The 115,343-nt window shown below is 55.0% G+C and carries 97 protein-coding genes and 2 pseudogenes (1 of these 99 running past the window's edge); 76 read left to right on the top strand and 23 right to left on the bottom strand.

The annotated features are described in order from the left end of the window. Window positions 1-1,257: the beginning of a PD-(D/E)XK nuclease family protein gene (locus V5N12_RS16920; protein WP_332900407.1), read on the bottom strand. It extends 1,326 nt beyond the left edge of the window; only the first 1,257 of its 2,583 coding nucleotides appear in the window; the start codon lies at window positions 1,255-1,257; its stop codon lies beyond the left edge, outside the window. 219 nt (window positions 1,258-1,476) lie between these two features. Between V5N12_RS16920 and V5N12_RS16915 the strand changes: the two genes are divergently transcribed. The 6 genes from V5N12_RS16915 (at window position 1,477) to V5N12_RS16890 (ending at window position 7,371) form a co-directional block, all read left to right on the top strand. After that, a complete protein-coding gene (locus V5N12_RS16915) occupies window positions 1,477-1,800 on the top strand; it encodes a hypothetical protein (protein ID WP_332900406.1) in 324 nt (107 codons plus the stop codon). A gap of 148 nt (window positions 1,801-1,948) precedes the next feature. After that, complete coding sequence (locus V5N12_RS16910) at window positions 1,949-2,878, top strand: hypothetical protein (protein ID WP_332900405.1); 930 nt, start codon at window positions 1,949-1,951, stop codon at window positions 2,876-2,878. Between the two features lie 24 nt (window positions 2,879-2,902). Next, window positions 2,903-3,217 (top strand): hypothetical protein, encoded by a 315-nt coding sequence (locus V5N12_RS16905; protein ID WP_332900404.1) that lies wholly within the window; start codon window positions 2,903-2,905, stop codon window positions 3,215-3,217. 1,003 nt (window positions 3,218-4,220) lie between these two features. Continuing rightward, window positions 4,221-5,543 carry an orc1/cdc6 family replication initiation protein gene (locus V5N12_RS16900; RefSeq protein ID WP_332900403.1) on the top strand — a complete coding sequence of 441 codons (1,323 nt, stop codon included), beginning with the start codon at window positions 4,221-4,223 and terminating at the stop codon, window positions 5,541-5,543. A 417-nt stretch (window positions 5,544-5,960) separates the two neighbouring features. Then, window positions 5,961-6,122 (top strand): hypothetical protein, encoded by a 162-nt coding sequence (locus tag V5N12_RS16895; RefSeq protein ID WP_332900402.1) that lies wholly within the window; start codon window positions 5,961-5,963, stop codon window positions 6,120-6,122. Beyond that, window positions 6,097-7,371 carry a transposase gene (locus V5N12_RS16890; RefSeq protein WP_332900401.1) on the top strand — a complete coding sequence of 425 codons (1,275 nt, stop codon included), beginning with the start codon at window positions 6,097-6,099 and terminating at the stop codon, window positions 7,369-7,371. The genes V5N12_RS16895 and V5N12_RS16890 overlap by 26 nt, the downstream gene beginning before the upstream one ends. Before the next feature lie 210 nt (window positions 7,372-7,581). Here V5N12_RS16890 and V5N12_RS16885 read toward each other — a convergent pair whose 3' ends face one another. From V5N12_RS16885 to V5N12_RS16870, 4 genes and pseudogenes are all read right to left on the bottom strand, one after another. After that, a complete protein-coding gene (locus tag V5N12_RS16885) occupies window positions 7,582-7,827 on the bottom strand; it encodes a hypothetical protein (protein WP_332900400.1) in 246 nt (81 codons plus the stop codon). Window positions 7,828-7,846: 19 nt separating this feature from the next. Beyond that, a complete protein-coding gene (locus V5N12_RS16880) occupies window positions 7,847-9,103 on the bottom strand; it encodes an RNA-guided endonuclease InsQ/TnpB family protein (RefSeq protein ID WP_332900399.1) in 1,257 nt (418 codons plus the stop codon). 130 nt (window positions 9,104-9,233) lie between these two features. Beyond that, window positions 9,234-9,866, bottom strand: a pseudogene (locus V5N12_RS16875) (hypothetical protein); the annotation flags it as partial. Window positions 9,867-10,497: 631 nt separating this feature from the next. Then, window positions 10,498-12,966 (bottom strand): hypothetical protein, encoded by a 2,469-nt coding sequence (locus V5N12_RS16870; protein WP_332900397.1) that lies wholly within the window; start codon window positions 12,964-12,966, stop codon window positions 10,498-10,500. A 449-nt stretch (window positions 12,967-13,415) separates the two neighbouring features. Between V5N12_RS16870 and V5N12_RS16865 the strand changes: the two genes are divergently transcribed. The 6 genes from V5N12_RS16865 to V5N12_RS16840 all read left to right on the top strand — a co-directional run bounded on the left by V5N12_RS16865 (window position 13,416) and on the right by V5N12_RS16840 (window position 25,942). Next, complete coding sequence (locus tag V5N12_RS16865) at window positions 13,416-16,727, top strand: ATP-binding protein (RefSeq protein WP_332900396.1); 3,312 nt, start codon at window positions 13,416-13,418, stop codon at window positions 16,725-16,727. After that, window positions 16,724-17,368, top strand: a complete 645-nt coding sequence (locus V5N12_RS16860; protein ID WP_332900395.1) for a DUF7680 family protein — start codon at window positions 16,724-16,726, stop codon at window positions 17,366-17,368. Before V5N12_RS16865 ends, V5N12_RS16860 begins: the two co-directional genes overlap by 4 nt. Window positions 17,369-17,370: 2 nt before the next feature. Further along, window positions 17,371-20,223, top strand: a complete 2,853-nt coding sequence (locus tag V5N12_RS16855; RefSeq protein ID WP_332900394.1) for a DUF1156 domain-containing protein — start codon at window positions 17,371-17,373, stop codon at window positions 20,221-20,223. A gap of 63 nt (window positions 20,224-20,286) precedes the next feature. Continuing rightward, window positions 20,287-21,165 carry a hypothetical protein gene (locus tag V5N12_RS16850; protein ID WP_332900393.1) on the top strand — a complete coding sequence of 293 codons (879 nt, stop codon included), beginning with the start codon at window positions 20,287-20,289 and terminating at the stop codon, window positions 21,163-21,165. After that, complete coding sequence (locus tag V5N12_RS16845) at window positions 21,165-21,932, top strand: hypothetical protein (RefSeq protein ID WP_332900392.1); 768 nt, start codon at window positions 21,165-21,167, stop codon at window positions 21,930-21,932. The genes V5N12_RS16850 and V5N12_RS16845 overlap by 1 nt, the downstream gene beginning before the upstream one ends. Window positions 21,933-22,003: 71 nt before the next feature. After that, the gene (locus V5N12_RS16840) at window positions 22,004-25,942 is read left to right on the top strand and encodes a helicase-related protein (protein WP_442904994.1); all 3,939 of its coding nucleotides are present in this window, start codon (window positions 22,004-22,006) and stop codon (window positions 25,940-25,942) included. 147 nt (window positions 25,943-26,089) lie between these two features. Here V5N12_RS16840 and V5N12_RS16835 read toward each other — a convergent pair whose 3' ends face one another. Then, entirely contained in the window at window positions 26,090-27,280 is a 1,191-nt protein-coding gene (locus tag V5N12_RS16835) for a transcriptional regulator FilR1 domain-containing protein (protein WP_332900390.1), read from the bottom strand. 224 nt (window positions 27,281-27,504) lie between these two features. Between V5N12_RS16835 and V5N12_RS16830 the strand changes: the two genes are divergently transcribed. From V5N12_RS16830 to V5N12_RS16720, 22 genes are all read left to right on the top strand, one after another. Next, a complete protein-coding gene (locus tag V5N12_RS16830; RefSeq protein WP_442904993.1) occupies window positions 27,505-29,238 on the top strand; it encodes an ABC transporter substrate-binding protein in 1,734 nt (577 codons plus the stop codon). Beyond that, a complete protein-coding gene (locus tag V5N12_RS16825; RefSeq protein WP_332900388.1) occupies window positions 29,235-30,266 on the top strand; it encodes an ABC transporter permease in 1,032 nt (343 codons plus the stop codon). The genes V5N12_RS16830 and V5N12_RS16825 overlap by 4 nt, the downstream gene beginning before the upstream one ends. Further along, window positions 30,263-31,162 carry an ABC transporter permease gene (locus V5N12_RS16815; protein WP_442904992.1) on the top strand — a complete coding sequence of 300 codons (900 nt, stop codon included), beginning with the start codon at window positions 30,263-30,265 and terminating at the stop codon, window positions 31,160-31,162. The genes V5N12_RS16825 and V5N12_RS16815 overlap by 4 nt, the downstream gene beginning before the upstream one ends. Then, window positions 31,159-32,271, top strand: a complete 1,113-nt coding sequence (locus tag V5N12_RS16810; RefSeq protein ID WP_332900387.1) for an ABC transporter ATP-binding protein — start codon at window positions 31,159-31,161, stop codon at window positions 32,269-32,271. The genes V5N12_RS16815 and V5N12_RS16810 overlap by 4 nt, the downstream gene beginning before the upstream one ends. After that, entirely contained in the window at window positions 32,264-33,340 is a 1,077-nt protein-coding gene (locus V5N12_RS16805) for an ABC transporter ATP-binding protein (RefSeq protein WP_442904991.1), read from the top strand. Before V5N12_RS16810 ends, V5N12_RS16805 begins: the two co-directional genes overlap by 8 nt. Before the next feature lie 5 nt (window positions 33,341-33,345). Continuing rightward, window positions 33,346-34,437 (top strand): DUF917 domain-containing protein, encoded by a 1,092-nt coding sequence (locus V5N12_RS16800; protein WP_332900385.1) that lies wholly within the window; start codon window positions 33,346-33,348, stop codon window positions 34,435-34,437. After that, the gene (locus V5N12_RS16795) at window positions 34,430-35,974 is read left to right on the top strand and encodes a hydantoinase/oxoprolinase family protein (RefSeq protein ID WP_332900384.1); all 1,545 of its coding nucleotides are present in this window, start codon (window positions 34,430-34,432) and stop codon (window positions 35,972-35,974) included. Before V5N12_RS16800 ends, V5N12_RS16795 begins: the two co-directional genes overlap by 8 nt. Beyond that, window positions 35,974-37,056 (top strand): DUF917 domain-containing protein, encoded by a 1,083-nt coding sequence (locus tag V5N12_RS16790; protein ID WP_332900383.1) that lies wholly within the window; start codon window positions 35,974-35,976, stop codon window positions 37,054-37,056. The genes V5N12_RS16795 and V5N12_RS16790 overlap by 1 nt, the downstream gene beginning before the upstream one ends. Beyond that, window positions 37,056-38,171, top strand: a complete 1,116-nt coding sequence (locus V5N12_RS16785; RefSeq protein ID WP_332900382.1) for a DUF917 domain-containing protein — start codon at window positions 37,056-37,058, stop codon at window positions 38,169-38,171. The genes V5N12_RS16790 and V5N12_RS16785 overlap by 1 nt, the downstream gene beginning before the upstream one ends. Before the next feature lie 54 nt (window positions 38,172-38,225). Beyond that, the gene (locus V5N12_RS16780; protein WP_332900381.1) at window positions 38,226-38,762 is read left to right on the top strand and encodes an Lrp/AsnC family transcriptional regulator; all 537 of its coding nucleotides are present in this window, start codon (window positions 38,226-38,228) and stop codon (window positions 38,760-38,762) included. Between the two features lie 91 nt (window positions 38,763-38,853). Continuing rightward, entirely contained in the window at window positions 38,854-39,390 is a 537-nt protein-coding gene (locus tag V5N12_RS16775) for an Lrp/AsnC family transcriptional regulator (protein WP_332900380.1), read from the top strand. Between the two features lie 57 nt (window positions 39,391-39,447). Further along, on the top strand, window positions 39,448-40,794 hold the full coding sequence (locus tag V5N12_RS16770) for a cytochrome P450 (RefSeq protein WP_332900379.1): 1,347 nt from the start codon (window positions 39,448-39,450) through the stop codon (window positions 40,792-40,794). Window positions 40,795-40,898: 104 nt separating this feature from the next. Continuing rightward, a complete protein-coding gene (locus tag V5N12_RS16765) occupies window positions 40,899-41,219 on the top strand; it encodes a hypothetical protein (RefSeq protein WP_332900378.1) in 321 nt (106 codons plus the stop codon). Window positions 41,220-41,497: 278 nt separating this feature from the next. After that, window positions 41,498-41,755: a hypothetical protein gene (locus V5N12_RS16760; RefSeq protein WP_332900377.1), complete on the top strand. Its 258-nt coding sequence runs from the start codon at window positions 41,498-41,500 to the stop codon at window positions 41,753-41,755. 300 nt (window positions 41,756-42,055) lie between these two features. Further along, on the top strand, window positions 42,056-43,711 hold the full coding sequence (locus V5N12_RS16755) for a hypothetical protein (protein WP_332900376.1): 1,656 nt from the start codon (window positions 42,056-42,058) through the stop codon (window positions 43,709-43,711). Beyond that, window positions 43,708-45,270, top strand: a complete 1,563-nt coding sequence (locus tag V5N12_RS16750) for an HNH endonuclease (protein ID WP_332900375.1) — start codon at window positions 43,708-43,710, stop codon at window positions 45,268-45,270. The genes V5N12_RS16755 and V5N12_RS16750 overlap by 4 nt, the downstream gene beginning before the upstream one ends. After that, on the top strand, window positions 45,263-46,321 hold the full coding sequence (locus V5N12_RS16745) for a hypothetical protein (protein ID WP_332900374.1): 1,059 nt from the start codon (window positions 45,263-45,265) through the stop codon (window positions 46,319-46,321). The genes V5N12_RS16750 and V5N12_RS16745 overlap by 8 nt, the downstream gene beginning before the upstream one ends. A 2-nt stretch (window positions 46,322-46,323) precedes the next feature. Further along, window positions 46,324-48,285 carry a VirB4 family type IV secretion system protein gene (locus V5N12_RS16740; protein ID WP_332900373.1) on the top strand — a complete coding sequence of 654 codons (1,962 nt, stop codon included), beginning with the start codon at window positions 46,324-46,326 and terminating at the stop codon, window positions 48,283-48,285. Then, entirely contained in the window at window positions 48,282-51,782 is a 3,501-nt protein-coding gene (locus V5N12_RS16735) for an ATP-binding protein (protein WP_442904990.1), read from the top strand. The genes V5N12_RS16740 and V5N12_RS16735 overlap by 4 nt, the downstream gene beginning before the upstream one ends. Continuing rightward, window positions 51,779-52,663, top strand: a complete 885-nt coding sequence (locus tag V5N12_RS16730) for a DNA primase (RefSeq protein ID WP_332900371.1) — start codon at window positions 51,779-51,781, stop codon at window positions 52,661-52,663. The genes V5N12_RS16735 and V5N12_RS16730 overlap by 4 nt, the downstream gene beginning before the upstream one ends. Then, window positions 52,660-54,171: a primase-associated protein gene (locus V5N12_RS16725; protein ID WP_332900370.1), complete on the top strand. Its 1,512-nt coding sequence runs from the start codon at window positions 52,660-52,662 to the stop codon at window positions 54,169-54,171. Before V5N12_RS16730 ends, V5N12_RS16725 begins: the two co-directional genes overlap by 4 nt. Window positions 54,172-54,364: 193 nt before the next feature. Next, window positions 54,365-55,987, top strand: coding sequence for a hypothetical protein (locus V5N12_RS16720; protein WP_332900369.1), 1,623 nt, complete (start codon window positions 54,365-54,367; stop codon window positions 55,985-55,987). Window positions 55,988-56,886: 899 nt separating this feature from the next. Here V5N12_RS16720 and V5N12_RS16715 read toward each other — a convergent pair. Further along, window positions 56,887-57,117 (bottom strand): hypothetical protein, encoded by a 231-nt coding sequence (locus V5N12_RS16715; RefSeq protein WP_332900368.1) that lies wholly within the window; start codon window positions 57,115-57,117, stop codon window positions 56,887-56,889. 676 nt (window positions 57,118-57,793) lie between these two features. Beyond that, window positions 57,794-58,069 (bottom strand): PadR family transcriptional regulator, encoded by a 276-nt coding sequence (locus V5N12_RS16710; RefSeq protein WP_332900367.1) that lies wholly within the window; start codon window positions 58,067-58,069, stop codon window positions 57,794-57,796. Between the two features lie 244 nt (window positions 58,070-58,313). On the opposite strand from V5N12_RS16710, the gene V5N12_RS16705 reads away from it, so the two are divergent. Together V5N12_RS16705 and V5N12_RS16700 are read left to right on the top strand one after the other, a co-directional pair. Continuing rightward, window positions 58,314-58,616 carry a hypothetical protein gene (locus V5N12_RS16705; protein WP_332900366.1) on the top strand — a complete coding sequence of 101 codons (303 nt, stop codon included), beginning with the start codon at window positions 58,314-58,316 and terminating at the stop codon, window positions 58,614-58,616. Then, on the top strand, window positions 58,617-59,129 hold the full coding sequence (locus tag V5N12_RS16700; RefSeq protein ID WP_332900365.1) for a hypothetical protein: 513 nt from the start codon (window positions 58,617-58,619) through the stop codon (window positions 59,127-59,129). Between the two features lie 411 nt (window positions 59,130-59,540). Here V5N12_RS16700 and V5N12_RS16695 read toward each other — a convergent pair whose 3' ends face one another. Next, entirely contained in the window at window positions 59,541-61,034 is a 1,494-nt protein-coding gene (locus V5N12_RS16695) for an amidase (protein WP_332900364.1), read from the bottom strand. A gap of 323 nt (window positions 61,035-61,357) precedes the next feature. Between V5N12_RS16695 and V5N12_RS16690 the strand changes: the two genes are divergently transcribed. The 8 genes from V5N12_RS16690 to V5N12_RS16655 all read left to right on the top strand — a co-directional run bounded on the left by V5N12_RS16690 (window position 61,358) and on the right by V5N12_RS16655 (window position 70,125). Next, the gene (locus tag V5N12_RS16690) at window positions 61,358-63,004 is read left to right on the top strand and encodes an AMP-binding protein (RefSeq protein WP_332900363.1); all 1,647 of its coding nucleotides are present in this window, start codon (window positions 61,358-61,360) and stop codon (window positions 63,002-63,004) included. 196 nt (window positions 63,005-63,200) lie between these two features. Next, window positions 63,201-64,721 carry an amidase gene (locus tag V5N12_RS16685; RefSeq protein ID WP_332900362.1) on the top strand — a complete coding sequence of 507 codons (1,521 nt, stop codon included), beginning with the start codon at window positions 63,201-63,203 and terminating at the stop codon, window positions 64,719-64,721. A 208-nt stretch (window positions 64,722-64,929) separates the two neighbouring features. Beyond that, entirely contained in the window at window positions 64,930-66,231 is a 1,302-nt protein-coding gene (locus V5N12_RS16680) for an urea ABC transporter substrate-binding protein (RefSeq protein ID WP_332900361.1), read from the top strand. A gap of 10 nt (window positions 66,232-66,241) precedes the next feature. Further along, the gene (locus tag V5N12_RS16675) at window positions 66,242-67,108 is read left to right on the top strand and encodes an ABC transporter permease subunit (RefSeq protein ID WP_332900360.1); all 867 of its coding nucleotides are present in this window, start codon (window positions 66,242-66,244) and stop codon (window positions 67,106-67,108) included. Between the two features lie 4 nt (window positions 67,109-67,112). Next, window positions 67,113-68,219 (top strand): ABC transporter permease subunit, encoded by a 1,107-nt coding sequence (locus V5N12_RS16670; protein WP_332900359.1) that lies wholly within the window; start codon window positions 67,113-67,115, stop codon window positions 68,217-68,219. Continuing rightward, window positions 68,216-68,974, top strand: a complete 759-nt coding sequence (locus V5N12_RS16665) for an ABC transporter ATP-binding protein (RefSeq protein ID WP_332900358.1) — start codon at window positions 68,216-68,218, stop codon at window positions 68,972-68,974. The genes V5N12_RS16670 and V5N12_RS16665 overlap by 4 nt, the downstream gene beginning before the upstream one ends. Before the next feature lie 13 nt (window positions 68,975-68,987). Then, window positions 68,988-69,686: an ABC transporter ATP-binding protein gene (locus V5N12_RS16660; RefSeq protein WP_442904998.1), complete on the top strand. Its 699-nt coding sequence runs from the start codon at window positions 68,988-68,990 to the stop codon at window positions 69,684-69,686. A 148-nt stretch (window positions 69,687-69,834) separates the two neighbouring features. Further along, window positions 69,835-70,125 carry a putative quinol monooxygenase gene (locus V5N12_RS16655; RefSeq protein WP_332900356.1) on the top strand — a complete coding sequence of 97 codons (291 nt, stop codon included), beginning with the start codon at window positions 69,835-69,837 and terminating at the stop codon, window positions 70,123-70,125. A 182-nt stretch (window positions 70,126-70,307) separates the two neighbouring features. On the opposite strand, the pseudogene V5N12_RS16650 reads toward V5N12_RS16655, so the two are convergent. After that, window positions 70,308-70,424, bottom strand: a pseudogene (locus V5N12_RS16650) (transcriptional regulator TrmB); the annotation flags it as partial. 245 nt (window positions 70,425-70,669) lie between these two features. Beyond that, on the bottom strand, window positions 70,670-71,443 hold the full coding sequence (locus V5N12_RS16645; protein WP_332900354.1) for a hypothetical protein: 774 nt from the start codon (window positions 71,441-71,443) through the stop codon (window positions 70,670-70,672). Window positions 71,444-72,253: 810 nt separating this feature from the next. On the opposite strand from V5N12_RS16645, the gene V5N12_RS16640 reads away from it, so the two are divergent. Together V5N12_RS16640 and V5N12_RS16635 are read left to right on the top strand one after the other, a co-directional pair. Further along, window positions 72,254-73,150, top strand: a complete 897-nt coding sequence (locus V5N12_RS16640; protein ID WP_332900353.1) for a DNA-binding protein — start codon at window positions 72,254-72,256, stop codon at window positions 73,148-73,150. A gap of 220 nt (window positions 73,151-73,370) precedes the next feature. Beyond that, complete coding sequence (locus V5N12_RS16635; RefSeq protein WP_332900352.1) at window positions 73,371-74,345, top strand: homing endonuclease associated repeat-containing protein; 975 nt, start codon at window positions 73,371-73,373, stop codon at window positions 74,343-74,345. 424 nt (window positions 74,346-74,769) lie between these two features. Here V5N12_RS16635 and V5N12_RS16630 read toward each other — a convergent pair whose 3' ends face one another. Together V5N12_RS16630 and V5N12_RS16625 are read right to left on the bottom strand one after the other, a co-directional pair. Beyond that, on the bottom strand, window positions 74,770-76,260 hold the full coding sequence (locus tag V5N12_RS16630; protein WP_332900351.1) for a hypothetical protein: 1,491 nt from the start codon (window positions 76,258-76,260) through the stop codon (window positions 74,770-74,772). A 405-nt stretch (window positions 76,261-76,665) separates the two neighbouring features. Further along, window positions 76,666-77,406, bottom strand: coding sequence for a hypothetical protein (locus tag V5N12_RS16625; protein ID WP_332900350.1), 741 nt, complete (start codon window positions 77,404-77,406; stop codon window positions 76,666-76,668). 203 nt (window positions 77,407-77,609) lie between these two features. On the opposite strand from V5N12_RS16625, the gene V5N12_RS16620 reads away from it, so the two are divergent. Beyond that, entirely contained in the window at window positions 77,610-79,346 is a 1,737-nt protein-coding gene (locus tag V5N12_RS16620) for a hypothetical protein (RefSeq protein ID WP_332900349.1), read from the top strand. 19 nt (window positions 79,347-79,365) lie between these two features. Here V5N12_RS16620 and V5N12_RS16615 read toward each other — a convergent pair whose 3' ends face one another. Continuing rightward, window positions 79,366-81,150, bottom strand: a complete 1,785-nt coding sequence (locus V5N12_RS16615) for a GmrSD restriction endonuclease domain-containing protein (protein WP_332900348.1) — start codon at window positions 81,148-81,150, stop codon at window positions 79,366-79,368. Between the two features lie 304 nt (window positions 81,151-81,454). Here V5N12_RS16615 and V5N12_RS16610 point away from each other — a divergent pair, with 304 nt between their 5' ends. The 8 genes from V5N12_RS16610 to V5N12_RS16580 all read left to right on the top strand — a co-directional run bounded on the left by V5N12_RS16610 (window position 81,455) and on the right by V5N12_RS16580 (window position 86,941). Further along, window positions 81,455-82,378 (top strand): transcription initiation factor IIB, encoded by a 924-nt coding sequence (locus V5N12_RS16610; protein WP_332900347.1) that lies wholly within the window; start codon window positions 81,455-81,457, stop codon window positions 82,376-82,378. Between the two features lie 94 nt (window positions 82,379-82,472). Continuing rightward, entirely contained in the window at window positions 82,473-83,357 is an 885-nt protein-coding gene (locus V5N12_RS17185) for a biosurfactant protein 1 (protein WP_442904997.1), read from the top strand. A gap of 140 nt (window positions 83,358-83,497) precedes the next feature. Further along, a complete protein-coding gene (locus V5N12_RS16605) occupies window positions 83,498-83,686 on the top strand; it encodes a hypothetical protein (protein ID WP_332900346.1) in 189 nt (62 codons plus the stop codon). A 102-nt stretch (window positions 83,687-83,788) separates the two neighbouring features. Beyond that, entirely contained in the window at window positions 83,789-84,169 is a 381-nt protein-coding gene (locus V5N12_RS16600) for a hypothetical protein (RefSeq protein ID WP_332900345.1), read from the top strand. A 93-nt stretch (window positions 84,170-84,262) separates the two neighbouring features. Further along, window positions 84,263-84,685, top strand: coding sequence for a hypothetical protein (locus tag V5N12_RS16595; RefSeq protein ID WP_332900344.1), 423 nt, complete (start codon window positions 84,263-84,265; stop codon window positions 84,683-84,685). A gap of 102 nt (window positions 84,686-84,787) precedes the next feature. Beyond that, the gene (locus V5N12_RS16590) at window positions 84,788-85,279 is read left to right on the top strand and encodes a hypothetical protein (protein WP_332900436.1); all 492 of its coding nucleotides are present in this window, start codon (window positions 84,788-84,790) and stop codon (window positions 85,277-85,279) included. 276 nt (window positions 85,280-85,555) lie between these two features. Then, window positions 85,556-86,314, top strand: coding sequence for a hypothetical protein (locus V5N12_RS16585; RefSeq protein ID WP_332900343.1), 759 nt, complete (start codon window positions 85,556-85,558; stop codon window positions 86,312-86,314). Next, complete coding sequence (locus V5N12_RS16580) at window positions 86,315-86,941, top strand: hypothetical protein (RefSeq protein WP_332900342.1); 627 nt, start codon at window positions 86,315-86,317, stop codon at window positions 86,939-86,941. Between the two features lie 5 nt (window positions 86,942-86,946). Here the strand turns inward: V5N12_RS16580 and V5N12_RS16575 are convergent, their stop codons facing one another. Further along, entirely contained in the window at window positions 86,947-87,351 is a 405-nt protein-coding gene (locus tag V5N12_RS16575) for a hypothetical protein (protein ID WP_332900341.1), read from the bottom strand. Window positions 87,352-87,569: 218 nt separating this feature from the next. Between V5N12_RS16575 and V5N12_RS16570 the strand changes: the two genes are divergently transcribed. After that, window positions 87,570-87,935: a DUF7568 family protein gene (locus V5N12_RS16570; RefSeq protein ID WP_332900340.1), complete on the top strand. Its 366-nt coding sequence runs from the start codon at window positions 87,570-87,572 to the stop codon at window positions 87,933-87,935. Window positions 87,936-88,010: 75 nt separating this feature from the next. Next, on the top strand, window positions 88,011-88,406 hold the full coding sequence (locus tag V5N12_RS16565) for a DUF7567 family protein (RefSeq protein WP_332900339.1): 396 nt from the start codon (window positions 88,011-88,013) through the stop codon (window positions 88,404-88,406). Window positions 88,407-88,522: 116 nt separating this feature from the next. Here the strand turns inward: V5N12_RS16565 and V5N12_RS16560 are convergent, their stop codons facing one another. Both V5N12_RS16560 and V5N12_RS16555 read right to left on the bottom strand, forming a co-directional pair. Continuing rightward, entirely contained in the window at window positions 88,523-89,713 is a 1,191-nt protein-coding gene (locus V5N12_RS16560) for a cation:proton antiporter (protein WP_332900338.1), read from the bottom strand. An 8-nt stretch (window positions 89,714-89,721) separates the two neighbouring features. Then, entirely contained in the window at window positions 89,722-90,222 is a 501-nt protein-coding gene (locus V5N12_RS16555) for a cation:proton antiporter regulatory subunit (protein WP_332900337.1), read from the bottom strand. Between the two features lie 460 nt (window positions 90,223-90,682). Between V5N12_RS16555 and V5N12_RS16550 the strand changes: the two genes are divergently transcribed. The 8 genes from V5N12_RS16550 (at window position 90,683) to V5N12_RS16515 (ending at window position 96,071) form a co-directional block, all read left to right on the top strand. Further along, a complete protein-coding gene (locus tag V5N12_RS16550; RefSeq protein WP_254544631.1) occupies window positions 90,683-90,916 on the top strand; it encodes a hypothetical protein in 234 nt (77 codons plus the stop codon). A gap of 61 nt (window positions 90,917-90,977) precedes the next feature. Next, window positions 90,978-92,612: a potassium channel family protein gene (locus V5N12_RS16545; protein WP_332900336.1), complete on the top strand. Its 1,635-nt coding sequence runs from the start codon at window positions 90,978-90,980 to the stop codon at window positions 92,610-92,612. 129 nt (window positions 92,613-92,741) lie between these two features. After that, on the top strand, window positions 92,742-93,566 hold the full coding sequence (locus V5N12_RS16540; RefSeq protein ID WP_332900335.1) for a CPBP family intramembrane glutamic endopeptidase: 825 nt from the start codon (window positions 92,742-92,744) through the stop codon (window positions 93,564-93,566). Between the two features lie 646 nt (window positions 93,567-94,212). Further along, window positions 94,213-94,617 (top strand): DUF6166 domain-containing protein, encoded by a 405-nt coding sequence (locus V5N12_RS16535; protein WP_332900334.1) that lies wholly within the window; start codon window positions 94,213-94,215, stop codon window positions 94,615-94,617. Window positions 94,618-94,634: 17 nt separating this feature from the next. Next, window positions 94,635-94,913, top strand: a complete 279-nt coding sequence (locus tag V5N12_RS16530) for a DUF7389 domain-containing protein (protein ID WP_332900333.1) — start codon at window positions 94,635-94,637, stop codon at window positions 94,911-94,913. Between the two features lie 49 nt (window positions 94,914-94,962). Further along, the gene (locus V5N12_RS16525) at window positions 94,963-95,184 is read left to right on the top strand and encodes a hypothetical protein (protein WP_332900332.1); all 222 of its coding nucleotides are present in this window, start codon (window positions 94,963-94,965) and stop codon (window positions 95,182-95,184) included. 55 nt (window positions 95,185-95,239) lie between these two features. After that, a complete protein-coding gene (locus V5N12_RS16520; RefSeq protein ID WP_332900331.1) occupies window positions 95,240-95,539 on the top strand; it encodes a hypothetical protein in 300 nt (99 codons plus the stop codon). 205 nt (window positions 95,540-95,744) lie between these two features. Beyond that, the gene (locus V5N12_RS16515; RefSeq protein ID WP_332900330.1) at window positions 95,745-96,071 is read left to right on the top strand and encodes a hypothetical protein; all 327 of its coding nucleotides are present in this window, start codon (window positions 95,745-95,747) and stop codon (window positions 96,069-96,071) included. A 489-nt stretch (window positions 96,072-96,560) separates the two neighbouring features. Here the strand turns inward: V5N12_RS16515 and V5N12_RS16510 are convergent, their stop codons facing one another. Next, window positions 96,561-97,085 carry a hypothetical protein gene (locus tag V5N12_RS16510; RefSeq protein ID WP_332900329.1) on the bottom strand — a complete coding sequence of 175 codons (525 nt, stop codon included), beginning with the start codon at window positions 97,083-97,085 and terminating at the stop codon, window positions 96,561-96,563. A gap of 177 nt (window positions 97,086-97,262) precedes the next feature. On the opposite strand from V5N12_RS16510, the gene V5N12_RS16505 reads away from it, so the two are divergent. The 3 genes from V5N12_RS16505 to V5N12_RS16495 all read left to right on the top strand — a co-directional run bounded on the left by V5N12_RS16505 (window position 97,263) and on the right by V5N12_RS16495 (window position 98,911). After that, a complete protein-coding gene (locus V5N12_RS16505; protein WP_332900328.1) occupies window positions 97,263-97,778 on the top strand; it encodes an HPP family protein in 516 nt (171 codons plus the stop codon). 116 nt (window positions 97,779-97,894) lie between these two features. After that, window positions 97,895-98,332, top strand: a complete 438-nt coding sequence (locus V5N12_RS16500; protein ID WP_332900327.1) for a universal stress protein — start codon at window positions 97,895-97,897, stop codon at window positions 98,330-98,332. A gap of 132 nt (window positions 98,333-98,464) precedes the next feature. Continuing rightward, window positions 98,465-98,911 carry a universal stress protein gene (locus V5N12_RS16495; protein WP_332900326.1) on the top strand — a complete coding sequence of 149 codons (447 nt, stop codon included), beginning with the start codon at window positions 98,465-98,467 and terminating at the stop codon, window positions 98,909-98,911. Between the two features lie 56 nt (window positions 98,912-98,967). On the opposite strand, the gene V5N12_RS16490 is transcribed toward V5N12_RS16495, so the two are convergent. Then, the gene (locus tag V5N12_RS16490) at window positions 98,968-100,305 is read right to left on the bottom strand and encodes an MFS transporter (RefSeq protein ID WP_332900325.1); all 1,338 of its coding nucleotides are present in this window, start codon (window positions 100,303-100,305) and stop codon (window positions 98,968-98,970) included. A 369-nt stretch (window positions 100,306-100,674) separates the two neighbouring features. Between V5N12_RS16490 and V5N12_RS16485 the strand changes: the two genes are divergently transcribed. Then, window positions 100,675-101,520 (top strand): formate/nitrite transporter family protein, encoded by an 846-nt coding sequence (locus V5N12_RS16485; RefSeq protein WP_332900324.1) that lies wholly within the window; start codon window positions 100,675-100,677, stop codon window positions 101,518-101,520. 705 nt (window positions 101,521-102,225) lie between these two features. On the opposite strand, the gene V5N12_RS16480 is transcribed toward V5N12_RS16485, so the two are convergent. Continuing rightward, window positions 102,226-103,464, bottom strand: coding sequence for an MFS transporter (locus V5N12_RS16480; RefSeq protein WP_332900323.1), 1,239 nt, complete (start codon window positions 103,462-103,464; stop codon window positions 102,226-102,228). A gap of 248 nt (window positions 103,465-103,712) precedes the next feature. Here V5N12_RS16480 and V5N12_RS16475 point away from each other — a divergent pair, with 248 nt between their 5' ends. The 5 genes from V5N12_RS16475 to V5N12_RS16455 all read left to right on the top strand — a co-directional run bounded on the left by V5N12_RS16475 (window position 103,713) and on the right by V5N12_RS16455 (window position 110,606). Continuing rightward, window positions 103,713-106,598 (top strand): bacterio-opsin activator domain-containing protein, encoded by a 2,886-nt coding sequence (locus tag V5N12_RS16475; protein WP_332900322.1) that lies wholly within the window; start codon window positions 103,713-103,715, stop codon window positions 106,596-106,598. A gap of 109 nt (window positions 106,599-106,707) precedes the next feature. Then, a complete protein-coding gene (locus tag V5N12_RS16470) occupies window positions 106,708-106,851 on the top strand; it encodes a rubrerythrin-like domain-containing protein (protein WP_332900321.1) in 144 nt (47 codons plus the stop codon). Window positions 106,852-106,853: 2 nt separating this feature from the next. Then, on the top strand, window positions 106,854-108,155 hold the full coding sequence (gdhB, locus tag V5N12_RS16465; RefSeq protein ID WP_332900320.1) for a glutamate dehydrogenase GdhB: 1,302 nt from the start codon (window positions 106,854-106,856) through the stop codon (window positions 108,153-108,155). A gap of 478 nt (window positions 108,156-108,633) precedes the next feature. Further along, on the top strand, window positions 108,634-109,377 hold the full coding sequence (locus V5N12_RS16460) for a uroporphyrinogen-III synthase (RefSeq protein WP_332900319.1): 744 nt from the start codon (window positions 108,634-108,636) through the stop codon (window positions 109,375-109,377). A 71-nt stretch (window positions 109,378-109,448) separates the two neighbouring features. Further along, entirely contained in the window at window positions 109,449-110,606 is a 1,158-nt protein-coding gene (locus V5N12_RS16455; RefSeq protein WP_332900435.1) for an MFS transporter, read from the top strand. 140 nt (window positions 110,607-110,746) lie between these two features. On the opposite strand, the gene V5N12_RS16450 is transcribed toward V5N12_RS16455, so the two are convergent. After that, window positions 110,747-111,913, bottom strand: a complete 1,167-nt coding sequence (locus V5N12_RS16450) for an MFS transporter (protein WP_254544844.1) — start codon at window positions 111,911-111,913, stop codon at window positions 110,747-110,749. 174 nt (window positions 111,914-112,087) lie between these two features. Continuing rightward, window positions 112,088-113,026: an NADP-dependent oxidoreductase gene (locus V5N12_RS16445; protein WP_332900318.1), complete on the bottom strand. Its 939-nt coding sequence runs from the start codon at window positions 113,024-113,026 to the stop codon at window positions 112,088-112,090. A 201-nt stretch (window positions 113,027-113,227) separates the two neighbouring features. Here V5N12_RS16445 and V5N12_RS16440 point away from each other — a divergent pair, with 201 nt between their 5' ends. Together V5N12_RS16440 and V5N12_RS16435 are read left to right on the top strand one after the other, a co-directional pair. Beyond that, entirely contained in the window at window positions 113,228-114,535 is a 1,308-nt protein-coding gene (locus V5N12_RS16440) for an APC family permease (RefSeq protein WP_332900317.1), read from the top strand. A gap of 79 nt (window positions 114,536-114,614) precedes the next feature. Beyond that, the gene (locus V5N12_RS16435) at window positions 114,615-115,079 is read left to right on the top strand and encodes a nucleoside deaminase (RefSeq protein WP_332900316.1); all 465 of its coding nucleotides are present in this window, start codon (window positions 114,615-114,617) and stop codon (window positions 115,077-115,079) included. A 28-nt stretch (window positions 115,080-115,107) separates the two neighbouring features. Here V5N12_RS16435 and V5N12_RS16430 read toward each other — a convergent pair. After that, window positions 115,108-115,343, bottom strand: a 236-nt coding sequence (locus tag V5N12_RS16430) for a DMT family transporter (protein ID WP_332900315.1), incomplete at its 5' end; no start/stop codon positions are given.

Genomic DNA, 115,343 nt, shown 5'->3' with positions numbered 1-115,343 from the left:
GTAATACTGTTCGATGCCGTTCTGGAGGAGGAGCTGAAACTGCGTCAGGTTCCGACTGAATTCAGCGTCACGGTCAACCCACGGACGACGTGGTGGCGAGTGAGTCCACGCTTCGTCGAGGCCGAGGTAGAATACGACGGGACGGTCCACATAGGCTGCTGACTTCGCGTCGGCCAGGAGAACCCCTTCGTCTTCGCGGTCGACGGGGACTTCGTAGCTCTGGAGGTAGTATTCGAGCCGATCAATTCCCTGTCTAGTGATGTCGTCGGTAGCGATCCCGAGCGCTTCGAGTTCATCTCGGAACGCATCGAGGCTGATCCCGGCCTGTCGTTCATATGCAGTAAGTGCTCCAGCGAACGTTGTCTCGCCGATCTCCGCGCTGAACTCCTGGAACCACGTGAGACTGTCGGCGTCGACATCCTGTAGCCGCTTATCGTCGTACTCAACGTCGACGGCGATTCCGAGGCTGGAGAGGACTGAACGAATGGTCTTCACGCGCGTCTCCGTCCCGCGAGTAGCGGCGCGAAGGAACTGGACGAATCCGCGGTGGTGCTGTTCGTCAGCGAACCCAGGGCCACCAATAAACGGAATATCGGCGGCTTCGAGCGCGCTCGGAACCAGCGTCGCATACTCACTACCGCGATCCGCGACGACCGCGACGTCCTCCGCATTGTCGGCGGAGACGATGCCTAGCACAGCATCGACGATTGCTGTACTTGAGTCGAAAATGTGGAACGGCGGTCGGTCGAATGCGGCATCGGTGAATGGATCGAACGTATCGTACTGCGTGGGGAGAATCGATCGTTCGAGGGTCGTGAGTTGGTCGTGGCCGACGACGGCGACGTCTTTGCTGTCGTTGATTTGGTACTCGTCGAGTCGCCGGGAGGTCGTATCGAGCGTTGAGAGCTGTTCGACGGTGGTCTCCGTCGCGGATTCGGCGTAGGCGTCGTAGTCGAGAACGGCATCGACGCGTCCCTGGTGCTCCCAGCATTGGAGCGTGTTGCCGATCGCGTAGGCAGCCTGCTTCCACTCGAGGTCGGTAGTCGTAACGAGTTCGAGAAAGGCGCTCCGGTCCTCGGCGCGTTCGCGACGACCTGCTGCGAGTCGACGTGGCGTGATGGCAAATATACCGAGATGAGCTCGGTCAAGACGTCGGTTCAGGCCACTGGCAAGTGGCGCATCAGGAACGATGACGAGGTCATAGTCTCGGACTTCGTCGTAGAGAGAGTCAAGTGGTTTCGCCCGCGTAACTGGCACGGCAACAACAACTCAGCCAATAATTCATATAATTATCGCCAAGTGTGTATTTGATAGCGGTCACTTGGTATCGATGAGAAAGAAGTCGCCGGCTAAGACATCAATCCCCTTCATATACGGAGAAGTGGGTCGAAAAGCGCAGGACAGTCGTAATCGAAGGCCACCGTTTAACCAACAAAAATAAGCCTTCGAGACCCATCTGTTGGTTAAAGTGCTCCCATGTCGTACTCAGAACCAGCGACCCCACCAGAGGTTCCCGGAGAAGTAGCGTCCTCACTCGAGAAGTGTACTACGGAAACGCTCCGGTCTATCGCCAAGTATGCTGATGCACTCGCGGAGTATCGAGAGCGAGAGGCACGGTTGAACGAAGCTGATGATGAAGACGATCCTCAAGAACGGCCTGAGGATTTGCCTGAAAACGTCCCTACCAAAGCCACACTGACTGAGAAGGTGATCAACGGGAATCGGTATTACTACTGGCAGTGGAGAGAGGGTGACAAAATCAAGTCGAAGTATAAGGGGCCGGTAAGTCAGACCGAATGATTAACCAACGAAGCCGATATTGTGCGCGGGTTGTTGGTTAAAGTGGTGGCACCGTGTTGTCGGCCGAAGTAGGCCAAAGACGACCATACCTTAATCTTAAGATTAATCTTCAACTTAGATTTAAGTCGGAGCAGTATGATAAGCCACTATGAGCGATCAATTCACTGACGCCCTTGACCAAACGGAGGAGGCACAAGCGGCGTACGCGAAACAGCTGGGGATCAAGCCAGATCGGATTCCCTTCACTGCCGAAACCCTTCCGAACGCCAGTATCGCCGTGCGAGTCAATCAAGATCTGCTCAATGAAGTAGCGAGCCATATACTCAATCGTGCTGGCCACATCTCGATCATCGACGAACGTGGTGCTGGCAAATCTCACTTCCGTGACCTGGTGTACGATGCGCTCTCGGACGGCCCGCGAAGTGACGAGTTCCGTGTAGCCAGAATCCGTGAAGTCGAGTCAATCACTACACGTCGATTCTACATACGGTTACTCGATGAACTCAGTTCGTTTGACGACCTCGACGTCCCCGACTCATATCCACATGCAACGGACGAAGTACGAGAGATTGTAGAGGACGTTGCTGACCAGCTCGAAGCACAGGACATTGCATGCATCATCCAGGTCGACCAACTCGAGGACGCAGCCAGGAACACTCGAACCTTCGAACAACTGCTCGCGGCGTTACAGAGCGTCGGTGACCTCGGCGAGAGCGAACCCGTATTCGTCCTCTTCTTGTTCGGGACGGAGCGCGCAGGGAATCGTATCGATGAGCTGCGTGAAACGCTGAGTTCTCGACTCGTCGCGAAGGATCGAACACTCGAACGGTTTGAGTTCGCAGAGACAGAGGAGCTCATCGCTCGCTGGTTAGCCTGGGCACGCGAGGAAGAGTATGACGGTGGGTATCCCTCCGACCCGTACACAGCGAGCGCGATCGATACTATCGTCGAGTACAGTGATGGAACCCCACGGAACACCCGGCAAAAATGCTATCATGCATTCCGCGCGGGGGCACAGCAATTTGCTGCCGAAGACGTCGTCGAAATCCGTGACGAGACGTTGGACACATACCTTTAAGATTAAGCTTAAGAATTAGCAAACATGAGCAGCGACAATCCGTTCGGTGAGGCGATGGACGACGCCTCCGAGGAGAAACAGCGTGAGGAACGGCGAGAGGCATCCGAATTCGACCTCGATCCCTATTACAACGCGCTGAACACGGGTGTGAAAGACCACACTATCGGCGTGTCAGTGAGTGAAGAGATGCATCAGTTCTGGCGAGAACTCCAGGACACGGATGACGTGGACATCAATCCAGCTCAGTCCATTCGCAACCACCTCGAGAACCTAGCGCACCGTCATCCCGACGTATTCGAGCGGGCGATGCGCAAACTCGAAATCGATCGCGAGATGTGAGCCACTTCTTTAACCAACGAAACAGGTGAGGGACGGCTGTCTGTTGGTTAAGGGAGGTTGCTCTGTATCAAAGACACGAGAGTCGTACGCAGCGATGTTGCAGTGGTGTAGATTCCGTTGCTCGTATTCTGATTGACTGAATCTGGAGGCACACCCCTATCGACTTGTTTTCCGAAAACCACGTGCAGACACAGAGTCACCCCTATCGATTTGTTCGTGACGGATGCGCCCAAGGGGATTCTGACTCACGCGAAAGAATACCTCTGAGATAGACGTGAAGCTGCGAACGAGAAGATCTCAGTTGAGAGCTGAATCTGCATCGTGGAGCACTGACTCGGGAACCACTCTCTCACCCCTATCGATTTGTTCCCGTACGAAAGAGCACCACAGGACGAGCTTTGGCCCGATGAAAGTAATCAGAGATCTCACGATTGGTGGCCAATGGTGTAATCCCCCTCGTTTAAGTCACTATTTTACCGATTTTTGGGAGACGGCGTTGATATCGAACAAATCGATAGGGGAGACCGGACGAATTTAGAATGGCGTCCAAGGACTTGTATTGCGGGAATCGAGACCGTTCGTATCCACACTAAAGACACCTGTTTAAGTAAAGTACACGTGAGAAAATCGGACGGTTTCGACGAGTTAGAACAAATCGATAGGGGTGTGTCTACTCTAGCTAGGCTAGTCTAGAACTAGAAGAAAGAAGAAGAGATAGAGAGAACAACAACCAATTCAATGAAATACTCGGTCTAGAGGTAGTGACAACGCAATCGGAATCGAGTCACCCCCACCCCTCCTTTGTGGTTGGAACAAATCGATAGGGGTGAGAGGGTGTTCTTCATTTCTCACGATATCGTGCTACGAAATCCTTCCGAACAAATCGTCGGAGGTCTACGAGCAAACCGCTGAAACTCTCCTATTCTCTACCTCTGAGCCTCGTAGAGGGAGAAAAGAAATCGACAGGGGAATCTTTTAGTATCCTGATAGAGAGGGATGGGATATGCCCACGGATCCTGGTCCCGAGGAATCATCTGAGTCCACGGGTTCTATTAAAGATCTCATCCTCGAGCAGGAAGAAGCCGCGAGTCTCATCAAGAACCGATCTCTTCTCGAACCGAACGAAATCGTCGACGAAGAACGTATCGTCGGTCGCGACTCCCAGCTCACCGACATCACCCAGCACCTTCGAGTCGCGATTAGCAATGAACGCCCACCAAACCTCTTTCTCTACGGGCCGTCAGGGACTGGAAAGTCGCTCATCATCAATGCCGTCTGTTCGAACATCCTCGAACTCTGTGAAAGCCGTGACATCAGATTCGGCGTAATCCAGATGAACTGCCAGAACGTCGGGACTCTCGGTTCTGCCGTTTACGAGCTAGCCCGAAAAGTCGCGAACGACGTCGGAGCGACCGTTGAGGTTCCAGAACACGGCATCCCGAACAAGAAGAAATGGCGAGAACTCTACCGCCTGATTAACGAACACTACGACACTGTCGTGTTCATCCTCGACGAACTCGATATGCTCATCGGTCGCCGAGACATGGAGGAACCTGCCTTCTCCCGTCTTCTGTACCAGCTTTCTCGCGCTGGGAGTACGGACGAGATTACCGCCCAGGTCTCTGTGACCGCTATCACCAACGACACGAAGATGATGGAGAACGTTGGCAGTCGAGCACTCAGCTCGTTCACGCCGGAGGACGTCCACTTCAGCGACTATGATGCCAACCAGCTCCGAGAAATTCTCTGGGCACGGGAAGATGCCTTCCACGATGGCGCACTCAGTAACGACGTGATCCCACTGGCTGCAGCATTCGCCGCCCAAACGAACGGGGACGCACGGAAGGCGATCGATCTGATGCGGACTGCAGGCTCAATCGCCGAGAAAGCAAACGCGGACCAGGTTCGTGAAGAGCACATTCGAGAAGCCCAAGACAAGGTCGAGAAGAACCGCGTTCTGGAGGTAACTCGTGGAATTAGTACCCAGAAGAAGCTCTGTCTCTTTGCGACTGCTGCCGTTGCCCGGGAGACCGGAGGGGCAGCGAAAAGTCCGCTCGGGTATCGAGTGTATCAGTATCTGACGGGGACGCTTGATGCAGATCAGTATCACCAGGAGACGTACGTGAACAAGATGAAGGAACTCACGACGTATTCGTTGGTCGAGACAGAGCGGAAGAGTCAGGGTCCGCACTCGGGAAGCTACCTCGAGTTCACGTTTGGGGAGAACCCGAACACGATTATCGAGACGCTTCGAGAAGATTCGCGACTGAAGGATGTCCACGTGGATGAACTACGGGCGGTGGTGCGGGCTCAGATCAATCAGTAGCTCATATTTGGAACAAATCGATAGGGGCGAGGGTGCTGCGGTCTAGCTCCCTCGACACCGATAACAAGTCGATAGGGGTGTGTCTCTTGGGTATGGTGGTCTCTCTCACAACAAATCGATAGAGGTGTGTCCCTTCCGAATCCAGAATTCTGGATGACCGTCGCCTAATGAAAACCAGATATAAGTAGGTGTCTGGAATTTATGTTGCCAAATCTCACGAAGTAACTCTCGGAGCAAACAGTGAGTGAAATTTGCACTTCAAAGCCCTTAACGCTCAATTTCGATCCATTAGCGTCTCTTCTTGGCCATCTTCTTACGAGGAGGGAATTCGACACCTGCTGAACTAACCACGTTCTAACACTCAATCTGAATGCCAGCCGCCATCTTTAACTTACGTTAATTCTTACGTTTTAGTGGATGAGAGCTGACTTCGATATGGAGCGAGGCGGGCCACTTCACGAAGCTGTGAAGCAATACGCCCGCGACCACGGGATACGTCACTCTCGAGCGTACCCCGAACTCCTCCGCAAAGCACTCGAATCCGAAGGCTACGATGTCAACGACTCAGACAGCGTCTAAGACCCTGGAAGCCACGCTCGCACCGCCCACACGGTGCAAAGAGCAACGTCTCCAGCAAACGCTGTCTGAATACCGAGACGCACTCGAAGACGCCTTCGAGCAACACTGTACGACGATGAGTGCCACGAACGACGTGGTGACGCCGTACAACCTTCCCTACCAAGCGAAAGACGCTCTCAAATCCTACGTTCCCAAACTCCACAACACGTACAACGCCAAAGAGTTGGACGAGGAACACCCACTCCGGTTCGTCAACCGAGCTGGGAAGTTCGACCACGACTCTTCGCGTGAGTATGAAATTTGTTGGAACGTTCCGCAACCCGGTCGCGGAACCAACTTCTGGATACCACTCCGACTGAACCCCGACCAAGAGGAGTTGTGGGAGGGCCTCCTCGATGAGGAGTCAAGTACGAAAGTGGGCGAACTTCGCTTGCAGAAACACCGAACGACGTGGATGCTCCACGTCACCGTCGAATACGAGATCGAGGACACGGCCGAGTTGCCCGAGAACCCGACTCGGGTGGGGTTCGATATTGGCGAGTCGATGTTGGTCACGGGCTGTGCCCTCCAACACGACACGCCCACCAAACCACTGTTAGTCAGCGGGAAAGAAGCCAAACGAATCCGCAAGGAGATGTTCACGACGCTCAAGCGCCTGCAAGAACGAGACGCTTCTGAGTGGCGCGTCGAAGAACGCTTCTCGTACTACCAGAACCGGCTCACGGACATCATCGAGAAGGCGTCTCGGGAGTCTGTGGAGTACGCTCAACAGTTCGAGAATCCCGTCATCGTGATGGAGGACTTGGCGTACATCCGTGAGTCGCTGGACTACGGGACATACATGAACCGACGCCTGCACTCGTGGGCGTTCGCTCGGTTGCAGGGGCGTATCGACGATAAGGCGAAGGACGCGGGTATTCCGGTTCGATACGTTCACCCGCAGTACACCTCGCAGACGTGCCACTCGTGCAAGCACATCGGGTATCGACCTCGGCAAGCCGAGTTCACGTGCAAGAACTCGGAGTGCCACGTCTCGACGTTCCAAGCAGATATTAACGCGAGTGCGAACATCGCACAGCGCGTAGACCCGTGGGGAGAGAGGCTGCCGTGGAAACAGGCAGGCGATGACTCGCCACAGGACGGGAGCCGTTGTGACACGGCCACGACTCAGTGTGAGCAGAGCGAGACACCCTCGCAGATGACACTTACACCGTTCCAAGAGTCAGAACCCACTGCCAGCGACGACTAACTGGCATTCCCACCGTGTGGGAAGCCCTGTCGATTACGACGGGGAGGATGTCACGCAAGCGTTTATACGCTGGAAGAGTCAAGATTAGATTGACCAATGAGTCTTGATGAGGCGGTTGACGAAGCGCTCGCGACGTACAATATGTCGCGCAGCGAAGAGGCCGAGGAAACGGGCCGAACAGTCGCCACGCTCCAAGACTAACAGCGCCGCTTAGTCGAGGTTCCGAATCTTTTCAGCAAACTCTGCTTTCGATAGCCCCGGCGTTTCCTTCAGCTCCGGATAGCCTGCGCGTTCGACGGCCTCCTCGACGAACTCGATCCAGAGGTTTTCGTGCTGCTCCGCGTAGACGACCTTCGCCTCGCTCGGGTACATATCCAGCTCGTATGCAGTCAGGTCGATTTCGACCGCGTGTTTCCGCTCAAGAGTTCTCGCGCCGAAGCGGTACAGGTGCGTCAACTACCCCACCCTACTTCGCTCACCTTGACGGGGTCGCTCGTGGAGGGTGGGGCTTGTCCATGAACTCGGCCTCGAACCCATCAGGGTGGGCGGTGAACCCGCCGCTCGGCGTCACAGTTCCAGACTTCAGGGCAAGCTGACTGTTGCCCGTCCGCCGAGACGACTGTTGGCCTCGACGGACGTACCGCATACCGATGTTCTTTGCTGCGTTGTAGTCCGCATTCGCTTCCGACTCACACTTCACGCATCGGAAGTCGTTTCGAGTCGGGCGATTCTCGTCAGCCGTGAATCCACACTCGGCGCACCGCTTCGAGGTGTACGCCGAACCCACCTGTTTCACCGAGATACCTTCCGATTCGGCTTTGTACTCCACCTGCTCGTACAGCGTTCGGAACGCCCACTTGTGTCCCCACGACGCGCCCGTTCGGTCGCGGATATGAGTTAAGTCCTCGAACGCTATCACGTCGCACTCGTACCGGAGTGCTTCCGCGATAATAGCGTTCGACGCTCGGTGGAGAACGTCACGGACGTATCGTAGCTCACGACCACTTGACTGTTCGAGCGTCCGATGGGCACTTCGCGTCCCGGTCTGCTGGAGTCCGGTGCGTACTTTCTCGAACTCGCGGAGGTCGTGGGTTAACTCCCGCCCGCGAAAGAAGTGGGCGGTGCTTGTGACGGCGAGGTTTTCGATACCGAGGTCCACCCCGAGAACCGTTCCGTCCTCGGCGGTGGTCCGTTCAGTGTCGTTCTTGGCTCGGCGGAAGCCGATGTGCAAGAAGTAGTTGCCGTCACGGGCGGTGAGCGTACTTTCCGTAACACTCCACGTGTCTGTCTCAAGGTACTGCCGTTGGTAGCCATCGTCGGCGTCGGGCAGAGCAAGGTCACACCGGACGCGACTCTGCGTTGTGGAGAGAGACACTGTATCGTCATCAAACAGCGTCATGGTCCGGGTATCGTACTTCACCGTGGGTGCAGTGAAAGTCGGCTTGCTGACCTTCTTGCCTTTCGAGCGGCGTTCCATGCAGCCGGTGATAGCTTGGGCGGCTTGGTGGGTGGCGAGAATCGCGTGCTGACTACCGAGGCCGGTGTTTTCGCGCACATCGTCGTAGGCGAGGGGCTGTACGTCGCTTTTGGCGTTGCACGTGCCCCACGCCATGTCGGTGGCGAGTTGGCAACCACGCTTCCACTCAGAGATGGTATCTTCGAGGAGGTTGCGTTGCTCGTCCGTAACCTCGAGACGAGTGATTGCCGTCCGACGCACGTAGTCGTCTGCCACAGTTTCAATGTAGACGTGCGGCTACTTATAATGGGGGTATTTGTGACCTATACGAACACGCTCCTCCCCTCCCTACTGGCTCCCGTCGGTTGGTCCTTGAGGAAGGGGACTCCGCGATACCGCATCAGTTGAACAGGACGTTCTTCCGCCGAACGGTCAACAGCCGCTTCGATTCGTTGATGTACTCGTTCACCCACTCCCGCCAGTCGTACGATTCTGGGTCGACTTCGACGGACGTTTCCGGCATCGAGAAGTCAGGGTTCAGACGTCGGAGGTAGAACTGGACCAGTGCGACAGCAGTCCGGTGGTTGGCGTTTGGAAGTGCGTGTTTCAGAATCAGGTTTGAGGCAAGCCGACCTGCAACGGCTGTTGCTGAGCCCTCCCACGACGTCCGATCGAGCACATCCGGGAACGCGTCGACGTCGATCTTCTTGTATGCCTCGACAGGAACGCCTTCTTCTTCCTCGTTCTGAGCGATGAGGGCACGGTAGATCTCGAGTAGTCGAACGACGATGGTGCTGTTGTCCTCGTTCATCTTCGCGAGTGACGCTTTGAGATCGACTTCGATCTCACGAACGGGGCCACCACCGACGCGGGACGTGTAGACGACGTAGAACGCTTCATCGATATCGTAGGACTGGACCTTCACGGCGACGTCGTCGTCGTAGCCGACGATCTGCGAGACGACTTCGGCAGGGTCCGGATGCACGAAGCCAAGAGAAAACTGCTTGTCACCGGGATGGTGGTAGTAGACGTGGCCCATCTTCGTACACAGTACTCGTCTGCCGCTTATTAATCAAGTACACGAGCCGATTATCTCGCCGTGTGCTATTCTTTCTCGATTCGGAGGAAGTTCAGCATACACTCCTGCGGAAGGATTCCCCCGTGGTAGTAGCGGGCATCGGTAAGCCCGCTTTTGCTGTTGTACTGCCGAGGCTTGGCGAGAAGTCGAACTGACGTTTTCAGATATTCTGCTCCGGGCGTCTGGCCCGTGACTCGAACGCCTGTTCCGGCGTCCTCGATGTCGTCTCCAGCGATTCGCCGATATTTGACCTCGCTACATTGGTAAGGCAGAAAAATAGTAAGGAAGACAGTAGTCCGTATCAAACACCCCTACACTTGCAGAGGTCGAAGCATTGCTGATCGGGACAGCGTACGTTGCGTACCCAGAACATCTTCCTCGAGTACGAACCGATAATCGCTTAGGATCACTTCGAGAGAGCGTTTCGGTCGCTTGTCGAGGACCCCCAACAATCGCAGTGAGTCCGTCGATTTTGTTTAGCAGGTCCTCAACGAGGAGCTGTGATAATCAGCTGCACGGATTATTGGGGAAACTGCCGTCATGTGAGTCTTCCTGATCGCAACCTGCATTGGGGCGCATTTGTGAATGTCACTCAGGTATCACGGCCGGCGGGTGAGTAGGGCCGTAATCGATCATCTCCCAGTTGGCTCGCTATGCGCGTCACTTTTCGGTCGATCTCGTCGATCTGCTGTGTCGTGATCAGCGCGTAATTTTCTCGGTCCTTCTCTGTCGTTGCGACCTCGTAGAAGAATCGGTTAAAGTCGGTCACTAAATCCCCTTTTCCTTGGTACTCGTACAGTTCTCGCTTCACCTTAAATAACGCAACCAACGCTTCTAAGGTCATAAACCCGTGCGTCGTCGTCACCGCGTCATCGGTGAAGACATCAAAGTGTGATCGAATACTGTCCGCCATGGACCGGAACTTATCCTCGTTGAAATGCTGGGAGATGAGGATATGAGCGTCCAATTGCTTGTTGCCCGTCTTGACTTTCAGTCGCTCCCAGTCGTTATCGTGCAGAATATATCTCGTTGCCTGATCCTCTTCGGCGGGAGTGAAGTTGTAGCCCTTTTTCTCGTACGATAGCTTTGCATCGAAGGAGAGCACATGGTCTTTGTCCCGGTTAGGCTGGGGAAAGATCATGGCTCCATCCGATTCACGTTTGTTCTGCTTCCCCCACCGTTCAGACCGGTTGAAAACTGACTTGATCAGATAAAACACTTGTTTCTCGAAATAATTCCCTGATCCGAAGTAGTTCTTGAGCCGCTCTTCGTTTTCGCTGATCGAGTCGATTTCGTCAGTGATCGCTAGATACTTTTCCGCAATAGTGCTCGCTCCGCGTGACTGCGCAGCGATCCGATCTTGCACACCGGTCACGGCACTATATATCGCGGAGCCAACGAGGGCATCGGTGTCCATTTGCTCGTTGAAGAGCAGATCGTACAGGGTCAGGCTCCCGAATCCTGTGAACTGCCGACCCGCAGATTTTCCATACGTTACATAGACGCTTTCCAGCAGATAATCATTGAACCGCTGGAGCCGTGCACCACTCCCGGTTGGAGCAAAATACACTTGACGTCTGCTGATTAGATCTGCATCCCCTCTATCGCGATGGATCTTCACATCCGCCTCGGCAACGCGTTCTTCGGTTAGTTCTCGAGTGGTGGTCTCATACGAGAGGAAGGCGACGCGACCGTGGCTTGGTGAGACCTTTTTCAGGGCATAGTTAATTTTTGTCGCAATCGCATTGTCCTCGACTTTCGTCCTTGTGGCGCGAACGTCTGAGAACTGGTCCTCTCCACAGTCCTCGCATTCTTCTGCATCGGGATTGGCTTCATAGCCGCATTCGAGGCATGTCTTCTCCTCAACGAGTTCCAATTCATCGCAATCGTCTGTTTTCAGCACGTCGTCGACAAACTCTCGAATCTCGTCAGGAAGCTTATCGTAGAACAACTGGTAAGCGTCGTAGTCCTCACTGAGGATCTGATTCAATAAGTAACGCTCATCCGCGTTGCCGTATTCATAAATGGTGTCGAACTCTATGTCGGCGATGGTTGCAAACCGGCGTTCAAACCGTTCCCGTTCTTCATCCGTCTTCCGTGTGGCCTCGGAATTGAAGAGGAATCCGTCGCGTCGATGGGTCAGTTTGATTTTGTGGCGGCCTCCATAGACGACGTCTTCGACGCGAAACGAGCTGAGACCGGACATCCCACCTGCCGGTAGATATCCTGAGTCATGGAGTTCATACAAGTCGTCTTCCAGCCCCTTGCTATTTTTAAGACTAAGGTTGGGCCGTGATGGGAGTGCTGAGTCCGTATAATTCGTCTCGATGATCTTGAAATGTTCCCGGAAGGTGGTTTCTTGTTCAGTCAGTGCTTTATGAACGCGATTCGACACGGACTCTTGCTTCCGGTTCGGTTCTACCGGTTCGGCGGTTGTGTTCGCCCATACCCGGTCAATGACCTTTGACCGACTTTTGTTGGATCCTCTCACGACAAACCGGCCGTCATCGCGCTTCTTGACGATGACCGGCTCGGTTTTCAAAAGCTTCCGGGCGGTTACTTCGCTGTCTCGAACCTCTTTATCGATGGCACTGTTCCCCGGCCAGAGGATATCATAGTCATCATTGACCTCTTCCCGTACAACCGTCCCATCGGAGGAAAGCTGTGATAGAACGGACTCAATCTGGTCACAGTCGAACTTAGCTTGTTTTTGTTTGAGCGACCATTGGTGGTCCACGTAAAGGGACCGAAGCTCCTGTCGAACTTTGGCGTCAGCCTTAGCCTGCACCGTGGACACAAATATTGAGACAGTCTCGTGCTCCCCCTCAATGGTTTTCTTCTTACCCTTGGCAAATTCGTGCAACAACGCTTCGGCGACCGTTTCGGGCCCATCGGTCGCTCTATCGTCTTCCTCGTTATCTGTATCGTCGTCATCGTCTGGCTGCTCTGATTCAAATTCTTCTTTCACTTCCTCCCAGTCAACATCTAGTTTATACCAGAACTCTTCATTAGAAAATATCTCGCCCTTCTCATTACTTTCATCAGAAACATCCGTCGCCATTGATTACCGGAACATGATATTGGGAGATAATAAACCTGCGTGAGTGTTAAGACAGCGTGACGGCGGGAAGAAAGCCAGGAATCGGTCCGTGTTCGCGTCAGATGTTGTCGAGATCCGGCCGCCGATACTCCGTCTATCCTGTTTGGTCCAGAGGATCATAGTGCTCGTCGAGGATCCCCCTCGGCATCCATCTAGTCTAAGTAAAGGTTATAACATTCCGGTCAGGTGATGTGAGTATTCAATGACTCAGAAAACAATCGGACAAAACACTGGCCAATCTGGCCGGGTGAACTTGTCCGGCCCTGAGCTCAACAAGTTCGTCGCTGACGTCGGAGACCCCATTAAGGTTGATGTCGCTGAGTCCAAGGACATCGCTCACGCGATAATTGACAACAGCACGCACGGAGAGTTCGTAATCGTGTCTAAACCCACAACTGAGGGGGATTCCAATGAGTAGCAGCGAGTATCCTGACCTCTTCGAAGCTTGTACTCCACGAGACGACGTCCTCGATGGAACGCTCCAAGAGGATCAGTTCGCCGCAAGTCTAGCGACAGTTGCCCACTCAGTCGAAGACGCTGCGCCGGTTTACCGAGATGCAACACAGTTCTTCGACATGACGTATCCCACTGATGGGTTGCGAACACTGCTGACCAACCTCTCCGGTCGATTCCTTGCCGGTGGTGGATACGACGACGGAGGCTACTCAAGCAGTATCTTGTGTTTAGACACCCGTTTCGGTGGCGGGAAGACACACGATCTCATCGCCTCCTACCATCTGGCGACAAGTCCGACCGAAATTGACAACCTCAACCGCCACCTCGTGAGTACGGCGAATGAGTTAAGCGACGCGTATCTCGATGCTGTTCAGGATGGTTTGTCGGTCGATACTGCAGTGTTCGTCGGTGGGCACGTCGACGCCAGGAACGCTCGGAGTGACCGCAGCGATCCGAACGCCCCGAACACCCGTACGATGTGGGGCGAAATCGCATACCAGCTATACGGCCTCGAAGGATACGAATACCTCAAAGAGTACGACCAAGAACGCAACGCTCCCGGTGGGAACACACTCAAAGGTCTCTTCGACCTCGGCGATGATCCTGCGCTCATCCTCGTCGACGAGATCGCGGCCTATCTCGAGACTGCGTCTGCCGTCGAAGTCGGAACTGCCACGCTTGCCAGCCAGACACTCAGTTTCATCCTCTCTCTGCTCGAGACTGCGTCTGAACTCGACAACGTCACAGTCGTCTACAGTATCGCAGACACCGCATTCGAAGAGGAAGCAGAGGAAGTCCGGACGCTCATCGACGAACTCAACCAGATTGGTCGTCGGCAACACAAGACGGTCACTCCGACGTCCGAAAACGAGGTCGGGCAGGTTCTTCAGCACCGTCTCTTCGAGGATATCGACCACGAGCAGGCAGCAGCGGTCTCTGAGTCGTATTTCCAGCTGTACGCTGATAACGACCGGCAGTTCCCCCAGGAGGCGACCGACGCGAGCTTCGTCGATCGGTTGGAGCGAGAGTATCCCTTCCATCCGACGATTATCGACACGCTCACAGAGAAGATTGACACGATCCCCAAGTTCCAGCGAACCCGTGGCGCACTGAAGCTTCTCGCTCGTGCCGTCTACTACCTCTGGAATCACCAACCCACTCACTACGACCGACACTGGATTCGCCTCTACGACCTCACGCCGGCAGACAATGCACCTGATGGGAGTATCGATTCGACTCTCCGCGAGACGCTCTTCGAGTTCGTGGATCTCAGTGCGGCTGTCTCGGCCGACATCTACAGTGAGGATGACACCGCCCACGCGCAACTCGAAGACCGCAAGTGGACCGAGAAGGGCATTCCGCCACTGGCCAGCCACCTTACGACCACTGTCCTATGGCACAGCCTCGCCTACGGGGAGCAGGCTACCGGGCTCACGCGGGCAGAGATGAACGCCGCCCTCGGACACCCAGAGGTCCGCTTCGACAACTACGACTCGGCCTTGGAAGCCCTCGCAGGTGGGGACATGAACGTCGCGTGCTACTACCTCTACGACGAGGAGCGTGTCCGGTTCAAGTCCGACCCGAATCTTATCCGGATCATCGACCAGCGTGTGGACAACACGCCCGACGCACAGGCACGCAACCGATTCGAATCGCGGTTGGAGAATTCCGAGATCGGGACGGGTGGCTTCAAAACAGTCGTTTTCCCCGAGTCGCCAGCGGATCTCCCGGACAAAGTGTCCAAGCCTCAGCTCGCAGTGATGCACATGGACACCGCGCCCGTCTCCGACGGCGGGAGTGAGGTTCCTGAGAAGATTCAGACGCTGTACCAGAAGTCTGCCTCAAAGCACGGCGGTGAGACCCAGAGTCGAGTTTACAAGAACTACGTGCTCTTCCTCGCCCCTGACAAAGAACGCATCCAGAGTGCGATCGACGAGGCACGCCAACTCGAGGCAATCGAGGCTCTACTGGACGATTCACAGCAGACGGCTGACCTCTCAAACGAACAGATCGAGGAGCTTCGTGAACGCCGCGACCAGACCCACGGGCTTCTGGGCGAACTCGTCCGCGGCGTCTACCGACACCTGTACTACGTCGACCGTGACGGACTGACCCATCTGACGATCAATGCCACCGAAGCGAACGGTGGGACGACGCTCGTCAACGCCGTCGAAGAGACACTCGAGGACCGTCTGATTCGTGCAGACGCCGGCCCGAAGGGTGCTGCGTTCTTCAAACAGAAGCTCTGGCAGCAGACGCAGGATAGCATGACCACCGAGCAGTTGGTCACGCAGTTCGCGAAGAAGCCGGGGCTCCCGTACCTCCTCAACACGAAGCCAGTAAGGAAAACGGTGGCCAAGATGGTCGACGACGCTGGCTACACCTACTGGGACAGCACGTCCGGTGAACAGGGACTCGCCTACTGGGACGGCGACGAGGACGACCGTCCGGAGAACTGGCGAAAGGCGAACCCGCTCTCTGACTCTCCGGATGTCCAAACCAGTATCCGGGACTCGGACGTGAAGGTCGGCGACGAGTACGTCGTCTACACCGACATCAACGCCCTTCTCGACGTCCACCACGACGCCATCCGTCCACCGGAGACAGACGAAATTCTGTGTGCTAAGGGCGGCTGTGACGTCGAGGTCGACCAGGAAGGAGACTTCTGCTCGGAACATGAGCCCGATATCGAATACGAGTGTGCCAACTGCGGGAAGACCGTCGCGAGTCAAAGCGAACTGAACCCGCGTGGACTCTGCACCGAGTGTGCCCAGCCGAATGACTGGGAGCGTTCGACGAGCTTGATGGCCGCCTCACGAGCATTCAACGAGGTACGAACCCACGCACTCGGGAAGGCGGCATCGGGTGGCGACCCCGGCATCGATCGCGTCACGATCGAGATCGGTGGTGAGGACCAGCTGTCGAAGGGGTCGTTCATCGCTCAACGCCAAGCGTTCAAGGACCGGGCCGAAAACGTCTCTGTACGAATGCGGTACGAGACAGAATCGTCTGGTGGTGCGACGTACCAGGCGCAGTTCACCGGTGGCATCGACGAGTTCTCACGGGTGACGAATCAGCCGGACCCGTTCGGCGGCGCGTCGCGGGTCGAGCTCAAGTTCCGTGTGGATATGGACGAGCCGGAGCCGATTACGGACGCCGAAGATGACGTCCTCGCTGAGCTTCAGGACGAACTTGGGTCGACTAACATCGACGTGAAGGTTCAAGGGCGAGGACCGGTCGAAGTACCCGCAGAGGTTCAGCAATGACGTCCCACCCTACCCCTGAAGCAGACGCGCCGACGACCCTTGGACCCGAAGACGAGTCGATCGGAGCGGGTCAGTTTGGCAGTAGCGTCTACGGGGGCCGCCCGACCTTCGCGCTCGTCCGGCGAGACGACGCCGACGGTGCATCGCTGACACTGTACGAACTACTGCCCGAGGCACAGGCTTCCGCTCGTCGCGACCGTCTCCAGCGTGGCAATCCCAACAGTGGTCTCGTGACGATAGCGTTCGAATCGGTGTTCGGAGAGTCAGCCGATCCAGAGGTCGACAGATGGGAGTGGGACGACTGGACGGCGGTGAAGGTCACACGGCTGTCTGAGGGTCGGCTCCGTTCTATCCTCCCGCTGGTACGGGAGACGCTCCGTGGAGCAGACCGAGACGAGTCTGTACTCACCGCTGGCGGTGCTGCCGAGGTGTTCCTCCCGGAGACAGTCGGTGTTCGATTGGCTCTTGGCTTCCTTGGTGTGAAGCCCATTCAGCGGGTCGACCGGATGCGGGCGTTCTGTCGTGGTATCGAGCGAATGAGTGATGAAGAGTGCTACTACTGGCACGCCAAGTGTCGGTCACCGTCTAGTCCGAACGGTGAGAAGGCACTGCGAACGCTGCTAACCAACCATATAAACTAAAGATGAGCAATAAACAGGACCCTACGGCCGAGCTGAAGCCATTAGCCATTGAAGGGAAACTCCCCCTCAAAGCAGTTGGTATCGAGAATCTCAAAGAAGCGAATCCAAAACATATGCCACCTCATCGGTATATTCATCCTTGGTTCGCTCGACGACCGACTCCCGCTTCCCGATTAGCAATATTGGCGTCGGTCCTCCCGAGAGACACCTCGTCTGATGAATTACTCCAATTAATGAAAATTGGGCCAAGGGAATTGAATAGTGAGATAGCGGAATACGTTGAAGAAAAGAAGGCGACTGAGTCTGAGCGAAAGGGGACGCTCGGTGAGCACTATGGGTATCCCCGTCCATTCACCCAATCACCCAACGAACAAGAAATTTCAAATCTTCATTCTAAGCTTAGAGATCAATGGAACGGGGAACTACCTACGATATTAGATCCGACAGCAGGTGGCGGCGTCATTCCTTATGAATCTATTCGTTACAAGCTCCCCACGAAGGCTAATGAGCTGAATCCGGTGCCATCGATTATTCTGAAGGCCTTATTGGAGTACGCACCTTCCGTTGGATCAATAGAATCAGAGGCCCAGCACTGGGCCAAAAAGATAAATGAAAGAGCCTCAGAGAATTTGGCGGATTATTTCCCCAGTCCGGAGCCTGGACAGAAACCAGATACATATGTTTCGTCTTATAAGATAGAGTGTCCAGAGTGTGGCGGTGATATTCCTCTGGTTCCAAAGTGGACAATCAAGTCCGGCAGCGTCTTCGTCAAGCCAACACCGAATTCGGATGGCTCTGTCGATTTCAAATGTCTCGTTGATCCAGACGACGATGAGATGGCAGACTTTGATCCCAACAATGGGTATGTTGATCGAGGGGGAGAAGCCACGTGTCCTCACTGTAATGTAGTCACAGAAGGTGATGCAGTAAGACAGAAATTCAAAAATGATGAATTTGAATATATAATTTACTGTGTTAAATACCAGAAGAATGGTGCTGGTTCGGGGTTTCGGACTCCTGTGGATGCAGACTATGATGCTCTTGAACTGGCGGAGGATCGCGTTGAGACCGATTATGAACTTGCAACACTTCTCTCCACAGAGCGGTTTGCTGGCCACGCTGACCGGGCAATCGCATACGGTGTAACTGAACTCCGCGACTTCTTTTCGCCTAGACAACTTATTGTTCAATCTGAATATCTTCAATCGTTCAACCATTACAAAGCACAAATCTTGGATGAATACGATGAAGAGAAAGCTGAGGCGATTCTCTGCATTCTTTCGCTTTCATGCAGCAAGCTGATCGATAGGAACTCGCGGTTAGCAGATTGGGACACCAGCAAGGGGTATCCGAGCCGGGTTTTCAAAGGGAAAATATTGGTATTCACACGAGTATTCACGGATAATAACTTGACGACTGGGACTATGGACTTCCAGTCGGTTTTTTCAAAAGTACTCGATTCGTATGAAGAACTAGTGAATTATCTTCCGGCAGATGTTCAACCAGCTGAAGTCACTACTATGGATGCTGCACAAGTGACATATGATGGGGATGTGCAAGCCGCTATCGTAGATCCCCCTTATTATAGCAGTATTATGTACTCTGAGCTGGCTGACGTATTCTATGGATGGCTAAAGGAATATCTGGGAGACGTATATCCAGAGTTATTCAGGTCTCGTCTGACAAATAAAGAAGATGAAGCTGTAGCGAATCCTGAGCGGTTCAACGGGGTAGCCGGGGAATCCCAGTCTAAAAAGAAATTGGCGGATGAATTTTATGAAAACAAAATGAGTGACATATTTTCTAATCTATATGAAGAGTTGGAGTCTGGCGGTGTTATGACGGTAATGTTCACTCATAAAGAAATAGATGCGTGGGACACTCTTGCAAAGTCACTCATCAATTCTGGGTTTATTATAACCTCAACCCACCCGATTACCAGCGAAATGCCTCAGCGGGCAAATATGCGGAGTAGTGCGTCTGCCGACAGTACTCTTCTTCTCACCGGGCGGAAGCCTCATTATGAAAGCGACCCTGAAGAATCCATTCCTTCTCTGTGGAACGACGTGAAATCCGACACTCGACTAGCAGCAAAGACAGCTGCTCGAGACCTTATTGATTCTGGGTTGAGTCTCACTAAGACGGACGTTATCATCAGCGCATTCGGACCTACTCTCAGAGTCTTTGCTAATGCTTACCCAGTCGTCGATGACGAAGATAAACGGGTTCCACCTCGGCGTGCACTTGAGGAAGCACGTGAAGCGGTCACACAAGTTCTTGTAGATGAATATCTGGAGGTCGAAGGTATTGATGATTTAGATGACATCACTGAGTGGTATATTCTTAGCTGGCTGGTTCATGAATCACAGACGTTCTCGTACGATGAGGGTCACCAGTTAGGTCTTGGTATCGGTGTTGACATCGATGATATCAAGCGTAGCACAAAGACTTGGAGGAAGAGCCGCGGAGACATCCAACTTCGAGGTCACGCTGGTCGAGTTCAGAATACTAACGAGAAACCCGAGAACCGCTCCAGTCGGACGCCGGTGAACCCCGACGACCTCACATTCAGTCTCGCGCTAGACAAGGTTCACGCCGCGATGCACGTCTACGACGTACAAGGGGAGAGCGCTTGCTGTGATTGGCTCCGTGAGCGGAATTTCGACTCAGATTCGACGTTCAAAGCGACGCTCAAAGCGCTCCTTCAGGTGCTTCCCCACGATCACGATGATTGGGAACTCGCTCGCGATCTCGCTGTGGGGCGGACGCGAGACGTCCTTGATTTGGACTTCAGCCCGAACGTCTTTGCCGATGACAATGAGCAGACCCAGCAGAAAGGCATCGACGACTACTGAGTAGGCACTTCCCATCTCTGATTTCCGCATTAGACTTATTTTCACACTCTTTGATACGTCTGTATGGCCCCGCAGCGAGCAATTCCCGAGAGAGGGATTGCATCCTTATCTTCAGGCGTCGAGGATCTAAGGAACCGATTGAAGCAGCTTGTCGAAGAACTCGCAGGTGAACGAGACGAATTTGAGACGTCTCCGGTGAACGGTCGGATCTACCCTGCGGATTCCATCGACTATTGCAACAATTCGGGTCTCGTCCAAGGTGGCAGCTCTCCGAGCTACTGGGGTGGCCTCTGGTCGCTCACCTGCTGCAAGCACAAGATGCGTCAGGAGCACTTCTTCGATTACTTTGAGGAAGTCGAGCACGGCGTACTCCGTCCCACACAGCCCTTGTTCGTCTTCACCTGTGCGGGGAAGATGGACTCGGACACGCCGGATTGGGCGGCTGAACAAAAGCGCTGGCTCACCAGTGTGGCTCTCGTCACCCACGCGTTCAGAGGGATGGACGACTACGGCCGGTTCCTCCTGGAGCAAGACGAAGCGGCCTGGAAAGATCGGATAACGACGCAGGACTCGTCCGAGGAAACTGCTTGGGCGAGGAAGAAGGGTGATTGCCACGCGATTATCGATGATGGCGGGGTGGTCGGCGTCGATTCCCCCTATCCCGAGCACGACCACGTGTCCAGCTCGGGAACCACCTCGTGTGGCTGTAGTACGACCGTCAATCCGGAATACGACCACGTCTATCACAAGGACAACGACACGTCGATTCTGAAGTTCGCCTCGACATCGGACTACTGGCTGAGTTGGTCGGAGCCCCCGTTCTACTGGACCGTTGGGAATGGGCCAGACGCTTGGGGAGGGGGACAGGGGAAGCGAGTTTATCACGACTCCAGTGAGTCGCAGACGGACACCATCTTATCCGAGCTCAGGAGTGTGCTCTGATGACTGTCGTCCTCGTCGGCGTCGGAGCCGATACGGAGCATCTCCGCCCCGCGCTAGAGCTGACTGAAGGCGGGGAGTTCGACTACATCCCGATCCCGGAGTCGTACTCCACGACCGAGGAATCCACGTACGGTAATTGGGAGTTGCAACACAGGGGCGGATACGCGTCCGAGTTCGTCGACAAAATCAGTCCCAGAGGAGAAGATAGTGACTGGATCCGGGACTCTGAGCGAATCGAATCCCATGCGGTACATCACGATCCTAACTTCGAGACGATGACGTTCGGTGATCGACGAAGACAGGGTAGAAAGGGGACGACGTTGGTGAAACATCTTGAGTCGACGGGCAAAGACGTGCTCGGCTTCTACACTGGGATGAGAAAGGGTCCGGAAGATTCGAACCTGAACCGATTCCTCTACGGGTACATGACGGTCAAAGTGATCCACGACCTGTCTCAGCTTGACGGAGACGAGTACCACGATGCAATCGGACAGTTCCCTGAGAACGCACACGCTAAGCGACTCGCCGCAGCTGGTACTCCCAAGCATGACGACCTCGTAATTGTTGAGGGATGCAGTCCTACCTCGAAAATAAGGACGCCAATCAAAATCAGCGAACGGCTTGATCAGCCCCCCTGGTATCAGGTAAGTCAGAGCTTCGCAGACGAATTCAACGTGAAGGGTGGACAGAAGGGAATCGGTCGAAAGTTCCCGCTGATTCTGGATATGGACGGGGATGTGTTCATAAACAAGATTGAGCGCGCCTGAATCAGTTCTCCAGCACTCTTCGTCACACAATATAAGTGGGAATGCTGTGAACTCAGAGTCAAGTTTCCATAATGTCGACTTTCCCGGATCGAACTTGGTCCTCAATCTACGAGAGCAAGCCCGCTGCCGACGGGATGTATCTTGTTGACGAATTCTACGTACCCGCGTTGGAACGGTCAATTCGATACGACCGAATTGCGGGCTACTTCTCTAGCAGCGCGCTCGCGGTTGCCTCCAGAGGGATTGACGCACTCCTCGAGAACGACGGCGAAATGCGATTGGTTGTGGGAACGGAACTCTACACGACTGACCGTCCCGTTTTCGAGGCGCTCACCGACGAGCTCACTGAATCTCTGGACGAACTGGACGACGAACAACTGGACGCCCAGCTCCAACTTCTCGCTCGGCTCCTCCGTGAGGATCGGCTTCACATCAAAGTCGCTGTCCCTCGTCAGGGTTCGTGGCGCATCTTCCACCCGAAGATGGGTGTCTTCCACGACGAAGACGGGAACGCGCTCTCTTTCGAGGGGAGCGTCAACGAGACCGTCGGTGGGTGGAAGAACAACTACGAGCGGTTCAAGGTCCATCGTTCGTGGGTCGACCAACAGTCGACGTACGTCGACGGCGACGTCGACACGTTCGAGCGCCTCTGGAAAGACGAACATCCCTACGTCGAGGTCTACGACCTCCCAGAGGCCATCAAGGAAGAACTCATCGACTGGAAAGACCCGGACTCGCAGACGAAGCTTGAGGAAGCAATCCAGATCGCCCGAGGCGAAGCACCCCCGACCGACCGCGACAAAGCCAATATCATCGCTGACGGCCCGCTCTCTCCCGGCGGTCTCGCGCTCGCGGAGAAAGGGAGTACGATCACGCCGTGGCCGCACCAGCGGGTCGTCTCCGACACGCTCGTCAACACCTATCCGAACAGCTTCTTGCTGTGCGACGAAGTCGGCCTCGGAAAGACAATTGAGGCCGGCTTGACACTCTCACGTCTTGGACTCACCGACGAACTCGAAACCGGGCTGTTGCTCGTTCCAGCGAGTCTCACAGTCCAGTGGCAAGAGGAGATGTGGGAGAAGTTCAACCTGAATACGTATCGATACGAACGTGGGAGTGACTACGAATACGCCTTCATCGACGCCTTTGGTCGTGAGCACACTCCTCCTACAGCATCAGAACTCGACCTCGAGAGTAGCGAACACAAACAGGCATGGGTCGAGAGCCCTATCTGGAGATTCCTCCACGAGCAACAAACCGCCGCCAGCGCCCCGTCGATCATCATCATGTCCTGGCACACGGCACGGCTGAAGGACCGGTGGGATCAGGTAGCACCAGAGGACGGTGGCCACGTCCGGACGCGGGAGGACGTCCCAGGGAGCTGTCGTGGCCGACAACCAGCGAACCGAGAGGGTGTCTGGGATGCCGTCATCGTCGACGAGGCACACAACGGCCGCGAGGGAAGCAACTTCTACTCGATGCTCGAACGGCTTCGTGATCATACACAGACCTACTACCTGCTCACGGCAACGCCGATGCAGCTGCACGCTGGCGAACTGTATGATCTGATGGCTCTGCTTGATCTCCCCGGTGAATGGGGCAATCAGGAAAACTTCGTGGAGTTCTTTGAGACACGACGGGCACTCACGAAGGCCTTCGACGAGGTTTTCGGAGGGGGCGACTCGTCTGGACACACCGACTCCTGGTCCGCACAAGCAACCCTTACTGAGGGGAGATACCAGGACCGTATCTCTGGGTCTCGAAGTCTCTCAGATCGGGTCTTCGACTCTGTTGGTGCAGAACTCGACGTGAGAGATGAACAGCACGCACGCTCCATCGCGAAGCAGCGTGTCCTGCGTGCCTGTGACCTCGCTAGCGATTATGGTGAGCACTACGACGGGTATATCGACCTGTTCGAGTCCTCGATGGAAGAGTACGACGTCGATCCGTTCGACGCCAAGGAGGACGAGAAGCTGAAGTATCTTCTCTATCCCGAATGGAAGGCCGACGAAGAGTGGCTGACCTACTCACGAAACGAGCGACTTGCCGCGCTTGACGAGCTGTCAGAATCTGGCTGGCAAGTTGTTCAAGACGTTCTCTCTGAATCTACGCCTGTCGATGCGCTCATCCATCGGAACACTCGTGACACCCTTCGAAAGTACGAACGGGTCGGCCTTCTTGACGCGACGGTTCCCGACCGTGATCCAGAACAGCACAAGATTGAGCTCACTGAGGAGACCCGACGCGTGTACGACCGCATCGACGACTACACGAGGAAGTTCTACAAACTCGCCCAGCAGTCAGACGAGGCCGAATCTCGTGCTATCGGGTTTGTGATGACCACGTATCGGCAACGTCTCACCAGCAGCGTGTACGCGATTTCACAGAGTCTCCAAAACCGGCTCCGAAAGCTTCGCGGACAGCGTACCGTGCTGAAGGGTAAGCAACGGGCAAAGGATGGTCTTGATGTGAGTTCCCAGCAAGTCGTCATGGAGACACTTGCTGAGTATGATCTCGATGATTCCGAAGCGCTCGATGAGTTAGAAGGAGATCTCGAAGATGCAGACCTCGCGGAGATTATTCCTAACGTGACTGACGAAGGGCTCCACTTGCTGGAACAGGAAATTGACGAGTTAGAGTCGTTCGTGGATGAACTCGCAGCGATCGACCAAGACCCGAAGATCGGGCAGTTAATTGAGGATCTCAACGAGTTAGACCGCGAGGGGCACAACCGAGCGATTGTATTTACCCAGTACGCAGACACGATGGACTTCATCCGCCAGAGTCTCGTCTCTATACACGGTGAAACGGTTGCAACCTATTCCGGCCGTGGTGGTGAGGTGTACGACGGCGAGTCTGGAGAGTGGATACAGGTCGGTAAGGAGCGCGTGAAGCGCGAGTTCTCATCTGACGAAGGTCACGTCGATATCCTCGTCTGCACCGACTCTGCGAGTGAAGGGCTCAACCTGCAGGAGTGTGGCGCACTGATTAACTACGACCTCCCGTGGAATCCGATGCGCGTCGAGCAGCGAATCGGCAGAATCGACCGTATCGGGCAGCGGTTCGATGAAGTCGCCATCCTCAACTACAGCTACGAGGATACTGTCGAGACCGATATTTACGATCGACTCGACGACCGTATCGGCTTGTTCGAGAACGTTGTCGGCGAGATGCAGCCCATCCTCTCTGGGGTGAGCCGCCAGATTCGAGATGCAGCCCTCAAAACCGACCGTGAGGAGAGTAGACGGGTCGTCGAAGAGGCTGACCGCGAATTCTCCAAACAGATCGAAGAACAAGAGCAGGGTGACAGGGTCGATGTCGGTGAATCGCTAGACTCCACAGATGCGTTGGTCGCACAGGACGTTATTGATGAGGCAAAGCTCGATGCGTGGCAGTCCTACAACCATCCTGATATCGTCGACGTTGGTGATTCTGAGTACGAGTATCCGGCCCCGTTCGAGGTTGAGAGCCTGCAGGCGTTCTTCGTTGGCAATGAGACGCTGGTCGACTTAGGTGTCGAATTCACGCAAATCGGCGACCTGGAGCTTGATGTAGACCACCTCGACTCTGTCGACGAGTTCGCCTTTGAAGCGAGCACGTATCGACTCACTACTAACGGAACATCGATTGAGCTTCCGCAGTCCGATGGAGAGCAGACCCTTGCTCAAGCGATTGCACCAGCCGACGACATGGTCGCAGTGACGTTCTCCGCAGACTGTGCAGACGAATTCCCATCTGTACACCATTTAGCGCCCGGGAATCCCCTATTGAGCCAACTCGTCACCTCTATTCGTGATGAAAACGAAGATCCCCAGCGCTTGGTTCGTCATGCAGAGTCGCGAGATAGCCTTCCGACTAGGCCAATTATCTGTGGATGGGGACGTGATGGCGTACTTAGCCGACTTCTCAACGATGGGGCGATCGCCGAGGATATCGACATCAATGTGCTTCCTACCTGGTTCGATGGCTTCGAACAAAATCGCGACCAATCAACCACGATCTCGCTCTGAGTACGTCAACTCTCCGACTTGGAGAGAGCAGGTGTTTCTTTGTATTCCCGGTTTCTCCATTATCACGTGCCCAAAATTGACTCGGATGGTGGATCGTGATCCCTGATTTCAGGGGCCGTTTAATCGACACGCTCTATGAGCGCCATCTCAACTGAATCGTTGATTTGGTGTTGCGTCAGTCGCAATCCCTGGAGAGTTCTCCAGTGCTGGCCTCGCCTGTGCTTTGTACGTCTCATATAATTGCTCTCCCCATTTGACCAACGCATCGTCGGAACTGACTAGCATCGCAATATGGTCTCCATCTCCCCGTTCATTATACGAGCCAATCGCAACCTTCCGATCATCGTACAGCCCAATCCCGAGCGTCAGTGGCTCGTCAAGACGGAAAATCTGGAAATTATCATACGAGGAATCATCGAGAAAATGCTCCAGACCCGCCTCATGAAGATGGGTACCCACTGACTTGTCGACGATTGCTTCGCCCGCAAGGCCAAGCTTGAGCAGAGCATCGTACGCACGAAACAACGTTGGGTTGAAAATCGAGGTGAGCGCACGGAATTGCTTGAGTCGGGGGTCACAGAGATTGAGCGCCGCACCAAGGACAATCCCTGGTGAATCTGGCCCGGACTCAACCACCTTTGCCTCTTCAAGTGCATGGGCCGGGACGTCCGCTCGTGTGGGACTGAGTCGTTGGAGCCATGGCGCTTTCTCCATCACTTGTTCGATCGTCACCGCCAACTCATCGTAGGCAGTCAACACACGTTCACCCGCGGGCGTAAGTCGATTGCTGCCGTGAGCGGTTGTTGTCCAGCCCGCTGTTTCGAACGTCTGTAAGGCACGTTGGACGGTTGCACGCGACGGCGATCCAGCGACGTCCGTGAGGTCTCGGGGTCGCGCTTCGCCCGTTGAAAGCGCCTGCAGCAACCCAAGTGAATGCGTTGCACGGGTAAGAGCGGCGAGTTGCTCTTGATCAATTTCCTTGAGACAATCTTCAAGTGCGTTGAGGGTGAGTTTCCCGCTGGCAGTGAGTTCGTAACCACCTTGGTCACCCGCTGGTTTGGCCAGGCCGCGCTCAGTGAATTGCGTAAGGTGTTTCGAGGCGGTTTGGCGAGTCAGAAGGCCACGGTTGTGAATCGCCGACGGAGACATTGGCTGCTCGTCAAGCGTGCGTAACACATCGAGTCGTGCGGAGTCAACGAGGTTGCTGATACACTCACGGATGACTAGTCGCTCGCCGGTTAGTGGATTTGTCGCCACACGGTCGTTGTGTGTCACATTTTCACACCCTTGCGTTAATCTTCCACCGTCATTTGGCATGAATCTAGTGTAACTGTCCATCTAAGACTGGAAAATAATCTGTCTGGTTCACTGCAGCCGCGACTGTTCTCAGAATCATCCGTAAAGAATCGAGAGAAGTCGGGTCTGGTATTGCTGCGTTCGAAATGCCCACCACTGGTTCCAATTCGAAACTAACAGATAACTTTTTGTTCGTATTAGACCATATTTGGTTCCTATACGATACACTTATGTTCCACTATCTTGGACATGATACTGTATAACGTATGTCGAACGATGAAGACCCTCATGGACTGTCTGAAACCTACCGTAATCTGGGACCAGTTCGTGAACACCTCAACGATCCAAAACGGCGTCGAACATTCCTGAAAACGCTTGGGACAGTCGGTATTGCAGGGCTTGCTGGCTGCTCTAGTGGGAATGACTATGGTGGCGGCAGTAATGGTGGCTCCGACAACGGGAATAGCTCTAAAACAGATTCGGACGGGACGAGCGATTCAAGCGCGACGCTCCGCATGAGCGCGACTCAGCGCTTTGGAACCATTGACCCTGCGAAAGGGACTGACTACACCCAGGTTCTCGCGCTCGTTAACCTGTATGACCCACTCGTCTTCCCCGACACGGAGGGGAATCTTCAGGGACATCTGGCTGAGGACTGGACGGTTTCAGATGATAACAAGACCTACACCTTCACGCTCAGGGAGGGGGTGACCTTCCACAGTGGGAATCCTGTGCGCGCAGAGGACGTGAAGTTCTCTGTTGAGCGATTCCTCGATATTAACCAAGGATACTCCTCACTCGTTGGTGAGGTACTTTCAAAAGAGAATGTAACCGTTGAAGACGAACAAACCGTGTCGTTCACGTTAGACCGTGTGCACTCACCGTTCCTCGCGACGCTCGTGTTGTTATTCGTCGTCGACAAGAAGACTGTGCTGGATGAAGCAGGCGATGGAGACTTCGGCGACCGTGGGGATTACGGGCAGCAGTTCCTCAACGGTAACGACGCCGGGTCTGGTCCATATGAACTCGCAAATTTCGAGCGACAGGCAGAGATCTCGTTCAGCCGGTATCAAGACTACTGGAAACCGTTCAAAGACGGCGCGTACGACACGGTCACCGTGCCGATTATCACTAACGACCCAACCGTGCGCTCGCTTATGAAGACGGGCGAGCTCGATATGTCGAGCCAGTACCAGAGCGAAGAGACGTATCAGGCGCTGGAAAAAGAGGACGGTATCCGTGTTGAGTCGGTTCCGACAGTGACGATGTTCTACTTCAAGTTGAACACGCAGAAGGCACCTACGAACGACCCTGCCGTTCGCGAAGCAATCGCCTACGGATTCGACTACGAAACCGCACGAAATCAAATTGCACCGGGTTCACTCCCGGCACAAGGGCCACTTGCGTCGTCATTCGGTGTGCACAACGATGACATCGTCCAGCCGACGTACGATCCTGAAAAGGCAAAACAGATTCTCTCCGATGCAGGCTACTCCGAGGGCGATATCTCCATTCAGAATACCTACGTGAAAGATTACGGCCTCGAGGAGAAGATGGGGCTGTTGTTCCAGCAGAACATGGATGAGATTGGTATTGACGTTGAGCTCAATCCGCAGACATGGGGGACGATGACGGAACTCGCCACGAGCGTGGAGAAGACGCCACACGTGAATCAAGTGTTCTACGGACCGGTGTACCCGTCGCCTGATACGGTGTTCTACAACCAGTTCCACTCGAAAGCTGCATCGACGTGGATGAGTATGGAACACGTTGAGGATGACACGGTAGACGCGCTCATTGACGAGGCTCGTTCCACGGTTGACCCTGACAAGCGGGCACAGCTGTACGCTGAGCTGCAGGAACGACTGGCGAACTTGTATCCTAGCTTGTTCATCTTCGTGCAGTCGAAAAAACACGCGTTCGCTGAAGACGTAAAGGGGTACACCTTCCGGCCGTCGATGAGTTTCGATTACTGGTTTCACGACTTCTACCAGGGATGAAATATTGGCAATACCTCGTGCGTCGTGTCGCAGGCATCGTCGTGAGCCTGCTTGGCCTCTCGGTCATCATCTTCATCACGTCACGAGTCCTTCCCGGCAATCCCGCCCGGATGGCGCTTGGGCCTCTAGCCAGTGATGAACAAGTTCGAGAGCTCACGGCAGAGATGGGGCTCAACAAGCCACTCCTCTTTCAGTATTTCGACTACATGCAAGGACTGCTTGTCGGTGACCTCGGAACAAGCTTGGAGACAAAGCGTGCAGTCACGACGGACGTCATGCAATACCTCCCGGCAACGCTTGAGCTAATCACCGTGTCGATGACGATGACGATTCTGCTTGGCATCCCGTTAGGGGTTATTGCTGCCCAGAACAAAGACGGACTTACGGACAATGTGACGCGTTTTATCGCGTTTTTCAGCGTGAGTGTCCCAGGCTTCTTCATCGCCATCATCTTCCAGCTCGTTTTTGGCTACCTTCTCGAATGGTTCCCGATTACTGGACGGCTCGCCTCAGCGTACGCCGGGAACGTCTCTAAGTTCACAGGATTTCTTCTCGTGGACACACTCCTCTCTGGAAATGTTACGGCGCACATCAATGCATGGATGCACATCCTCCTTCCCGCACTCGCACTATCGCTTGCGGGTATTGGACAGGTGATGCGCATTACGCGGTCGAGTATGATCGACGTAAAAGACCAAGACTACGTGGAGGCGGAGCGCGGGTTCGGCCTTCCCTCGTGGCTTGTCACGTACAAGTACACGCTAAAGAACGCGTTCATCCCGACGCTCACGATTCTCGGGCTCTTGTACGCGTCACTGCTCGGCAATGCATTTCTGATCGAACTCGTCTATTCGTGGCCAGGGCTCGCCTCCTACGGCGTGACTGCGGTGTTGAACAATGACTTCAATGCCGTTGTCGGAGTGACGATGACGATTGGCATTGCATTTGTCTCGATTAACTTCCTGGTCGACATCTTGCTCGGGCGTGTCGACCCGCGAATTCGCCTCGCAATGGAGGATGCAACATGAGCACTGAATCAGTAACTGTCATCAATCGATTCGTCTCCGAAGAGCGTCGTGAATTGTGGAGTCGCTCGTGGAAGCGTTTCACGAGCCGTCCCATGAGTGTCATCGGCCTTGGTATCATTCTGACCGTTGTTCTACTGGCCGTGTTCGCTCCGGTGGTCGCACCATATCCCGCGCACGCTGGCAAGTTCACTGACTTCCAGAACACACTACAGTCGCCGAGTCTGGAACATCCAATGGGAACTGACCACGTTGGGCGCGACGTCTTGACGCGAGTTCTCTTCGGGTACAGACTCTCGCTCATGCTCGTGGGGGTTGTCCTCGGGTTCGGTGTTCCAGTAGGTATCATGCTGGGTCTTGTTGCTGGTTATTACGGTGGCTGGACTGAGACGATTATCATGCGAGCCACTGATACTGCATTAGCGTTGCCACCGCTCGTGATGGCTCTCGCAATCACATCCGCGTTAGAGCCAACGCTCGTCAACGCGATGATTGCCATCGCCGTCCTGTGGTGGACGTGGCACGCCAGACTCGTTCAGAGCATCGTGTCGAGTGAGCGCAATAAAGAGTACGTGCAAGCAGCGAAGCTCGCAGGGGCGAGCACACCGCATATCCTCTTCCGAGAGATTCTGCCAAATACGCTGTCGCCAATTTTGGTAAAGGTCACACTGGATGCAGGATTCGTCATCCTCATCGGTGCCGGGCTGTCGTTCATCGGCGTCGGCGTTCAACCACCGCAACCCGGACTCGGGACGATGGTGAGTCAAGGAACGTCTTATCTCCCCGACTCGTGGTGGGTGAGTATCTTCCCTGGCCTTGCAATCTTCGCACTCGTCATGGGGTTCAATATGCTCGGTGACGGGCTTCGTGACCTGTTTGACGTGGAGGTGAACCGATGAAACTCACTGAACCGGTGGCGGAAAACCCGCTCTTGAGTGTGAACGACCTCAAAGTCGGCTTCGAATCATTCGATGGGCTAGCCGAAGTCATCGATGGAGTGAACCTCTCTGTCGGAAAGGGAGAGGTCGTCACTGTCGCCGGTGAGACCGGGTGTGGAAAGTCCGTGACGATGAAGTCCATCCTTGGACTTTTGAACGAACCACCTGCTCGCGTGAGCGGCGAAATCACCTTCGACGGGACGGAGTTACTGTCGCTCCCTCGAAAGCAGTTCAACCGACTGAAAGGTCAACGGATGAGCCTCATCTTCCAAGACCCGATGTCGAGTCTAAACCCGACATTCACGATCGGTGAGCAACTGACCGATACAGCACAGTTCGGGGGGAAAAGTGATACGGGAATCCTGGAGTTTTTCCACCGGAAATACACTGGGAACGGGCGCGAGGAAGCCAAAGACCGTGTCTTAGAGATGCTTCGAGAAGTTCAGATGCCCGACCCCGAAAGTATCATGGAGTCGTATCCTTCGCAGTTGTCGGGTGGGATGCGACAACGGGCACTCATCGCACAGGCGCTGTTGAACGAACCAGAGCTCCTCATCGCAGACGAGATTGGGACTGCACTGGATGTTACAATCCATGACCAGATTCTCACGCTGTTGAAGAATCTGATTGAAGAACACGAGCTAAGCGTGCTCATGATTACACACAACCTCGGGGTGGCTCGGCAGGTGAGCGACCGGGTGTACGTGATGTACGGTGGTCGCATCGTCGAAACTGCTCCAACAGACGAGCTGTTTGAGAATCCAAAGCATCCGTACACCCAGGGATTGATTGCTTCGATTCCACGGCTTACCGGTGACGAAATGGCGGAAGGCATTGACGGTTCAGTACCGGAGTATCTCGACCCACCGCAAGGGTGTCGCTTCGCTCCGCGCTGTCCGTACGCAACCACAGAGTGCGAGCAATCGCGCCCTGAAATGTATGCCCAAGGTGATCAGGCAGGCGTTGAGTGCGTCCTCTACGATGAGTCTGTAGACGAATCAGAGCGACCAACCATCGAATTGACGCGCGAATACATGCGTTCACCACCGGAAGCCTTGAGAGGTGACTGATATGAGTGAACCCCTGCTCTCTGTTGACGATCTCAAGAAATACTTCCCGGTGAAAGGCGGTATCTTGAAGCGAACGACTGGCCACGTGAAGGCAGTCGATGGCGTCTCTTTCGACATCAATTCGGGAGACACGCTCGCACTCATTGGAGAGTCTGGGAGTGGGAAGAGTACGGTCGCTCGCACCATCATTGGACTGCATGAGACAACCGATGGAACGATTCGATTCGATGGCGAGGACATCACGAACCCATCCGACGAGCAACTCACTCACTTGCGTTCACGTGTCCAGATGGTGTTTCAAGACCCAACGTCGAGTCTGAATCCACGACGCACTGTCGGAAAGTCTCTCGCTGTCCCGTTGAAAGCACGCGGTGTCCCATCGTCAGAGATTCGAGACCGGGTGAGCGAGTTGCTTGTTCGAGTCGAGCTTAACGACGAGTACTGGAATAAATACCCCCACGAACTCTCAGGTGGGCAAAAACAGCGGATCAACATCGCACGGGCGCTCGCAGTCCAGCCCGACCTGTTGCTCCTCGACGAACCAACGAGCGCACTTGATGTGAGTGTTCAGGCGAAAATCATCGCCCTGCTTGAAGACCTCCAGGAGGAGTTCGGGCTGACGTACCTGTTCATTACGCACGACCTCTCGCTCGTTCGTAACTTCGCCGACGAAACGGCGGTGATGTACCTCGGTGAGATACAAGAGCATGGTTCGACAGAAGAGGTTTTTCACCGACCTCGACACCCCTACTCAAGAGCATTGCTCTCGGCAATCCCGGTCACGTCCGCCGAAGAGGAGGCGTACAAACCACGGCATGAACCGCTGCGCGGTGAAATCCCCAGTCCGCGGGACGTACCCACCGGCTGTCGATTCCACACACGCTGTCCGTACGCGACCGACGACTGCACGACGGCCGAACCAGACTTCACAGCAATTGCGTCCGGACCACACGTCCGCTGTCACATCTACGACGACGCATACCGAGACATATTCGACGAGATACCTGACGTTGCCGTTGTGGGCGCGACTGACGATGAGACAGATGAAATCACCCAGATGGAGCGATGAATCGTATGCAGATTACACGCGATAATCTCGATGACTTTGCCACTGGTGCCACCGTTCTTGGGACTGGTGGCGGTGGTGACCCGTATCTTGGGAAACTGATGGCCCACCAAGCCATCGAAGAACACGGGCCAGTTGACCTAATTGACCCAACTGAAGTCCCCGATGATGCCCTCGTCATCCCGAGTGCAATGCTCGGCGCGCCGACGGTAATGGTAGAAAAACTCCCGCAAGGGGGCGAAGCATTGGCTGCGTTCGAAGCGCTCGAAACCCATCTGGGTCAAGAGGCGTACGCAACGATGAGCATCGAAGCTGGCGGGCTCAACAGCACGATTCCGATTGCCGTTGCCGCTGCACTGAATCTTCCACTCGTCGATGCCGATGGGATGGGTCGAGCCTTCCCTGAAGTCCAGATGGTGACGTTCACCCTGGGCGGGATTAGCGCAGCCCCGATGAGCATCGCCGATGAGAAGGGAAACACGCTCTTTCTCGATACCGTTGACAACCAGTACGCTGAATCCTTTGCCCGTGTGACGAGCATCGAGATGGGTGGCGCGTGCATGATAGGCACGTACGCTCTCACCGGCGCGCAGATTCGAGAGCACGCGATTCTCAACTCACTGTCGCTCGCTCACGACATCGGCAAGTCGATTCGAACCGCTCAACAGCACTCTCGAGACCCCGTCGAATCGGTACTGGATCGGACAGATGGGTACGAACTGTTCGAGGGAAAACTCATCGACGTTCAGCGCCGAACCGAGGGCGGATTTGCCGTCGGTGAGGCGATACTTGATGGGGTTTCTGAGTGCGACGGACGCACGCTCACCCTTGACTTTCAAAACGAGAACCTTGTCGCTCGTGATTCTGCCCACGGTGTCATCGCGAGCGTCCCTGACCTCATCACGGTCGTGGACGCAGAAACAGGTGATCCGGTCACTACTGAGGGCCTGAAGTACGGCCATCGGGTCCGGGTCATCGGCATGCCGTGCTCACCAAAGTGGCGCACAGATGAGGGGCTCTCCCTTGTCGGACCTGACTACTTCGGATACAGTATCGACTACAGACCAATCGAAGAATTACAGGAAGCTCTCAATGACTGATTACAGACTCGGAATTGACGTCGGCGGCACGAACACTGACGCCGTCATCATGAACACAGACGACGAACTGCTAGCAAAAACAAAGACGCCGACAACCGAAGACATTACCACTGGCATTCTACATGCCCTTGATGATGTTCTCGATGAGAGTGGCATCACCGTGGATGCGCTCGGGTACGTGATGCTCGGAACGACGCATGCAACAAACGCAATCACGGAACGTCGTGGACTTAATGAGGTTGGTGTCATTCGAATCGGTGCACCGGCAACCCAGAGTATCCGCCCACTTTTAGAGTGGCCCGACGACCTTGCCGACGCTATTGGCAACAACGTCTCTATTCTAGACGGTGGCCACGAGTTCGACGGACGGACGCTGAATGACCTCGACGAAGCACAAGTCCGAGAGCAGGTCAGGGAATTCGCAGGCGTCGATGCCTTTGCGGTCACGAGCGTCTTTTCACCGGTTCGTGAAGACCACGAAGCACGAGTTGCCGAGATTATTCGTGACGAAGTCGGTGATGAAATTCCGATTTCACTCTCGAATGAGATTGGGAGCGTTGGACTCCTCGAACGTGAGAACGCAACCACCCTCAATGCAGCACTCACGAGCGTCGCAGACGAGGCCGCAAGTGCATTTGTCGAGGCGATGGACGAGCGTGGAATCGATGCAAATCTCTACTTCGGACAGAACGACGGGACGTTGATGAGCGTTGAGTACGCCATCAGATACCCCATCTTCACCGTTGCTAGTGGACCATCGAACTCTGTACGGGGTGCAGCGTATCTCTCTAACGTTCAGAATGGAATCATCGTTGACGTCGGCGGAACCACGACCGACGTCGGTGCGGTATCTGATGGATTCCCCCGTGAGAGCAGCGTTGCCGTCGAAATTGGAGATGTGAAAACCAACTTCCGGATGCCAGACATTATCGCCATTGGTATCGGTGGAGGTTCGCTCGTTTCGACTGATGGCGAGGTGATGGTTGGGCCACAGAGTGTTGGCTACAAACTCACCGATGAGGCGCTGTGTTTCGGCGGTGAGACACTCACTGCAACTGACCTCGAAGTTGCAGCGGGGACCATCGATATCGGCTCTGTGACGCCTGATATCGACGAAGAGACGGTTCTCGCGGCACGCGAATTTGTCAGGGGTCGCGTCGAACGGGCGGTTGACCGTATCAAGACGAGTGCTGAACAGGTTCCAGTCGTTATTGTTGGTGGTGGAAGCATTCTTGTTCCCAATGACTTGGAAGGGGCCAGTGAAGTTCACAAGCCAGACCACTACGAGGTCGCAAATGCCGTTGGTGTCGCTATCGCACAGGTCTCTGGTGAAGTGGACAGAATCTACAGTCTCGACGAAATGACCCGCGACGAGGCCATCCAAAATGCGAAAGACGAGGCGATTGAGAACGCCCTCGCCGCTGGCGCAGACACTGAGAGTATCGAGATTGTCGACATTGAGGAAGTTCCACTCTCCTACCTGCCCGGCAACGCGGTCAGAATAAAAGTGAAGGCCGCGGGAGCGCTTGACCACTGATGACTGTCGAAATCGGAGTCGAGGATATCGAGGACATTGCACTCGGTGCGACAGTCCTTGGAACGGGTGGTGGAGGAGGCCCCCATGTGGGCAAGCTTGTCGCTCAGCAAGCTATCGAAGCGCATGGCCCAGTCGAACTCATTTCCCCACACGACCTCAGCGACGATTCCTTTGTCGTGCCGACAGCACAGATGGGAGCACCAACCGTCTCAGTCGAGAAGCTTCCTAGTGGAATGGAAGCGATTGCGTCGCTCAAGCGACTTGCGCGTGAATGTGACCGGCAAGTAGATGCGACGATGCCCATCGAATGTGGCGGCATCAATTCGACGTTTCCGTTTGCTGTCGCCGCCAGGCTCGGCCTTCCTGTCGTCGATGCGGACGGAATGGGGCGTGCCTTCCCCGAACTCCAACACGAGACGTTCAACATCTACGGTGTGAGCGGGACACCTGCAGCGGTTAGCGATGAACATGGCAATACGTGTCTCATCGAGACTGCCGAAAATGACCACTTAGAGTGGCTCGCACGTGGCGTCACTATCCGCATGGGTGGTGTCGCCTACGTTTCGGATTATCCCATGAGTGGTAAACAGGTCAAAGACACGGCAATTCCAGGAACGATGTCCCTTGCACGCGATCTTGGCCACGCACTGCGGACGGCTTCCGACGACGCGATGGACGCGATTCGAGCTGTCACACGGTCGTCGATTTACGGGGAAGCCCAGAGCCTCTTTGAAGGGAAAATCGTCGATGTTCAGCGCCGGACTGAACACGGGTTTGTTTTTGGATTCGTCGATATTGACGGACTCGAATCTGACGAGGGTAAGACGATGCATATCGAATTCCAGAATGAGAACCTCGGTGCCCAAATCGACGATGAGTATGTCGCGACGGTTCCTGATCTTATTACAGTCCTCGACCGTGAAACCGGCGACCCGATACCCACCGAAAGCCTCCGCTATGGGGCTCGTGTCCGTGTTCTCGGCATTCGAACGCCAGAGATCATGCGAACTGACGAAGCGCTCGATGTCTGGGGGCCACAGACGTTCGGACTGAACACGACCTACAAACCACTAAAACACTAATGACATTCGACATTCCACGACTGACTGAAATCACTCTCGACGACCTCGAACCGCTTGGCACCGGTGCAGGTATCCTTGGAACCGGAGGCGGAGGAAACCCACGTATTGGGAGACTCCGCCTCCAGACACTGCTTGAGGACGACCGCTATCCAGATGCAATCGAGCTCATTTCCCCACACGATTTGTCCCATGATGCGACCGTTGCCAGTGTTGGTGGCATGGGTGCCCCGACGATCAGTGTCGAAAAATTGCCCAAAGGAGATGAGGATTATAACTCACTTCGAGCAATCGAGGCATTCTCTGGTGAAGATGTTGACGCGATCATTCCTGGTGAAATTGGTGGTGCAAACAGTATGGCGCCACTCTGTGTCGCGGCGATGGCCGACCTCCCAGTTGTTGACGGGGACGGGATGGGTCGGGCATTCCCCGAGCTGCAGATGGACACGTTCTTCATTTACGGTTCGCCCGTGAACTACGCTGCAACGACTGACGAGCGCGGCAATCAAGTCGTCTATAAAGACATTGACTCAGCAAAACGCCTCGAAGATTTTGCTCGGGCAATCACTGTCGAGATGGGCGGCAGATCGGGATACGCCTTCCCCCTTATGACAGGGGCGTTTGTTGCTGAATACGCAATCCCACATACGGTGTCGCTCGCTACTGAACTCGGTCACGTTATCGAACGCGCACGTAACGGTACTGTCGACCCAGTTGTCGCCGGTCGAGAACTACTGGGTGGCACAGAGCTGTTCACTGGGAAGGTCATTGACGTTCACCGACGAAATCGCGACGGGTTCGCGATGGGGAGTGTCACGCTCGCAGAACTTGACGGAAGTTCGAAGCTCGAAATTGAGTTCCAAAACGAGTTCCTCATCGCCCAAAATGATGCTGGTGAGACGCTCACGACAGTGCCCGACCTCATCTGTTTGGTTGATCAGGATACCGCCGCTCCGGTGATGACCGACGCCCTTCGATATGGTCAGCGAGTTCGCGTCCTCGGCGTCCCTGCGCCAGAACTTCTCACAACTCCAGAAGCACTCGATGTTATTGGTCCAGAATCCTTTGGTTACGACCTCTCCTACAAACCACTAGACCGAAGCAACACAGGTTGGTAGTGAAATGAGACATCTATTGAATCTCGTCCGCAAAACGCCCAGCATCTCCCAGCTATGAGTGACGCTAATACACCCCCACATATCGACACAATCGATTCAGATAGTGCCTCTCCACAGAGCGTTCTCAAGAACGTCCTCGATACACATGATTACGAAATCTTCCGTGCCCTCAACGAGGATGGACGCATGTCGGACACTGATCTGGCAGAGCGAGTGGGGCTTTCACGGACTGCCGTTCGGCGGCGGCGAGAAAACTTAGAGAGTGACGATGTTCTCGAAGTGCTTGCCGTCATTGTCTTGCAAGCAGCAGACCTCGCTTACGGAGACGTTCTCATTCAGTTTGACCACACAGTCCCCGCCACCGAGCGAAAACAATTCGTCAGAAAAGTCCTTGATGAAGGATTGATTTATCGTGTCGACTCCTGCATCGGTGAGCACGACCTTCTCATCAGCACGTGGAACGAGACGCTCAACGATGTCAAGGAGTATGTCTGGGATTTGTTTGAAGATGAGAGCGTGGTTAAAGAGTACACAATCATCCCAATCGTGAAGACGTGGAAGGCTTGGGACAAAGAACTCGACCGACCATAGGGGTACTTTCGTCAGAAGCAATCATACTTATGACAGGTGAACCGAATTTGAAACCACATACATACAAATCCGCTGCTCATAAGATAATAGTATGAGTAACACTGGATCAGATCACCCTGACAGGACTTCTGACCCCAACCCTAACACACCGCAAGCAATTCTACAGAAATATTTCGATGAGTACGACTACCAGATATTTCGGCTGCTCAACAACAATGGCCGGATTTCGGATACAGAGCTTGCTGAGCAAATCGGCCTTTCTAGAACTGCTGTCCGGCGACGCCGAGAGAAACTCCAGGATAGCGATATTCTCGAGATTCTCGCTGTGATTGTGCTACAGGAAGCGAACCTCGCAGATGCCGATATCCTTGTGAAATTTGATCAACAGGGTTCGTCTGAGAACCGTGACCAATTCATTGAGAAACTTATCGATGAAGAACTCATCTACCGCGTCAATTCCTGTATGGGTGAGTACGATCTCCTCTTTAGCTTGTGGCACTCAACACTCAACGATCTCAAGGAGTACCTTTGGGAGTTATTTGACGGAGAGGACGCAGTCAAAGAGTATTCTGTGGTTCCGCTCGTAAAGACGTGGAAAGCCTGGAATAAAGAGCTCAACCGCCCGTGACGCTTCAATAGAATGTCGGTCGATACGCTTACAGGGGATGGCTAAAGACCGATTGATGTGAGTTCCCACTTACCGCCCGCACCAACTGGCCATCCACTCCTCCGACACGCACTCAAATTCGCCAGCGACCCATTCACCTTCGTTGAGGATGCCACTGCGGAATGTGGGGATATCTACCGCATGGATCTTCCCGCCATCAACGACGTCTTCGTCCTTTGCCATCCGGACTACTTCAACCGCGTCCTCGTCTCCGACATCGACGCGTTCGGAAAAACAGACGATTTCCGCCGAGCCTTCGGGAACGGTTTACTCTCTGCAGAGGGCCAGACCTGGCGCAAACAGCGCGAAATTCTGCAACCACTGTTCTTCCGTGACCAAGTCTCTGGATACACGAATAACATGGTGGCCTGTACAGAGCGGCGACTCGAAAGGTGGGAGCAGGGAGAAGTCCGCGACATGGAATCGGAGATGCGAGACCTTACCCTTGAAATTCTGTTTGCGACGCTTTTCGGTCGGGAACTGTCTCCTGGAGAGGATTCGGAACTTCGCACTGCTGCCGATGGGCTCAACGACTGGTTTGCCCCCTCATCGTGGATTCTGCCAGATTGGTTGCCGACGCCCGCTCGACGACGATTCAAACAGTCAGTCACCCGGCTTCGACAGGAAGTGCGCGCACTCCTCGCCGATGACGCTAGTCAGGAGAAATCTCAGGACTCATTAGACACTCCACAGACGCTTGACCTGCTCTCACAGCTTCAACAGACTCGTGATACCGAAGACGGAGCACACCTCACGACCCAGGAGATTGAAGATCAGCTTGTGACGATGGTGTTTGCTGGCCACGAGACAACGGCAACGGCACTTGCATTCACGTGGTACCTCCTCGCAACACATCCTGACATCCGGGATCAGTTCCACGAGGAATTGGCGACAGTCTTGGATGGGAAGTCACCCACCTACAGTGACCTTCCTGAGTTGGAGATTACAGACCGTATTCTGCGAGAGTCACTCCGGCTGTATCCGCCTATTCACACGATTCCTCGCCAGACACTGACCGATGTCGAAATCAATGGGTTTCGGCTTCCTGCTGGGCACGAAGTCCATTTGTCTATTATCCACGTCCAACGGGATGAACAGTTCTATGACGAACCACTCGAATTCCGGCCCGACCGATGGACCGATGGACTTGAAGCAGACCTTCCCGACTTTGCGTATGCACCATTCGGAGGAGGTCGGAGAACGTGTATTGGCCGAGAGTTCGCCCTGTTAGAGGCGAAGATGGTGCTCGCGACGATAGGGCAGCGATTTCAACTCGACTGGGAGGGTGAAAAGGAACTTGACCTCGAGCCTCGGGTCACGATTCAAACGAAAGATGGGATTCCGATGCGAATCCAATCTAGATAGCGTCGTCTTGTTATTGAGATCAGAAATCAATTCTGCATTTCTGACAGAATACAGAGTGTGAGAGAAATGTATGATTTTAGTACGAGAAAATACATTTGATGTTCATGAACTGCCAAATTTGTGGAGAGAATACAGAATTGTTAGAACATCACGTTAGTTATGCTGAAAGATACGGATTATTCTCAATTGAAATTGTATTAGAGGTTTGTATGGACTGTCATCACAAAATCCACAAGCAAGAAGGATTCCATGACGAACTTAATCCAGTCGAATTGACCCCTGAGTCGACTGGAAAATACGAGGATTTAGTGGTCGGAATGATCCAGGATTGTGATGATATCGACTCACCAATAAGCATTGATAGTGAAAAGAAATATAGAATGTATGATGAAAACGGAGAATGGAAGATAGAACTAGTGGGATAATTAATTCAACTGTTCTACAAGACTCAATTCGTGCTCCTTCTCCTGTGTTCACACCCGACGACACTGTAAACGCGAATGAGTATATGGGACACGCCACAGAAAATCGCTGATGTATGTCCCCTACTTGTAGACGCAACCAGAATCACCCACAAACGATAACCCTGAACCGGCATGGTTTGACCATTCTTGGGACAACCCTTGTCCTGCTCATCCTCGGAGTATCACCAGCTACAGCACAATCAAGCAACACAGTCGGGAACGGAATCTGTGGCACGCCGTTGGCGACCACTATCAATCAGGCAGCCCCACTCATCGTTGGGATTCTGATGATCGGTGGTGCGATTCTCTCGTACGTGCTGCACAACGCTTCGGCGTTCCCGAAGGACCCTCAGTCGGTGCAATCCATCAAAAACTGGCGCAATCGGGCGGCGTTCGCATCGATCACCACGCCGCTGTTCGCTATTATCATGGAGATGTTCATCGGGTTTACTGGCGTGGGACTCGCCAATTGCGTGGACATCGTTCCGTTCTTCTAACCACCGAAAGCGGACCACGTGACTACCGACCTCTCCACCCACCCTATGGACAAAGCACCCCTCACAGTTGCACTCGTGTTCGCACTTCTCCTTGGAGCCAATGCACTGCCACTCGTTCAGGCAGCTCCTGACCATGAGACGCTGAGCAGGAATGCGACAGTCAACACCACAACCGCTAGCACTGCGTCATTGACGATCGCACAGACGAGTGCTGACGACAACAGAACAAACAGAACGACTCCCGCAGGCTCATCGAATGGGACGCTTTCCGCGAACGATCCCTGTGCGGGGATGGGATCTGTGGAGAGTGCTGTCTGTACCGGCATCCACAAGGGGTTTGGAACGGTCCTCGGGGGATTCATCGATGGGCTCGCGGACTCGGTGCTCACCAAGTTACAGAACGGCGCTGAGACGTTCGTCGAAGTACTCGTGAGTCGGCCAGTTCCCCTCCGAAACGGGCAGATGGAACTTGCCCAGCGGCCGACGAACCCACCGATGGGTACAGTGTACGACCTCTGGTTGACCGTTGGCCTTCCTGCTGGGATTGCTGTCTGGGGGCTGATGATGCTCATCATGCGGCTGACGGCGTTCCTGCCGTCGCGAATGGCCCCCGTGATGCAGTCGCGAAAGAAGCTGCTAGAGGGCTGGTTCGCGCTGTTCCGCATCCTGGCTTCGTGGATCTGGTGTGCCCTCATCCTCCATCTCACGCTGGGCATCGCGGTCACGTTCGCGCCGAGCGGCGAGCAGATCATTACGGGCTTTGAGTCGCTATCAGAAGCTGCAGTTGGTGCGGGTATCACTGCTCTCGTGTTATACCTCTCTTCGGGTGTTCTGTTCGTGCTCGTGTTGCTCGTGTTCGGTCTGTCGTTCCTCGCGCCGTTCGTGTTGATGCCAGCGTACCCGCTATTCATCGCAATCTCGGTACCGGACTTCTGGATCTTCAAGTGGTTCGCACAGAAGGGTGAGTTCCTGCGGTCGCTGTTCGCGCCGGCAGCGTTCATGCCTGTTCCAACGGCGATCATTCTCGGAACGGGCTACCCGGTGTTGAACGCAATCCGTGGTTCGTTGAGCGGCCCAATCGCCTCGATAGCGGGTATTCCGACGTACATCATCTTGCTGTTGGTGATGTGGTTTACAGCGCTTATCGCGCCCGTATTCTTATTCCTCGGGGCACGGAAAATGCGACCATTAACCATGTTCGCAGCGGGCGCTCTCGGTGCGGCCACGACAATGAACGTGTCCCGAGGAGCAAAGGGACTCCGTGGTCGCCTCCAGCGCCCGAGTATTGGTGGGTCGTCATCGAGCGATACTACGCGGAACGCTGGTGTTGGCCGGACAGTCGACCCACTTGAGGGATCGCCCTTCTCTCGTGACAACGCGGGTGGTTTCGGTGGGTCTCTCAACGGATCTGACGGGGCGTCCATCGCCGGGTCGATTGGTACTGGTGGCTTCTCGAGTCCAGGTGGACGCGGCCCGCCAGCTCCGGCTTTCAACGGGACCGGTGGTACCTCTTCCGCTGGTGGACAGTCCGCCTCTACGAGTTCGTCGTCTGCAGGCTCAACGAGTGGTCGTGGGAGCTCGACCGACTGGGAACGGGTTACTGACCGCTCAGCCCAAGCGTACGCTGAGAGCGTTCCGGACGACGTCGAGTTCAAGCAGGCGACAAGTCGAACAGAGCTGGATCGAAACCGGTACGACGCCGGATACTTCGATAGTCGAGGCGAATTCAGGACACTTAGCCAAGGCCCATCGAATTCAGGATGGTTACTCGACGAAGGTGGATTCAACACGATTGCAGCGAAGAAGGCTGAAGAGCCCGTTCTCGCCTACGATGAGGCGAACGACGAGGCCTACGATGTACGGGATGTGGTGCAAGATGGCGAGTATCGCCGAGCACGGTATGAACGGCAGCGTCAGGACAGCATCAACACTGTCGAGAGGACCCGCAACCGATGACAGACGAACAGGACTATCAGGCGGCTCGCGATTCGGCGCTTCGGCGAGATCATCACATTTGTCAGCTCTGTGGAACCGTTGGCTACCCAAAAACAGAGCACGGTCTTGCAGCTGTTCCTGTTCATTTTGACAGCTATCGCGTCGGGAATCTCGTCACTGTTTGCCACGATTGTCTACAAAAAGACGAGGAACAGCTTCAGGATGAAGTCAACCGGGTATGGCACCGTCGCCATTCCGAGGAAACGAGCGGAAAGGGTAACTTGGCACAACAAGGTGCTCTCAACTCCACGTCCCTATCTCCATCTTCATCATCTGGATGTATTCAAACGGTATTTAATAGATTTAAAACTCGGCTCAGAACTGATCTCCCCCTACTTTCCGACTCGAATATAGGGAATAATGACCGGCTGGTCGACCAAGTCGGTCAACGCGACAATTTCAATTGCCAAGTCTGTGGTGCAGTCACCCACCCCAGAGGGCGTGTTAATTATATGATGCACCCTCTGAAACCAGACCAACAGGAAGAAGACAGTGTCGAGAACCACTTTACAGTCTGTTTCGACTGTTTAGAATGGGAAGACAACCGGGTTGTTGAACGAAAAGTTCGGCAGGTGAATCGACTCAAGAATGAATCCAATGGAGTATCTCTCCGTTCTGGGAGAGCGGCATTTCGAGATACCAAAGAGAAAATTCGGTTATTCGCATACACTGGGCGACTAATTGTTCTTCGTCGAGCTATTATCGCTGCAGTCATAGTTGGATTATTACTTGCACTGGGTAGCGTGCTCGCCGGACTCATTGGTGCGTTATTCGTCTCACCTCAGGACGGTCTAGCGTGGGCTCAGGCTACATTTGAGTTGTACGAATCAGCCAATGTGGTCCTCTTTACTTCCCCAGGCATAGGTTTGGCCGTTCTCAGCATTGGCTATCTCATTCACGTCTTCGAACAAGAGCGTGCGTACGAGCGTGAACTCTTTCGTGACCAGCGTCGGCGGGGAGAGACACCAGAGATCAGCTATGCGCGCCCACGCTGGCAGTTCGTCGCCAGCTTCGCCGTAGTCGGTCTCTTCGGAGCCATCGATTGGGCGTTGGTTAGGAACGGAATCCTCCCGTCGGGGATGTTGTTCGGTGCTCTCGTTCTCTGGTTAGTAGGCGCTACTGGTTCCGCTTACTATCTCCGATACGCACTCCGCGAAGATCGCGACGTCGACGGTCAGCCAGTTAACCCCACCCCGTGGGTGTTCGTTGCTCGCTACGCTCTCTTTGTCGGGCTCGTCGGCGGAGCCGCTCCACTCCTTGCCAGCGACGCAGTTCTCCCATCGATCATCCTCGATTCCGCCGCTATCACTGCCCCGCTTGTTGGTATCCTCTATGTCCTCCGTCGATACGCAGAACAGCGGACATCGTGGGGTGCAAACCTCATGCAGCGAATACGAACCGCCATCGACCACGTGTGGCCCTGGGACGATCAATGGCCGCCGGAACCACCGCACCGCCAACAAACTACCATGACCGACGCAGAATCACACCGACACGACCACGACAACAGCTATGAGTAACCGCAATCGCGACCCCCAACGACGCATCCTCGACGAGTTCGGCGCTGACGACGAGATCGTCGGTATCGATATCAACTACAGTTTGGAAGACCTCAAACTGTTCCTCCCAGCGATGATTATCGCACTGTTCATCGTCGCCATCGGCTCCCGCCTCGGCGGGACGCTGGCGATGCTTGGCGGAGTAGTCGGAGCGGTCGGCGTCTTCCTCGTGACCGCCGCGATTATCTACATCACGCCGAACCACATGACACCACAACGCTGGTTACATCGAATCGCCGCGTTCACCCGTCGCGAGAAAACGAAGTCAATAGTTGGCTCAACACCTCCAGCACAGACTGAGACCCTTACGCATGTCGCCCGGTTTGTCCCGGAGTCAAACTTGCTGGAGCGGTTCGATGGACACCTCGTTGCCGGTGTACGCATTGAACCGGCGAATATGGCACTTGCCACACACGCCGAGTGGAATACAGCCGCCGCCGCTCTCGGAAGTGCGCTCAATACCCTCGAATTCCCGATCCAAATTCATAGCAGTGCTCGGTCGGTCGACCCCGAGCAAATTACTACCAGCTACCGCAACCGACTCGATGACCCCGACGTCGCTGCCAACGAGTCACTCGAAGCAATCATTAACGTCTACCAGACAAGACTGCCTGCCGATTTCCGGGCGCGTGGAACCAGCGTCCGCGAGTATCATATCCTCGTGCCAGTCAGCGTTCGCGACGTCCAGCTCGCTGAGCGCGGAGCACTGGCAAAACTCGAGTCGCTCCCCTATGTGGGTGGCCTGCTTGCGATACTCGGCGCGGAGAGTTCCGGGCTGTCCGAGGTCGAAATCGAACAACAGCAACGCGAAACACTCGACACACGACTCGACGACGTCCGCAGTGCGATTCGAGGGCTCGATGAGTGCGACTGCGAAGTCGTCTCAGCTGACCACCTCGCAACACTCATCGAGGAATTCTGGACTGGCCGCCGAACTGAGTATCGTAGCACGAGCGATCGAGTGCGTTCTGTGCCAATCGTGACTGCTGGAGAAGCCAGCAGGAGGGCATAATCATGCCACTCGTCAAAACGCTCCTTGAGCGCTTCACTGATATTGAGGTCAACGAAGAGACCGACACACTTGAAGACGGCACCGAGCACCACGCTCGGATGGTCGCTCCCTCGAGTGTAAAACTCGAATCGGACGCCATCCAGTCGAACGACCACTGGGTGAAGACCCTGCTCATCACCGAATGGCCCGATACCGCCAATCCAGGACATCTTGATGGGATCACCACACATCCAAGCGCGGATGTTGGGCTCTCGATTCATGCCACACCCCGCAGTACCGACCAAGCAATCACTGAAGTCGAGAACGCAATTCGCGACCTCGAAACCGTTCGTCGTGGCAAGCAAGAAAACGGTGACCCCTCGATTGGCCTGACCGAACGTCGGATCCGGGAGCACGAGGAGGTACTCGATCAGCTCACGAACGGCTCGCAGACCATTTTCGATACTTCGGTGTACCTCCCAGTTCGCGGCGAGACAAAAGACCAGGTCGAGAAACGCTGCCAACGCATCCGCACCGAACTCGAAAAGCAACAGCTCACGGTCCGATCTATCGACTACGACCAGTTGGATGGACTTGTGAGCGCGAGTCCAGTGGCGAAAGATGCAATCCGCGAATGGCTGCCGAGTGCGACGACCCCGATGCTTGGGGATGCACTCGGTGCGCTTTTCCCGTTCTCCGCGTCGACGGTTATCGAAGAATCTGGCGTTCTCTATGGTTATCACGCGACCACAGATGCGCCGGTCATCGTCGACCGGTACCTGCGGCCGAACGGCTACAACATTCTCGCAGCCGCCAAAATCGGGTCAGGGAAGTCCGTGACGGCGAAGCTTCTGAATCTCCGTGAAGTCGCGAAAGACTCGGACACGATCCTCATCATGATTGACCCATTAGAGGGATTTCGGAGCCTCGCTGACGAACTCAACGCCGAACACATCGTCGTCGGGGGCCGTCGACAGCTCAACCCACTTGAAATCAAGCCAACCCCTCAACGAGTGTTGAATACGACCCGAGATTTGGATCCGTACGGTCAGCGGACATCGAGTGTGATGGGATTTTTCGCGACGTACTTCGCGCACATCGACAGCACTGGGGAGGGACTCGACAAGCAAGAGCACGCAATCCTCAACGATGCCGTTCACGAAGCCTACCGTAGACAAGGTATCACGAAAGACCCGGCCACGCATAGCAACGAGAGTCCGACGATTCTCGATGTATTCACGATTCTCGGTGAGATGGCCGAGGACATGCGTGCGTTCACCGAAGATGCCGCGTCCGACCTCACGGACGTCAAGCCCAAAGAGGCCGACCGCTGGGAGACACGAGCGGCAGATCTCCGAATCGCGATGCGACCGTTCACAGGCGACGGCGAGTTTTCGAACCTCGCGGGCCAATCGGAGATTAGCCTCAAGGGAGAGAAGGTTACATACCTCGATCTCCAGCAAGGTGAGGCTGACCGTGAGATTGCGTTGATGTTGCAATTGTTGTTCGATACGGTCTACGAGCGCGCTAAGCAGACGGACAAGCGGGTGATTCTCGCAATCGACGAGGCACATTATCTCATGCAGAGTGAGGGATCGCTCGACTGGTTGGAGCGTGCCTATCGTCACTCACGACACCACGACCTCAGCGTCCATCTCGTCACACAGGAGATGAGTGATTTCTTCGTCCACGAGAAGGCCGAAGTCCTCGCCAATGAGTCGTCGATCAAGATTCTCCAGCGACTGCCAGGGCTCACTGAGACCCATCGGAAGAAGCTCGGACTGACTGCACGTGAAGCAGAGTTTCTCCGGAGTGCGAAGCCGGGGACGCGAGAGCGAGGCTACAGTCACGCACTGGTTTGTGTCGAGGACAAGGGGCGATACCCGGTGAAGGTGACTGCGCTCCCCGAGGAGATGGCGATTGTCGATCCCCCCACGGACAAATCTGAGTCAGACACCGTGACTGATTCGGAGCTGTTTCCATGAGCAAGTCCCGCGAATATCTCCGCGTACGACCTTCCTCTCAAACCCTTCACGTGCGTGACATTGCGCCCGCAATTGAAAGTCTCCACAAACTCACGGTGGACTCTCAATCGAGTGGGCTCGCTCAATCCCTCCTTGGGACAAGTTCGTATCCGCCACGATTCGAGTTCTTGGCTGTGAGTGAGGGCACAGACGCGCCTGTCGAGTTCTACTACGGCGCGGATGGCGACTGTGACGCGATCGAAGACCGACTCCGGTCGATTTACCCCACGACATTCGACATCGACCGCACCCAGCTGGATCTTCAGGCGAAGCTAACCCACCAAGTCGAAGACGTTGCTCCAATGGGTGTTCGTTGGCATGGAGTTGCTGAGCACAAGCGCGATTGGATGACGACGATGACACCGTTTACAGCGCACTTCGATACGGCTGTCGTTGATGACGATACTGAAACACGAGTTCCGCTGGCCGCTGTGATTGACCACCTCGTCGAGGCCACCTCACCAATGGCGTTCCAGGTTGTGTTCCAGAGAAATCCCGACTGGTCACCAGAGGCGTGGCAACGAGAGCACGACATCAAACACGGGCTTGATACGCTATACGGGAAAGCACGTGATTTCTTCGACCCCGTCACACCCGAGGAACACGATCTAAGCAGCCACGATCAAGCTCGTCTCGAATGCCTGCAGACAAAGAATCCGAAGCGGACGTTCACTGTGAATCTGCGGGCGATTGCGCTCCCACAAGACAATACGAATGAAACACAGCTCGATTCTAATCTCGATGCACTCGCAACGGCACTAGATACGATCGATGGCCGGTTCTACGGCTTTGAAGGTCATCGCCTGCAAGCGAGTGGCTTCCGTCAGAAAACAAGTGAGCGGTATGCTCGCGCTGCTTTCGAACGACTACTGGACCGCGAACTCGTGACTGGCAAGGGCCATACGCGGTTTGACCTCGTGTTGAACGCCGAAGAACTGGCAAATCTCATTACGGTACCCTCAGGAGAAACAATTTCCAGAGAGGGAGTTCGTGGAACCCGGACGAAACAGCAGAGTCGAAACCCACTCCCGTTGCCTAGCCCTGATTTGATACAGCAATTCCAAGAGGGAATGGCAATCGGTTACGCGCTTGAGGAGAATGGCACTCCCCAATCGGATCCGATCCGGATTCCGCCGAAGCTCTTGACGACACACTACGGCCGGTTCGCATCGACCGGCGGCGGGAAATCGAAGGCAATCATCAACGACGCGCTGTCCCTCCGTGAGACGACCGGCGGCCCCGTCGTGGTCGTCGATCCGAAAGGCGACGGTATGTGTGCAAACTACCTTCGCTGTCACTACGACCGCTTCAACGGGTTGGACGACGTCTACCAGTTCCGCGTCCCGGAGACTGTCCCCGCGTTCTCCTTCTTCGACATCCGGCCTGCGCTCGAAGCCGGGCGAAACCGCGAGGACGCCATTCAGGACAAGGTCGACCACTTCCACGACATCCTACGGATGATCATGGGCCGTGAGCAGTACGGGCAGGCGTTCGTCGCGAACGAGATCCTCAGCTACCTCATCAAGGCCCTCTTCGACGAGGAGTACGGGAGCGACGTTTTCGGCCTGGACGACCTCTTCGCGGCAGCCCTCCGGATGCAGCGAGAGCGGACTGTTCCGCCGGTTTCGGCGGCCAACAGGAACGTCGAGGAGTCGCTCACACGTCACTTCGCGAAGGACGACCACCGGTTCCAGGTGTCGATGGACGCCGTCGGGAACCGCCTCGATAAGCTTAGAGAAGACGCACACCTGCGACGGATCTTCAGCCACGTTCCGGAGCAGGATGATACTGGAGAGTACGTTGACAACCGATTCGACTTCCGCGAGTTCCTCGACGAAGACGCCACGATTCTGTTCGACTTGGGAGACCTCCGTCCGGAGGCACAGCGAGCGATCACACTCCTCCTGTTGAGTAACCTCTGGGACGCAGTGCAGGTGCGTCGACGTGACGGGAACACGGACTACGAGAACCTTACCAACCTCATCATCGAGGAGGCAGCCCCCGTCGCATCAACGAAACTCGTTTCCGAGCAGTTGCTTCCACAAGGGCGGTCGTTCGGTCTGAGCATGGGACTGGTGATGCAGTTCCCCGGCCAAGTCCGAAATCGGAGCGAACGCGCCTACGACGAGGTCCTCAACAACATCAAGACGAAGCTCATCGGGAACATCTCCATCGAGCGCGACCTCGCAGAGTCGCTGGCCCACGAAGACTTGAGCCCGACCGACCTTCGGAATCGAATCAACACGCTCCCGAGCGGAGAGTGGATCGCCCAACTCCCGAGTCCGTCATTTGGGGAGACGGGCCCAGCCCCGTTCTCAGTGAAGCCGCTCCCGATAGCAGCCGGCCATCCAGAGAGCGACGAGCCACTCTCCGTCGAACAGGAGGGCCACTTCGAGACCGTGGCCCTCCCACGGCTTTCGGAGCGAACACAGGCCCAGTATGGGCTTGCTGAGACCACCGATTCGGAGACAGCCGAAGACGAGGGCTGGGGAAGTAGACCGAACACTGAGGGTTCCACATCCGCAGACTCGACTAGCCCTACGGACTCGGCGCAGTCGTCGTTCATCGGACAAGCAACCAGTGGTTCGGCAGCCGCTGAAGAGGAGGAAGAGAGAAACGCGGACACCACCTCACTGTTTGGCGATTCCGGGGCAACTGAGCCGGAAGAACCAGTCAGTGAAGAAGAGGAGACTGCCGTTGAGGAGACTGGGTCGTCACCAGTACAGGCAGGTGGTGTAACCGTTCCAGATGATGAACTCCAGCAGCGCGGGCTCACGCACGACGACGTCCGGTTCCTGACCCGCATTCTCGACGTGATGAATGGTGACGCACCGAATCATGGACTCTTGGATTCAATGAGTTCGTTCAAGAGCGACTTTGAGGATCTGGATGTACAACGGCTCGTCGAGCAAGACCTGCTGGAGGAAGGACGAGCGTGCGGTCGGAAGTACTACACCGTCCTCCCGGCAGGGCGTGAACTCCTCGGTCAGAAGCTCAAGGTCGGTCCTGGTCAGGGGGACATCGGTGAGAAGACGCCGCACAAGGTTGGTGTGAAGCTGCTCGAACTGTGGTTAGACTCCCGCGACGACGTCGCACAGGTCAAGCCGTACTACGAGTACGATGAAGAGACCGTGTTCGACGTTGCCGCCTTTGATGCTGACGGGGAGCTCGTGTGGGTCGGTGAAGCGGAACTCGCGAGTAACAACAAACACGCGCCGGTCGACGACTACGACAAGCAGAGCACGGTGGACGCGAACGCTGTCTGGGCGTTCAACAGACGCGAGACGGCCGTCGAGGTGTTGGACCGCCTCGCAGAGGCCGACCGGATAGAAAGCAGCGTGAGCGGGCGTGCAGCCCGCTCGTTCTCGGACATTCGAGAGGCCGTTGAATCGTTCGATGCAGCTGGGCTGACGACGATTCGGAGCTTCAACAAACTCGATCAGGAGTACAACACATGAGTTGGCGCCACGCAACCCGCGAGGAGATTCACAGGTACTACACGGAGGAGTTCCCCTCGTACGTCGACGAACTCCCGCCGTTCATCACCGCAAAGGGGCCGAAACAGTACGCACTCGCGTTTCGAGAACCTCACCCGGTACGGAAAGACGGAGTCCCAGACAAGGACTTCATCCGTCGAGACACGTGGCAGACGAACGTCTCAGGTGACCGGACCACGGCAGCGTTCCACGACTTCGACGACGTCCTCGAGTTCATCCGCCATCCAGCACGGAACGATCCACTTGGGCGGAGCGACTTCGCGCTCGCCGATCCTGATCTGCTCGACAAACCAGACCCTCGTCCTGATGCGGTCTACTACGCCCTCAATCACTGGGAACGACCGTGGGTGCTCCTCATCGATATCGACGCGAAAACGATCGCTCGAGAGCGAGCAACACGGGCAGTGTCGGACGAGGATGGTTCGGGAGACAGCGAGAAATTACTCGATGCCGCGGGTATTCTTGACGCAGAGCCAGCAGGCTACCCGTATGCCTTCGAGGATATCGAACGGGCCATCGAGTACGGTTTCGAGGTGCGGGACATCTTCGAGGACGACTTCAACGCCGAGGAGACGATGGTAGTGTACAGCGGCCAGGGCGTTCACGTCTACCTCCTTGACAGCGATCCAGCCCATCGGTACGATGCCAAGAGTCGGGAAGTGCTGAACGACCTTCTGCAAGACACCTACGAGATTCCCATCGACCCAGTGGTTACCGCCGATCGGCGTCGGGTCGCCCGGCTCCCCTACTCGTTGCACGCTGACGTCTGTAGTATCGTCACGCCCATCGAGAGCCCGAACTTCGACGTCCGGTCTGCGACACCGGAGGTGGTTAAGGAATGACTCAGTCGACGACTGTCGAGGACGAGAGTACCGCCTATCGCGTTGCGACGCTCCCGCTCGAATATGGGACGACCCGCATCAACCAGCTGTTCACGCGGGGCTACAATCGCTACATCGTCGACGGCGAAGAGCAACCAGAAGATTTGTTGAACGATCTCGAGCGATTCGGGACGGCGGCGTTCAAAGAAGACGTCAGGGCCAACGCCGCAGAGGAACCCTTCGTCGACGAGCCCGGAACGCTCGCCGTTCTTGCGACGTTGAGTGCTATCTGCGTCAAGGCACACCCGAAGTTCGAACACGCCCCACCGCGAACGGTGCAGGTCCTCTACGATATTCGCGAGCTCTACGTCAACAATCTCGCCTCCCTCCTTCGAGAATTCGGTGATGGGAGTCTCCAACAGGATATCGCAGAGGTACTGTACGCGAAAGACCCCGGAGAGGACGGACCACACCCCGGCCGCGTTTGTACGGGGATCAAAGAGATGCCCGAGTTCGGTGACGGGTTGTATCTCGAAATCCCGATGGCCGCAGCATCGAGGAAGTGCCTCGTTCACGCCGATACTGAGACCGGAGAAGCCAGGGAACTGCTCACTCGCGTCGAGAACAACTGCCTCTATGTACCCGTCGGTGATTTCGACACGAAGTATCGCGAGTACGCCAGACGTGCGTTCAAGAAGCTCCTGCGGGTCCAGGAGGAGAACCTCTCTGAAGACCAGCTGACGTGGCTAACGACGAATGAGTCGGCCATCACAGAGCGTATCGACCGCTTCATCGAGACGGGACACCACGAACGAATCTGGCGAGATTGGAACCCCGGAGAACGGACCCTCCGTGTACTCCGGGATGCGATTCGAGACGCTCCAGACGAGGACGTCTCATTGAGGGAGTTCCATTCGGCGAAGGAGCTGTTTGAGGCAGTGGAGGCGTATGATCCGGAAGCGGGCTGGAAGCGAGACGTGTGTAATCGCATCTCGAGTCCTCGGAGTCTCGGGAATCTCCTTGCATCCCAGCGTGACCACCGGAGCTTGACCATTCGGGAGCACGGAAATACGAACCACTATCGGATTCAGGAGTCTTCTCGTGGCGTCCAGCCCCTCACTGTGGAGTCAATCGAGGATCTGTTCGAACTCCCCTGTATGGCGAACATGGTCGAACGCCTCCACGAGAAGAAGCCAGTCCGAAAGGACCTGTACAACTTCGCCCGGATGGTGATGTGGCTTCCCCAGTACCAGGATAGTGACCTCGAGACGACTGTCGCAGACCTCAAGGACGTCTTCTCGCGGTGGCCCTGGTACGATGAACAGGTCACCGATTACCAGATTCGCTACGAGTTCTCGAACACCATTGGAGGCGACACCCCGCTTCCGATGAACTGTGACAACGACGATATGCAGCGGTACTGCATCGGCCAGGAGCAGTGCCCCTACTCGATCTGGGGGAGCCTTCCCTTCCCGGATGAAATGTATGACCAACTGGATAGAGACGGCTCTACAGGGGAAGAATTCTAATCCTTTTGGGGCAATCATCAGGATTAGGGCTGACGAAGTCTGTATTGAAGTTTTCAGTGTACAAATCAGGGGACGAAATTGATCATACAGTCCTTCCCGCAAGGCGCTGGCTAGTCTCTCCGTGACACACGAGGGGCCAATATTTCGTCGGGGCGACTCTTTTTACACTATGACGAGTTGGAGTGAGCAGGGTATGACAGGATCTGAATTCCTCGATGTTGGTGATCTATTTCTAGCAGAACCCATTCAGATTTCGAAAGGGCAAGTCAAAGTGAATGCGTCACGTTGGCCTGAAGCTAAATCCATTTCTGTAACGCATCACGAGGACGGCGCTCTCACTAATTCTTTCATCGCGGAGGTCACGACCATATCGAACGGGAAAATCCGAGCGGAGAAAGTTTCACCCAAGGGACCGCGTTTGGTCCTCCCTGGCGATGAACTCTCTGTAACTATCGACACCATCACATCAGGGGATACCCTTGTTGCAGACGTCTCTGCAGCAGCCAATATCAACTGCGTTTTCCCCCTATCCCATCGCAATCCAGGTGCTGCCTTACAGGTTCAGATTTTCCAAATTTCTAACTCAACTGCCTATGCAGATGTTATATCAATACTTGATCCAGGTGTTAACGTCAACGACAGCGTTGACGTTCAACTTACACGTGGATCTTCGATCGCTGAGTTTACTGACGATAATTTTGCACCATTTGAGTGCAGGCTGGACAAGGAACCCACAGCGGGTGGCCCTGGAGTCGCTCGTGTGACTGGATATTCAACCCAAGGTATCGAATGTGATCTGGAGGATACGGTGTACCAGCTTCAAATCGGCGATCGATACGAAATGATGGTCAACCGAGGGACTAGTGAAGCCATTGCTTCATGGGATGAGGCTATCGGAGTAGAATCCGTAGCATTGAATGAACCGTCAGCTGCTTCCACAACAGCGACGGTTGAGCTTACGGAAGTGGAAGATTCTGTTACTGGAAAAGTTACCGAGTACCAGAATGTGCCGGAGGTAGGCACCTACCATCGGCTTGCGGTAGAACGTAGCCAAAAGACTGTATTTCTCGATGGAATCCCAATCCAATTAGTGTCTGAATCGGAGGTCACGGGAGAAGCAACAATCGAAGTGACTGGCGGTGAGGTGCCGCGTGCTGGCCGAATCACCGAATACCACGGTTTTCCTGACGTAGGGACCTCCAAAATGGTAACAATGCGTCAGGGGCAGGATTTCGTGATTATTGACGGCGTTCCAATTGAACTGGAATCGCAATCTGAAATCAATGGGAAAGTATCTCTAGAAATCGTTGAAGGAGGCATTCCGTTTATCGGACAGATTACTGAGTATCATGGACTACCAGATGTCGGAGAGATAATTGACTGTCGTGTCGATCGTGGAACATCGCAAGTTTCTATCGATGGTGTCCCGGTCCAGTTCTCACCAACAAGCTTAGTTGGAGAATTAAAATCTCGACTTAGAGTCCTTGATGTAGGTCCCCCAGTACGGGCAGAGCTAATCGATTACCCCACCCTTCAGGAAGGAGAAACTGTTAGGGCAAAAGTAGATAGTAATAATTTCACAGTTGCTCATGCCGACAAAGGAAATTACAGAATTGACCTAGTTGAACAGGCAAAGAAAGCTGCCGATGTAAGAGTGAGGCTAGTTTCCGTGACCGCGAAACAAATCCTCGGCAAAGTGGATGGATACCTGAGTCTGGGTTCAACTGGTCAAAGCATCGGTCGAAGGCTCACTGGCAATTCACCGTTCACATCAGGAGATTCGAAGAACAAAGAGATCACCGGAAAGAAACTATAGGTCGCGAACATGGATTTCTTCTCTTGGACATATACTTACGGACGGTATCTATAGCGGGATGTGTCCGAATCCCTACATTAAATCACAGTCATTCCAGATAGCTCAACTGGTGACATTAGAGACCTCCGTCGCACAGTTTTTAGACCCTGAACTACCGATTTTGGTTAAAATTGGTGGAGACTACACGAATATCGACATTGTTGCGAACGCTCATGGTCAGCAACGGTGTATCAATATCGACCACCACGTTACCCTCAGACAGTGGATTTCGAGGTTTTCACCACCCCGTCGAACACAATTCTATCCAATTACCGGTCATTGAACTCGTCGAGGACATTAGTAACGACTGAGAACAGCCCGACGGACCTCTTACCAAATCTAAGCCTGTTTCAGTTCACTCTGCACCTCCAAAATCATCCAAAGGAAGGCTAGGGTACACAGGTGCAAACGCCGCTGGCTCTCTCCGGCCGAGGGGCCATCAAACGACGAGCGCCTCTTGCCAATATATCAGAATTCACTCATTGTCTGGCGATGTGATCCGCGGTTGAGTTTGTCGCCCCCGGGAGGGGCGAGGGGGCTGTCGTAGGCACTCACTCAACAACCATGTCATCCGAACACGAGCAACAGCAATCACGACTCTCTGGCGAACAAACTGAGTGATACAGTCAACACCCGTGGGCAGATCTCGAACTGACGCTCCCGCACGGCAGAAGTCCGATTGCCATCGTCTCATTTGTCGAGTGCACACTCGTCGAACTCATCCACGAAGGCGTCGGTGTTGAGTTCGTCTCGACGAGCGTGGCGGGAGTGAACGCAGTTCATCGCCGTCGGCGACGTGGTTCGTGACGGGCAACGAACGTCTGGCTGAAATCCGGACTCGTGCTGTTGGACACACGTGTCTACGAACGGAGGAGCGTGTGGAGCTCATCGTCGACTTCGTAGAGGTACCCCTTCAGGAGGAGCTGTTCGAGCAGGTCACGCGCGTCAGCGCGCTCGAATCTAGTTGTAGTGAGGTAGTCAACAGCCACCGCTCGCGTGACGACCTCATTGCCTCCCGTTTCGACGTACGCTTCGAGCTGTTCAAAGGCGTCTTGTTCCCTGGGGCTGAGTGGTGTCCGCGAATTCCGCATTACGTCAAGGCTCGTCCTCCTCAGAGGAGAGTATTGGGGTTGGGTCTCCAAGGATTCTTTGCGGGACAGCAAGTGGATGTCAGAGATGGAGTCGTGGGGGGACAGTTCTGAAAGTTTGTTGACTCAGTTGAACGGTGTGCATACTAATTCGGGCTCCCCTCTGTACGTGGGGGTCTGCAAGTAGGGTGGGGTGGGGAGACGTAGGATCTGGAACAGAACTCTGAAAACGAGTTCTTAGGTGCTACGTCACATACGTCCAGTACTTGTAGACTTAAGATACTTTTTGCCAATGAATTTAGTGAAGGACGTGATATGTCGAGCGCGAGGGTCTACGAGATAGCCCTTCCAACCAGCCCGGAAGCCACGCGTCTGTAGGAGCAATGACATGCAATTGTGGAATCGGTCGCGCTCAGACCAACTGTCTGAGAACGGTGACTGGCGAATCAATCTCGATCGAGGGTTCATCCACAGTCGCACCTTCTCGGGTCGACTGTGCATCGTTCCCTCCTGTGGACGCTTTTACTCGTGTTGGGTTGGTCGCCCCGGCATGCACGTAAAGAACTGTCCTGCTGATCTACACTGTGGCTGAGAGGTATCATACGTCGATGACCGCCCGCTGGTTCGCGAGATTACGACTCGTAATCACTCGAGCAACGGATCATGTGGTGTCAGTTGGTTACGGATTTCTGTACTGCTGGGTCCATTTTGCACGTGCTTCGATTTCGCGGCGGCCACGACGGGTGAGTGTGTAGTAGTTCGTTCGACGGTCGAGTTCGCCCTTTTCGACGAGGCCTTTCTCGACGAGCGTGTCGAGGTTCGGATACAGGCGGCCGTGGTGGATTTCTTGTTCGTAGTAGGCTTCGAGTTCGTCTTTGATGGCGAGACCATGGGGTTTCTCTTTCCCAGTAATCACGTACAGGAGGTCGCGTTGGAACCCGGTCAAATCATACATTGATATGGTGTTGGTATACAGCGACGCAAATCTCTGTTGGCCCGAACACAGTAGCCAGCTACAACCACCCTCTGGAGTCCAGTTGTCTAGTGAGCCAAGTTAGAAGTCGTGGCGGCGAGAGAAACGTAGCTCGAATCGTCTGGGTTATAGTACTCTACCAACCCGAACGAGTCAGCGTGGAGGGGTAAGGCTCACATCGTACACACGAAAACGGCTAAGTGTGCTGGCTCACAATGTACACATAATGAGCACTGATAAGAAGCGCGTGCAGTTTCGAGCCCCACATCGGCTCATCGACCGGGCCGACGCACTGGCCGCGGTCCTCGGGGAAGACCGAACAAACGTCCTCGTGACCGCGCTTCGGGAATACCTCCAAGACGCCACTCACGACGACGCACTCGTCCAGGAAATCGCCGCCGCCTATTACGACGACGAGATCACGTATGAGCAACTCAAAGCGCTCGTTGGAGCCGAAGAAGCGGCCAACCTCCGCGTGTTGAAACAACAGTTGGACGAGGACTTCGTCGACGAGGTCGCCAACGTATAGATGTCACAGCTAATCGGAGACGCCTCCGCCCTCGTGAGTCTCGGGATCGTTACTGGCGACGATCCTGATCCACTCGCACTTTGTCTCTCTAGATACGAGGTCATCGTCCCAACGGCGGTCATCGACGAACTCCAAGAGATTGCCTCGTACGATGACGTCCATGGACACGCTGCGTCCGCTGTGCTTAATCGAGCGGATTCATTCACAACACAGTCGGTCGACCTCGATGCCGAGTTTCCACTTGATGACGGTGAAAACGCGGCGGTCACCCTCGCGAACAATCTCGATGCCGCGCTGTTTCTCTGTGACGAGTTCAACCAGCTTGGTTTGATTCACGCCTCAATCGCTGATACCCGGCTCGTCACGACACCGACTCTGCTCTCGGTTTTCGTTAGAACTGAACAACTATCTGCTGCCGATGCACGGCTGCTCCTTGATGAGATCAGCGATGCCCGTAGCTGGGGCGCGAACAGCTACGTACAACGGGCTCGCTCGCTACTTGAAGATCCCTGACACCGAGGCGGTCGCCCTCCTGGATACTCCTCCACACCCGACACTGATTGGCGACAATATGTGTAACTGTCTCACCCCTCCACTACCTTCAGTTTGCGTAAGGGCAAAATTCCTGTGAGCCGGTGGATTCCATCCCCCAGAAAGTCAGGAAACTATTCCTCGAAGTAAGAACTATATCCTGGGCCACGCAAGAACGAGTATGTCCAACAGCGAGTCACACCACGACTCGCCGTGCACACGACCGTCGCCCTGGACACAGACCCGCAGTCCGGGCCGGACGCGAGAAACGGCTTAACGCTGGCCGCTCGCTCAGGGCGGGTCGGCGTCGGGAGCAGGCCAGGGGCGAACACCGCTTGCTCGTACCTCCCATCGGTGCCGGACTCGCCACCGGAGGAATCTCTGGAGCGTTCGCTATTCCGACGGAGCGGTAAACTCTGGTGGAGTCCGGGGGTCTGCTATCTGTTCATAGGCGTATGCCATCTCGATAAGCTGATGCTCGTGATATGGCTTTCCCAGAAGCTCTACTCCCACCGGTACACCCTCATCGGTGAGACCACCAGGGACGGAAATCGCAGGGCACTGTGACTGTGCTCCGATCGGGGTGTTCGTGGGAAAGTTCGCCGTTGTATATCGGTCACCTAATTCTGAAATTTCAGGAGGGATTACCTGGACATCAGGGAATACGATCGCATCGAGGTCATCAGCCGCGAAGGTGTTTAGAATGTCCCGTCTGAACGATTCCTGCCCGAGGGAACTGCGCCAGAAGTCGAGTTCGTTCTCCGGGTCAACGTCCAGCTCGGCGATCGCCTGGAAGAGTTCGAGCTCCGCGTGATACGCATCAGCTTCGTATATCTCGCGGACCGAATCGTATGGAATATCCTCTCGCTCTGCGAGGAACGCATTCAGGTAGATCGTCCCATAGTACTCGTATACCTCGGTGTCCTCGATCCGGGCCTCGGTGTTCGGAATCGAAACAGGGTCGACGAGTTCGGCGCCAGCCTCGCTCATCGTCTCGAGCGCACCATCGACGATGCGGTTGACGGGTGCTGCTCGGGGGTTGTCATTAGACCCAAATCGTTCTCGTAACACACCGATACGGAGGCCATCGAGGCCATCCTCGTTGAGATATTCCGTGTAGGAATCGACATCCGTCTGTGCGTTCGCAGCAGACCAATCGTCCGCTGGATCGTATCCGACAAGCACATCCAGCAGGTAGGTCATATCAGTGACCGTCCTGGCCATGGGCCCTGCCGTATCCTGTCGAGGGACGATCGGTGACAGCCCGGTTCGACTCACTAGTCCAGTTGTGACACGGATACCGAACAGGTTACAATTCGCGGACGGAACCCGGATCGAGCCACCGGTATCCTCCCCAACCCCAATCGTCCCCAAATTCGCTGCGACTGCTGTGCCAGTCCCAGCACTGGAACCGCCTGGATCACGTGAGCGGTCGTACGGATTTTTCGTCTGTCCAGCGATCGACGAATACCCGAAATACGCCGCCGCAAAGTCAGGGAGGTTTGTTTTCGCGAGAACGATTGCGCCAGCGTCTTTGAGGTGAGATACGATCGTTGCGTCGGTGTCCGGCACATAATCCGCACACGCTTCGGACCCGAAGGTGGTTCTCAATCCTGCTGTTTCGGCCTGATCTTTGACCAATATCGGAATCCCATGCAGCGGTCCGGTGAGTCCGTTCTGCTCGCGTTCTTCGTCCAGCTCTGCTGCTCGCTCGATCGCCTCGTCGTTCGTTGTGACGATGCTGTTCAGCGCTGGCCCATTCCGGTCGTAGGCCTCGATTCGCCCGAGGTATCCCTCGACGAGTTCTTGGCTTGTCACCTCGCCAGCCTCCATCCTCTCGTGGATCTCGTCAACAGTTGCCTCGACTAACTCGAACTCGGATGCCATAGTGTCTCATAGGACATGCGAATGGAGCTGTAATATAACTTAGGAAAATCGAACAATTATTGGCGGGATGCTCCAATCTCTCCTCTACTTACCGACCGAATGGATGGATCTTGACCAGTTGTCTCCCTAGCCTGCTCCAGCAGTGCTGCGTCCCCTTCCGCTCGGTCGTGAACTGTTACCGACCTAGTCGACCGACGCATCTGTTGTGTCGGCCCATTAGGAACTCGTGTCGGATACTCTATGGTGCTTCACTGCGCCGTTATTCGTTCACACTGGATTCGACAAATACCATTTATTAGCTCGGGGTTACTCTTTCAGATGGTATGACATGGCACATCACACTTGACGAAGACACGTACGAGGATGCCAGAGATGCCTTCTCGTGGGAGCAGATACCGGATGGGTACAATATCGCTCACGACTGTTTGAAAAAGCATGCTGACCTCGACCGACCAGCACTCTATCAGGCCTACCCAGACGGCAGGCGCGAGACCTACACCTTCTGTGAGCTCGATGAGCGATCCAACCAAGTCGCGAACGCGCTTTCCGACGCGGGCATTGAACAAGGGGACCGTGTCGCCGTCGTCGTTCCACAGAAACCGGCGAATCCGCTGACACACTTCGCCTGCTGGAAACTCGGTGCCATCTCACTTCCTCTCTCGGTCCTGTTCGGCGACGACGCGATGGCGTATCGCCTCAAAGACAGCGGCGCGAAGGCGGCCGTGGTCGACGAGTCAGTTCTTGATACGATGAACCACATCCGCGATACCTGTCCCGACCTCGAGACACTCGTGAGCGTCGACGTCGATGACCCTGGAAACAGTGTTTCCGATTTCGAAGCGTTTTCTCAGGGATATTCCACCGAATTCGAGGCAGTCGACACCGATGCCGATACCCCCGCCATCATCCTCTATACGAGTGGGTCGACCGGTCCGCCGAAAGGCGTCCTTCACACACACGGCCTCTGGCTCGGTCACTGTCCGGCATTTTACATGTATTTCGAGCGAAACCTGGACGACTCGGTTTTCTGGACGCCTGCGGACTGGGCGTGGATCGGCTCACTCGGAGACGTGGTGTTCCCAGCGTGGCATTACGGACGCCCGATCGTGAGCTATCCGATGGGGGGGTTCGATCGCACCACTGCCTTCGAGATCCTTGAGGAGTTCGTCATCACTGACACCTTCCTCCCACCCACGGCGATTCGTATGATGATGGAGGTAAATGACCCAACAGAACAGTACGACCTCGCGCTCAAAGCGATCTGCTCAGGAGGGGAACCGCTCACACCGGAGATACTGGGGTGGGCAGACAGCGAACTCGAGAGTGTTGTCGTCAACGAACTGTACGGACAGACCGAAGCGAATCTTCTCGTAACGAACTGTCAGGCGTGGTTCCCCGCACAGGCGGGGAGTATGGGAAAGCCAGTTCCTGGGCACGACGTCGCGATTATCGATCAAGAGACCGGTGAGGAGATGCCGACGGGGGAAGTCGGGATGATCGCAGCAAAGCACGCCAACGACCCGGTCATCTTCGAGGAGTACTGGAACAAACCCGAAAAGACGGAGCACGTCCGTGTCGGCGAATGGCATCTGACCGGCGATCTCGGTAAGCGTGATGAGGAGGGGTATCTCTGGTTCAAATCACGCGACGATGATGTCATCATCACGAGTGGCTACCGCGTCGGACCGGGAGAGGTGGAAAGTGCCATCCTCGAACATCCAGACGTCGAACAGGTCGGCGTCATCGGAGTCCCAAACCGAACGCGTGGAGAGATAATCAAAGCATTCGTGCAACCAGTCGGAGGCATCCAGGGGGACGATGCCCTCCGGAACGAGATAGAGACGCTTGTGCGCGACCACTTGGCGAAGTACGAATATCCCCGTGAAATCGAATTCGTAGACTCGCTCCCACAGACCACGACGGGGAAGATTCAACGTCGCAAACTCCGTGAACTCGATGCGGTGGAGTGACCTCATCACATTAGCCCAGCGGTGGAGCTGCGATACAGACCACAACCACATCGCGATGTCGCGTCATTCGCCGGGTCTGGATATCCCCTCTAACTTCCACATTCGTTTATGATTGTCCCCACATCATTTATGCCGACAGAATATTCCTGACCCCAAGCTATTTGATTGAGGGTTAATTGGTACGATATGGTATAACATGACTATCAGACGACCTTCACGTGAGGAACTTAGCGAGATTGCCAAATCGGCACATTTCCCTCTGAATGAAGAGGAACTCGACGACTATGCGGAACTCGTGGCTGGGACGCTCGATGTCTTGGAACGAATGCAGGAGATACCGGAGCCTCGCTTTGCGCCACACAATATCAAATACGAGGATCGGTGTAACATCCATCGTCCGGAACCAGCTGAGAACCCTCATAATATCTGGGTGACGAAGGCCACGGTTGAGGGGGCAGACAGTGGGCCGCTCGCCGGCAAGACCATCGGACTGAAGGACAACATCTCTCTTGCTGGTGTGGAGATGACAAATGGGTCGCAACTGTTCGAGGGCTACGTCCCCGACATCGACGCGACGATCGTGACACGGCTACTCGACGCGGGTGGAACGATCGAAGGAAAGCTCAACATGGAGAGTTTCGCCTTCTCTGGCTCGAGCGACACCTCCGACTTCGGAACTGTGACCAACCCACGGGCCCCGGAGTACATCGCCGGAGGTTCGTCAAGCGGGAGCGGTGCTGCACCGGCTGCGGGCGAGGTCGACATCGCTATCGGTGGCGACCAGGGTGGGTCCATCCGCATCCCGGCGTCCTGCTGTGGCGTCGTCGGTCTCAAACCAACGACTGGGCTGGTGCCGTACACAGGGATCTTCCCGATCGACAACTCCCTCGACCACACCGGTCCGATGGCCGAATCCGTCGAGGACGTGGCCACAGCACTCGAGGTGATGGCCGGTCCCGATGGTCTCGATCCCCGTCAACCGGCTGGACTGGAAGGCGAAGACTATACCGACTCGCTCGTCGACGACGCCGAGGGGATGACCATCGCGGTCCTAAAAGAGGGCTTCGAACGCGAAGAGAGCGATCCGGAAGTGAACGCAACGGTACGGGAAGCCATCGAAACCCTCGAGGAACTCGGTGCCGAGACCACGGAGGTGTCCGTCCCGCGCCACCTCGACTCGCTCGCGCTCTGGATCGCAATCGCCGGCTACGGTGGTATCCAGGTGCTCAAACAGGGGGGCCTCGGCTCGCTGTATGACGGCTGGTACAACACCGGACTCGCGAAGGCGTACGACAAGTTCCGCAAGAGCCAGGGACGCGACTTCCCTGACTCGGTCAAGGCGACGTGGCTCGCCATCGAATATCTCGACCAGGAGTACCAGGGAAGTGCCCTGTATGGGAAGGGCCAGAACATCAGCCTCACGATGCGCGCCGCGTACGACGAGATCCTCGAAGAGGCAGACGTCATCGCGATGCCAACGATTCCCATCAAGCCGTTCGAGGTCGACCCCGATCTCTCGCGGATCGACCGCATCGGTCGGTCGCTCGGCATCGCGAAGAACACCGCCCCCTTCGACCTCACTCACCACCCGGCGATCTCCGTGCCCTGCGGCACGGCGGGGGGCCGTCCCGTGGGGCTCATGTTCGTCGGCGAGCGGTTCGACGAGGCGAGCGTTTTCCAGGCGGCCTATACGTACCAGGAGAACGCCGAGGAGTGACGGCGTCGGTGTAATCGGTGCGTGCTCACGACGGAAGAGGACCCCTCCCGATTGGGAATTGACCTGCGCCGTCGCTTGCGCTCCACTCACCTGCTCATTATACAGCCTACTCTTGTCATTATGTTGCTGCGGATCTCTATTGGCAACCTGCTGTGTTGATGTTCTCAGTAGACAACTTTTATCAACTAGCTATCCATATTGCCAAACAATGACATACGATGACACGTGTCGCGGTAAAGAGAAGCAGAATTGCAACCAGAACCGCGGGCGGTCGCTGAACCGACGGACTGTACTCAAAGCCGGTGCACTCGGATCGAGCCTATCTTTGGCGGGTTGTGTTGGCGGATTCGGTGGAGGAGGCGACGGTGCAATCAAGATTGGGTTATTGGCTGACCGGAGTGGCTCGATCTCCACGTACGGGATTCCGATGACGAGCGCGGCCGAACTCTGGCAGGATGAGGTGAACAACAATGGTGGTCTGCTGGGCCGGGATGTAGAGCTGATCAAACCCGACCCGCAATCTGACAACCAGCAGTACCAGAACCTCGCTCGTCGGCTTATCTTAGAGGAGGAAGTCGACATGCTGGTTGGTGGCATCACGAGTGCGTCACGCGAGGCGATCCGGCCGATCATCGATGAGAACAAACAGCTGTACTTCTACCCCGCGCTGTACGAGGGCGGTGTCTGTGACGAGTACGTCTATATGACGGGTCCCACGCCGACCCAGCAGCTCAAACCGCTCGTCGAGTACATGGTCGAGGAGTTCGGCGGCAACGTCTACACCCTCGCTGCGGACTACAACTTCGGGCAGATATCGGCGCTGTGGGCCCAGCGCTACGTCGAGGAGAACGGCGGGTCGATCGTGGGCGAGGAGTTCATCCCACTGTCGGTCTCTGACTTTGGCTCGACCATCGACCGGGTCCAGAACGAAGATCCGGACTGGATAATGAGCCTCTTGGTCGGGACCAACCACGTCTCGTACTTCAAACAGGCCGAGTCCACCGGTCTCCAGAAACCTATGGCCTCGACAGTCCAGGTCGGAGCGTCGTACGAGCACAAGACGCTCTCCCCTCCAACGCTTGCGAACATGTACTCGACGTGGAACTACCTCGAGGAACTCCCGTCCCAGGCGAACCAGGACTTCGTCAGCCGGTTCCGGGATATGTTTCCCGAGACTCAGTACATCAACCAGCACGCCGAGAGTACGTATGTGGCGTGTCTGCTGTACCAGGCAGCGGTCGAGCAGGCCGAGACGACCGACCAGCAGGCGGTCAACGAGGCCCTCGAATCGGGCATCAGCGTGGAGGCACCTCAGGGGACGACGACGCTGGATCCAGCGACCCACCACCTGAACCACAACATAGCGCTCGCAAAGGTCGAAGAGAACCACAGCATCTCGATCCTCGAGACCACCGAGAACGTCGAACCCACTTGGCTTCAGGAACGGTGCAGTCTCGCTTCGGAGAGCACATGGGACGACCCCACGAGCGAATTCTTCCAACCGAACTGATATGGCATTAATGTCAACTGTACTCGATCTGATCACAGTTATTGCCAGCGGGCTAGGGAAACTAGTTCTCGTCTCGCTGGGCCTCGCTATCATCTTCGGGATGATGGGCATCATCAACTTGGCGCACGGCGAGTTCATCATGGTCGGCGCCTATGCAACTGCACTCTCCTACCACCAGGGTGTCCCTCTGATTATCGCAGTCCTCGTCGGCGGCGTAGCCACGGGTGTCCTCGGTGTCGTTGTCGAACGACTCGTCATCCGACATCTCTACGATCGGACTGTCGACTCGATGGTGGCGACGTGGGGGCTCAGTCTCGTGCTGACACAACTGGCACTCATCGCCTTCGGGCCGAGTTCCAGTGGCATCGAGACCCCCTTCGGGTCTGTTACCATGGGGACCTACTCGGCATCGATTTACGAGTGGGTTCTCGCAGGGCTTTCGATTGCCCTCATAGGGGCTGTCTACGCTGTGTTCAACTACACCGAATACGGCCTGCACGCTCGCGCGACCATCCAGAACGAGGAGATGGCTCGGAGTCTCGGAATCGATACCTCGCGAATCTACATGATCACGTTCTTCCTGGGGTCGGTACTCACTGGACTGGCCGGCGGGCTGTTCGCGCCGACTATCTCGCTGGTACCCACCCTCGGTGGATCCTACATCATCGAAGCATTCGTGACGGTCATCGTCGGTGGGGCGAACGTTCTGATCGGCGTCCCGGCGAGCGCGCTCTCTCTGTCGATCATCAACGGCGGTGCCTCACAGTGGGGCGGCGCTCTGGCCGGCCGTGTCGCGCTGCTCGTGACGGCGATAATCATCATCCGTCTCATGCCCGAAGGGCTCTCGGAGTATATCGGAGAGAAAATCCGACAGTGAAACGATGAGTGACGAAACCACAAATCTCGACGAAACCGATGGACTCGCACACGGGGAAACATTACTGCAGGTTTTCGAGCGGTTCGAAGGCCCGCACACAATCGGATCGTCAACCCGATTCTGGGCCGGGTTCTGGGCACTCACGGCGCTGGCGTTCATCTATCCGTTCACCACGAATGAGTACGCCGTCCTCACGACGACGGTGCTGTTCGTCTGGGTCTTCCTCGCATTGAGTCTCAGTGTCATCTGGGGATACTCAGGTATCTTCAGCTTCGGACAGACTGCCTTCTTTGGTATCGGCGGCTATTCCTTCGGTGTGATCGGTATCAATCTGCTCCCCGTTACTGGAGGGACGAACCTGGCACTGCTCGTCGCGATCGTTTTTCCAGCCTTGGTCGCCGCTGTTATCGGCTATTTCATGTTCTACGGACGGGTGAGTGGCGTCTACGTCGCCATCATTACGCTGGCGACGACCCTCATCCTCGAACTCCTGTTCTCGCGGACAGCTGGCCAGCAATACGCGATCGGTGAGGCACAGCTCGGCGGGTACAATGGGATGACAGGGATCCCGTCGATCGTTCTCGGAGCCGGTTCGGCAACGATTGAACTAGGCGCCAACGGCATGTACTTCTTCGTCCTTACTCTCTTCGTTCTCACTTACCTGGCACTCCGATACGTCCTCAATTCGAACTATGGCTACGTGATGGTCGCAACGCGCGAGTCCGAAGACCGGACCGAGATGTTCGGATACGACATCCGGCTTCTGAAACTCCAGGTCTTCACAGCCGCGGGCGGCCTCGCTGGACTAGGTGGTGCACTGTACGCATCCGCTGGCAACTTCATTAGCCCGCCGGTGATGGGGCTTGCGTTCGCCGCGCTCCCGGTGATCTGGATTACCGTCGGTGGTCGGACGACGCTCATCGGCGCCATCGTCGGAACCCTGGGGCTGCGGTTCTTCAGTAACGAACTCGCGGCTGCCGGCAGCGAGTACGCCACGATATTCTTGGGCGTCGTCCTGCTCGTCGCTGTGCTCCTGCTCCCTGATGGTGTCGTTCCGACGATTCAACGCTACTGGGAACGCCGTGCGCAGAACCCGGAGGGTGACCAATGAGCACGGACACCGACTCTGACGCGGCGACCGCCGCCGCAGAGGGAGAGTACATCCTGGAAACAAAAGGGCTCACCAAGCGGTTCGGTGGTCTCACTGCTGTCGATGATGTCGACTGCAACATCCCATACGGGGAGATCCGTTGTCTTATCGGCCCGAACGGGGCAGGAAAGAGCACGTTCTTCAAGATGCTTGCGGGGCGTCTGCAGCCATCCAACGGCCACATCATCTACCAGGGCGACGACATCACTGATCTCGAGCCACACGAACGCGCACGCCGTGGTGTGAGCATCAAATTCCAGGACGTCAGCGTCTACCCGAATCTCTCTGTCCGGGAGAATCTCCGTATTCCTGTTCAGCGTTACCACGATGGGAGCAGTATTCGCTCGGAAGTCGAGGACCTGGTCGCACTGGTGCGGCTTGAGGGGAACGAAGACGTGCTGGTCGATAATCTCTCGCACGGTCAACAGCAATGGCTCGAGATCGCGATGGCCACCGCTATCGAGCCACAACTCCTCCTCCTCGACGAACCGACTGCGGGAATGACCATCGAGGAGACTGAAGAGACCGGTGACCTCATTCAGACCCTCGCTGACCAAGGAATGACTGTCGTGGTCGTTGAGCACGACATCAACTTCGTCCGTCAGATCGCAGAGGTCGTCACCGTGCTTCACAACGGTCAGGTGTTCGCGGAGGGTACGGTGAGCGAGATAGAGAGCAACGAAGAGGTTCAGCGGATTTACCTCGGACAGGAGTGATACACAGATGAGCATTCTCTCACTAGCCGACATCGACGTCTCGTACGGACAAACACCCATCCTCCGAGAGGTCTCATTCGACGTCAACGAGGGGTCTATCGTCTCACTAATCGGACGCAACGGTGTCGGAAAGACGACCCTGATGAAGACCGTAATTGGCCTCCTCACACCGACGAACGGGGTGATAACCTTCGAAGACCAGGACGTCACGCCCATGGGGGCAGACGCCCGCGCCCGACTCGGCATCGGTTACGTCCCACAGGGACGTGATGTGTTTCCACGGCTGACCGTCAAGGAGAACCTCCGGGTCGGCGAGCAAGTCAACGATGATACCACTGAGTATCGGTATGAAGAGGTGTACGAGTTCTTCCCGCGGCTGGAAGAACGAAAGAATCAGAAGGCAGGGACGATGAGCGGCGGCGAGCAACAGATGCTCGCAATCGGCCGAGCACTCGTCGGGAACCCTGATCTGCTGTTGCTTGATGAGCCGTCGGAGGGTGTCCAGCCGAATATCGTCTCTCAAATCGGGGAGACGTTGGTGGATATTCGCGACCGCCTTGGGACGACGATATTCTTCGTCGAACAGAACCTAGAGTTCACTGTGAACACATCCGAACGTGCTTACGTAATGGAAAAAGGCACCGTTGTCGACGACTTGAAGTCGGGGGATCTCATGGACTCCGATGTCGTCCAGAAATATATCGCGATTTGAGCGCTCTCTTATTCGTGCTCGCTGGATGTCTGTCCGCGGTCTCGACCACATTCTCGATGCCCTGCTAAGTGTCCTGCCAGTGGACGGTAGACTCCATGCCGGTCTGTGAGGATGTGATTTTATACTACTGCACTCCGTGGAGTTGCCCATGCAGATTGTCTATGCAACCCTTCCCATTGAACCATCCCATCGAGACGAAGCGCTCGAAGCAACGAGGGTCATCGCTGAGAAGAGCCGTCAGGAGCCGGGCGTCATCGACTACCGGGCCAATGTCGACGTCGAAGACGCGAATCTCCTTCGATTCATCGAGCAGTACGAGGACGCGGCGGCCGTCGAAGCCCACCTCGAGACCGAACACTACCTGCAATACGAGGATACAGTCATCCCTGATATGCTCAGCGGCGAGCCGGAGATTGTACAGTTCGAGACCACCGGCTGAACATCACTGCAGCGGATACCGTCGATGGGGCCCGGCGAGTCCCGATGGTGCGCATGGTTCGTGAGGGTGTTCCTCCGAGGTTACTGCATCCTGCGTGTGCGATCCAGGCCAAGGATGCGGTGAACCGGTCTCCACGTCGCCTGACGTTACTCTTCGAACCCGCTCGCCGACCTGCGTCGACGTCGTTGCTGGGGTTCTGAGGTGTAGCTGAGACTCCGATCGAGATTCGTTGCAAGGTGAGAGACCATCTGCTCACCGTGGAGGGCTGTAAGGGCGCGAACCTCGCCTTCTGTGAGCATACTGTTGCATACTAGCGAACTAATATATAAATCAGTTCGGTATTTTGCAACACAAGTCCGGCTCTGTCGAGGACGTGGGCATACCGAATGAAAGCCTCGACCTAGGGATCCAGCCACGCCAGAAGGGATCCACCATGAAAAATTAAAGGGTCGTGTCGCTAACTTGTACACTGATATAGGACTTACTTCTCGACTAACTAGCTGTTTTCCGAGTTTTCTGGACTTTCATCCTCAGACTCACCGTGTTATTCGTTGGCAATTGCTATCACCAGAACTCCGAGCAGGAATCCGAAGAAGACACCGAACAGGGGTTTTTTGCTCATATTCTCGTGAGCAATTGAGAGCCGGTACTCCCATTCAGGAGTGGTCTTTTGTTGGATTGAGGAGATTCCGAAAGCCTGGCTGCTATCGACAGTATCGTTCGCCCACGCCGCTGTCTCTGCATTAGAACCATTTTCGACAATATCGAATACTGTGCGTTCAGATGGGAGGAACCGGTTCCCTCGTTGAGCGTTCGCGGCAGCGACAACATCTTCGAGCGTGCTCTCGCCGTCTGTGGCGTTTCGAATACGCTGGTCCAAATGGGCATTAAACAACGCCCCCCGTTTGTATGGTACACGGCGATCGGTCCACGTTGACCGGTCAGATAGGACAGCACGACTCCCTGCGATTCTCTCCAAACGGCGGTTATACTCTCGCGGGGTAAGCGTCTCGGCACCCAGCATTAGTCGTAGCGTCATATACTCCGTTGTCCCCTCATTGAACCAGCTCATCTCCCCCAGCGAAGCACCACCGAAGGCGTGTCTCGTATGCAAATACTCGTGAAGTACGATATGGGTCGTGTTCAATTGCCCAAGTCGACTGGAGGCCCACGCGTCCCCATCGTATGCTCGACCACTGAAGGTTGGGTCTACATTTCCCGGCGTTACGAATATTGTTGTCTTGCTGTAACGGTGTCCAACATCGTACTCAGCCATCGCGTATCGGAGCTGCCGTTCGATCTGCTCTTTGTCAACCATTGACCGGCTCTCGTTAGCGATGATGGTCGTCACCTCGTGGCATCCGTCCTGTAGTGTTACAGCCGAATAATTCCCGAGATACGCGAATTGCGTACCGACGTAGCCGCCTTCGGGGGCCTCACTTCGTCAATACGTTTACCGAGTCGGACGCCGGGATTTGTTACTAAGACAAAGATTTTAATCAGCTAGCAGATGTATTCGTAATGGCTCGCCCTGCTCGCCGCTACCGCCCTCCGCTTGCTCACGGTTCGCGCTGCTTACCGTTCGCATCGAGACGCTCTCTGCGGTCGCGTCTCGCTTCGCTCGCGACCGACCATTCCGGGCTGTCGCGGTCTTGTTCCTCCGTCACTCGACCGCGTTCCGGGCTAAAGTGAATCTGGTCTCGACGCCAGCATTAAGCGCGTTTTCGGTTGCGCCCCTCGCGGGCTTTCGCGTTCCAGCGCTTTGGGCCGTTCCGCACGGCGAGCCACACCACGACTCGCCGTGCTCACGACCGTCGCCCTGGACACAGACCCGCAGTCCGGGCCGGACACGAGAAACGGCTTAACGCTGGACACTCGCTCCGGGCGGGTCGCTGGAAGACGAACGGAGTGAGTCTTCCAAGCCCTGCCTCGCTACGCTCGGCAGGACGGCGCGCGGTGCTGGTTGGGTGGCCTCCCTATGGCGCGCTCTCGCTCGCGCCCCAGGGGGCGCTCGCGAAGGCGCGAGCGAGAGCGCGCAGATGGTTCTGTCGGTCGGTGTCGTCGAAGAACCGCGATGTAAGGGCATCGCGGTGTCGGGCGCGTGAGCGCCTTCAGGAGCTGAACTCCAATGTCGAGTAAGAACGTCTTTGGTAATGAGGTTTCGGTCGATGAACTGGCATTCGAACAAGCGGACAAATCGGCGGTTGACGAAGACGGCTTCGAGGTCGTCGACGAGACGCCGGAATTCCAGGCAACAGTGCAGATGGAGGTGCAGGCAAAGGTCGATGCGAACCACCCAGATGGGATGGTCGACACCAGTGACGAGCGGATCTACGGTGCGACCCTCGAACAGGAAGAGCGCATTCGGGCGCGGGAAGCTGAACTGGAGCGCATCAGTGCCCAAGCAGAGCTGGGGACGCAGGAAGGTCGAGAGAAGCGGACGCGAGACATCGCGGCGAAGCGGAGCGCTGAGCGGCGTGCAGAGTTCCAGAAGCGGGCGGCAAGCGTGAACCCGATGGCTGACCCGGAACGAGGCGATCCTCGTGCAGAACTCGCACAAGAGCAGTTAGCGGTGGTGAACAAGCAGTCGATGCGGCTAGCGAAGAAACTGGATGGCTGGTCGCGAGCGGCGATTGGTCGGCGGCTGGGTGAAGCCGTGGTCGGTGGGAAAGACCTGATGAGCGCGGTCGTCGGGGTGTTCGAGGAGTTGCAGACAGCACCCGGGACGGTGGTTCCCATCGGGAAGCTCGAGGACGTCAATCGCAAAGAAGTGAGCATTGAGGGTCAGGTCGAGGTGCTCTGGGATAGTGACTCACCAGCCATTCAACAAGTCGGACTCATCGAGGACGACAGTGGGAAAACGAAGCTGACGTCGTGGGTGGCGAGTGACCAGCCCTGGATCGAAGAAGGCGAACGAGTTCGCATTCACGGCGCGGCGAAGAACTGGTACAACGGGCGCGTCTCAGTGGCTCTGACCGGGTGGAGCACCGTGATGTTCCCCGAGCGCGGTCAGTGGTGGGAATAGCCGGTCGTCACACCTTCTTTTTTTTTGTTACGTGCCGGACCGACCCTGACCCCACCTCCCCACCCTCCGCTCCGTACTCGCTGCGCTGCGCCCGCAGCCACGACCTTATTATGGAGGTCAAGGATTCGCGGAGGCCCGTATCGAAAGACCGACCAGAGAGAGAGTTTTTCTGCGCCGGAAGTGGCGAGGCGCTGACGTATCGTCGGCGTCCTGATTTTCGATGGATTCAGAGAAGCGAGTGTATACGTGTGAGACCTGTGGAGCCGAGTTCGAAACACCAGGTGCAAAGGGCGGTCACAAACGAGCGCATCAGATCAAGATCAGTGAGGAAGAGTTACTAGCCGAACTCCAGCGGCTGGCGAACGTCTCAGGGCAGCCACCGACAATGAAGATGATGGACGAGCAAGGTGCGTATTCTGCGGCTTGTGTAAGGCAACGGTTCGATACTTGGGGAAATGCTTTACGGGAAATTGGATTATCGCCGAACATCAGATACGACATTCCGTCGGCGGACGTCAAAGAGGACATCCGAACAATCGCAACAAAACTTGGACGTCCACCGACATCGCCAGAGTACCGTGAACAAGGGGATTTCTCCGTTAGCCTTGCGCAAAATTTGTTTGGGAGTTGGAATGAAGCACTAGCAGCTGCTGGGTTTGAGCCACATTCCGAACATGGGATCCCCGACGATGTCCTCCTCGATGAAATCCGAACACTCGTTGAGGCACTGGGGAAGGTTCCGACAGCGACCGATATGGACGAGTACGGTCGGTTTTCTTGTCGGTGCTATTTTGATCGATGGGACGGCTGGCAGGCCGCAGTTCGAGCTGCTGGCCACGAGCCCGTTGGTCGTCCATCAGGCCCTGCCAACGGCAACTGGAAAGCGGACTCAAAGGATAAGCGACGATACTACGGGCCGAACTGGAAGGCACAGCGGGCGAAGGCGCTTGAGCGAGACAGCTACGTATGTCAAACGCCGGGGTGTGACTGGTCACAGACCGCCCATCGGGAGGCGTTCGGGAAGGGGCTGCACGTTCACCATATCCAGCCGCTTAGTTCATTCGAGGACAGGGACGACGATGTGGACTTCGAGCGGGCCAACCGGCTTGAGAATCTCGTGACGGTGTGCGTTCAGCATCATCGCCTCTGGGAACGAGTCTCGCCACTTAGGCCGGATACGAACCGGTCACCTTGAGACTAAAATGAGTACATCAGACTCAGTGTTCTCGAGGATTCAACTGGTGAACGTCGATGGTCCCGTAATCACCATAGAGAGTGGGTTTTTCTGCCCTCTGAAGGGCGGAGGGCACAGCAATAGCGTGCCCTCACCGAAGTATGTCCAAGGAGATTACTCTTACAGCCCGTGAACGACTTCGAATTCATCTTCAAGAAGCGAAACGAGCGACCACATCTCCCGTCGTCAAGGCACAGCTAGATGCCGCGCTGGACGCCTGGGAGGACTTACCGCCGACGCCCCTGCAAGAGTGTCCCGTTTGCGGAAAAGTCGGGTTGCCAGAGCGGATCCGGCAACACAGGTGTGGAGCCCAAGGTCGAAATGGCGACGATATCCGGTTCTAATACGACGTCGTGACTCAAGACCGTCGAGATAAATCCAAGAGTTAGCCGAATAACTCAGACGAGTCCACACCAAGGGCCGCGTCATCCATCAGCTCGCCGATCTCGTCGATGCTTAGTCCGGTCTTCTCAGTCAAGTCCATATAAGCGACGATAGAAGCGCCCATGAAGCGGCGCGCTTCAGCCACTACATCTTTCGGATGGTCGAACTTCTCGTCTAGTACCTTCAAACGGCTATTCCGCTCTAAAACATCGGCAAGATACTGATTCTCGTGCACAATATCCCCCCTGAGTGAGTAGATATCCTGTAGGAACTTCTGGATGTACTCCCGTTCGTAAGATAGCCTATCATGCAATATCTGGCCTCCACGCAGTTTGAGTCGGAGGGTAATCGAGCTCCCCGATCCAACTCCTTGGAGAAGAAGCCCCTCAAGCCCGATTAGACAGTCAAGGAGCTGATCTTCGTAGAACCGCTTCGACCAGATCTCGTTAAAGCGTTGAATTGAACGCGTGAACTGACCGTCCCTATCAAGACGAATTCGTCGACAGTGGTGTCCCCAAAACTCGGTGAGTTCATCAACGGAGTCTGGATACAGAAGGTATGCTTCTTGCCGTTGTGTTCGGTCTTTGTGTGCGTCTCCGATTACTGTGAAGTCGGGGATTCCCTCTCTGAATTCAAGCCAACTGGGTTCTTGTCGGAAGGATGTGCCCACGATCAGGTCTCCTGTTTCTGGGTCGGGGTCAAAAAGCCGTAGTGCGGTCGCTAACCGTTCTCCAATTTCTTCCCCTGGATCATACAGAGTGCCTTCAGGTTCTCGTGCCGCTATCTCTGCATGGATTTTGTACTCACAGGCGTCAACAGGGTTGAGACTGAACCGCTCCCCTCCACCCGCTGAGGATGTATGGACACCCAGCCTTTCTGAATCGGTGATGGGGCAGATCCGGAGTGATTCAACTCGATAGAAATTGTGACGTCTTCGACGGAGTTCAAATTCTGGCGATAATTCGATAACTGCTTCGTCGTCTCGTGGAATGTTGAATAGGTGAAGTGGAATGATGATCTCGAAGGTTTCCAGCCCCGTCTCGTACTTCGGAAGCCAGTGTTCCTCGTATGCTCGATCGAACCCTCTATCCGTGACCACGTAACCTCCCGAATAATCCATCACTGTGCCAGCGAAGTTGAAAAGCGCGTTAACGTAGGAGAATAGATTAGGCTCCTCAGGGGGCTCGTAGTCCTCCGGTGCGCCGAGAAATACAACGTCTTCGTCATCAGGTTCAGCAGGATCGTTAAGACCAAATCCGTTTCCGGTCTCGTGCATCCACTCTGCAGTCTCTTCGAAGAACTCCTGCTGGCGTGAAGAATAGAACGTAATAATCCGGGAAGGCTCATCAATGATTTTCTCTTTCCTGTCCATCCGATCTCCTGCGGCAATTCGGAGTTTCGGGACGAAATCTTGCTCCTCACGAACGGTTTCAACGAAACCATCCACACACTCTCTAACCCGCTCCTTCAATCCACTTTCCGAACTCCCCATAGTAGGGGAAGTGACCAATTTGTCTTCAAGACTGTGCTAACCCCGACACGGCCGTGGCCACGAAGGGTTGCTTCTATCGAAGTGTACTAACCGGTGTATGAACCAAGCGATCCGTGAGGAATGTAGCCTCAACACCAGAGAAGGAGGGGATGACTCGGTGGGTTGTCCATTCTACGGCATCATCAACCAGAGGAGACACAGCGAATGCCGGAATTGCGGTCGTCCGATGAATCTGGAACAGCAGAGCGAACAGGAAGAACAGCTCTCTGCGTAAGAACGATTATGTGAAGTTGATGAAGAGGGGATAGTGGACAAATTGGAAGAGTTGCTGGCGTCTCAGTCAAACCTCACATAGACCACTGTGGTTTGGAAGGGCCCGGAAGACGATATTCGTGTCCCGCGGGTTCAGTATGGCAGTGGAAGATCGGGGTGGATCTGGAGGTCAATCCTAATCGAAAACTGCCGGACGAATCCTTTTGATACGCGAAGTGCCCATTCAGCGCAGCCGTAGCTCATGCATTGGCTGGGAAAGAATGCGTTCCCACTCGGTATGAGCGGGTTCAGGTCAAACCGACCGTCAAGTTGTTCTTCTATCCCGTACTCGTTCTCGGTGTAGTCCTTCTCACCACCTTCAATCCATCTCGGCTCAAAATGCACGAGTTCATTCCGGATGTCTAGAATGCGAGCGACAGGTTCTGCGGGAGTGCTGTCTTTTTCGAATTCGTCGAATCCGTTGACGTCTAAGAAGATATTGTACTTCCCGAGAATCCCAGCATTGTCTAACCGGTTCGTGAGCTTCTTTTGTCCCTGCTCAGGATTGAGTTCTGCTTCCTCGATGTTCTGACGGAATTCCGTTTTGTCTGGGTAGTGTATCGGGTCTTTTCCATCATTTATTAGGCGGATGTCGTCCCAGAGCTCCCAGTACAGGCTATTGACTGTGGCCTCTAGGAAGCAAGCTGTGCTGACGATTGAGTTCATGCAGAAGGCGCGATGCTTCGTCTTGTCGTCGTTGGGAATGGAGGATGAACCGGTGTTGGGGTCAACGGAGTCGTATAGTGCTTCAACACGTCTCGCCTCATCACGGAACAGCTCCGCATGTATCGCGTGGTGGCCCTTCAACGTCGTGGTTGCGCGTACCGAAGCCATGCCACCACTTGTTGATACAGGCTGAAATAAATGAAGTAGCCAACGCTGCTTAATTCCAGTCCCCGATATTGGTGCTGTCTACTTCTCCAATTGAACTCGATATCCGTGTGCTTGAGAAGTCGGTGTTTGTTGTAGATCTTCAATCTCACCCCGTAACTGCTGAAAACGTTTAAGATGCTATTTTGACACCATCTATGTGAAGAATGTACGACCTGGTCGAGGATTCAAGAGATGTCCCAGATATAAACTCGTGGCTGGCCTTCGAAGACAGAGACCAATTTGATCCCATTGACGATGGGTGGATCACGGTCTACAGAACCGGCCACAAAACTACAGATTTGGAATCAGAAGTGGTCGATCAGGGGTTCAGGATTCACTGTTTCTTAATTGATCAGGAGGATTTAGACGCGTTTTTAGGTATCGAACCGTATGGAGAGATTCCTAAATTCGATTTCTACCCGATGGCGTATGGCTCGCGTAGAGGAGAGGAGTACTGGGAAGAGGATCTCACGCAGTGCATAGACGGTATAGAAGCCAAGCGTTTCGTGATGAAGTTCACAAAGGACGCTCCTCTGGTAGATACCGGTTTCGTCGAATATCATAAACTCATTGAAAGGGAGAAACGGAACTTCGAGAGGTACGATACAGACGAGAAAGTGGTCCGTTTTCCCGCGGATAAGTGGAATTACCTTTCCTCGCAGTCTGACCACTGGGGGCTCGATGATACAATTCTGAGTTTGGAAGTGCGAGCTTCCTTCCTCAAGGATTATCTGCAGGAGCGAGGCAGTGCCTTGGTACTTGCATACTTCCAGTCAAGGGATGTGAAATCTACAGAGGAAGATATCCAACTCCCTGATGAAGATAGAGAAAGTTTCGGAATACTGGGCGGTAAAGCAACCCGTGGTGTCCGAAGAACGATGCCGGGCTACGAACTACACTGGTTTTGCCCTATTCATCCCTCCGATATTCCTTACAGCCATGAAGAAACGCTTCGGGAATCAAGAGAGAACCTGAAATTTGAAACGAAGCAAGGATACCGATTCACAAAGCAGGAGGCGATGAGGGAAGACGGGTTTGCGGAAGCAGGATATCGAAGACCCGCGATCGGCGCTGAAGACGTAGATGAGGCTCTGAACTTCTTCGGTTGGACATTCTTTGATCCGGAAGTACTGGAAAAGTACAAGTCTGATAGCCGGGGCTCGGTTTCCGAATGGTCCAGACAAGGTCTACAAATCGAGTGGTTGGACAAGATGTCGCTCCGAGCGTATCGGAATGATGAAGACCTGATTGTGATTATTGTCGATGATCTAGCAAAGATACCCGATGAGGAGATCCCTCACTGGTACCAGCACAACACATCTCCCCGAGGTGAAATCCCCGAGGAGATGATTACTAATTATATTAAGGCAGAATTCGTTGACTCAGAGTCTCCTGCACAAGCGGTGATTAACGCGGTGACCGAGCTTGATGCTGCTTTCGAAGAAGCCTACGGTCGACGTCTTTACAGAGAAACTGGTGAGGAGCTTGATGCTGAGCGGTTGATGACCTTGCCGCGAAATGAGCGTGAAGCGTTGTTGGATGTGATGTCGAAAGTCGATGAGGTTGTAGTGGAGAACCTTGATAAAGGGAACTTGGAAGCTCAATTGCCGGATGACGTAGATGAGGATGATATAGAAGGAGAAAAGTCGGCTTTGTGGGAGTTCGTAAGAGAGTTATCGGACACCGACAAAGCCAATGAGATACTAACACCAATTAATGCGGTACATGATTTTAGACAGGAAGATAGCCATCGGAGGGTAACTGGCGGTTGGAGTCGAGCAGTCCAAACAATGGGATACCCAGAGGACTCAACCGGATTTAGGGATATTTATCGAGACACATTGAGAGATACTGCGGCGTCGCTACGAGAGATTGCTGATCTGATAGAGGAACAGAACTAATCCGAGAACCGAGATTCAGTTATTGAAGTCTGGCTTCGGTGACGGACCAGTCGAGGTCCATCTTCGTTTTGTCTTCGATGGTTTGTCTGATGGCTTGTTTTCGGGATTCACAGAACGCTTCGTAGTCGTCGTTCAGGAGTGCTTGGAAGGCTTCGTCGTTGATGAAGTGGCCTTGTAGAAGTTCGCGGACCCCCTGTTCACCCCGTGGGTGTTCTTCTATCATGTCGGGGATGTAGACGCTGGGAAGATCATCACCGTATTTGAACCGGTTGTTGCGGTACTGGATGATGGTACGGTTCAGTATCTTGTTCCGCTCTGTCTTGTCGTAGGAGTTCCCGTTCAGACCATTTTTGAGCTGGGCGTTGGGGAAGATGTGGTGGTCGTCGACTTGGTGGACGTTGATGCTTTCGAAGGTGCCGAAGTCTTTAGCCCCGTTCAGAACCAGCAGGCTCATCACGCCGTCGTAGGGGCCACCGCGGGTTGTGGTGTCCAAGCTGAGTTCAATCGGTATCAGGTTCCTTCCTTCTTGGATGGCTTCTGGTGGCTCGCTGCGGCTGCCTTTAATCCAGTCTTTGACTTCGTTGTAGTCCTGGTATGAGATAGTGTCGGAGCTTCCACTGTACCTTCTTGAGAAGGTGCTTACCCAGTACCATTGCCTGATTTTCTCTAATGCTTCTTGATTCGGGTAGGTGCCGCCCTCTTCTGCGAGGTATATCAGATTTGCAATTGTGGGTAGTATTGAACCGTAGGGGAATCCATATTTTTCTGTGACACCGAGCCCGCCCACTTCAGTGGATTTTGCTTTCTCCAGTGCTCGATCAATTATTGAGGCTGCGCTTTTCCAGTCGGATTCGAAGTTGTCGGGCTTGAGTTCACGAAGGCTGGCATCCTTACATTCGGTGCCGCGGTACAGGGCCAGTGTTTTTAGGATGCGTTCCCGCGCCGTTTTCGAACCGGAGTTGTCAGAGTAGGTTTCAATGCGGGGGTACTGGTCTATCGATTCGTCCCACAGGTCTCTCAGGTTGATATTATGCGGTGAAGGGTAAAGACGTGCTGTCAAAATGTCGAACACTCCTAAATCAAGGCCTTGAGTGTTGATCCGTTCGAAGGTTTGAACCACGACCGTGTCAGGTGTGTCCGGGTCTAGTTCGATAATCGGGATGTCGTAGCCGCGGAATGTACCCGTATTTCGTTCAAATTGCTGAATGTCTTCTCTGGTAACGGAATCGTGGCTTTGTGCGTAGTCTTCTAGGCCCCAGCGCCACTCCTCGAATGCATCTTTGCTTCGGAAGACAGTGAACGGGATTAGGTCCCGTTCCATTTGGAGTTCGTAATCGTTGTCGATTAGTCTCTGGGAGGAGTCCCAGTCTCTTCTTCTCCAGGTAATTGTATCTTCGTCGAATTCGCCGTTGACAATCTTACTGAATTTCAGGCAGAAGAGCTGGGGGTACGTGGTGTTATCCAGTGGCAGGTCCGGTGCGGTCAGGGCGTAATAAATGCTGGAAATTCGTTGCTGTCCATCGAGAACCATTTCCATGTTGTTCGCTGTCTGGGAAGAAGGCACACCGGCAACATCTCTTGGTGGGAATGGTATGTTATCGGGATCTCCGGATACCGGTAGTGTGAGCAGAGTATCGATGTAATACCCGTTCAGGATGCTTTCGAGCAGTTTTCCGATCTGTTTGGTAGGCCAGACAAAATCTCTCTGAAAGTCTGGTAGAACAAGTTTCCCGGATTCGATCTCGCTAACGATGTCCTGAACGTCTTTGTTGTAATTGAGACTGACGTTGAGGTCGTGAGGCATTACCGAGCAATCCGTAGAACACAAATATCAATCTAAGGGAAAATACAGAGCTCTCAGTCAAGCCGTCGCTGAATCTGCTTCCGGAACACCTGGAACGAGTTTTCGAGTTCTCTAAGCAAAGCCAGACACGTGCGATTGCGACCAACTATCCGGTAGCTCCCATTCGGGGACTTCGTGCGAATCGGTCGAAAGAACCTCCCGAAGTGATTCAATACGTCAATCGATCCCCACCAGCCCGCTCGAGGGGTGTTTATCTCCCCTGTAAGGGGTGCGGGGTGCAGACAAGACACCTCGCGAACTACCAATGGCGACGAGAGACATCTACGAGAGCGGATTCGACGAGGACGTATCGAACGACGGAACCACGCCGTGTCCAGAGTGTACGGGCCAGGTGAGAACGAACAGCGTTGAAACCATCTGCGAGGACTGTGGACTCGTTATTGACGAACAACGAATCGACCGCGGTCCGGAATGGAGAACTCACGATCAGGACCAGCGAAAGCGGACAGGCGCTCCACTGACTGCAGCACGTCACGACCGAGGACTGTCGACGGAGATCGGTCGCCGGAAAGATGCGAACGGAAACGAACTCTCTGGGCAAAAGCGCCAGCGACTGTCCCGAATGCGCCGGGAACAGAATCGTGGTCGGTTCCAGTCGAAAGCCGAGCGAAACCTCGCACACGGGCTGGGTGAAGTACGAAGAATCGCCAGCGCCCTCGAGCGTACAGATTCGGTCCGTGACCAGGCGTGTCAGCTATTCCGGAGCGCTCAGAACGAAGACCTGCTTCGAGGCCGATCAATCGAGGCGATAGCGGCAGCAAGCATCTACGGGGCCAGTCGCTGTAACGGCCACACATGGTTACTCGACGACGTCGTCGACACAGCACGCGTCGAACAATCGAGAGTCAAAAGTGCCTACAAGACGCTGAATACAGAACTCGGACTACCGGCCCAGCCTGTTCGACCGAGCGATTTCATTCCCCGCCTCGCGTCAGAAATGGATGTTCCAGCGGACATCCGACAGCGAGCTCGGAGATTGGCTGAACAGTCGGAATCGACAGGAGCAGCGTCGGGCGTCAAACCGTCGGCGTTCGCAGCCGCCTGTCTGTACAAGGCGGGTTGCGAAGAAGGACAATGGCTGACGCAGGAGAAAGTCGCTGAGGTGGCGAGCGTTACTGCAACGACCATCCGGTCGCATCGAGACACGCTGAACGAATTGGCGATCTGAAGACGCTGTCTGCGAGTTTTGTGCCGATTCGAGTTCGGCGTTGGTGGCTGAGATTTAAATACAGAGACGAGGGAAGGTGCTGCCAGACGACTCTATGAATGGACGTCAATCTGATTTTGAGGAACTACGACCACTTGGTGAAGCGACTCGCGTTCCCGACGACGAGCTTTCTGGACGAGGGAAGGCTGGGCGATCAGAGGGACAGCGAAGAGAGGGGCCGGATTCGTATCCAGATCGAACGAGATCGACACGGAGCGAATGTTCCTCGTGCGGGGCGTCGATTCCTGCGAGCCGTACCAAGTGTCGGTTCTGCCTCTCGAACCATCTCGATGGAACCACCGACGATAGTCGCACCCCGGATACTGAATGGACACTACTCCATGTCGTCCATCTGCTCGTCGAGGCGTCGACATTCTACGCTGCCGTCGCGAAGGGTGCTGCTGCGGCCACGCTCCTCACCAAGGCTGACAGGGATCCAGCGGTCGACGGCTGCCAACTGATCTACGACCTTGATACGGAGCCCGCCACACAGCTGGCCGACAAGTGGCCCTCGCTACCCGAAGCAGTTCGAGTTACCTCCGAGCGCGGTGAACAGCTACTCACAGTCGCTCGTGAGCGGACGGGAGGGACAGAGTCGACACGGTCGCAGCGTGAGGGGGCGCACACGACGTTCCTCTACGAGGAGGGAGGACGCGACGTTCGTGAGGAAGATCGACTTACAGCCCTACTCGAGAGGGCCGATAGCGACGTCTGGTTGGTGCCAGCGATTGCACTCCAGCGAGCCGTCGACGACGAGCACTCAGAGGATCGTCAACCCAGTACTCCCTCGAAAACACGTCTTGAGTGTCGCAAGTGCGATCGGAAGACTGTGCATCAATTCCAGGAGTTCGAGTCTATCCCAGATGACGAGTGGTCTGGCCAGCCGATGTGGGAGTGCCAGGTGTGTCAGTCACCTCGTCACGGACCGAATCCCCGGTAGGATATCCGGCAGAACAACACCTTAACCAACGTAACTTGCATATACCGGACGTTGTTGGTTAAGACTGGATCAGGACCTGGCGGCAGACCTCAACGACCTCGGCTCATTTTTCTGCGCCGGGAGTCGGTGAGGCGCGCATTATGGACCCACGAGACACACCTGGATATCGACTGCATCGCGCTCTGAGTAACCTCAACAGCATCGATATCGAGCAACTGGATGCCCCCGACCGAAAACGAATCGCTGAAGCGACGACGCTTCTGAAACAGGTGGGACTACTCACCCGACCCGGTGCTTCGGAAGAAGCTGACGCCACTATCGACTCCTGAGGATATCCACAGCCGCGAAACAGCGATCCCGCGTCTCTCCAAGCCGGGTTTGTCACCCCCAAAAGAGGTGCGAGGGCAGGAAAACGCCCTTGAGTACAACCAATGGCAACACTCCAAGCTGCGACGACGTCGACCGGCGCAATCGTATCGAATCCTCGGGCAGTCCGCGAGCTCTGCGAGAACCACTGCTTCGGGACGCTCAATTGGGAGGTCACTGAAGAAGGCGAACTCACCATTTGGGGTTACGATGATTTCGAGATCTACGAAGCCTTAGAGAACGGGCTTCCGGACTACGATGGCGGCATCGTGACCCACGAGTTCCTCCGGACGCTTGCCGACTATCTCGAGTCAGACGAAGAACTCGACATCCAGACAGCTGGGTTCACGAAATGTCGCTTCCCGGTCCTGGCGAAGCGGTACGTCGTTCGCGACGGAGAGGTCTTCCACGCGGACCTCAGGCCCCTCGAGCCGATTGAGCGGTAGCTGTCGTTCAGCCACTCGTAGGACAACCTGCTTCGAGGCAGCTGCTGTTTTTCGAGGGCTGGAAGGACTGAGCCCTCATGGGCTCATGATTCCATGACTGAGGAACTAGCCGACGATCCGTTCCACGATTGCGAGTTGGACCCCGGCGCGGTTCTCGGGACACAGACCTTCGAAGACGTCCTATTCACAGACGACACAGAGACGCCAGTGAACGTGCTGACCGGCCAGACACCAGCGCATTCGAAAGCAACTGTCGAGGAGGCGAAGGCGTTCGCAGCGAGTATCGACACCGACACGCCACAGATCGCGCTCCCTGCCTCGGTCGAGACACAAATCGAAACCCAGAGCAAGCCCTACACCGCAGCTGCGTTCTTCCACTTCAAGGCGACTGGTTCACTCAAACTCCATCGAGCCTATCAGGCCGCCTCCGAATCGGACGCGTTTACCGTCGACTTCGAGGCCGATTACGAGTCGGGGGATCTGACAATCACCGTCGAGCGGGTGGAGGATTCCTGAAATCGGGAGTATCGAGTTCGTTTTTGAGCGCCGGCGATGGGTGCCGGCGCAGTCCGGAGCGCGAGAAAATGCCCGGAACGTCGGCGCAACAAGGGATCTGAGATGCATATGGTCATTTACACCCTGGTAGATGCATCGACACACGACGACGCGTTAGCCACCGGAAAGACGGTGTTCGACCGACTGGTCGGCGCGGACCCGCACGCCGGCGCCGTCTTTGACTACTACGTGACTTTCGAGGAGGAGGACACGTCCGTTGCGGGCAAAGCGCGGTGGGGCGAGCTTCCGACTGCGGTTCCTGTCGACTCCGACGACGGCCAGGACCTGCTCGAGCGTGGGTGGGAGGCGACGAAAGAAGAGTTCGAGCGCAATCTCGAACGCGTGAAGGAAGCCATCGAGGAGCTCTCCGACGAAGAGATCATGCGCGATGAGGACCTCGCTCGGCACGCGTTCCACCAAGTCGGTGCCTACGACGGGCCGTCGGTGTTTCTGTACGACCAGCACGCGACCGGTATCCGGCATCGCGAGCACCTGGATCGGCTCCTCGAAGAGAGTGAGGACCTCTGGATCGTCCCCGCCGACGTTCATTATTGACGAATTAATAAGAGTGCAGTAACCTCTCCGTTTTCTCAGAGTAGGTGTGACTTCCGTTGTCAACGACAGCAATTGTACGTAATTCGTAGACAACATCACAGATGCCGATAGATATCGGGATTATCCTATTCACTGGTCTATTTTCTATTCTTAGACCCATGCTTCAAACGAGTTTTAGTTATGCTAACAGTCATCTACCTAGGCATCCTTACCAAATAATATTTTAAACATCAAAATAGAAATTATTATATATTTAAATTTTTAATATTATATTGTATGGACATTACAACAAGACGAAGCGTTCTCGCAGGATTGGGTCTAGCCATTGGGAGTAACACAGTTGGAAAGTTGCCACTGGTACTTCAGGCGGGGGCAAGTGAGAACCTCCTCATCAAAAATATTGAATTTGTTAAACTAGAGATGCGAGCAGATGACAAAGCGTATCAGGGTAGACTCTTGTCAACATGTACTGATTTTCCGCAAGTTCAGCCGCTGCATGGAAATGTTGAGGATTCGCAAACTCTCGTGATATCCTCGTACGATTCTGCGTCTCAACAACTCCAACACGCAGATGTAGTTCTTGAAACGACAACTGGAATCGAGGCTGTTTCCCGTAACAAAGTTATTCGAAATCTCCCAGTCCTCCCACTAAATCCAGCCTATCACACCCAATTAGATGAGATCGACGCTCCGCCAGTTTCAATCAAGTATGCTGGAGCCGACATTGAGCTGTCGGTGGACGGCGACACTAAGCGTATTCCTGCCGGAGAAAGTGCTCAAACTACTCGTACAGACTTGGGAGTTGAAGCACATGTGCGTAACTACGGTCAGAAAACCATTCTTGCGCATCCGTCTCAAACGCTATTCCCAAAAACGCCCACCTCAATTAAATCATTAGACATTATGAAGAAGAACTTCACCGACGAATCTGTCTCCACCTCAGTCACTGGAAGCGCGACACACAGGTCACTCGAAATTACAGAGTATCCAGACCAAAACGTCTACGGGATTCAAGTAGTTAACGGAGGTAAATAAATGACCAATTTACTCGTGCTCCCGACTCAAGAGTATAAAAATGACGGATACTCAAGCGGGCAACTGTCGGATGTGGCAACCCATATCGAAACGAACTGGAACAGCTACATTAAGGATTCCACAGGAAAATACCAGATGTTCGCCACGTCCGATTATTCCTCTCCAGTTGTACTCAACTCACCATCTGATATTAGTGATGCAAGGAGGCAAGCTGTGGATTATATGGACACCAATTATCAATCTGAGTTGCACACGTACGATGCTATACTCGTAAGAGATTCCCGTAATTTCCCCGGTGCTACTGCCGGACTTGCTCCGGGCGGTGGACCAACGCCATTTGATTCGCGTATATGGTTTGCTGCAGGTAGCATTGATGCAGATGATTGTGTAGCGTATAGCTCATTCACACTTTCTGCAGACTTAGAAACTCATGAGGTAGGTCATTTATACGGTGGCCGACATCCTCGACATGAAATTTGGGGGGTCGCTGAACACACTGTTATGGGGAACCGAGGGAACGAGACTTGCTCGGGTGGAACCAGCGACTATAGAACCCGTCGAGGTGATTTCCATAGTTGTTCAGTAACCGACATCCGGTATTATATGGATTATTGGGGTTTAGACTAAGCACATTATGAGAATATTTTACGCATGCTGATCTCATTTTCTGAGAGGAATATTTCGATATAACACCCACTATCACCTTGCCGGCAGGCCGTAAATGTATCTGTTTCTTTCAATCCAAGATTTGTTTCAACAATAAACGTATACTCAATACCTCTTTCAAGAATTCCGTCAAACCGTTCATCTTCTTCTGGAGAGATAATCAATTGCTCTTCAAAAATTGGAGCATCATTACCGGACTTAGAGGGAGTAATTTTGATATTTGCCGTAATGCTCTTATCAGTTCCGTTAACAACGATTAATCGAGCGTATTCGTCGTCGTTTGTAGAGGAAGTGAATTGGGAAACACACCCGGAACTAATTGCAATAAGTCCGGCAGTAGATCCAAGGAATGTGCGACGGGATAATTCCATATATTATTTTTTGAATTTATCACAACATGAACTTTTTGGTCATCTATTCAAATATCGTAATTTTCAGGTATTAGTGGGGAGAGTGTCTCGGTTGAGGTGATGGAACTGGTAGTGTTGTTATTATTTCTGATGTCAAAAATTACGAACGAGACTCGGAGATAAAGCCGTACTCCCTTTACCAGAACTCTCCGGATCGTGCCCGCCGACGTCCACTTCTGATGCCTCGAATCACCAACTGGACACGAGAGAGTCGCACCCCGTCGCTCGCGTATCGAAACACCGAGACTGGAGCCCGAGCCGTTCTCCATCGTGCACCGGGCTCCTACCGGTACAAGTGGCGGGCAGCAATCCTCGTCGACGGCTTCCCGGTCTGGTCGCGTGGCTTCGAGACGAAGCAGGCGACAGTCCTTCGAGACGCTCTTCGAGACAGACCACTCCCCGAGTTGAGCTGCCCTGAGTGCCCGAACGACGACGTTCTCGTCGGTGAGAAGGCAGCTGACGGAGCGAAGGTACAGCGATGGTTCGACTGTCCCGACTGTGGCTACGAAGCTCGCTCGAAGATCGTCTACGGCGCTGAACGCTGAGGTCACAAGACGTCCAGCGAGAGGGTTTTTCTGGGGCAGGAGGGGTGGCCCGAGTCACACGGGCCAGATCCACAAATGAGTCTGGACGTCATCGACCGCTACAGCGAAGCACTGTTCGAGTTCCTCTGGTGTCCGGTCTGCGGGCACGAGGTGTTCAGCCACATCCCCTTCGAGGGCGTGTTCTGCAAGCACTGCAACACGCAGGTGGAACTCCAAGAGTCGCAAGAGGATCGTGGCTACGAGGAGGCCGTGCTCGTCTGCTTCGATACTGCCACGACCTGGAATCTCCACGTCGACGAGAAACTGCGCCGCGACCTGCCTGATGGGTCGGCGCGGGTGAAGATTCTCGGCGCACCGGGCGCTTACAAGGTCGACTGGCGGAGTCCAAAACCGGACGAGGACTGGGAACCTGTCGAGCGCGGCGAGTTCGACGACGTTGACGAGTCCGAGGAGGCCTCACACTTGGCGTAATGATTTTACATCAGATACCACCTCTGAGCAATTCTCAGACCCAGCAGATGTCCTAATTCTTCTGGTGCAGGAGAGGGTGTCATGAGGAGGTGACCGTGGACTTCGATATAGAATCCTTATGGAGAGATGCCAAGCACGGAAGATATGGTATCCTCATACTCAATCAACAGTGTTCCAAGAAGACTCATCACAAGGACGTATCCAACAGCGAATGCAGGAACTGTGTTCCTAATCACGGGAATTGCACTCGTACTCGCTAGCGTCGCGATGATGAGTGAGAACTCGCCACGAGCAACTAATCCCATTCCGACACGGGTTGATCGGAGGGTGCTCAGCCCATACACTCTTCCGCTCGCATAGCCACTGATCAGTTTCGTTCCAGTTGTCAGAATGACGGCAACGAGTAACAGAAGCGCTACACCAGCGACCACTCGGAGGTCGGTAGACAACCCAATTGAGAAGAAGAACACTGCTGCGAAAATATCTCGAAGTGGCGTAACGAGATGTTCGATTCGTTCGATGAGGTCAGTTTCACTGAAGGCAGTGCCGACAAAGAAGGCAGCCACCGCTTCGCTCACACCAATCGAGAGGGCGATTGCACCAATCAGCACTGCAACCCCGACGATACGAAGGACAAACAATTCGTCCGGCCCGACGTCGAAGATCCGTTCGATGTAGTCTGTTCCGAGATAGGCAACAGCGGCAAGCGCGGCCAAGAAGACGAACGCCTGGACGACCGTCATCGTTGCTTCAGCGAATGTCCCCCCACCCAGCACAAGTGCAGAAACAACCGCGAGATAGACGGCGATGACAATGTCCTCAACAACGAGCGTGCTCAGAATAACGTCACTCTCGGGGTTCGCGAGCCACCCAGCATCTGTAAGCGACTTTGTTATAATCGCGCTCGACGAGATGTAGACAATTCCCGTGATAAGGATGATACCGGTCACTCCAAAGCCGAACACGTACCCGATGAGGACCCCCATGATCCCATTGAGAACGAGATCGAGCCCTCCGAGCTTTGCGAGCCGGGTCTTATTTGCGACCAATGTTCCCACATTAAACTCCAATCCCAAGAAGAACAGGAGGAGAATAATCCCCAGTTCGCCAACAGTGCTGACGAATTCGCTATTCCCGACCAGTCGAAGCGAGATGCCGCCGATCTCTGTTGGGACGTACGGCCCAACGAGGATGCCAGCGGCGATGTAGCCAGGGATGACTGACTGCCGGAACCGGTGGGCGAGCGCCCCAACGAGAGCAAGCGTAATGAGCGCGATACCGACCTCTAAGAGTAGTGCTCCAGCCATGAGAGAAATTAGTTCGATGTCTCTGTAGACCCAGTCTTGATCAGGGATTCGAACGATTTCTGTTCGGGCCGAGTTCCGATAACAACGAGGATATCACCTGGCTGGAGAACGGTGTCCGCTTTCGGGCTAGCTAGGGTATCATCTCCTCGTTGGATGGCAGCAACGGTTGCGCCAGTCTTCTGGCGGAGCTGTGCTGCCTGGATGGTCTCGCCGGTGAGTGGAGAGTCATCGGGGATTTCGACCCACTCCATGATTGCGTTTCCGAGTGGCATATCGACATCATCGAGATCGAGCGGTTGGAAGTCTACACCCTGAAGTGCAGTTACAATCTCTCGCGACACACCAGCCGGGAACTCGAAGAGTTTCTCAGCATCGGCATCTGGGTGATCACGACGGAAAATCTCTCGTTTGCCATCGTGGTGGACGACGACTACGAATCGTTCAGTATCGCCAGTTTCTACCTCATAGCGTTTTCCGACGCCCGGAACATCCGCTTCGTAAATGACCATGCTCGGACGAAGACGGGTGAATTCTATAAACCCCGCTATTCTTCTTGAGAAAGAGGCGTGAGGTGAATTTCGCCCGGAAACGGTCACGGAGGGTTTGAGTGATAACCTCCATCGGTGTCCCAAAAGACCCATAAGAACCTAGATGACGAGAGAGATATGGTTGATTGGAAGAAATACTATCAGCGCTTTAGGAACAATACCCTCCTCTTTTCCGATGTAGATCTCGTATGTCCTGGCTGTGGTGCGAAGGTGGACCCCCCGGCTAGAGAATTGTGAGGAATGTGGCCGCCAGCTCCTGTAACCCTGAGAAGAGTAGGGTTTCCTCAGTTCTATTGTGTGGTCTCGATTCACTGAATCCAAATCAGAGAGTTCAGATCCCGTTTGTGAAGTTATTCTTGCGAGTGGACGGACTGCCGAGATTCTCTTATACCGAACCCACGAACTCTAATAGAGAGCGTCGATGGAGGAAGTAACTGATACAAAAACATACGAATGGGCTGATGAGGTCGTCGTCGAGGTCATGGGAACTGACGAACAGGGTGAGTTCGCGATTGTCTCGTATCACTTCGCCTTCGAGGATATCCAGAACGCTACCATTCGCTTACAAGGTGAGATAGAACCCGAACACGAGTCCCACATCGTAGCCGCGCTTTCCGATGCGGGATATACACTCACTACGTCGCTCGAAGAGTAAGAGCCACTGAAGGCTATCCTTCTCCACATGGTTTAGTGTGGTTGAGTGACTCTGCTCAGTTATGGATAAGTGGCAGCGACGAACCGTCTATTATTCGGTTCTCTTGACTGGGCTCATTCTCGTGTACGCTGTCCTCTATCATCACGGGATGCGTATCTATGAAGGAGAGAGTCTCTCATTCCTTCACTCGTTACAGGTCGTCGTTGAGACGTTCACGACTACTGGCTTCGGATCGGATGCCCCATGGCAGAGTCCGGAAATGAACGCGTTCGTCATCGTGATGGACCTCACAGGCGTGGCCTTGATTTTCATGGCGCTTCCCGTATTGGTGTTTCCTCTCCTGGAAGATGTGCTCTCAACAACTGTTCCGAAATCGATCGAGAACGGACTCTCTGACCACGTCGTGATCTGTTCGTTTACTCCTCGAACCGATGCCCTCATCGCTGAACTCGAATCATGGGATGTAGAGTACGTCATCGTTGAGCCAGACCGGGAGCGAGCAACAGATCTCTACGAGAGCGAGTACAAGATTATCCACGAGGATCCAGAGTCAGTCGACGGACTCGAACAAGCAGGGCTTCCTGAAGCGCGGGCACTCGTCGCTGACGTCTCCGATCAAGTCGATGCGAGCATCGTCTTGACGGCCCAGGAAGTCGCTGAGGAAATACCAATTGTCAGCGTCGTCGAAGAACCGAATCGTACGGCCTATCACCGGCTCGCCGGTGCTGATGAGGTTCTTTCACCACGCCCACTTCTTGGCAAGAGCCTCGCCTCGAAAGTCACAACCTCGGTGACCAGCGATTTGAATGGGTCAATCGAAATCGGGGGAGACATCGAAATCGCTGAACTGCCGATTCATCGTGGTAGTCGATTAATCGGGACGACGTTAGCCGAGAGCGGCATTCGAGAGCGAGCCGGTGTCAACGTTATCGGAGCCTGGTTCCGAGGTGAATTTGAGAGTCCACCTTCGCCAACGGCGACGCTTACGAACGGGACCGTACTGCTCGTCACCGGTCGTGAGGACCAGCTCGAGCGATTGAAAGATCTCACGCTCTCAGAGATCAGACGGTTTGACCACGGCGAGACGATTGTAGTGGGATATGGACAAGTCGGTCGGACGATTACTGATGCGCTTTCCGAAGCGAATCTCCCGTACACAGTCGTTGATCAGACGGAGATGGAGGATGTTGACGTTGTCGGGGATGCGACTGACCCCGAGACACTAAAAGAAGCGGAGATCAGTGATGCTCGGTCGGTGATTTTGACGCTACCTGACGACACAGCGTCTGAGTTCGCCACACTCGTGATTCGTGACCTCAGTCCACAGACGGAGGTCATCGCTCGCGTTGAAGAGGCCCAGAGTATCCAGAAGATGTATCGCGCCGGCGCAGACTACGTGTTATCACTAGCGACTGTGAGCGGTCGAATGATCGCCTCAACCATCCTCGAAGACGAGGACGTACTTTCGCTGGATCAGCAAGTCGAAGTGATCCGTACCCCCGCACCAAAGCTGACCGGACAGACTCTCGGAGAGGCATTAGTCCGCTCAAAGACAGGGTGTACGGTCGTTGGCGTTGAACGTAATGATGAGGTGATTACGGATGTTGGCCCCGAGTTCCGTATCGAATCGGACGACGAGCTCATTATCGCTGGGACGGATACCGGTATTCAGAAATTCAACGAGCTGATGAGTTGATTCAGGCACTGCCACATTCAGAGTATCATGCATCCATATTTGCGCGAATATCTTCGTCGCCTTCGACTCCTCGCATGGAACGAGACCGAGCAACGACCACGTTCGGTTGTTCGAGTCTATCTCTTCTGGATGGTCTATGCAGTCGTCTCCCTCTCAATCCCGGCGCTTATCGATCCGTCTGGAACGGGACTCTTGCGAACTGCTGGGCTCCGCTTGCTGTTGGTACTCTGTACGGTCGGGCTGCTGTTTGCGGCGGCTCTGTTTCTCGATAAGAGACCAGTTTACCGCTTTGGTCTGCGAATTGATCGGTACTGGTTGACAGATAGTGTTGTTGGTGCTCTAATCGGGAGTGCAATTCCAACAGCTGCCGTACTCCTAGGACTTTCTGTGGGATGGCTCGCAGTTCACGAATCTACGTTCACCTTGACGGCCAGTACGTTAGCTAATATTGGATTAGCGATCGTGGTCACTGTCTGTATCGCACTTGTTGAAGAGCTCGTCTATCGAGGGTATATCCTGACGAACGCCATCGAGGGCCTTGACCTGCGATGGGTCTCTTCGCCAGTTACGATTGCTTCAGCATGGGGAATCTCGGCATTCCTGTTTGCAGTAGTGCATCCGGCACCGACACTCCTCGTCGGGTTTCACTACCTTGGGGCGGGATTATTACTGGGTCTTGCGTATCTGATAACAGGGCAACTTGCACTCTCGGTCGGTATTCACGCGGGATTCAATTTCGTATCAGGATACGTCTTCCCCCTCGATCGAGACCCATCTGTCTCCATCGCTCCCTTGGCCGTCCAGGGGCCAGAGTGGCTGATCGGACAAGCAGGAGTTCTCCAAACAGGGTTCCAGATTTCAGCGGCCATCTTTGTCGTCTTCTATGGCTGGTGGCGGTCAGGAAGCCTCGGAATCAGTCCGGCAATCAAGGGTAAAATCAGAGATAAATCGTAGAGATCTGAATTGCCGTAGGAAGAGTCACACGGAGGAGCGATCCACCGAACCCGAGGCTGATAAAGCCCATCAGCACAGCAAATTGCGACTTCTCATCCTCAAAGCCGACGAGAAAGTGATAGAGGAGTAATGAGCTCGAACTTTGGACGATAAACAGCCCAATAAGCGCGCTTCCAATAACGAAGAAGGGATCCGAGTTAAGCGAAAGAAAGGCGAATGGAGTGCTAAACCAGCCTAATAGAGTCCCAATGATACCCGTGGTGATATAGAGGGCAAATCAGCTTCCAATAATGAGAGCTCCTCGCATTCCAATGTGGGTAGAAACCTTGAGACATCTCTCAAGCAGGGTAGCTATTACGACGATTCTCGATTGAGACGAAGCCATCTGTAGTAGGATAGTATCTCGACGAGACGAACTACAAGTCCAATGGTTATACCAGCTGTTGCGGGCTCCCAGTCTGCCCATAAACCAGAGTTGGGCTTGTAGTTCGCCCATGCCAATCCAACGAACGGCGATACCGGCTACGAGAGAGAGCGAGACAGTTGACCGTCGTTCCGTTGACCATCTAGTTTAGTGACTGTGAGCAGTTTTTCACCCCCGAGAAGGGGTGCGGGGTGCTCAAACGAGCATCCCACGAACAAAACGATGAGTGGAATCACCGACCGGCACTCGCACGAACAGAGAGACGCCTCAGATAACGGTGACGTCGTCTACGTCGGCTACCGTCGCCGAGGCCGCGTCATCGTCGAGAAACAGCCCGACCAAGAACAGCTCACGCCTAATCGGAGTCTCAAGTTGGCGAACCACAGTCCGAGTGGATTCGAGGTTGGATACTGTGGTAGCGGTCCAGCCCAACTCGCGCTCGCGCTTCTGCTCGATCACACCGACGATGAGGAAGTGGCACTGGCGGAGTACATGTCCTTCAAGACCGAGGTGGTGAGCCAGCTGGAGTGTTCAGGATCCGACGGCTGCTGGCGACTCACCGGACACGAGATAGATGCAGCTCTTCGTGAGACAGTCGACGAACCAGTCGCACCGTCTGTCAACTAACAGTCAGAGAGCAATCCATGACAGAACCCACCCAGCAGTCCCGTACGAACGTAGAATCGACCGAGAACAGTGAGCGACAGGCACCAACTGAGTACGTCGAACGAAGCGATGTCGGCGTCTCACTCACTGTGAAGCTCAAACGTGGAACCGGCACCAGAGATCAGGACGAGGTAATCGCGAAAGCGAAAGGTAAGACGCTCGAGGACGCCCGAGAGGACATGGAAACCCTTCGGAAGTACATTCACGACCTCGCCGAAGACGCCCGCCAGATCCAACCGGGGGAAGACGACGAGTAGCGAGCAGGTGCGGTCTATTTCGCCTCTGTAAGAGCGGAGGCGATCATCAGTGAGCAACTCAGAAGAGCAAGAACGAGATTCGAACGGGCTGTCGCCAGCACAGCGACTCGAACCGCCAAACTCGCGCCTCATCAACGCAGGGATCGTGACGATTCACGATATGGAGACGCTGCGAGCGTGCGTTGCCTATGAGAACGCCCACGGGCAACGCGTCCAAATTCTTCGCCGGCTCGATGACCGAGCCAGCGAGCTTCGGTCAGAAGACACCTAAATGGACGCTCGCGGGCTGTTTGTCGGCGCCGTCAGGGGTGGAGGCTTCGAAATAGATGAGCGACCGACCCGAGATTGAGATTCAGCGACAGACTGCGTTCAGTGAGAACGGCCAGCTCGAACTGGCCGAGACGAGCGTCGAGACCTCGCTCGAGGACTTCGGTGCAGACGTCGATCATCGCGACCAAGACTTGCGGCTCGATCGCCCCGAGGCTAGTGAGTTCGGCGTCGACGACCGGCCAGAAGCAACGCAGTCCTCAACAGGAAATCAGTCGACGCTCTTTGCGGATACTGACGCCGACCAACAGACGCTCACAGGTGACGAGGCAGTCATGCAGTGCCTTTTCGGAGATTGACCAACACGTAGCCCCAGTTTCTACTTTCGTTGGTTGATACTAGCGAGGTCTATCTTGCCCCAGAGAGCCCTGCGGACGACGGAGTCCCGCAGAAGACTCCTCATGGCCACTCACGACAGCGCAGACCCAGTTAGCAACAGTACTACAGAGACACACTCTGACGCCCGGCAAGCAGCGTACGTGGCGTTCCTCCATCGGGTTCCGTTTGACGGACCTTGATCATCGGTACTTCCGCGAAGCATTCACGCTCGACGGCCGGCTCTACGCGGCCGCTGCTCGCAGCTCACCGGGAACGTGGAGCGGTGAGAATGGTGCTGATGCGATACTGGTCGAGTCGACAGACACCGGCGAGACGTTCGAGACGGTCCCGTATCCGGGTTCGCCAGAGGAAGTAATCCTCGCGTGGACGGCCGTTGACGGGACCGTATTGGCTGGCACGAACGATAGCCGCCTCATCAGCCGCGATTCGGATGGGGCATGGATCGATGCAGGACAGGTACCAGCTGGGATTCGATCACTCTCGATCTGTTAGTCTTACCAAATTACCACGTGGTTTTCTAGTGAAAAGGAAGAACTACCTTCTGTAGTTATTCTCGTACAACGCAGCTTGCTGTTCAATATATCGGCGTGGCCATTCATCGATGTGAACTCGTAGACGTTCGAGAGACGCACCCAACACTGAGCCAGCCGCCGACCGGATGCTATCAAGACTCCTGAGAACGTTCCGGTAGGTCGTGGATTTTCGTCGATCGGTTACTTCATCTTCTTGGGTCATGCCCGCTTCTTGGTTGAGAAGGAGTGTTAAATATCACGGAGACTTGCTTATCAGACCGCATTTGAACTGAACTCAGCTCTTCACGATCTTGCCGATACGATTTGTCGACTAAGACCGCTTCAGGGCACTCGAATCGGTGATAGAGACTGATAAAGTAGGGCCGGTGGGAGTGCAGAGTTACCTCTTTGATGGGATTCTGCTATCCTCATTGACTGGCCTGAGATATATCCTCTGAAAATGCCTCGATCAAATCTCAAACGATTGTTCGTCAATCGGTCTGGACGAGTCGCCGAATTTGGGACCATAGCGACGGCGAACAGCTTGGACACCAGCCATGAGTAGGACAGTGATGGATGCAACAACTAATGACTGGATAGTTGGAAGCGCTCCAATTGCTGCGGTAAACGCCGCTACATATGCCATCGGCTGGTGGGTGTTCAGGCGATAGTAAATCCCGGTTGTAACGGCAAACGTAACTAGCGCGCTCCCAACCACGCGGAGACCCGGTTCAGACATAGGTTCAACAGTCGTGGGTGCAATCCCCTTTGCAATCGCTGTGTAGGTAAGCCAACCGACTACTAGTGCGGCGATGAAACTGATAGCGACCATTGTCGGTGCGTTATCCGAACTGTGGGCATCGAGAACGAGGAGATAGGCAGCGGGGCCGAGGGCGGGGAGAATCGCCCAGTACCCCGAGACGAAGGCGATCCCAGCGATCACTAAGAGCAACAGTGTTCCGTGCCCGCCGGCCCATAGCACGCGATCGTTCATATTGTGACTGTATTTTATCTCGATAGTGGAGTGTGTTACGGCTTCCTTTTCTACCGAGAGACTGGCTCCGCATCGAACTAGACGAGGTTCTCGTATCAGAGCGAATGGGTTGGTGATGAGGTCGGCAATCCTTATCCAAGATTCTTACCTGCCCTCCACTCGTTTCCAGAGACACTCATGCAACGACCGTCGATAGGTATCGATGTAAGTACGTACATTGCATTCCACTTCGCTATTCTCGGGGTTCTCTCATGGTTTACCGGGCTTGGATTTCTACTTCCGAGTCTAGGCCCCTCGATATTTCTCTTTGCGACGCTGCCTGACGATGATATGAACTATCCACAGCGAATTATCGGAGGACAGTCCATTGGCGCAATTTCGGCGATTATCGCGTTCCAGCTTCTCGTCGGTCATCCTATCGTCGGGGACCCGATTCCACCGCGGTCTCTCCTTGGGCTCCGCCAGGTTCTCTCGACGTTTCTGGCTGCTATTCTCACGACCGCTGGTATGTTCGCCACCGATTGGGTGCATCCACCAGCGTACGCGACGACGCTCATCATCGCGCTCGGATTCATTAACGATCTCACGGCCGCTATTGTGTTCTTCGTGGCTGTGTTGATCGTCGCTGGGACTCACGAACTATTCGGAAAGCGACTTCCTATTTGGGATCTCCCTTACCAGCGCGAATCGTGAACAGCGGGTCTCTTCCGGGGTGTTGGAGATAATGCTTCGGTGCTTGAATTAGCAGTTGGCGAGTGGGTGCTGACTCGTCAAAGGTGTTTTCGACGTCTGCAACGAACGACTACCGCATGCACGAACGAGTCTTACTCCCGACGGATGGAAGCGAAACAGCCGACAGGGCAGTCGAACAAGCGATAGACCTCGCGAATAAGTATGATGCAGCCTTTCACGCTCTATACGTCGTTGACGAAACAGAACCAGTATTGAACGTCCGTGGCTCGGATGCGTCGTTTGACCGCCTCGAAGAAGAAGGCGAAGACGTAGTTGATGATGCGACCGACCGAGCACAACAGGCGTCTATCTCGTCTGTTACCGGGACTGTTCAGCGAGGTGAACCAGCGGAGACGATTCTTGAGTACGTCGACGCCAACAATATTGATATCATCGTTATGGGGACGCACGGTCGAAGTGGGCTTGACCGACATCTCCTGGGAAGCGTCGCCGAGAAAGTCGTTCGGCATGCCGCTGCGTCTGTACTCACTGTGCGAAAGGATGCTGGTGAGTGACTACAGCTGGGATTAGTTGGCGGCAACCATTTTCGTTCCTGTACTCATCGATTGGCGCTGGTCGGTTCGCGGTAGTTGTGACCAACGTTATACCGTTTCATCAACTACTCGTCTCTAGGGACAACTCAGAGAATGTTCGACCGAATCCTCATCCCGACAGATGGTAGTGATCCAGCCCGACCCGCGGTTGAGATGGCAGTTGGGCTTGCGGAAACGCATGGGGCAATGCTTCACGTACTTTATATTGTTGACCAACCCACGACTGTCTCCGGCATGGGGGAGGGCTTCTCTGGCCTTGATGATCTCTTAGATGCACTTGAGGAGCGAGGCCACCAAGCAACGAAAGCGATCGTGGAACAGGCCAGAGAACGGGGTATCGAGACGACGGCTGCTGTTCGTCGAGGGAACCCCCATGATGATATTCTCAGCTACGCAGAAGACAACGATATCGATGTCATCGTCATGGGGACCCACGGACGCACTGGGGTCAAACGAGCCCTCCTTGGGAGCGTAACCGAAAACGTTGTGCGTCACTCCGAGATCCCAGTGTTAACTGTCCATCGAGACCCTGAAGAGTAAGATACGGACTCCAATAGTATCGACCTCCCTTTGTGAGGTGGATGGATGGGGAGCGTTTAGTGGAGAGCAGCTTCGTCAGCAGTCTCTTCGGGCTCCGAGATCAGCCATTTGAGGGCGGCTGCAACGATGACACAGAGCCCACTTAAGACGACGAAGACGGCAAACCCTCGCGCGTATCCGATGTGGCCGTAAATATCAACGAAGAGCCCCATCAGTGGGAGGATAACGAGGGTGCCACCGCCCCCGATACCACTGATCCAGCCAGAGGCCCCACCAACGGCCTCGGGAACGAACGTCGGTACCAGCTCGAATACGGCCGCGTTGGCGAATCCCATCCCTGTTCCGAGGATCATCATGCCGAGGATTGCCGGCCAGAATCCAGTAAAGAAGGTCATGATTGCACCGCCGATAGCCATCACACCGAAGCTAATGATGGCAACGAGTTCGCCGCCGAATCTGTCGCTGATACTGCCTGCGGGAACTCGGATTAGAGACCCGTAGACGATGAAGATACCTGCCAGCAGGCCAGCTGTTGTGAGAGTGAGTTCGTGGAACTCTGCCCAGTAAGTGGGGAACCAGGCTGACAGGGACGTGAACCCGCCGCCGAAGGACACAGTATACAGGAAGACGAGGACCCACGTTCGGCGGTTTCTCGCGGATGTCTTCAGCGAGTCCCACGTGCCCCCCGACGGGAAGATGTCTTGTCCCAGTTCGTCAGCGATTTCTTGTGATTCCTCCGGCGTTTTACCCTTTTTGCGGAGCTGGAAGTAGTACGGATCGACCGCGTACACGGCGTAGATTGCGGTAATGACCAGCAGGAACACTAGCCAGGTCGAGTAGGCCATGGTCAGTCCCCAGATACCGATGAGGACGGGGAGGACGTAGACGACCATCCCCGGACCGATGTTGCCGACGCCGGCGAACGCGCCGAGTGCGAATCCCTGTTTATCGCTAGGATACCAGTAGGATGTTTGGGTGATTCCGGCCGAGAACGTCGCACCGCCTGCACCCGCCAAGAATCCGAAAAACACCAGGACAGGGTAGAGACTCATGTCGAAGTTCTCCGGGTAGGTCAAGAATAGTGTGATCACTAGCCCTGCCGTCCCGATGATCGTTGAGACCATGAGGATGAGAAGCGGCTTCCGTCCGCCGACTTCGTCCACCCATGCACCGAAGGGAATCCGAAGAATCGCTTTACTGAGGTGTGGGGAACCCAGTAGGAGCCCGTGGAGCACGCCGGCGAGTGCCAAGTGTTCTTCTAGTATGGGCCCTGCAGCACCGTAGAAGACGATGGTGGTGAGGCCCGCGTAGAAGACCAGCGTGGACATGATCAGGCCACGTTTTGGCGTCCCTGTAACGTCGTGTTCGTCCGCGAGTTGTCCCGTTTCAGTCATTACTCAGTAGTGGTTGTCGGTCGTCTACGATATGCGCCTACATCTTCATCAACGCCTTTGGCTATGCGGTATTGCGTCCGCTGTCTACTCCGGGAACTTGTCGTAGTCATCTTCGTACAGTTTATGTCCCGCCGACGGCCCCTTGTCTTTGTCGAATTATATTTTGAGTGTCAATTTGTTATAACCCGAAATCTGCATTCTTAGTTCCTCGTAGGTAGTGCTGAACTAACGTTGGTTGATGGGTTATCAGATAAATTATCTCTCGTCAGTTGACGGGGTAAAACACAGTCAACTGACGTGCGATACCCGCCTCCTGAGCCAAGAGCGCCCTCTTTAACATCCACCCACCAGAATTCATATTAACAGATAATGAGTTCTGAGTCTGACAACGAACCATCGGGAGCCTCACTCTCATATCGAAATATTCTCGAGCGGGAGATGGAAAACGCCCTCAAGGAGATTAATCGTCCTCCAAAGGGGGTGTTTCTCTCGGGGTTATCGGCCGGACTCAACCTCAGCTTCGGTGCCTTACTGATGGCGATGGCTTTGACCTATTCTGGTGGATTTGAGTCAAAACTCATCCAACAAGCCACGCTCGGTGCTGTCTCCTCGATCGCGTTCTTATTCGTCGTTATCGGACAGACGGAGCTGTTCACCGCTCATTCGACGATGGCGATTCTGCCAGTTCTTGATGATCGGGCGACCCTCGGAGAGCTCGGCCGAGTCTGGAGCGTAACATATGTTTCGAATCTCGTGGGTTGTGCGCTGTTTGCTGGACTCATTGCTCTCGTTGGTCCACAGATGGGGATCATCAACGCAGAAGCGTTTGGTACGTTAGCATCCGCATTGCTCCCCTACGCGTGGTGGGTGATATTCCTCAGTGGCGTAATTGCCGGTTGGCTGATGGGATTAGTGACGTGGCTGTCTGCAGCCAGTCGAGATACTGTCGGTCGTATCCTCTTCGTCCTCATTGGAACGGCGGTTATCGGAACTGGTCCCTTCCATCACAGCATCCTCGGGACGACAGAGATACTCTCTGCGATATTGTTGGGCCAAGGCATCACTCTGGGCGACTACGGACACTTTATCCTCTGGACGACAGCCGGGAATATCGTCGGCGGGGCTGTCTTTGTTGGTCTCATCAACTATGGCCACGTTGCCTTAGCTGGCGAAGAACAGGATGTCGAGTTCGAGGCAGTAGATCACAACGAGTAATCTCAACCCGAATTTCAGAACCTCATGAGATTGAAAAATTGGTTTCTACTTTTTGGGGTGGTTAGTTCGCTCAGTGTGCTGTTGCTGGAGGCACTTATCGTCTCTCGGATTCCTCTTTCTCAGTCCTTTACAGGGTGGCATCAAAACCCATATTTGCTACTAGCCATGGCCACAGTGATGGTCCTCGCATTCCTGCTGGGACTTACCGAGCGAATACCCGAAACAGTAATGTTCAGATTCGTCTTTGGAATTGGTGTCGCGCTGTGTTTCATATCTCTCTATAAGGTAACCGTTGTCCCCTCTGAGTGCCTGTTTCGGGCCCCGTATACTCAAACTGGGGTTCGCTGCCGCTATCTCACAGCCTTCTTTTCACTAATCGCTGTGCTTAGCGCTCAATACTACCATCCCTCATCTACAACGACTACAGGAAAGTAGTTGCGTTTAAGCAAGGGTGCTGAGATGGACATCTTTAGGTGCCAAATCCGTAGCAGGTACGCCGTCGATGTCAGACTGAATGAATTGTTGAACTGCTAAGTGTCGAACGCTTTGGTAGTGACGGTGGAGTACGCTCAAGTATTCCAGACCGCACGGGAGTGAATTCAACAGGTAGTTCTTGAACGGGACAGGCGACTCAAGCGAGACTCAGCGAGGATCGGGAATGTGGTCGGGCTATCGGGTATTGACACCGTTCGGGCTGGAATTTTGTTACGATTGCGCTGGTTCAGGTGCTCGCCATGCGACTACTATCCCGCAGAGAGCGAGGATTCCAGCGAGGATGAACGCCGTGTCGAATCCAGCCACATCAACAACAACGCCGCCCGCAATCGGTGCAAGGAAAGCGCCCGCCAACCCGATACTCGTCTGGAATGCGACCGCTGTCGCCGCAACCCGCGGATCGACGACCTCCCGGACGTATGTGAAGGACAAGCCCAGCGTTAGCTGGACCGCAAATCCAGTGAGGAGCAGGAGAGCTACAAGTAGTGGGAGTGACCGAAATCGAGTAAAGGCTAGCACCAGCGGAGCAGCAACCCCAAAGGACCCCAAGACAATGGGTTGGCGTTGACCGCCGAAGATTCGGTCAGAGATGAGCCCACTACTGATTCGGGAGACGACACCGATCGCTGGGAACAACGCTACCAGGAGGCCACTCACTGCAAGTGAGAGTCCGAGTTCTGCCGTGAGATAGGACGATCCCCAGCTATTCACGAACAGGTATAGCGAATACCCCAGAAATCCGAGTAGCCCAACGGACCAAACACTCCGATTACGGAGGACCGCACCGAATTCCTGAATCGAAGGCGCTTCTCCCCGGCTCGATCCAAGGCCGCGACTCGCCGGCCAGAACACGATTAAGCCAACTAACGTGAGCCCCGTAAATGCGAGAAAGATTGCAGGCCATCCAAATCGCTCCGCAATCAGTGGTCCGGTCCCTTGGCCAAGCGCAAACCCGATCGGGCCACTTGCGGTAAAGATACCGACAGCTGTCGCTCGGTTTTCACTGTTCGCAGCCCGACTGACAATATCAATGCCAGCGTTCCAGACGACGACGTAGGCGACACCACCAAGTGCTCGCGATGCAATCACAGATCGGTAATCTCCACGTCGCCCAGCAATCCAACCCCATGTTCCGGCAACAAATAGTGTGAGAACGGCGAATGCCATCGCAGTCCTTGAATCCGTCCGGTCGAGAACCGCTCCAGCAGGAAGACTTGCAATCACCGCAGTGCCGAACATGATCCCGACGAGAAACCCTGCGATCGTCGGGCCGATATGCAGCGAGTCACGAATAATAGGGGTGACACTCGCCGGGACGATTTCATATGCAGCTAGCCCTGTCGAGATGAGACTCGCTCCAACGACGAGCCCCCACGTCGACTGGCTCTTCTGTTGTGGTTCATCAATGGAGACATCGTCTGAATTGGTGGTGCTGGTTTGGATAGTCATTAATCGATGGAATGGTCAGTAGGTGAGACACGGAAGTCGGGAAGGCTTTCAACCGTACCGCTTCCCGAGAGTGACGTCTCTACGTTACGTATCACGCATAATGCTTCTGGAGGTTACATAGCAAACCTCTTTGCCACCTACGGGTTAGATACTAAACTAGCAATGAACTTTGGTCTCGATCCAATTCAGCAGTGGTGGGCCAGAATCGATAACCGGCTGTATTCCCGTCAGCACCGAGATGTCAAATAATGGCGCGTTCTCAAGGCATCCTCGATTCGTCGACCGTCTTGCTCGTTGGGACAAGTGAGTGGGTCACTCAGTTCGCTACGGAGCTCAATACACGGACTGATGCAACTGTGCAGAGGGTACAGACCAAAGCGGAAGCGCTTGAAATCTTCCGGAGGGAGACCATAGACTGCCTCATCAGTGAGTACGCATCAGAGGAGACAACCGGTCTTGAGCTGCTCAGAGAGGTCCGGACCGAAACCACTGCACTCCCTGTGATAGTTGGCACGGCTTCTGGAAGTGAAGCCGTTGCCAGTGAGGCCATCGGGGCCGGAGTTACTGATTACGTTGCACTAACAGAGTCGACTGACCAGCTGGTGGATGATCTGCTGGATCGAACTGAACGAGCAGTCCGGTCCGCACAGCGATCAGCTACACAGCGAGACCGAGCCAGACAGTTCGATGCTATCTTCAACGATTCACGGACGGCGACGTGGGTACTCGATCCGAATGGTGCCCTCACTCGAGTAAATCAGACAGCACGGGAAATGATAGACGAGGATGTCGAAGCCATCGTCGGCAAGCCATTCTGGACACTTCCGTGGTGGTCACAGACCGAGGTAACAGAGGCGGAGGTCCACCAGATTGTAGAGAACGCACTCGACGGTGCGTTCGGGAATGTGGTCGTCTCACAGCCGCCGCATTCCGACGACCCGCGCGTGATCGATCTCTCAGTGCGTCCCGTCGAAAACGAACGGGGGAATCTCGTCTCGATCGTCGTAGAAGGCGTCGATATCACCGAACGTGTCGATCTCGAACGAAATCTCCGTCAGTCCGAGGAACTCCATCGCGTGACGCTCAACAATATGACCGATACTGTCCTCATCACGGACGAAATCGGGGAATACACCTACGTCTGCCCCAACGTCCACTTCATCTTCGGGTATACGGCTGCGGAGATTCGTGACCGAGGACCCGTCCAAGAGCTCCTCGGTGAGGATCTTTTCGACCGGGACGAACTCGCCGAGGAGGGTGTCCTCAAGAACATCGAGACCACAGCGACGGACAAAGCTGGCCGTGAACACACGCTGTTAGTTAACGTTCGTGAGGTCTCGATTCAGGATGGGACACTCCTCTTTAGCTGTCGAGACATTACAAAGCGCAAGCAACGAGAAGAAGCGCTGGCAACCCTCCACGAGACCGCCCGGGATTTCTTGTACGCCGAAACGCATCAGGAAATTGCACAGCACGTCGTTGATGATACGCCTGGCGTGCTCAATCTCGATGCGAGCGCCGTCTATCTCTTCGATGCTGATGCGAACGAACTCCGCCCAGCAGCACACTCCGCGAGGCTGAAAGAGCTGAATGGACCGCTCCCGACCGTGCATGCGAACGGCGAAACCCTCCCGAGTTACAGTTTCGTCGAGGACGAATCACTGTTTTTCGACGATGTCCACGACGCAGATCGGCTTGAAAACAGGGCGACAGACCTCCGAAGTGCGACCTACATTCCACTTGGCAACCATGGCGTGTTCATCGCTGGCTCAAACGAAGTGGGGGTCTTCGATGACGTGACCCGAGAACTGGCTGATTTACTCGCCGCAACCGCTGAGGCGGCTCTCGATCGTATCACGAGGGAATCACGACTCCGGGAGCAAGACCGAACACTCCAAGCACAAAACGAGCAATTGACTGCTCTGAATCGTATCAACGAGACAATTCGAGAAATCGATCAAGCCCTCGTCCAAGCTGAGACACGCGAGGAAATCGACCATACCGTTTGTGAGCTGTTGACTGCCGACGACCGGTTCAGATTCGCCTGGATCGGGACGATCGATCCAACGTCCGACACTGTCGATCCTCGAGCCTGGGCAGGAACCGACCAGGGGTATCTGGATAGCCAACCATTCACCGTTGCAGCCTCAGGGACAGACCCCGCCGGACAAACCGCGGCGACTGGCGACGTGACGATGGTCTCAAACGTCGCTGCTGGCCTTCGCGACGAAGCATGGCGAAAGGACGCTCTCGCCCGCGACTATCTCTCCGTATTGAGTATCCCGCTCGTATACAACGACCTCACGCACGGCGTATTGACGGTCTATGCACCGACACAAGATGCGTTTGACGACACAGCGAAAGCTGTCTTGGCCGAACTCGGCAAAACCATCGCGTCGGCACTCAGTGCGATTGAACGGAAGAACGCTCTGCTCACAACATCGATGACTCGCGTCGAGTTCGCCATTGACGACTCGGCGTTCATCCTTTCACGACTTGCGAAGGACGCGGCGTGTACTCTCTCGTATCAAGGTGGTGTTCAGCAATCGACTGAGGGGAGTTATGTGTTCGTCACGGTCGAAGACGCGTCTCTAGAGGATGTCGCTGAAGCTGCCTCACACTTGGTCGCACTCGACGACGTCCAGCAAATCAGTGCAGATGGTGAGGGTGGCGTTCTCCGGTTACGGCTCACACAACCGTTTCTCGCCTTAGAACTCGCCGATCATGGGGCCGTTTTCCGCGAGGCAACTGCTAATCCCACCTCGACAACACTCGTCATCGACATCCCAGATAGTATCGACGTTCGAACAATCACACAACTCGTCCGAGAGACGTTCTCCACCGTCGAACTCCGCTCGAAACAAACGCTCGATCAGTCGATAGAGCGCGACCTCTACTCGAAGTTTCTCAATAAGCTGACAGAGCGACAACTCGAAGTAATTCAGACAGCGTACTATAGTGGCTTCTTCGAATCACCGCGCGAGAGTACGGGTGAGGAGGTTGCGAAAACACTTGGAATCTCTCCGCCTGCATTCTATAAGCACGCTCGCACTGTTCAGCGGAAATTGTTCACAACGCTCTTCGAGGAGAACAACCTCTCTGTCGCGGGGGTTTCCGGGGGGTTAAACAACTAACCACCACCTGCGAGTAGAGTTTGTTAATTAACTGCCAGATATTCCCTTATACACTTATTACACCTGCGTAGAGTGCCCTGGATTCCCTGTCGGCACTCTTGAACTCACTATGAGAGATGTCGAACCCCAACCGGACGAGGAAACCCCGTATGAGTGCTTTCAGTGTGGCAACATCATCATCGCAGAGAAAAGTCCCGGCCAATGTCCCGACTGTAGTGGTCCGATGCGAAATCGGCAGATGCCGCTCGAATAACCATGGCATCCCAAACTGACAATACTCACCGGGAGCCAGATGGAGGGACGTCGGAATCGACCGAATCGGAATCGGCGCTCGAAACGGCTCGCCGGCAGCTGTATCATGCCGCGAATCATCTAGATATCGACCCAAACATCGTCGAACGGCTCAAGCATCCAAAGAAGGTCCACGAAGTAACAGTTCCAATCAAACGGGACGACGGCGCGGTTGAGGTGTTTACTGGCTACCGAGCGCAACACGATAGTGTCAGAGGGCCGTTTAAAGGAGGGCTTCGATACCATCCCGATGTGACCAGAGACGAGTGTGTCGGGCTCGGCATGTGGATGACTTGGAAGTGTGCCGTCATGGATCTCCCATTCGGTGGTGCGAAGGGCGGTGTTGCCGTCAACCCAAAGGAGTTGAGTCCAGCGGAGAAAGAGCGGCTCACTCGACGGTTCGCACAGGAGATACGCGACGTAATTGGCCCGAATCAGGATATTCCTGCTCCCGACATGGGAACGGATCCACAGACGATGGCGTGGCTGATGGACGCGTACTCGATGCAGGAGGGCGAGACGACACCAGGAGTTGTCACCGGAAAGCCGCCGGTCGTCGGCGGGAGTGAAGGGCGTGAAGAGGCTCCCGGACGAAGCGTTGCGATCATCACGCAACTGATCTGCGAGTACTACGACCGCCAGCTCGAAGATACGACGGTTGCAGTTCAAGGCTACGGGAGCGTCGGGGCGAATGCGGCCCGGCTCCTCGACGACTGGGGGGCGACCATCGTCGCGATCAGTGACGTGAATGGAGCGATGTACGAGCCAGACGGGATCGATACAGCCTCAGTCCCGTCACACGACGAGGAACCGGAAGCTGTCACGAAGTACGCCGACAATGTAATCTCGAACGAGGAACTGCTCACTCTCGATGTCGACGTGCTCATCCCAGCAGCACTGGGGAATGTGATCACTAAGGAGAACGCTGAGGCGATTGCAGCAGATTTCGTCGTCGAAGGTGCGAACGGCCCGACGACGTCCACAGCTGATTCGATTCTCGCCGAGCGAGACCTTGCAGTGGTGCCCGACATTCTCGCCAACGCTGGCGGTGTCACGGTCAGCTACTTCGAGTGGCTCCAAGACATCAATCGGAGAGCGTGGTCGCTCGAGCGGGTTAACGATGAACTCAAAGCAGAGATGCAGGCCGCGTGGGATGCGGTTCGAGTAGAATTCGAGCAACGTGACGTTACCTGGCGTGATGCAGCCTACATCGTCGCACTGTCCCGCATTGCGGAGGCACACGAAGCACGAGGGCTCTGGCCGTAGCCAGATGCCCCACCCCTCTGCTCTGCAAGCGTGGCATCCATCGACGCCGCTTGAGCGAGAGCTTTATCGAGTGTTTCGGCTGTCATCAGTTGGGAGCGCAGTGACAGTGGTCGGCTTCGTCGGGTATCTCTGTATCGGCATCGTTCTCCATGTAGCCGGCATCTATACGCCTCCATTCCCACTACTGAGTTTCTCAGACCCCGTGTTCATGATTCTGAGCTTTGTTATCGGGGGATTCATCTGTCTCCTCTCTGGGTCTCTCACGTTACTCACACTTCTTACGAGTGTGAAGGATGCCAACGCCGAGTTTGTTCTCTTGATGAGTCTCATCGCCTTTGGATTCGGCGCAGCCACGATCCGAGTCACGGCCGGTCCAGTTTTGTCATGGCTTGTAGCACTCGGACCGATGTAGAACCCCGAAAATGACGGATTTCGCAGACCGCCGCACATCAATTCCAGTACGACCATCTTTCAAAACATGAGCAAGCCAACAGTAGCTGTCCTTCGGCCCGATGATAATCGTATCGACGAGGCAGTCGAGTATCTCCGTTCGCGTGGAGTTTCGCCAGTAGCAGATCCCATGCTCAGTGTCCGTCCAACCGGGGCGATGCCAGCGGCGGCAGACTATTACGTCTTCACGAGCCGGACCGGGGTTCAGATAGCTGTCGATCAGGATTGGCAGCCTGGCAGGGCAACGGTATGTGCCGTCGGCCAGCAGACCGCTTCGGCATTACGAGACTCCGGCGTGGCAGTAGATGTTGTGCCGTCGACGTTCACGTCTGCCGGTCTCGTCGACGAACTCGCTACTGAGATCAGCGGAGCGACTGTTGAGATCGCTCGTAGCGCACACGGCAGCAAAGTATTGATCCACGGACTGGAGTCCGCCAGTGCAGATGTCCATGAGACACAGCTGTATCGGTTGGGAAGACCGGAAACAGCTGGTCGATCCGTCTCGCTCGCAATTGACGGTCAATTGGATGGGATACTATTCACGTCACCGAGAACGGTCGACCACTTTTTCGAGATTGCGACAGAGCAAGCCGATGTGACGGGACTGAAACGTGGACTAGAGGAAGCGGTTATCGGAGCAATCGGTGCTCCGACGGCACGTGCGATACGTGCCAATGGGCTGGAGGTCGATATCACACCGGAAGCGGTAGATTTCGAGCAATTAGCCGATCTCACTATCCAAGAGGTTAGAAATGGAGCGTCAACCAGATGAGTGGACTTCCTGAGCGTGCACAAGAAATTCTTGGATTTTCTCGATGGTGGCAAATCGTCGCAGCAGCCGTCATGATGGCGCTAGTTAGCCCATACCAGTACGTCTGGTCCTCCATTGAGGGACCACTAGCAACGGACTTGTCCATCCCACTCCCAGCACTCGGACTCGTTTTTACGCTGTTCGTTGCTTTTCAATCACTCTCTCAATTCCCGGTCGGATGGTGGCGAGATACTCACGGTCCTCGTCGAATTAGTTTTCTTGGCGGCGTTCTCGCCGGCGGCGGCTACCTCGGACTCGCGTACGCGACTGCCATCTGGCAGATATATGTGTTGTACTCGCTCGGCGCAGTGGGTGTCGGCATCGTATATACAGTCGCAGTCAATTCCGCGCTGAAGTGGTTCCCCGATTATCGAGGACTCACGACAGGGATCGGGACCATGGCATTTGCTGCTGGGAGTGCCGTGTTCATTCCCTACGTCCGTGCCAATGCGACACCAGGGGCGTATTTTAGCGTCCTCAGAAACATGGGTGCCCTCATCGGAGTCGGCGTTATTTGTGGCGCGATCGTCCTCCGTGACCCACCAACTGGCTGGAGCCAAGAGACATCGACCACGGCTACGACAACTGAAGAGCCAGTAACGACGGAGAACGGAGGGTTCACCTGGCGTGAGATGATACGAACGTGGCAGTTTTGGACCTTACTGGGCATGTTCGCCTTCGTGAACACGGCGGGGCTGATGTTGACTGCAAAGGTCGTTTCGTTCGCTCAGCAGTTTGGACTCACAGCGATTGTCGGAACTGCCTCAGCAACTGTACTCGCTCTTGTCGGCGGGATCAGTCGTATCGTAGTGGGCGGCGTTTCCGACTGGATCAATCGTAAGTGGGCGATCGCTATTTCATCAATCTTGACAGGAGTTGGCTTGTTCTTGCTCGTCTGGTTCGGACAGATTGGCTCCGGTCTGGGATTCATCCTCGCCGTCATCATTGCGACGTTCTTCTGGAGCCCGCAGTTCGCCCTCTTTCCGAGCATCGTCGGCGACTACTACGGCCAAGCACACTCATCGACCAACTATGCGCTGGTCTATCTCGGGAAAGTCGGCGGGGGCGTCGCCGGCGGTGTACTCGCTGGCGTCCTCATCACGATGACATCCTGGTCGATGACGTTCCTTGTAGGCGGTGTATTGGCGGTCGTTGCGGGATTCAGTGCATTTCTTCTTCGACCACCATAAGATACGAAATGAATCAGATTCAGTGGGTACCGACGTGAAAGTAGTAATAGAAGTCTCCCAATACTACATTTCCAAACAACACCGTTCAGGGTTGGAATAGAGTTTCTCGTCTACAGGTGAACGAGTAGGTGTGAGAGAGATTACAAACGATTGACCGTGAACCAAGTTATTCCAATGACAAAGGCACCGGCGCCGGAAACCAATAGTGTTCGTTGATAGCCGAAGACGGCTGCAGCCCCGACACTAAGCGGCGGGCCGACCGTCGTGCCGAGTCGAAGCACGCTCGTTCGAACACTCATGATACTCCCGCGAAAGTCGTCCGGTGCTCGTTCGTTGAGTGCAGTATCCGTAATCGGTTCTGCGAGGCCCTGGCCGAGACCAAACAGTAAGAGTGCGCCAGCGACCACATAAATAGAGTCCGCGACGGCAACGATGACGAGTCCGACCCCGTAACTGACGAATCCGAGTGCAATCGATTGGAAGCTCGTGAGCGACCGAAGTACACGGTCACCTTGCATTGCAGTCAGACCCATCGTGACCGCAGGCAATCCTACGAGAAGGCCGATTCCGGCTGAAGAGAGGTGATATTCGTTGGCGAGCAGGAACGGAACAGCGGTGAGTTGCGCGCCATAGAGGATGACGAAGATCCCGAAGATTGCCAGATAGAGCACGACGAAGGGAGTCATCGGTGTAGGCCCAGTGAGGAACGCACGGATACTCGAATTTGAAGTATTTTCGTCCCGGTGTGGCTCCTCGAGTAAGGTAATGCCGGGAACAGCCACGAGCAGCGCGAGGAGAAAACACGCAAAGGGAGCCGACCAAGCGACTGTTGCGAGCGCACCGCCGAGTAGCGGATAGCCAGCAGCACCCACCGCGAGAATCGCCGCATTGGTCCCGATCAACACTCTTCGTTGTTCACCGGAATAGAGGTCCCCGAGGAGTGTGACCGTAAGCATCGCGATTGCACTGCTCGCCGCTCCCTGAATCGCTCTCAGTACCAAGATCAGGGTGAAATCGGAAGTGAAGATGATGCCGCCCCCACTGAGTCCGAAGACGACAAGCGCGGGAATTAAAATCGGTTTCCGACCGATTCGGTCGGTCAGCAATCCAATCGGGAGGGTGAGAAATATGCCGGGGAGCGTGAACGCCGACAACAACAGGCTGGCTTGTGCCTCCGAAATGTCCCATGCCTCCTGGACCGCTGGAAGTGCAGGACTGATAAGTGAGACACCCATGACAGCGACGAGCGTGCTCGCGAAAATCACGGCTGCTGCTGGCGAGTTCCGGAGTTTACGTATCCATTCCATTCGTTCTATTAGTTTCTCGGGAAGTGCGCCCCGTAAGTCATCCGCTACTAAGAGGTGGTCACGCTGAATCGGTGTTAGATGATATACTACTTCTATTCCATGTACTGATTGAGTGAAGTAGCAGCTTCCACCGATGGAGCCGATGGATCTCAATTCGATATACGATACGACGAATCAGGCAATGCTGAGAACGAGTTTCCCTTGGACGTGCTCTGTCTCACCTATTTCGTGTGCCTGAGCTGCATTTTCGAGTGGGAATTCAGCACTGATAGTGGGCCGCACCTCCCCAGCGTCAATCAGTTCGCTAATGGTGGTTAGGAGCGATGGTGAATTCGAACGCCCACTTACCACTTCCACGTCGATATCGTGGTTGGTGGTGAGAGCGTCGGATGGTTGTCCAACAACTGAGACGAATACTCCCTCTTTCTTGAGTACGTCCACTGAGCGTGCGGGGATTTCACCCCCGACTGTATCTACCACGATATCGACATCCTCAATCACTGATTCGAAGCGCTCTTCGCGGTAGTTAACGAACTCATCGACGCCCAATTCTCGGAGATAGTCTTCACTGTACCCCGACGCCGTGGCGATTACGTCGGCCCCCTTCCATTTCGCCAATTGGACGGCCATGTGTCCAACACCACCGGCTGCGCCGTGGATGAGAACCCGCCGGTCGGCCGTACAATCAGCATACTCGAATAGCGCTTGCCAGGCGGTCTGCGTGACGACCGGCACGCCAGCTGCCTCCTCGTGGTCGAGTGATTCAGGTTTCGGGGCTAGTTGCTCGGCAGGTGTGGCCGAATACTCTGCATAGGAACCTAACTCCGGGAAGCCATTGACACCGAACACGGCATCGCCCGTCTCGAATTCAGTGACTGACGCTCCGACTTCCTCAACGATGCCAGACACGTCCATCCCGAGAATGAGGGGAAAGGGATTCTCCGGCAGCATCGATACCAGCTGCATTCCCTGACGAATCCGCCAGTCGACTGGATTGACACCCGCTGCGTGAACTCGAACAAGAACGTCATCATCGATCGGATCCGGACGGGAAGCATCCTCGTACCTGAGAACATCCAGCGAACCGAACTCGTGAATGCGAACAGCCTTCATCTCATTCAGAGTTCACTCCACCGCTCCATCAAACGCTCGAACAATTCCCCCTATCTATGCGGATGGAGATCGAAACGAGAAATCTCAAGGCAAGCGTCGAAGTTCTGGTTGGAATCGTCACGCTGACATCCGGTTCGTGTCGTGGTCAAGCGACTGCATGGGAAATTGAATTTATACCATGAGCGTGACTCTCATGACAGGATGTCATCCGATCAGATCTCGTTAGGCGAAGCACTCGCAATGGCGATCGGTGGGATGGTTGGAGGTGGGATTTTCGCGGTACTTGGTGTTGTCGCTGTCGAAGCCGGGCCTGCCGCATGGCTGGCGTTCGTCGCTTCTGGCGTCATTGCATTTTGCGCTGGTTACTCTGCGCTGCGGCTCAACGCACAGGCCGACGGGCAGTTGAATCCGATCGCCTACGTCGAGCAGTTTACCGGGAGTACGACGCTCGCTGGCATGACCGGCTGGACGTTCATTGCAGGGTACGTGGGAACGATGTCGCTGTACGCCTACGCCTTCGGCGGGTATTTCGCTGAATTGGTGGGTGTCGAATCGGTCGTCGGGCTTCCACTTCGCTCACTTATCACGCTGCTCGCTATCATCGTGTTTGTCAGTCTCAATCTCGCGGGGGCACACGCGTCAGGACGAACCGAAGACGTACTCGTCGGTCTCAAGGTGCTCATTCTGCTTGTGTTCGGTCTCGGCGGGCTCTACTATGGATTTCAGCAGGGAATGATTCGGTCTGGGCTCGGAAACCTGGAAGTGAGCGCATTGCTGGCTGCTGCCATCGGATTTGTCGCGTTCGAAGGCTGGGAACTCCTCCTCTTTGATCAAAACAGCATTGAAAACCCCCAACAAACCATCAGGAAGGCGATTTACGGCTCGATCGTGGGCGCAACCGCACTCTACGTCATCGTCGCCGTCGTGACGACAAATCTGGTGAGTACACAGGTCATCCAGCAGAACTCTGAAACGGCCCTCGCAGTCGCCGCCGAACCGTTCCTCGGCCAATTCGGCTTTCTGCTGATTTCCGTAGCGGCGTTGTTTTCGACCGGGAGTGCGCTCAACGCGACGTTGTTCAGTGCCTCGCGTCTCTCGAAGATGCTTGTCGCGGACGATTTGCTCCCAAACGAACTCCATGGTAGCAATAGCGACGAGCCAGTCCGGCCACTGCTCGTACTCGGCGTACTGACAGCGCTGCTCAGCAGTTTGGGAAGCCTCAACGCAATCAGTTCGTTCGCGTCACTGTCGTTCATCAGCATCTTCGGCGGCCTCAGTCTGTTGGCGTTTCTCGAACGAGAGTCGTTCGTAACGGCCCTGCTCCCGGCGATCGGTTGCCTGGGAGCGAGTGGGGCTATCGTGGGCCTCCTGTACCATCTCGCAACGGCCGAACCAGCGGTGTTCGTCACAGTACTCGCCATTGCAGTTGCGGTCATCACCACAGAGCTACTGTATTTCGAACGGTCATCGATTCTTGCAGAAGCCCGCGACCTCGAGCACCGTCTCTGAGCAGCATCCAACCTAGCCAAACGACACTTGAATTGCCGTTCCGAACAAGTACTTCATCCGGAAAGACAACCATCCAACTATGACAGCTCCCGAATTCGATGAGTTCGATCACGACGCACATATGCGCGAAACTTTCAAGCTTGCGCGCGAGGCTACCGCTCGTGGCGACAAACCGTTCGGCTCCGTGCTCGTCCGCGACGATACAGTCATCATGAGCGATTCGAATCGCGAGATTACGGACGACGATATCCGGCGTCACCCCGAACTCCATCTCGCGTACCGTTCATGCCAAGAATACAGCGCTGATGAGCGAGCTGCGATGGTGATGTATACGAGCACTGAACCCTGTCCGATGTGTGCTGGCGGAATGGTGACAGCTGGGTTCGAGCGCGTCGTATATAGTGTCGGAAGTGATGAACTCACGGCGTTTACAGGGGTTGAGCCAACAGTCCGGTCCGCAGAAATCCTGGATGGTGTTAGTGACGTTGTCGGGCCCCTGTTGAATGAGGAAGGTCACCAGATTCATCAAGAGTACGACTGGTGACTAGGTCAATCCATTCAGGGGGATCGTCCTAGTGACCTCCGGAAACGAGGTGGAGGCCGACGATCCCGAAGATAATCACTGAGATAAATAGGAGGCGAGCACTCGTTGCTGGCTCGTCGAATAGCACGATGCCGAGCGAAGCAGTTCCGACAGCTCCAATGCCCGTCCAGACAGCGTACGCGGTTCCAATCGGCAGATCCTGAACCGCTCTCGCGAGCAGTACCATGCTAATGATGAGCGCAACGACTGTGCCCACTGTCGGTA

It is taken from the genome of Haladaptatus sp. CMSO5, from assembly GCF_036689885.1.
Lineage (GTDB): Archaea > Halobacteriota > Halobacteria > Halobacteriales > Halococcaceae > QDMS2.
This window is presented reverse-complemented; position numbering and strand designations above follow the sequence as displayed.

Coding starts and splice junctions, on each gene's coding strand:
- V5N12_RS16825 (WP_332900388.1), top strand. CDS start 29,235: ATGAAATATTGGCAATACCTCGTGCGTCGTGTCGCAGGCATCGTCGTG.
- V5N12_RS17185 (WP_442904997.1), top strand. CDS start 82,473: ATGAATGGACGTCAATCTGATTTTGAGGAACTACGACCACTTGGTGAA.
- V5N12_RS16695 (WP_332900364.1), bottom strand. CDS start 61,034: ATGGCATCCGAGTTCGAGTTAGTCGAGGCAACTGTTGACGAGATCCAC.
- V5N12_RS16790 (WP_332900383.1), top strand. CDS start 35,974: ATGACTGTCGAAATCGGAGTCGAGGATATCGAGGACATTGCACTCGGT.
- V5N12_RS16635 (WP_332900352.1), top strand. CDS start 73,371: ATGGATTCAGAGAAGCGAGTGTATACGTGTGAGACCTGTGGAGCCGAG.
- V5N12_RS16605 (WP_332900346.1), top strand. CDS start 83,498: ATGGACCCACGAGACACACCTGGATATCGACTGCATCGCGCTCTGAGT.
- V5N12_RS16750 (WP_332900375.1), top strand. CDS start 43,708: ATGACAGACGAACAGGACTATCAGGCGGCTCGCGATTCGGCGCTTCGG.
- V5N12_RS16690 (WP_332900363.1), top strand. CDS start 61,358: ATGACATGGCACATCACACTTGACGAAGACACGTACGAGGATGCCAGA.
- V5N12_RS16685 (WP_332900362.1), top strand. CDS start 63,201: ATGACTATCAGACGACCTTCACGTGAGGAACTTAGCGAGATTGCCAAA.
- V5N12_RS16615 (WP_332900348.1), bottom strand. CDS start 81,150: ATGCCTCACGACCTCAACGTCAGTCTCAATTACAACAAAGACGTTCAG.
- V5N12_RS16835 (WP_332900390.1), bottom strand. CDS start 27,280: ATGGACAGTTACACTAGATTCATGCCAAATGACGGTGGAAGATTAACG.
- V5N12_RS16830 (WP_442904993.1), top strand. CDS start 27,505: ATGTCGAACGATGAAGACCCTCATGGACTGTCTGAAACCTACCGTAAT.
- V5N12_RS16610 (WP_332900347.1), top strand. CDS start 81,455: ATGGCGACGAGAGACATCTACGAGAGCGGATTCGACGAGGACGTATCG.
- V5N12_RS16800 (WP_332900385.1), top strand. CDS start 33,346: ATGCAGATTACACGCGATAATCTCGATGACTTTGCCACTGGTGCCACC.
- V5N12_RS16545 (WP_332900336.1), top strand. CDS start 90,978: ATGGATAAGTGGCAGCGACGAACCGTCTATTATTCGGTTCTCTTGACT.
- V5N12_RS16460 (WP_332900319.1), top strand. CDS start 108,634: ATGAGCAAGCCAACAGTAGCTGTCCTTCGGCCCGATGATAATCGTATC.
- V5N12_RS16710 (WP_332900367.1), bottom strand. CDS start 58,069: ATGTATGATTTGACCGGGTTCCAACGCGACCTCCTGTACGTGATTACT.
- V5N12_RS16870 (WP_332900397.1), bottom strand. CDS start 12,966: ATGGCGACGGATGTTTCTGATGAAAGTAATGAGAAGGGCGAGATATTT.
- V5N12_RS16795 (WP_332900384.1), top strand. CDS start 34,430: ATGACTGATTACAGACTCGGAATTGACGTCGGCGGCACGAACACTGAC.
- V5N12_RS16530 (WP_332900333.1), top strand. CDS start 94,635: ATGACAGAACCCACCCAGCAGTCCCGTACGAACGTAGAATCGACCGAG.
- V5N12_RS16705 (WP_332900366.1), top strand. CDS start 58,314: ATGAGCACTGATAAGAAGCGCGTGCAGTTTCGAGCCCCACATCGGCTC.
- V5N12_RS16680 (WP_332900361.1), top strand. CDS start 64,930: ATGACATACGATGACACGTGTCGCGGTAAAGAGAAGCAGAATTGCAAC.
- V5N12_RS16600 (WP_332900345.1), top strand. CDS start 83,789: ATGGCAACACTCCAAGCTGCGACGACGTCGACCGGCGCAATCGTATCG.
- V5N12_RS16910 (WP_332900405.1), top strand. CDS start 1,949: ATGAGCGATCAATTCACTGACGCCCTTGACCAAACGGAGGAGGCACAA.
- V5N12_RS16495 (WP_332900326.1), top strand. CDS start 98,465: ATGTTCGACCGAATCCTCATCCCGACAGATGGTAGTGATCCAGCCCGA.
- V5N12_RS16620 (WP_332900349.1), top strand. CDS start 77,610: ATGTACGACCTGGTCGAGGATTCAAGAGATGTCCCAGATATAAACTCG.
- V5N12_RS16595 (WP_332900344.1), top strand. CDS start 84,263: ATGACTGAGGAACTAGCCGACGATCCGTTCCACGATTGCGAGTTGGAC.
- V5N12_RS16665 (WP_332900358.1), top strand. CDS start 68,216: ATGAGCACGGACACCGACTCTGACGCGGCGACCGCCGCCGCAGAGGGA.
- V5N12_RS16470 (WP_332900321.1), top strand. CDS start 106,708: ATGAGAGATGTCGAACCCCAACCGGACGAGGAAACCCCGTATGAGTGC.
- V5N12_RS16780 (WP_332900381.1), top strand. CDS start 38,226: ATGAGTGACGCTAATACACCCCCACATATCGACACAATCGATTCAGAT.
- V5N12_RS16590 (WP_332900436.1), top strand. CDS start 84,788: ATGCATATGGTCATTTACACCCTGGTAGATGCATCGACACACGACGAC.
- V5N12_RS16505 (WP_332900328.1), top strand. CDS start 97,263: ATGCAACGACCGTCGATAGGTATCGATGTAAGTACGTACATTGCATTC.
- V5N12_RS16585 (WP_332900343.1), top strand. CDS start 85,556: ATGGACATTACAACAAGACGAAGCGTTCTCGCAGGATTGGGTCTAGCC.
- V5N12_RS16810 (WP_332900387.1), top strand. CDS start 31,159: ATGAAACTCACTGAACCGGTGGCGGAAAACCCGCTCTTGAGTGTGAAC.
- V5N12_RS16715 (WP_332900368.1), bottom strand. CDS start 57,117: ATGCGGAATTCGCGGACACCACTCAGCCCCAGGGAACAAGACGCCTTT.
- V5N12_RS16900 (WP_332900403.1), top strand. CDS start 4,221: ATGCCCACGGATCCTGGTCCCGAGGAATCATCTGAGTCCACGGGTTCT.
- V5N12_RS16455 (WP_332900435.1), top strand. CDS start 109,449: ATGATGGCGCTAGTTAGCCCATACCAGTACGTCTGGTCCTCCATTGAG.
- V5N12_RS16655 (WP_332900356.1), top strand. CDS start 69,835: ATGCAGATTGTCTATGCAACCCTTCCCATTGAACCATCCCATCGAGAC.
- V5N12_RS16730 (WP_332900371.1), top strand. CDS start 51,779: ATGAGTTGGCGCCACGCAACCCGCGAGGAGATTCACAGGTACTACACG.
- V5N12_RS16540 (WP_332900335.1), top strand. CDS start 92,742: ATGGTCTATGCAGTCGTCTCCCTCTCAATCCCGGCGCTTATCGATCCG.
- V5N12_RS16675 (WP_332900360.1), top strand. CDS start 66,242: ATGTCAACTGTACTCGATCTGATCACAGTTATTGCCAGCGGGCTAGGG.
- V5N12_RS16915 (WP_332900406.1), top strand. CDS start 1,477: ATGTCGTACTCAGAACCAGCGACCCCACCAGAGGTTCCCGGAGAAGTA.
- V5N12_RS16740 (WP_332900373.1), top strand. CDS start 46,324: ATGCCACTCGTCAAAACGCTCCTTGAGCGCTTCACTGATATTGAGGTC.
- V5N12_RS16550 (WP_254544631.1), top strand. CDS start 90,683: ATGGAGGAAGTAACTGATACAAAAACATACGAATGGGCTGATGAGGTC.
- V5N12_RS16535 (WP_332900334.1), top strand. CDS start 94,213: ATGAGTGGAATCACCGACCGGCACTCGCACGAACAGAGAGACGCCTCA.
- V5N12_RS16815 (WP_442904992.1), top strand. CDS start 30,263: ATGAGCACTGAATCAGTAACTGTCATCAATCGATTCGTCTCCGAAGAG.
- V5N12_RS16435 (WP_332900316.1), top strand. CDS start 114,615: ATGACAGCTCCCGAATTCGATGAGTTCGATCACGACGCACATATGCGC.
- V5N12_RS16510 (WP_332900329.1), bottom strand. CDS start 97,085: ATGAACGATCGCGTGCTATGGGCCGGCGGGCACGGAACACTGTTGCTC.
- V5N12_RS16895 (WP_332900402.1), top strand. CDS start 5,961: ATGAGAGCTGACTTCGATATGGAGCGAGGCGGGCCACTTCACGAAGCT.
- V5N12_RS16580 (WP_332900342.1), top strand. CDS start 86,315: ATGACCAATTTACTCGTGCTCCCGACTCAAGAGTATAAAAATGACGGA.
- V5N12_RS16630 (WP_332900351.1), bottom strand. CDS start 76,260: ATGGGGAGTTCGGAAAGTGGATTGAAGGAGCGGGTTAGAGAGTGTGTG.
- V5N12_RS16860 (WP_332900395.1), top strand. CDS start 16,724: ATGACGTCCCACCCTACCCCTGAAGCAGACGCGCCGACGACCCTTGGA.
- V5N12_RS16720 (WP_332900369.1), top strand. CDS start 54,365: ATGACAGGATCTGAATTCCTCGATGTTGGTGATCTATTTCTAGCAGAA.
- V5N12_RS16445 (WP_332900318.1), bottom strand. CDS start 113,026: ATGAAGGCTGTTCGCATTCACGAGTTCGGTTCGCTGGATGTTCTCAGG.
- V5N12_RS16625 (WP_332900350.1), bottom strand. CDS start 77,406: ATGGCTTCGGTACGCGCAACCACGACGTTGAAGGGCCACCACGCGATA.
- V5N12_RS16440 (WP_332900317.1), top strand. CDS start 113,228: ATGTCATCCGATCAGATCTCGTTAGGCGAAGCACTCGCAATGGCGATC.
- V5N12_RS16785 (WP_332900382.1), top strand. CDS start 37,056: ATGACATTCGACATTCCACGACTGACTGAAATCACTCTCGACGACCTC.
- V5N12_RS16765 (WP_332900378.1), top strand. CDS start 40,899: ATGAACTGCCAAATTTGTGGAGAGAATACAGAATTGTTAGAACATCAC.
- V5N12_RS16855 (WP_332900394.1), top strand. CDS start 17,371: ATGAGCAATAAACAGGACCCTACGGCCGAGCTGAAGCCATTAGCCATT.
- V5N12_RS16700 (WP_332900365.1), top strand. CDS start 58,617: ATGTCACAGCTAATCGGAGACGCCTCCGCCCTCGTGAGTCTCGGGATC.
- V5N12_RS16865 (WP_332900396.1), top strand. CDS start 13,416: ATGAGTAGCAGCGAGTATCCTGACCTCTTCGAAGCTTGTACTCCACGA.
- V5N12_RS16555 (WP_332900337.1), bottom strand. CDS start 90,222: ATGGTCATTTACGAAGCGGATGTTCCGGGCGTCGGAAAACGCTATGAG.
- V5N12_RS16450 (WP_254544844.1), bottom strand. CDS start 111,913: ATGGAATGGATACGTAAACTCCGGAACTCGCCAGCAGCAGCCGTGATT.
- V5N12_RS16840 (WP_442904994.1), top strand. CDS start 22,004: ATGTCGACTTTCCCGGATCGAACTTGGTCCTCAATCTACGAGAGCAAG.
- V5N12_RS16645 (WP_332900354.1), bottom strand. CDS start 71,443: ATGGTTGACAAAGAGCAGATCGAACGGCAGCTCCGATACGCGATGGCT.
- V5N12_RS16905 (WP_332900404.1), top strand. CDS start 2,903: ATGAGCAGCGACAATCCGTTCGGTGAGGCGATGGACGACGCCTCCGAG.
- V5N12_RS16670 (WP_332900359.1), top strand. CDS start 67,113: ATGAGTGACGAAACCACAAATCTCGACGAAACCGATGGACTCGCACAC.
- V5N12_RS16565 (WP_332900339.1), top strand. CDS start 88,011: ATGAGTCTGGACGTCATCGACCGCTACAGCGAAGCACTGTTCGAGTTC.
- V5N12_RS16500 (WP_332900327.1), top strand. CDS start 97,895: ATGCACGAACGAGTCTTACTCCCGACGGATGGAAGCGAAACAGCCGAC.
- V5N12_RS16640 (WP_332900353.1), top strand. CDS start 72,254: ATGTCGAGTAAGAACGTCTTTGGTAATGAGGTTTCGGTCGATGAACTG.
- V5N12_RS16490 (WP_332900325.1), bottom strand. CDS start 100,305: ATGACTGAAACGGGACAACTCGCGGACGAACACGACGTTACAGGGACG.
- gdhB (WP_332900320.1), top strand. CDS start 106,854: ATGGCATCCCAAACTGACAATACTCACCGGGAGCCAGATGGAGGGACG.
- V5N12_RS16775 (WP_332900380.1), top strand. CDS start 38,854: ATGAGTAACACTGGATCAGATCACCCTGACAGGACTTCTGACCCCAAC.
- V5N12_RS16850 (WP_332900393.1), top strand. CDS start 20,287: ATGGCCCCGCAGCGAGCAATTCCCGAGAGAGGGATTGCATCCTTATCT.
- V5N12_RS16570 (WP_332900340.1), top strand. CDS start 87,570: ATGCCTCGAATCACCAACTGGACACGAGAGAGTCGCACCCCGTCGCTC.
- V5N12_RS16575 (WP_332900341.1), bottom strand. CDS start 87,351: ATGGAATTATCCCGTCGCACATTCCTTGGATCTACTGCCGGACTTATT.
- V5N12_RS16480 (WP_332900323.1), bottom strand. CDS start 103,464: ATGACTATCCAAACCAGCACCACCAATTCAGACGATGTCTCCATTGAT.
- V5N12_RS16890 (WP_332900401.1), top strand. CDS start 6,097: ATGTCAACGACTCAGACAGCGTCTAAGACCCTGGAAGCCACGCTCGCA.
- V5N12_RS16560 (WP_332900338.1), bottom strand. CDS start 89,713: ATGGCTGGAGCACTACTCTTAGAGGTCGGTATCGCGCTCATTACGCTT.
- V5N12_RS16520 (WP_332900331.1), top strand. CDS start 95,240: ATGAGCGACCGACCCGAGATTGAGATTCAGCGACAGACTGCGTTCAGT.
- V5N12_RS16725 (WP_332900370.1), top strand. CDS start 52,660: ATGACTCAGTCGACGACTGTCGAGGACGAGAGTACCGCCTATCGCGTT.
- V5N12_RS16845 (WP_332900392.1), top strand. CDS start 21,165: ATGACTGTCGTCCTCGTCGGCGTCGGAGCCGATACGGAGCATCTCCGC.
- V5N12_RS16475 (WP_332900322.1), top strand. CDS start 103,713: ATGGCGCGTTCTCAAGGCATCCTCGATTCGTCGACCGTCTTGCTCGTT.
- V5N12_RS16735 (WP_442904990.1), top strand. CDS start 48,282: ATGAGCAAGTCCCGCGAATATCTCCGCGTACGACCTTCCTCTCAAACC.
- V5N12_RS16485 (WP_332900324.1), top strand. CDS start 100,675: ATGAGTTCTGAGTCTGACAACGAACCATCGGGAGCCTCACTCTCATAT.
- V5N12_RS16745 (WP_332900374.1), top strand. CDS start 45,263: ATGAGTAACCGCAATCGCGACCCCCAACGACGCATCCTCGACGAGTTC.